111 protein-coding genes and 2 pseudogenes are annotated in these 112,924 nt (G+C 71.9%); 71 read left to right on the top strand and 42 right to left on the bottom strand.

All coding sequences use genetic code 11. The features are described from left to right. Window positions 1–29: 29 nt before the first annotated feature. Complete coding sequence (gene cobC, locus ACNTMW_RS22190) at window positions 30–1,241, bottom strand: Rv2231c family histidinol phosphate aminotransferase CobC (RefSeq protein ID WP_426635654.1); 1,212 nt, start codon at window positions 1,239–1,241, stop codon at window positions 30–32. A gap of 89 nt (window positions 1,242–1,330) precedes the next feature. Between cobC and ACNTMW_RS22185 the strand changes: the two genes are divergently transcribed. Next, entirely contained in the window at window positions 1,331–3,616 is a 2,286-nt protein-coding gene (locus tag ACNTMW_RS22185; RefSeq protein ID WP_426635653.1) for a transglycosylase domain-containing protein, read from the top strand. Between the two features lie 3 nt (window positions 3,617–3,619). On the opposite strand, the gene ACNTMW_RS22180 is transcribed toward ACNTMW_RS22185, so the two are convergent. Next, a complete protein-coding gene (locus tag ACNTMW_RS22180) occupies window positions 3,620–4,225 on the bottom strand; it encodes a GNAT family N-acetyltransferase (protein ID WP_426635652.1) in 606 nt (201 codons plus the stop codon). 117 nt (window positions 4,226–4,342) lie between these two features. On the opposite strand from ACNTMW_RS22180, the gene ACNTMW_RS22175 reads away from it, so the two are divergent. Both ACNTMW_RS22175 and ACNTMW_RS22170 read left to right on the top strand, forming a co-directional pair. After that, window positions 4,343–5,122, top strand: a complete 780-nt coding sequence (locus ACNTMW_RS22175) for an SURF1 family cytochrome oxidase biogenesis protein (protein WP_426635651.1) — start codon at window positions 4,343–4,345, stop codon at window positions 5,120–5,122. Then, entirely contained in the window at window positions 5,119–5,664 is a 546-nt protein-coding gene (locus ACNTMW_RS22170) for a hypothetical protein (protein ID WP_426635650.1), read from the top strand. Before ACNTMW_RS22175 ends, ACNTMW_RS22170 begins: the two co-directional genes overlap by 4 nt. Here the strand turns inward: ACNTMW_RS22170 and ACNTMW_RS22165 are convergent. Together ACNTMW_RS22165 and ACNTMW_RS22160 are read right to left on the bottom strand one after the other, a co-directional pair. Continuing rightward, window positions 5,647–7,266 (bottom strand): ATP-dependent DNA ligase, encoded by a 1,620-nt coding sequence (locus ACNTMW_RS22165; RefSeq protein WP_426635649.1) that lies wholly within the window; start codon window positions 7,264–7,266, stop codon window positions 5,647–5,649. The two genes, ACNTMW_RS22170 and ACNTMW_RS22165, sit on opposite strands and share 18 nt — an antisense overlap. An 81-nt stretch (window positions 7,267–7,347) precedes the next feature. After that, entirely contained in the window at window positions 7,348–7,596 is a 249-nt protein-coding gene (locus ACNTMW_RS22160) for a DUF7455 domain-containing protein (protein ID WP_426635648.1), read from the bottom strand. Window positions 7,597–8,817: 1,221 nt separating this feature from the next. Between ACNTMW_RS22160 and ACNTMW_RS22155 the strand changes: the two genes are divergently transcribed. Then, a complete protein-coding gene (locus tag ACNTMW_RS22155; protein WP_426635647.1) occupies window positions 8,818–10,689 on the top strand; it encodes a sensor histidine kinase in 1,872 nt (623 codons plus the stop codon). Window positions 10,690–10,870: 181 nt separating this feature from the next. Continuing rightward, complete coding sequence (locus ACNTMW_RS22150; RefSeq protein WP_426635646.1) at window positions 10,871–11,407, top strand: GNAT family N-acetyltransferase; 537 nt, start codon at window positions 10,871–10,873, stop codon at window positions 11,405–11,407. A 68-nt stretch (window positions 11,408–11,475) separates the two neighbouring features. Here the strand turns inward: ACNTMW_RS22150 and ACNTMW_RS22145 are convergent, their stop codons facing one another. From ACNTMW_RS22145 to ACNTMW_RS22130, 4 genes are all read right to left on the bottom strand, one after another. Continuing rightward, complete coding sequence (locus ACNTMW_RS22145; protein ID WP_426635644.1) at window positions 11,476–12,165, bottom strand: hypothetical protein; 690 nt, start codon at window positions 12,163–12,165, stop codon at window positions 11,476–11,478. A gap of 430 nt (window positions 12,166–12,595) precedes the next feature. Beyond that, window positions 12,596–13,432, bottom strand: a complete 837-nt coding sequence (locus ACNTMW_RS22140; protein WP_426635643.1) for a hydrolase — start codon at window positions 13,430–13,432, stop codon at window positions 12,596–12,598. Between the two features lie 231 nt (window positions 13,433–13,663). Continuing rightward, window positions 13,664–14,368: a response regulator transcription factor gene (locus ACNTMW_RS22135; protein WP_426635642.1), complete on the bottom strand. Its 705-nt coding sequence runs from the start codon at window positions 14,366–14,368 to the stop codon at window positions 13,664–13,666. Next, a complete protein-coding gene (locus ACNTMW_RS22130; RefSeq protein WP_426635641.1) occupies window positions 14,346–15,839 on the bottom strand; it encodes a PAS domain-containing sensor histidine kinase in 1,494 nt (497 codons plus the stop codon). The genes ACNTMW_RS22135 and ACNTMW_RS22130 overlap by 23 nt, the downstream gene beginning before the upstream one ends. A 212-nt stretch (window positions 15,840–16,051) precedes the next feature. On the opposite strand from ACNTMW_RS22130, the gene ACNTMW_RS22125 reads away from it, so the two are divergent. Both ACNTMW_RS22125 and ACNTMW_RS22120 read left to right on the top strand, forming a co-directional pair. After that, window positions 16,052–17,281, top strand: coding sequence for a histidine kinase dimerization/phospho-acceptor domain-containing protein (locus ACNTMW_RS22125; RefSeq protein WP_426635640.1), 1,230 nt, complete (start codon window positions 16,052–16,054; stop codon window positions 17,279–17,281). A 158-nt stretch (window positions 17,282–17,439) separates the two neighbouring features. Continuing rightward, window positions 17,440–18,585 carry a peptidoglycan DD-metalloendopeptidase family protein gene (locus tag ACNTMW_RS22120; protein ID WP_426635639.1) on the top strand — a complete coding sequence of 382 codons (1,146 nt, stop codon included), beginning with the start codon at window positions 17,440–17,442 and terminating at the stop codon, window positions 18,583–18,585. Between the two features lie 25 nt (window positions 18,586–18,610). Here the strand turns inward: ACNTMW_RS22120 and ACNTMW_RS22115 are convergent, their stop codons facing one another. Beyond that, window positions 18,611–19,504, bottom strand: coding sequence for a cytochrome c biogenesis CcdA family protein (locus ACNTMW_RS22115; protein WP_426635638.1), 894 nt, complete (start codon window positions 19,502–19,504; stop codon window positions 18,611–18,613). 1 nt (window position 19,505) lies between these two features. Beyond that, window positions 19,506–20,117, bottom strand: coding sequence for a redoxin family protein (locus tag ACNTMW_RS22110; RefSeq protein ID WP_426635637.1), 612 nt, complete (start codon window positions 20,115–20,117; stop codon window positions 19,506–19,508). 313 nt (window positions 20,118–20,430) lie between these two features. Here ACNTMW_RS22110 and ACNTMW_RS22105 point away from each other — a divergent pair, with 313 nt between their 5' ends. From ACNTMW_RS22105 to ACNTMW_RS22055, 11 genes are all read left to right on the top strand, one after another. After that, window positions 20,431–21,069 carry a response regulator transcription factor gene (locus tag ACNTMW_RS22105; RefSeq protein WP_426635636.1) on the top strand — a complete coding sequence of 213 codons (639 nt, stop codon included), beginning with the start codon at window positions 20,431–20,433 and terminating at the stop codon, window positions 21,067–21,069. 508 nt (window positions 21,070–21,577) lie between these two features. Beyond that, a complete protein-coding gene (locus tag ACNTMW_RS22100) occupies window positions 21,578–23,248 on the top strand; it encodes a GspE/PulE family protein (RefSeq protein ID WP_426635635.1) in 1,671 nt (556 codons plus the stop codon). Between the two features lie 98 nt (window positions 23,249–23,346). Further along, window positions 23,347–24,468, top strand: coding sequence for a type IV pilus twitching motility protein PilT (locus ACNTMW_RS22095; RefSeq protein ID WP_426635634.1), 1,122 nt, complete (start codon window positions 23,347–23,349; stop codon window positions 24,466–24,468). 5 nt (window positions 24,469–24,473) lie between these two features. Beyond that, window positions 24,474–25,709, top strand: coding sequence for a type II secretion system F family protein (locus ACNTMW_RS22090; protein ID WP_426635633.1), 1,236 nt, complete (start codon window positions 24,474–24,476; stop codon window positions 25,707–25,709). 68 nt (window positions 25,710–25,777) lie between these two features. Next, window positions 25,778–26,248, top strand: a complete 471-nt coding sequence (locus ACNTMW_RS22085; RefSeq protein ID WP_426635632.1) for a type II secretion system protein — start codon at window positions 25,778–25,780, stop codon at window positions 26,246–26,248. A 70-nt stretch (window positions 26,249–26,318) separates the two neighbouring features. After that, window positions 26,319–27,107 carry a prepilin peptidase gene (locus tag ACNTMW_RS22080; RefSeq protein ID WP_426635631.1) on the top strand — a complete coding sequence of 263 codons (789 nt, stop codon included), beginning with the start codon at window positions 26,319–26,321 and terminating at the stop codon, window positions 27,105–27,107. A 23-nt stretch (window positions 27,108–27,130) separates the two neighbouring features. Further along, window positions 27,131–28,153 carry a type IV pilus assembly protein PilM gene (gene pilM, locus ACNTMW_RS22075; RefSeq protein WP_426635630.1) on the top strand — a complete coding sequence of 341 codons (1,023 nt, stop codon included), beginning with the start codon at window positions 27,131–27,133 and terminating at the stop codon, window positions 28,151–28,153. After that, entirely contained in the window at window positions 28,153–28,857 is a 705-nt protein-coding gene (locus tag ACNTMW_RS22070; RefSeq protein ID WP_426635629.1) for a PilN domain-containing protein, read from the top strand. The genes pilM and ACNTMW_RS22070 overlap by 1 nt, the downstream gene beginning before the upstream one ends. Beyond that, the gene (pilO, locus tag ACNTMW_RS22065; protein ID WP_426635628.1) at window positions 28,857–29,513 is read left to right on the top strand and encodes a type 4a pilus biogenesis protein PilO; all 657 of its coding nucleotides are present in this window, start codon (window positions 28,857–28,859) and stop codon (window positions 29,511–29,513) included. The genes ACNTMW_RS22070 and pilO overlap by 1 nt, the downstream gene beginning before the upstream one ends. Before the next feature lie 38 nt (window positions 29,514–29,551). Next, window positions 29,552–31,180 carry an Ig domain-containing protein gene (locus ACNTMW_RS22060; protein ID WP_426635627.1) on the top strand — a complete coding sequence of 543 codons (1,629 nt, stop codon included), beginning with the start codon at window positions 29,552–29,554 and terminating at the stop codon, window positions 31,178–31,180. Further along, on the top strand, window positions 31,177–31,824 hold the full coding sequence (locus ACNTMW_RS22055; protein WP_426635626.1) for a hypothetical protein: 648 nt from the start codon (window positions 31,177–31,179) through the stop codon (window positions 31,822–31,824). The genes ACNTMW_RS22060 and ACNTMW_RS22055 overlap by 4 nt, the downstream gene beginning before the upstream one ends. Before the next feature lie 14 nt (window positions 31,825–31,838). On the opposite strand, the gene ACNTMW_RS22050 is transcribed toward ACNTMW_RS22055, so the two are convergent. Beyond that, on the bottom strand, window positions 31,839–33,044 hold the full coding sequence (locus ACNTMW_RS22050; RefSeq protein ID WP_426635624.1) for an RNA-guided endonuclease InsQ/TnpB family protein: 1,206 nt from the start codon (window positions 33,042–33,044) through the stop codon (window positions 31,839–31,841). Window positions 33,045–33,200: 156 nt separating this feature from the next. On the opposite strand from ACNTMW_RS22050, the gene ACNTMW_RS22045 reads away from it, so the two are divergent. Continuing rightward, window positions 33,201–34,679, top strand: a complete 1,479-nt coding sequence (locus ACNTMW_RS22045) for an RICIN domain-containing protein (protein WP_426635623.1) — start codon at window positions 33,201–33,203, stop codon at window positions 34,677–34,679. 103 nt (window positions 34,680–34,782) lie between these two features. Here the strand turns inward: ACNTMW_RS22045 and csrA are convergent, their stop codons facing one another. From csrA to flgN, 5 genes are read right to left on the bottom strand one after another with little or no spacing between them, the layout of a single operon-like run. Beyond that, window positions 34,783–35,046, bottom strand: coding sequence for a carbon storage regulator CsrA (gene csrA, locus ACNTMW_RS22040; protein ID WP_426635622.1), 264 nt, complete (start codon window positions 35,044–35,046; stop codon window positions 34,783–34,785). 51 nt (window positions 35,047–35,097) lie between these two features. Then, window positions 35,098–35,526 carry a flagellar assembly protein FliW gene (fliW, locus tag ACNTMW_RS22035; RefSeq protein WP_426635621.1) on the bottom strand — a complete coding sequence of 143 codons (429 nt, stop codon included), beginning with the start codon at window positions 35,524–35,526 and terminating at the stop codon, window positions 35,098–35,100. A 19-nt stretch (window positions 35,527–35,545) separates the two neighbouring features. Continuing rightward, window positions 35,546–36,436 (bottom strand): flagellar hook-associated protein FlgL, encoded by an 891-nt coding sequence (flgL, locus tag ACNTMW_RS22030; protein ID WP_426635620.1) that lies wholly within the window; start codon window positions 36,434–36,436, stop codon window positions 35,546–35,548. 3 nt (window positions 36,437–36,439) lie between these two features. Beyond that, on the bottom strand, window positions 36,440–37,828 hold the full coding sequence (gene flgK, locus ACNTMW_RS22025; RefSeq protein WP_426635619.1) for a flagellar hook-associated protein FlgK: 1,389 nt from the start codon (window positions 37,826–37,828) through the stop codon (window positions 36,440–36,442). Then, complete coding sequence (flgN, locus tag ACNTMW_RS22020) at window positions 37,829–38,311, bottom strand: flagellar export chaperone FlgN (RefSeq protein ID WP_426635618.1); 483 nt, start codon at window positions 38,309–38,311, stop codon at window positions 37,829–37,831. A gap of 331 nt (window positions 38,312–38,642) precedes the next feature. Between flgN and ACNTMW_RS22015 the strand changes: the two genes are divergently transcribed. The 28 genes from ACNTMW_RS22015 to ACNTMW_RS21880 all read left to right on the top strand — a co-directional run bounded on the left by ACNTMW_RS22015 (window position 38,643) and on the right by ACNTMW_RS21880 (window position 62,042). Then, a complete protein-coding gene (locus ACNTMW_RS22015) occupies window positions 38,643–39,503 on the top strand; it encodes a sigma-70 family RNA polymerase sigma factor (protein WP_426635617.1) in 861 nt (286 codons plus the stop codon). Between the two features lie 295 nt (window positions 39,504–39,798). Continuing rightward, window positions 39,799–41,034, top strand: coding sequence for a flagellin N-terminal helical domain-containing protein (locus tag ACNTMW_RS22010; protein ID WP_426635616.1), 1,236 nt, complete (start codon window positions 39,799–39,801; stop codon window positions 41,032–41,034). A 154-nt stretch (window positions 41,035–41,188) separates the two neighbouring features. After that, window positions 41,189–42,508, top strand: coding sequence for a flagellar filament capping protein FliD (gene fliD / locus ACNTMW_RS22005; protein ID WP_426635615.1), 1,320 nt, complete (start codon window positions 41,189–41,191; stop codon window positions 42,506–42,508). A gap of 2 nt (window positions 42,509–42,510) precedes the next feature. After that, window positions 42,511–42,924, top strand: a complete 414-nt coding sequence (fliS, locus tag ACNTMW_RS22000) for a flagellar export chaperone FliS (protein WP_426635614.1) — start codon at window positions 42,511–42,513, stop codon at window positions 42,922–42,924. Between the two features lie 7 nt (window positions 42,925–42,931). Next, complete coding sequence (locus ACNTMW_RS21995; RefSeq protein WP_426635613.1) at window positions 42,932–43,255, top strand: hypothetical protein; 324 nt, start codon at window positions 42,932–42,934, stop codon at window positions 43,253–43,255. A gap of 184 nt (window positions 43,256–43,439) precedes the next feature. Continuing rightward, window positions 43,440–43,790 (top strand): flagellar basal body rod protein FlgB, encoded by a 351-nt coding sequence (locus ACNTMW_RS21990; RefSeq protein WP_426635611.1) that lies wholly within the window; start codon window positions 43,440–43,442, stop codon window positions 43,788–43,790. A gap of 1 nt (window position 43,791) precedes the next feature. Beyond that, a complete protein-coding gene (locus tag ACNTMW_RS21985; RefSeq protein WP_426635610.1) occupies window positions 43,792–44,211 on the top strand; it encodes a flagellar basal body rod protein FlgC in 420 nt (139 codons plus the stop codon). After that, entirely contained in the window at window positions 44,208–44,528 is a 321-nt protein-coding gene (gene fliE, locus ACNTMW_RS21980) for a flagellar hook-basal body complex protein FliE (protein ID WP_426635609.1), read from the top strand. The genes ACNTMW_RS21985 and fliE overlap by 4 nt, the downstream gene beginning before the upstream one ends. Beyond that, complete coding sequence (gene fliF, locus ACNTMW_RS21975) at window positions 44,528–46,144, top strand: flagellar basal-body MS-ring/collar protein FliF (RefSeq protein WP_426635608.1); 1,617 nt, start codon at window positions 44,528–44,530, stop codon at window positions 46,142–46,144. The genes fliE and fliF overlap by 1 nt, the downstream gene beginning before the upstream one ends. Window positions 46,145–46,146: 2 nt before the next feature. Beyond that, window positions 46,147–47,163, top strand: coding sequence for a flagellar motor switch protein FliG (gene fliG, locus ACNTMW_RS21970; protein WP_426635607.1), 1,017 nt, complete (start codon window positions 46,147–46,149; stop codon window positions 47,161–47,163). Beyond that, window positions 47,156–47,806: a FliH/SctL family protein gene (locus ACNTMW_RS21965; RefSeq protein WP_426635606.1), complete on the top strand. Its 651-nt coding sequence runs from the start codon at window positions 47,156–47,158 to the stop codon at window positions 47,804–47,806. The genes fliG and ACNTMW_RS21965 overlap by 8 nt, the downstream gene beginning before the upstream one ends. After that, window positions 47,803–49,119: a FliI/YscN family ATPase gene (locus ACNTMW_RS21960; protein ID WP_426635605.1), complete on the top strand. Its 1,317-nt coding sequence runs from the start codon at window positions 47,803–47,805 to the stop codon at window positions 49,117–49,119. Before ACNTMW_RS21965 ends, ACNTMW_RS21960 begins: the two co-directional genes overlap by 4 nt. Further along, window positions 49,116–49,544 (top strand): flagellar FliJ family protein, encoded by a 429-nt coding sequence (locus ACNTMW_RS21955; RefSeq protein ID WP_426635604.1) that lies wholly within the window; start codon window positions 49,116–49,118, stop codon window positions 49,542–49,544. The genes ACNTMW_RS21960 and ACNTMW_RS21955 overlap by 4 nt, the downstream gene beginning before the upstream one ends. Continuing rightward, window positions 49,541–50,590 (top strand): transglycosylase SLT domain-containing protein, encoded by a 1,050-nt coding sequence (locus ACNTMW_RS21950; protein ID WP_426635603.1) that lies wholly within the window; start codon window positions 49,541–49,543, stop codon window positions 50,588–50,590. The genes ACNTMW_RS21955 and ACNTMW_RS21950 overlap by 4 nt, the downstream gene beginning before the upstream one ends. Continuing rightward, complete coding sequence (fliK, locus tag ACNTMW_RS21945; protein ID WP_426635602.1) at window positions 50,587–52,107, top strand: flagellar hook-length control protein FliK; 1,521 nt, start codon at window positions 50,587–50,589, stop codon at window positions 52,105–52,107. The genes ACNTMW_RS21950 and fliK overlap by 4 nt, the downstream gene beginning before the upstream one ends. 14 nt (window positions 52,108–52,121) lie before the next feature. Further along, a complete protein-coding gene (locus tag ACNTMW_RS21940; protein ID WP_426635601.1) occupies window positions 52,122–52,565 on the top strand; it encodes a flagellar hook capping FlgD N-terminal domain-containing protein in 444 nt (147 codons plus the stop codon). A gap of 58 nt (window positions 52,566–52,623) precedes the next feature. Then, the gene (locus tag ACNTMW_RS21935; RefSeq protein ID WP_426635600.1) at window positions 52,624–53,832 is read left to right on the top strand and encodes a flagellar hook protein FlgE; all 1,209 of its coding nucleotides are present in this window, start codon (window positions 52,624–52,626) and stop codon (window positions 53,830–53,832) included. Window positions 53,833–54,049: 217 nt separating this feature from the next. Further along, window positions 54,050–54,358 (top strand): flagellar FlbD family protein, encoded by a 309-nt coding sequence (locus ACNTMW_RS21930; RefSeq protein WP_426635599.1) that lies wholly within the window; start codon window positions 54,050–54,052, stop codon window positions 54,356–54,358. Then, a complete protein-coding gene (locus tag ACNTMW_RS21925) occupies window positions 54,358–55,128 on the top strand; it encodes a motility protein A (protein ID WP_426635598.1) in 771 nt (256 codons plus the stop codon). Before ACNTMW_RS21930 ends, ACNTMW_RS21925 begins: the two co-directional genes overlap by 1 nt. Window positions 55,129–55,162: 34 nt before the next feature. Beyond that, window positions 55,163–56,068: a flagellar motor protein MotB gene (locus ACNTMW_RS21920; protein ID WP_426635597.1), complete on the top strand. Its 906-nt coding sequence runs from the start codon at window positions 55,163–55,165 to the stop codon at window positions 56,066–56,068. Window positions 56,069–56,121: 53 nt separating this feature from the next. Beyond that, window positions 56,122–56,559, top strand: a complete 438-nt coding sequence (locus ACNTMW_RS21915; RefSeq protein ID WP_426635596.1) for a flagellar basal body-associated FliL family protein — start codon at window positions 56,122–56,124, stop codon at window positions 56,557–56,559. Between the two features lie 98 nt (window positions 56,560–56,657). Then, window positions 56,658–57,611 carry a flagellar motor switch protein FliM gene (locus tag ACNTMW_RS21910; protein WP_426635595.1) on the top strand — a complete coding sequence of 318 codons (954 nt, stop codon included), beginning with the start codon at window positions 56,658–56,660 and terminating at the stop codon, window positions 57,609–57,611. After that, entirely contained in the window at window positions 57,611–58,363 is a 753-nt protein-coding gene (fliN, locus tag ACNTMW_RS21905) for a flagellar motor switch protein FliN (RefSeq protein ID WP_426635594.1), read from the top strand. The genes ACNTMW_RS21910 and fliN overlap by 1 nt, the downstream gene beginning before the upstream one ends. 10 nt (window positions 58,364–58,373) lie before the next feature. Further along, window positions 58,374–58,796 carry a flagellar biosynthetic protein FliO gene (gene fliO, locus ACNTMW_RS21900; protein ID WP_426635593.1) on the top strand — a complete coding sequence of 141 codons (423 nt, stop codon included), beginning with the start codon at window positions 58,374–58,376 and terminating at the stop codon, window positions 58,794–58,796. After that, window positions 58,793–59,692 carry a flagellar type III secretion system pore protein FliP gene (fliP, locus tag ACNTMW_RS21895; protein ID WP_426635592.1) on the top strand — a complete coding sequence of 300 codons (900 nt, stop codon included), beginning with the start codon at window positions 58,793–58,795 and terminating at the stop codon, window positions 59,690–59,692. The genes fliO and fliP overlap by 4 nt, the downstream gene beginning before the upstream one ends. Before the next feature lie 13 nt (window positions 59,693–59,705). Further along, complete coding sequence (fliQ, locus tag ACNTMW_RS21890) at window positions 59,706–59,981, top strand: flagellar biosynthesis protein FliQ (RefSeq protein WP_426635591.1); 276 nt, start codon at window positions 59,706–59,708, stop codon at window positions 59,979–59,981. After that, window positions 59,978–60,751 (top strand): flagellar biosynthetic protein FliR, encoded by a 774-nt coding sequence (locus tag ACNTMW_RS21885; protein WP_426635590.1) that lies wholly within the window; start codon window positions 59,978–59,980, stop codon window positions 60,749–60,751. The genes fliQ and ACNTMW_RS21885 overlap by 4 nt, the downstream gene beginning before the upstream one ends. A 208-nt stretch (window positions 60,752–60,959) precedes the next feature. Beyond that, window positions 60,960–62,042 carry an EscU/YscU/HrcU family type III secretion system export apparatus switch protein gene (locus ACNTMW_RS21880; RefSeq protein WP_426635589.1) on the top strand — a complete coding sequence of 361 codons (1,083 nt, stop codon included), beginning with the start codon at window positions 60,960–60,962 and terminating at the stop codon, window positions 62,040–62,042. A 207-nt stretch (window positions 62,043–62,249) separates the two neighbouring features. On the opposite strand, the gene ACNTMW_RS21875 is transcribed toward ACNTMW_RS21880, so the two are convergent. Next, the gene (locus ACNTMW_RS21875) at window positions 62,250–63,524 is read right to left on the bottom strand and encodes an EAL and HDOD domain-containing protein (RefSeq protein ID WP_426635588.1); all 1,275 of its coding nucleotides are present in this window, start codon (window positions 63,522–63,524) and stop codon (window positions 62,250–62,252) included. Window positions 63,525–63,681: 157 nt separating this feature from the next. On the opposite strand from ACNTMW_RS21875, the gene flhA reads away from it, so the two are divergent. From flhA to ACNTMW_RS21855, 4 genes are read left to right on the top strand one after another with little or no spacing between them, the layout of a single operon-like run. Beyond that, window positions 63,682–65,706 carry a flagellar biosynthesis protein FlhA gene (gene flhA / locus ACNTMW_RS21870; protein WP_426635587.1) on the top strand — a complete coding sequence of 675 codons (2,025 nt, stop codon included), beginning with the start codon at window positions 63,682–63,684 and terminating at the stop codon, window positions 65,704–65,706. Continuing rightward, window positions 65,684–67,327, top strand: a complete 1,644-nt coding sequence (locus ACNTMW_RS21865) for a hypothetical protein (protein ID WP_426635586.1) — start codon at window positions 65,684–65,686, stop codon at window positions 67,325–67,327. The genes flhA and ACNTMW_RS21865 overlap by 23 nt, the downstream gene beginning before the upstream one ends. Next, on the top strand, window positions 67,324–67,989 hold the full coding sequence (locus ACNTMW_RS21860; RefSeq protein WP_426635585.1) for a PilZ domain-containing protein: 666 nt from the start codon (window positions 67,324–67,326) through the stop codon (window positions 67,987–67,989). Before ACNTMW_RS21865 ends, ACNTMW_RS21860 begins: the two co-directional genes overlap by 4 nt. Window positions 67,990–68,008: 19 nt before the next feature. After that, complete coding sequence (locus tag ACNTMW_RS21855) at window positions 68,009–68,338, top strand: hypothetical protein (RefSeq protein ID WP_426635584.1); 330 nt, start codon at window positions 68,009–68,011, stop codon at window positions 68,336–68,338. 894 nt (window positions 68,339–69,232) lie between these two features. Here ACNTMW_RS21855 and ACNTMW_RS21850 read toward each other — a convergent pair. The 9 genes from ACNTMW_RS21850 to ACNTMW_RS21810 all read right to left on the bottom strand — a co-directional run bounded on the left by ACNTMW_RS21850 (window position 69,233) and on the right by ACNTMW_RS21810 (window position 76,995). After that, complete coding sequence (locus tag ACNTMW_RS21850) at window positions 69,233–69,712, bottom strand: hypothetical protein (protein ID WP_426635583.1); 480 nt, start codon at window positions 69,710–69,712, stop codon at window positions 69,233–69,235. 7 nt (window positions 69,713–69,719) lie between these two features. After that, on the bottom strand, window positions 69,720–70,082 hold the full coding sequence (locus tag ACNTMW_RS21845) for a response regulator (RefSeq protein ID WP_426635582.1): 363 nt from the start codon (window positions 70,080–70,082) through the stop codon (window positions 69,720–69,722). Between the two features lie 9 nt (window positions 70,083–70,091). Continuing rightward, on the bottom strand, window positions 70,092–70,559 hold the full coding sequence (locus tag ACNTMW_RS21840) for a chemotaxis protein CheX (protein ID WP_426635580.1): 468 nt from the start codon (window positions 70,557–70,559) through the stop codon (window positions 70,092–70,094). Then, window positions 70,556–70,942 (bottom strand): response regulator, encoded by a 387-nt coding sequence (locus tag ACNTMW_RS21835; RefSeq protein ID WP_426635579.1) that lies wholly within the window; start codon window positions 70,940–70,942, stop codon window positions 70,556–70,558. The genes ACNTMW_RS21840 and ACNTMW_RS21835 overlap by 4 nt, the downstream gene beginning before the upstream one ends. 6 nt (window positions 70,943–70,948) lie before the next feature. Continuing rightward, on the bottom strand, window positions 70,949–71,803 hold the full coding sequence (locus ACNTMW_RS21830; RefSeq protein ID WP_426635578.1) for a CheR family methyltransferase: 855 nt from the start codon (window positions 71,801–71,803) through the stop codon (window positions 70,949–70,951). Beyond that, on the bottom strand, window positions 71,800–72,978 hold the full coding sequence (locus tag ACNTMW_RS21825) for a protein-glutamate methylesterase/protein-glutamine glutaminase (protein ID WP_426635577.1): 1,179 nt from the start codon (window positions 72,976–72,978) through the stop codon (window positions 71,800–71,802). Before ACNTMW_RS21825 ends, ACNTMW_RS21830 begins: the two co-directional genes overlap by 4 nt. Before the next feature lie 176 nt (window positions 72,979–73,154). Continuing rightward, window positions 73,155–74,069 (bottom strand): hypothetical protein, encoded by a 915-nt coding sequence (locus ACNTMW_RS21820; RefSeq protein WP_426635575.1) that lies wholly within the window; start codon window positions 74,067–74,069, stop codon window positions 73,155–73,157. Between the two features lie 139 nt (window positions 74,070–74,208). Beyond that, complete coding sequence (locus tag ACNTMW_RS21815) at window positions 74,209–74,655, bottom strand: chemotaxis protein CheW (protein WP_426635574.1); 447 nt, start codon at window positions 74,653–74,655, stop codon at window positions 74,209–74,211. A 3-nt stretch (window positions 74,656–74,658) separates the two neighbouring features. Then, a complete protein-coding gene (locus ACNTMW_RS21810; protein ID WP_426635573.1) occupies window positions 74,659–76,995 on the bottom strand; it encodes a chemotaxis protein CheW in 2,337 nt (778 codons plus the stop codon). A gap of 206 nt (window positions 76,996–77,201) precedes the next feature. Between ACNTMW_RS21810 and ACNTMW_RS21805 the strand changes: the two genes are divergently transcribed. Beyond that, window positions 77,202–77,600 carry a DUF3140 domain-containing protein gene (locus tag ACNTMW_RS21805; RefSeq protein WP_426635572.1) on the top strand — a complete coding sequence of 133 codons (399 nt, stop codon included), beginning with the start codon at window positions 77,202–77,204 and terminating at the stop codon, window positions 77,598–77,600. 174 nt (window positions 77,601–77,774) lie between these two features. Here ACNTMW_RS21805 and ACNTMW_RS21800 read toward each other — a convergent pair whose 3' ends face one another. Next, on the bottom strand, window positions 77,775–78,260 hold the full coding sequence (locus tag ACNTMW_RS21800; protein ID WP_426635571.1) for a phosphatase domain-containing protein: 486 nt from the start codon (window positions 78,258–78,260) through the stop codon (window positions 77,775–77,777). Window positions 78,261–78,465: 205 nt separating this feature from the next. On the opposite strand from ACNTMW_RS21800, the gene ACNTMW_RS21795 reads away from it, so the two are divergent. Continuing rightward, window positions 78,466–79,590, top strand: a complete 1,125-nt coding sequence (locus tag ACNTMW_RS21795; protein ID WP_426635570.1) for a baeRF2 domain-containing protein — start codon at window positions 78,466–78,468, stop codon at window positions 79,588–79,590. Between the two features lie 29 nt (window positions 79,591–79,619). Here ACNTMW_RS21795 and ACNTMW_RS21790 read toward each other — a convergent pair whose 3' ends face one another. The 4 genes from ACNTMW_RS21790 to ACNTMW_RS21775 form a co-directional block, all read right to left on the bottom strand. Beyond that, a complete protein-coding gene (locus ACNTMW_RS21790; RefSeq protein WP_426635722.1) occupies window positions 79,620–80,552 on the bottom strand; it encodes a glycosyltransferase in 933 nt (310 codons plus the stop codon). Window positions 80,553–80,565: 13 nt separating this feature from the next. Next, window positions 80,566–80,739: a hypothetical protein gene (locus ACNTMW_RS21785; protein WP_426635569.1), complete on the bottom strand. Its 174-nt coding sequence runs from the start codon at window positions 80,737–80,739 to the stop codon at window positions 80,566–80,568. Window positions 80,740–80,867: 128 nt separating this feature from the next. Further along, window positions 80,868–82,400 (bottom strand): D-glycero-beta-D-manno-heptose 1-phosphate adenylyltransferase, encoded by a 1,533-nt coding sequence (gene rfaE2, locus ACNTMW_RS21780; protein WP_426635568.1) that lies wholly within the window; start codon window positions 82,398–82,400, stop codon window positions 80,868–80,870. A gap of 194 nt (window positions 82,401–82,594) precedes the next feature. Beyond that, window positions 82,595–82,876 carry a hypothetical protein gene (locus ACNTMW_RS21775; RefSeq protein ID WP_426635566.1) on the bottom strand — a complete coding sequence of 94 codons (282 nt, stop codon included), beginning with the start codon at window positions 82,874–82,876 and terminating at the stop codon, window positions 82,595–82,597. 130 nt (window positions 82,877–83,006) lie between these two features. Here ACNTMW_RS21775 and ACNTMW_RS21770 point away from each other — a divergent pair, with 130 nt between their 5' ends. The 7 genes from ACNTMW_RS21770 to ACNTMW_RS21740 all read left to right on the top strand — a co-directional run bounded on the left by ACNTMW_RS21770 (window position 83,007) and on the right by ACNTMW_RS21740 (window position 87,670). Then, window positions 83,007–83,774 (top strand): ATP-binding protein, encoded by a 768-nt coding sequence (locus tag ACNTMW_RS21770; RefSeq protein WP_426635565.1) that lies wholly within the window; start codon window positions 83,007–83,009, stop codon window positions 83,772–83,774. Between the two features lie 194 nt (window positions 83,775–83,968). Then, on the top strand, window positions 83,969–84,694 hold the full coding sequence (locus ACNTMW_RS21765) for a GAF and ANTAR domain-containing protein (protein ID WP_426635564.1): 726 nt from the start codon (window positions 83,969–83,971) through the stop codon (window positions 84,692–84,694). Window positions 84,695–84,780: 86 nt separating this feature from the next. Next, window positions 84,781–85,146 carry an STAS domain-containing protein gene (locus ACNTMW_RS21760; protein ID WP_426635563.1) on the top strand — a complete coding sequence of 122 codons (366 nt, stop codon included), beginning with the start codon at window positions 84,781–84,783 and terminating at the stop codon, window positions 85,144–85,146. A 134-nt stretch (window positions 85,147–85,280) separates the two neighbouring features. Further along, window positions 85,281–85,817 (top strand): hypothetical protein, encoded by a 537-nt coding sequence (locus ACNTMW_RS21755; RefSeq protein WP_426635562.1) that lies wholly within the window; start codon window positions 85,281–85,283, stop codon window positions 85,815–85,817. Between the two features lie 5 nt (window positions 85,818–85,822). Further along, on the top strand, window positions 85,823–86,338 hold the full coding sequence (locus tag ACNTMW_RS21750; RefSeq protein ID WP_426635561.1) for a metallophosphoesterase family protein: 516 nt from the start codon (window positions 85,823–85,825) through the stop codon (window positions 86,336–86,338). 121 nt (window positions 86,339–86,459) lie between these two features. Beyond that, window positions 86,460–86,936 carry a YybH family protein gene (locus ACNTMW_RS21745; protein WP_426635560.1) on the top strand — a complete coding sequence of 159 codons (477 nt, stop codon included), beginning with the start codon at window positions 86,460–86,462 and terminating at the stop codon, window positions 86,934–86,936. A gap of 287 nt (window positions 86,937–87,223) precedes the next feature. Further along, entirely contained in the window at window positions 87,224–87,670 is a 447-nt protein-coding gene (locus ACNTMW_RS21740) for an ATP-binding protein (RefSeq protein WP_426635559.1), read from the top strand. Between the two features lie 37 nt (window positions 87,671–87,707). Here the strand turns inward: ACNTMW_RS21740 and ACNTMW_RS21735 are convergent, their stop codons facing one another. Genes ACNTMW_RS21735 through ACNTMW_RS21725 form a run of 3 tightly spaced genes read right to left on the bottom strand, consistent with a single transcriptional unit; the run spans window position 87,708 to window position 88,948 of the window. Further along, entirely contained in the window at window positions 87,708–88,046 is a 339-nt protein-coding gene (locus ACNTMW_RS21735) for a DUF3817 domain-containing protein (protein ID WP_426635558.1), read from the bottom strand. Between the two features lie 6 nt (window positions 88,047–88,052). Next, window positions 88,053–88,445 carry a hypothetical protein gene (locus ACNTMW_RS21730; protein WP_426635720.1) on the bottom strand — a complete coding sequence of 131 codons (393 nt, stop codon included), beginning with the start codon at window positions 88,443–88,445 and terminating at the stop codon, window positions 88,053–88,055. A 29-nt stretch (window positions 88,446–88,474) separates the two neighbouring features. Further along, window positions 88,475–88,948, bottom strand: a complete 474-nt coding sequence (locus ACNTMW_RS21725; RefSeq protein ID WP_426635557.1) for a PAS domain-containing protein — start codon at window positions 88,946–88,948, stop codon at window positions 88,475–88,477. Window positions 88,949–89,210: 262 nt separating this feature from the next. Here ACNTMW_RS21725 and ACNTMW_RS21720 point away from each other — a divergent pair, with 262 nt between their 5' ends. Beyond that, window positions 89,211–91,247, top strand: a complete 2,037-nt coding sequence (locus ACNTMW_RS21720) for a glycosyl hydrolase family 28-related protein (protein ID WP_426635556.1) — start codon at window positions 89,211–89,213, stop codon at window positions 91,245–91,247. Window positions 91,248–91,355: 108 nt separating this feature from the next. Here the strand turns inward: ACNTMW_RS21720 and ACNTMW_RS21715 are convergent, their stop codons facing one another. After that, window positions 91,356–91,919 (bottom strand): hemerythrin domain-containing protein, encoded by a 564-nt coding sequence (locus ACNTMW_RS21715; RefSeq protein ID WP_426635555.1) that lies wholly within the window; start codon window positions 91,917–91,919, stop codon window positions 91,356–91,358. Between the two features lie 227 nt (window positions 91,920–92,146). Here ACNTMW_RS21715 and ACNTMW_RS21710 point away from each other — a divergent pair, with 227 nt between their 5' ends. Further along, on the top strand, window positions 92,147–92,587 hold the full coding sequence (locus ACNTMW_RS21710; RefSeq protein ID WP_426635554.1) for an NUDIX domain-containing protein: 441 nt from the start codon (window positions 92,147–92,149) through the stop codon (window positions 92,585–92,587). Between the two features lie 79 nt (window positions 92,588–92,666). Here the strand turns inward: ACNTMW_RS21710 and ACNTMW_RS21705 are convergent, their stop codons facing one another. Beyond that, a complete protein-coding gene (locus ACNTMW_RS21705) occupies window positions 92,667–95,450 on the bottom strand; it encodes a GH92 family glycosyl hydrolase (RefSeq protein ID WP_426635553.1) in 2,784 nt (927 codons plus the stop codon). Window positions 95,451–95,786: 336 nt separating this feature from the next. On the opposite strand from ACNTMW_RS21705, the gene ACNTMW_RS21700 reads away from it, so the two are divergent. Both ACNTMW_RS21700 and ACNTMW_RS21695 read left to right on the top strand, forming a co-directional pair. Continuing rightward, on the top strand, window positions 95,787–96,761 hold the full coding sequence (locus ACNTMW_RS21700) for a LacI family DNA-binding transcriptional regulator (RefSeq protein ID WP_426635719.1): 975 nt from the start codon (window positions 95,787–95,789) through the stop codon (window positions 96,759–96,761). Window positions 96,762–96,899: 138 nt separating this feature from the next. Next, entirely contained in the window at window positions 96,900–98,954 is a 2,055-nt protein-coding gene (locus ACNTMW_RS21695; RefSeq protein ID WP_426635552.1) for an ArnT family glycosyltransferase, read from the top strand. Between the two features lie 10 nt (window positions 98,955–98,964). Here the strand turns inward: ACNTMW_RS21695 and ACNTMW_RS21690 are convergent, their stop codons facing one another. Beyond that, window positions 98,965–100,440 (bottom strand): hypothetical protein, encoded by a 1,476-nt coding sequence (locus ACNTMW_RS21690; protein ID WP_426635551.1) that lies wholly within the window; start codon window positions 100,438–100,440, stop codon window positions 98,965–98,967. Between the two features lie 169 nt (window positions 100,441–100,609). Continuing rightward, window positions 100,610–101,779, bottom strand: a complete 1,170-nt coding sequence (locus ACNTMW_RS21685; protein WP_426635550.1) for a winged helix DNA-binding domain-containing protein — start codon at window positions 101,777–101,779, stop codon at window positions 100,610–100,612. Between the two features lie 199 nt (window positions 101,780–101,978). Here ACNTMW_RS21685 and ACNTMW_RS21680 point away from each other — a divergent pair, with 199 nt between their 5' ends. From ACNTMW_RS21680 to ACNTMW_RS21660, 5 genes are all read left to right on the top strand, one after another. Then, window positions 101,979–103,427, top strand: coding sequence for a S8 family serine peptidase (locus ACNTMW_RS21680; protein WP_426635549.1), 1,449 nt, complete (start codon window positions 101,979–101,981; stop codon window positions 103,425–103,427). Window positions 103,428–103,685: 258 nt separating this feature from the next. Further along, the gene (locus ACNTMW_RS21675) at window positions 103,686–103,871 is read left to right on the top strand and encodes a hypothetical protein (RefSeq protein ID WP_426635548.1); all 186 of its coding nucleotides are present in this window, start codon (window positions 103,686–103,688) and stop codon (window positions 103,869–103,871) included. A 132-nt stretch (window positions 103,872–104,003) separates the two neighbouring features. Further along, the gene (locus ACNTMW_RS21670; protein ID WP_426635547.1) at window positions 104,004–104,762 is read left to right on the top strand and encodes a lytic polysaccharide monooxygenase; all 759 of its coding nucleotides are present in this window, start codon (window positions 104,004–104,006) and stop codon (window positions 104,760–104,762) included. 124 nt (window positions 104,763–104,886) lie between these two features. After that, window positions 104,887–105,549, top strand: coding sequence for a DUF305 domain-containing protein (locus tag ACNTMW_RS21665; RefSeq protein WP_426635546.1), 663 nt, complete (start codon window positions 104,887–104,889; stop codon window positions 105,547–105,549). Between the two features lie 91 nt (window positions 105,550–105,640). Next, complete coding sequence (locus ACNTMW_RS21660) at window positions 105,641–107,224, top strand: Na+/H+ antiporter (RefSeq protein WP_426635545.1); 1,584 nt, start codon at window positions 105,641–105,643, stop codon at window positions 107,222–107,224. 181 nt (window positions 107,225–107,405) lie between these two features. Here ACNTMW_RS21660 and ACNTMW_RS21655 read toward each other — a convergent pair whose 3' ends face one another. Continuing rightward, window positions 107,406–109,100 (bottom strand): vWA domain-containing protein, encoded by a 1,695-nt coding sequence (locus tag ACNTMW_RS21655; protein WP_426635544.1) that lies wholly within the window; start codon window positions 109,098–109,100, stop codon window positions 107,406–107,408. Window positions 109,101–109,463: 363 nt separating this feature from the next. Here ACNTMW_RS21655 and ACNTMW_RS21650 point away from each other — a divergent pair, with 363 nt between their 5' ends. Together ACNTMW_RS21650 and ACNTMW_RS21645 are read left to right on the top strand one after the other, a co-directional pair. Continuing rightward, on the top strand, window positions 109,464–109,766 hold the full coding sequence (locus ACNTMW_RS21650) for a hypothetical protein (RefSeq protein WP_426635543.1): 303 nt from the start codon (window positions 109,464–109,466) through the stop codon (window positions 109,764–109,766). A gap of 495 nt (window positions 109,767–110,261) precedes the next feature. Then, complete coding sequence (locus ACNTMW_RS21645) at window positions 110,262–111,107, top strand: PHP domain-containing protein (RefSeq protein WP_426635542.1); 846 nt, start codon at window positions 110,262–110,264, stop codon at window positions 111,105–111,107. Between the two features lie 103 nt (window positions 111,108–111,210). Here the strand turns inward: ACNTMW_RS21645 and ACNTMW_RS21640 are convergent, their stop codons facing one another. From ACNTMW_RS21640 to ACNTMW_RS21630, 3 genes and pseudogenes are all read right to left on the bottom strand, one after another. Then, on the bottom strand, window positions 111,211–111,633 hold the full coding sequence (locus tag ACNTMW_RS21640) for a nucleotidyltransferase domain-containing protein (RefSeq protein ID WP_426635541.1): 423 nt from the start codon (window positions 111,631–111,633) through the stop codon (window positions 111,211–111,213). A 255-nt stretch (window positions 111,634–111,888) separates the two neighbouring features. Next, window positions 111,889–112,763, bottom strand: a pseudogene (locus ACNTMW_RS21635) (IS1595 family transposase). A 46-nt stretch (window positions 112,764–112,809) separates the two neighbouring features. Next, window positions 112,810–112,924: pseudogene (locus tag ACNTMW_RS21630) on the bottom strand (IS5 family transposase); the annotation flags it as partial.

The raw sequence follows: 112,924 nt of genomic DNA, 5'->3' as shown, positions 1-112,924 counted from the left end.
CCAGGCGGCGGCTCAGCCAGGTAGCGGGCTCAGCCGGTCGCCAGCACCTCGGCGAGGACGGCGACGAAGGCGTCGGTGGTGGCGGTGTCCCGGACGGCCAGGCGCAGCCAGTCCGGCCCCAGGCCGGGGAAGGTGTCACCGCGGCGCACCGCGTACCCGCGGGCCCGCAGCCGGTCGCGTACGGCGGAGCCGTTCGGGACCCGGAGCAGCACGAACGAACTGGCGGGCGCCCCGGCGATCCGGACGCCGGGAACAGCGGCGAGCCGGTCGAGCAGGTGCGCCCGGTCAGCCCCGAGACGGCGGGCGATGGCGTGCTCGGCGGCGACGGCGGTCGGTGAGGCGCAGGCGACGGCGGCGGCCAGGGCCGGCGTGGACACCGGCCACAGCGGCGCGACGGCCGCCAGCCGGTCGACGAGCGCGGCGTCGGCCAGCAGGTACCCCACCCGCAGCCCGGCCAGACCCCAGGTCTTGGTGAAGCTGCGGATCACGACCAGGCCGGGCAGGTCGCGGCGGCGCGACAGGGACTCCGGCTCGCCGGGCACGGTGTCGGCGAACGCCTCGTCGACGACGAGCACCCGGCCGGGCCGGGCCAGCGCCGCGACGGTCTCCGCGCCGTGCAGGACCGACGTCGGGTTCGTCGGGTTGCCGAGGACGACCAGGTCGGCGTCGGCGGGCACGAGACCCGCGTCGAGGCGGAAGTCGCCGGACAGGAACACCCGGTCGACGGCGTGGCCGGCGGCGCGCAGCGCGGCCTCCGGCTCGGTGAACTGCGGGTGCACCACGACCGCGCGCACCGGCCGCAGGGCCTGGGCGAGCAGGCTGAACGCCTGCGCGGCGCCGGCGGTGAGCAGGACCTCGCCCGGTGGACGCCGGTGGCGGGCGGCGACGGCTTCCCGGGCCGGGCCGGGGTCGGGGTACCGGGCCAGGTCGGCGAGGCTGGCCGCGACGGGCCGCGCCAGCCAGTCCGGCATCGGGTCGGCCCGTACGTTGACCGCCAGGTCGACCAGCCCGGTGGCCAGTTCCTCGTCGCCGTGGAAGCGCAGCGCGGCTTCCCCGTCACCATGGAAGCGCAGCGCGGCTTCCCCGTCACCATGGAAGCGCAGCGCGGCTTCCCCGTCACCATGGAAGCGCAGCGCGGCTTCCCCGTCACCATGGAAGCGCAGCGCGGCTTCCCCGTCACCATGGAAACGGAGGCCGGCCGGATCACCGGACGGGGGCGCGGGCGGGCCGGACGTGCGCATGGTGAGAATCTTGCCCGCCCGGCGCGGTTCACACGACCGTAGGCGGACGTGAAGATTCCCTCAGGTACGCGTACCGTCTGTCCTATCTTATGAACGTGAATGGCGAGAACGAGTACCCCCTCGGGCTGATCGGCCGGGTCGCCGTCCTCGTTCGCACGGGCCTGGCCATGGGGATCGCGGTGGCGGCGCTGTCGTTCCCCCTTGCCGCGCTGGCCGGCCTGACCCTCAAGGCCAGCATCGACGAGATCGACCGCCAAGCCGCCAGCCTCCCGGACACCGCACCGGCGCTCACCAGCAGGGTGTACGCGTCCGACGGCACCACGTTGATCAGCCAGTTCTACGACGAGAACCGGACGTACACTCCGCTGTCCCGCATCTCGCCCATCGTCGCGCAGGCCATCACCGCGGCCGAGGACGCCCGGTTCTACGACCACGGCGGCGTCGACGCCAAGGGCGTCATCCGCGCGTTCGTCGCCAACCGCCGCTCCGGCGAGGTAACCCAGGGCGCGTCGACGCTGACCATGCAGTACGTGCGCAACGTGCTGCGCGACTCGGCCCGCACGCCGGAGGAGGTCCGCGCGGCCACCGAGCAGACCAATGCCCGCAAGATCCGCGAGATGCAGCTGGCCGTCGCCGTCGAGCGGCAGCTGGGCAAGGCCGAGATCCTCGAGCGCTACCTCAACGTCGTGTACTTCGGCCACCAGGCGTACGGGATCACCGCCGCCGCGCAGGTGTACTTCTCCACGAGCCCCGCCGACCTGACCCTGCCGGAGGCCGCGATGCTGGCCGGCCTGGTCCAGGCGCCGTCGTCGTACGACCCGGCCGGCGACCAGACCGCCGCCACCGACCGCCGCAACTACATCCTCGACCGGATGGTCGACCTGCACCACGTGGCCCGGCCGGTGGCCGACCAGGCCAAGGCGCAGCCGATCGCGCTGCGCCTGTCGGAGCCGCCGAGCGACTGCGCGGCGGCGGCGCAGAACGACTGGGGTTTCTTCTGCGACCTGTTCAAGACGTGGTGGACCGAGCAGCCGGCGTTCGGGGCGACCCCGCAGGAGCGCCTGAGCCGGCTGCGCCGCGGCGGGTACACGATCGTCACCTCGCTCGACACGGGCCTCCAGGCGAACGCCGAGCAGCACGTCACCGCCAAGGAGGCGGTCGGCAGCCCGTTCGCCCACGGCCTCGTGGCCATCGAGCCGGGTACCGGCCGGGTCAGGGCGATGGCGGTCAACCGGGTGTACTCGGTCGACTCCTCGCACAACGGCCGGCAGCTCGACCGCAACGGTCGCGCAGGCGGCACCGTCGGCAGCTACCCGAACACGGTCAACCCGCTGCTCGGCGGCGGTGATCTGCCCGGCTTCCAGGCCGGCTCGACGTTCAAACTGTTCACCATGCTGGCCGCGCTCGACCAGAACCTGCCGCTGGACACGTCGATCTACTCGCCGCAGCGGTACCGGTCGTCCTACCCGAGCGCTCCCGGTGAGCCGGCCTCGTGCGGCAACCGGTGGTGCCCGTCGAACGCCAGCGCCCAGATGACCGGGGCGCAGACCATGTGGTCGGCGTTCGGCAAGTCGGTCAACACGTACTTCGTCCAACTGGAGCAGCGGGTCGGCGCCGACCGGGCGGTCGCCATGGCCGAGCGGCTGGGCCTGCGCTGGCGTACCGACGTCGACAAGCAGCAGGCGTCGCCGGGGAAGGCGGCCGACTGGGGGGCGTTCACGCTCGGCGTGGCCGACACCACGCCGCTGGAGATGGCCAACGCGTACGCCACGATCGCCGCCGACGGCACGTACTGCGAGCCGCTGCCGGTCGTCAGCATCACCGGGCCCGACGGCGCGCCGGTCACCACGGTCAGCGCGCGGGCCGGCGACAAGCCGGTCGAGGTCGCGGCGCCGCGCTGCCAGCAGGTCCTGCGGCCGGAGGTGGCCCGCGCCGCCGTGGACGCCGCCCGCTGCACCACCGGCTACCGCAGCCGGACCGGCGACTGCGGGGGCTGGTCCACCGCACCGGCGGTGTACCCGCTGGTCAAACGACCGGTCGCGGGCAAGACCGGGACGACCGACAACAACCAGGCGGCCTGGTTCGTCGGGATCTCACCGGCGCTGTCGGTGGCGAGCTTCATCGCCGACCCGGACAACCCGTTGCACGCCGTGGGCACCGCCAACCACGACAAACCGATCCGGTCAGCCGCCGAGACGCTGCGCGACGCCCTGGCCAACGGCCCGGTACGGGACTTCACGCCACCGGCGGTGACGACGGCGTACGGCAAGGACGGCAGGCTCGGCGACGGCGACCGGGACGGCACGTCCACCCGCCCGAGCGCGACCACACGCCCCACCCCGACCCCGCGGGTGACCCCCTCGAAGCGCTCCTGACGGTCAGCGGAGATCGGCGGCGACGAGCGACCAGACCTCGACGTCGACCCGCTCGCCATCGACGTGCCCGGCGTTGCGCAGCAGCCCCTCGTACGTGAAACCGGCCTTCTCGGCCACCCGCCGCGACGCCACGTTGCCCGGGGCCACCCGCATCTCGACGCGCTGGAAGCCGTGCTCGAGGATCAGGGCGACCGTGAGCGCGTCGACCGCCTCGGCGGCCACGCCGAACCCGCGCGCCTCGGCCGCCACCGCGTACGACACCTCGGTCGAGCGGGCCGTCCAGTCGGTACGCCGCAGCCACAGGCAGCCCACGATCCGGTCGTCCTCGCGCCGTACCACCGCGTAGTGGTCGCCGTCGCCGTGGTCGCGGACCTCGGCGACGATCTCGGTGCACCAGGCCCGCCCGTCGACCGGCCCGTCGCCGGTCGGGAAGGGCAGCCAGCGCCGGGTCTGCCGGTCGGCGAAGATCTCCGCCACGTGATTGGCGTCGGCGGCGGCCAGCGGGCGCACGTGCAGGCGGGGCGTGACCACGGTCAGCGGCGGGAACCGGCGTGCGGTCAGTGACGGGAACCGGCGTGCGGTCACCGGCCAGTACGAGGCGGCGCTCATCGCGGGACTCCTCCCGTGCGACGTCAGTGCTGCGAGCCATCGACCGCAGCGGCCGATGGCAGACGATACCGGGTGCGGGCCGGCCGGGAGTGGCGGACAAGCCGGTAGCGTTGTGGCGTGTACCGGTTCCTCGCCACCCCCCGCTGGTTGGGGCTGGCCGCGCTCGCGTTGATCCTCGCCGCGGTGATGGCCGGCCTCGGTAACTGGCAACTGCACCGCTACCACGAGCGCTCCGCGATCAACGCGCGCATCGACGCCGGTGGCAGCGGCCCCGCCGTACCGATCACGAGCGTGCTCACCGCACCGGCCGGCACCGGCGCGCGCGTCGGCCCCCCACTCCCGGCCACCGCCGAGTGGAAGCGGGTGGAGGTGACCGGACGGTACGACCCCGGCCACGAGATCCTGGCGCGCGGGCGCACCGTCGACGGCTCGGTGGGGTTCGAGGTGCTCACTCCCCTGCTGCTCGCCGACGGCTCGGCGGTGCTCGTCGACCGCGGCTGGCTGCCACCCCCGACCGGTGGTGACGCCCTGGCCATGCCGGACGTGCCGCCGGCGCCGAGCGACGAGGTCACCGTGGTCGGCCCGATCCGCCGGCCGGAGAGCGGCGCGGACAAGCCGGTACGGCACACCGTCCGGCGCGTCTCCCCGGCGACGCTGGGCCTGCCGTACCCGGTCTACGGCGGGTACGTGATGCTCGACGAGCAGACGCCGACGGCGGACAGCCGCTTCACGCCGGTGCCGGCCGACCACGAGAACGCCTGGATGAACGCCGGGTACGTGGTGCAGTGGTGGGCGTTCGCGGCGCTGACCCTCTTCGGGTACGGGTACCTGGCCCACCGGGAGGCGCACGCCGACACCACCACCGACCCCGACCGTGCGGCTACTGTCCCCGTATGAACGACGGCATCGACGGCGGCAAACCCGTCCGGCGGACGATCGACCCCGACCCCTACCCGTCAGGCGTCTACTCGGCCCTGTCGTACCCGCCGGCGGCCGCGGCGGCCCCGCCCACCGGCTCCGGGCCGGGGTCCGCCGCCGCGGGCGGCCCGGGCTCCACTGCCACCTCCACCGGGTCGGCCTCCGCCGGCTCCGCGTCCGGTGCGCCCGGTCCCGATGGGAGTGCGGAGGTCCTCGCCCGCATCGGTGACGTCGACGTGACCGCCACCGTGGTCCGCACCCCGGCCGGCGCGCTCACGCTCGCCGTCGCGACCGTCGAGGTCGCCCGGGGCCGGGTGGTACGCACCCCCACCTGGGCGGTGTTCTGCGCGGTGGTCGGCTTCTTCGTGGTACCCGTGGCCAGCCTGCTGTTCCTGCTGGCCAGGGAGACGGTCGAGGACGGCCCGACGGTGGTACGGATCAGCGGCGCCGGGATCCACCACGAGACGCTGGTGACGGACCCCGCCGAGATCGAGCTGGCCCGTTCACTCGCCGCCAGCTGACCGGCCGGTGTGGATCGCCCGGACCGCCTCGATGGTGTCCGCCTCGGCGGCGGTCTTGTCCTCGCGGTACCGCAGGACCCGCGCGAAGCGCAGCGCCACCCCGCCCGGGTAGCGCGGCGAGGTCTGCACCCCGTCGAAGGCGATCTCCACCACCAGCTCCGGCCGTACCGTGACGACCCACTCCCCCTCCGAGACGGCCAGCGACCGCAGCCGCCCGGTCTGCCAGCGCAGCATCTCGTCGGTGAGCCCCTTGAAGGTCTTCCCGAGCATGACGAAGCCGCCCGTGGCCGGGTCGCGGGCGCCAAGATGGAGGTTGGACAGCCAACCGCGGCGCCGGCCGTGCCCCCACTCGGCGGCCAGGACCACCAGGTCGAGGGTGTGCCGCGGCTTGACCTTGACCCAGGCCGCGCCACGGCGCCCCACGTCGTACGGCGCGTCCAGCGACTTGATCACGAGGCCTTCCTGCCCGGCGTCGACGGCCGCGGCGAACGCCCGCTCCGCCGCACCGGCGTCGGTGACCTCGGTCCGGGTCACCAGCAGTTCCCCGGGTACCGCCCCGGCGAGCGCGGCCCACCGGTCGCGGGCGGGTACGTCGAGCAGGTCGGCGCCGTCCAGGTGGAGCAGGTCGAAGAAGAACGGCCGGAGGTCGGCGGGCTCCTTACGGCGGGCGGCCCGGCCGGACGTCTCCTGGAACGGCAGCGGCCGGCCGGCGGCGTCGAGCCCCAGCGCCTCGCCGTCGAGGACGAGCGTGTGGGCGGGCAGGGCCCGTACCGCCGCCACGACGCCGGGCAGTCGGGCGGTGAGATCGTCGAGGCTGCGGCTGAAGACGGCCACGTCGGAGCCGTCCCGGTGCACCTGGACGCGTACCCCGTCGAGCTTGACGTCGGCGGCGGCCGGCGCCCCGGTGGCGGCGATCGCCTCGGCCACCGACGGTGCACTCTGGGCGAGCATCGGCGCGAGCGGGCGCCCGACCGCGAGGTGGAACTTCGCCAGCGCGCCCGGCCCGCCGGTGAGCGCCGCGGCGGCGACCGCCTTGAGGTCACCGGCCAGCAGGAGGGCCCGGCGGACCTCGGCGACGTCCACCCCGGCGGCCCTGGCGACCGCGTCGGCGAGCAGTCCGGCCTGAGCGCCCTGGCGCAGCTCACCGGTGAGCAGACCGACGAGTACCCGCTGCTCGTCGGCGGTTGCGGCGGAGAACAGGGCGTGTACGAGACGGCGCCGCTCGGCCTGCGAGCCGGGGCCGGCGGTCTCGGACAGCCGTTGCAGCGCGGCGTCGACCTGCGCGACGGTGAGGGTGGCGACCGGCGCGGGAGGGGGCAGCTCACGCAGGGTCGCCCACCCCACGCCGGTCTGGCGCTGGCGTAGCTCGCCGGCGAGGTAGGCGGCACCGGCCTCGATCCGCGCGGCGGCATCCGGCGGCGTGGAATCCAGTCCGGCGGCACCGGCCGCGAGGGTGGCCGGCGCCGTGGCGGCACCCGGCCCGGGAGTGGTGGTGCCGTCGGCGAGCCGGCGCAGCGCGTCGGCCAGTAGCTCGATCTTGGCGCGACGACCCGACGTCCCGGTCACCGCTGCCGACGTGGCGGCGAGGTCAGCAAAGCGCACCTGTTCATGATGCCCGGACCTCATGGCGCCCAGACGTCATGGCGCCCAGACCTCATGGCGCCCAGACTGAGATCGCGGTGATCACAAGCCGGCGCGGTGCGCACCCTCGTAGGTCGCGCCACGCCAATGGAAGCCGGACTCGAGGAACACGCTTTCGGCATGGGCGAGGATCGCGTCGGCGTACGTGTTGGCATGGTGGCCGCAGAAGGTGAGCTCACCGCCGGTCGCGAGGACCAGGCCGAGCTTGGCGGCAGCGCCACACCGGTCACACCACTCGGTCGATCCGGTCGACTCGGCCGCCGCCGCCGACACCATCAGGGTCTGGGCCATCGTTACCGTCTCCTCGCCTCGTACGGTGGGTGGCAGCGAAGCAAGACCTCCGCGCTTACCTTTACGACGGTACGGGCCCGAATGTTCAGTGGAAGTTCGTAAAGGTTGGCATTGAGGGGTAGCCCGGTTGCCGGCCGTTCGGCGCCGGAAAACGGCGGTCGGTGGACACGCGTCCGGTGCCCCGGTGCCGTCTCCCACCCGGCACGCGATCGATTCCCGCTGCCGTCTCCCGACCGGTAACGCTGACGCACCGGTGAACGGAAACCGGCCTGCACCCCTGCCGTACCGGCTCCGCTCCGGTCGCGGCGCACCCTGATTGCCAGTCCGACCCGCGAACGGCCCGGCCGCCCAGCCTCCGGACGACCGACCACCAGGCCCACAGCGACCAGCCACCAGGCCGGCCGCAGCGGGCCACGAGGTCCACCACGGTGAGCCTCCAGGCCGACCCCGTCCGGCCGCGGAGCCGACGACGACGGCCGATCCGGCAGCGGCGACAAGCCGCCGGGAGGACGGCCACCCAGACTGGCGTCGCCGGGTAGGAGACCTGAGTCCCTGCCCGGCGGCGCCCTCCATGCTCCCCCGCATCCAGACGGCGCCCGATGCGTTATGCCGTTGGCACCGGTGCGTCAGATCCGACAAATACGGGTCAATAGGCATTATCTTGGAGGTAAGCCGCCGCCGCGCCGGGGGCTGAGCCGGCCGCCGGTACCGGGTGGCTGCTCGGGACCGACAGGGGGAGACATGACAGCGAGTCTGATCGCAGGTGACGATCCGGACCTCCGCCATCTCGTCGCTTTCACGCGCGGCCCGGCCGGACACGTTCAAGTCCCCGTCAACCGCGCCCCGGCGGCGCCGGGCGCCGGCCACGCCGAAGCGGTACCGGCACGGGCTCGGGCGTGACGGTGGCGGATACCACCGCCACCACACCGCTCGTCCCCGCCGCCACGACCACCGTCCCCGGCGCGGCGACCACTGTCGTGTGGACGATGCGAGGCGGCCGGGACGTACGGCGGGTCAGCCCCGCCACTCCCGACCGCCACGTCCGGCGCGCCGTCGCCACCGGCGACGCCGGACCCGAAAACCATCAGACCTCGGTACACCCGACGCCTGCCGGCCGGTACGCCAGCGACGACGGGCTCACGGGACGGGGTCGGCGCTCATCGGCACCAGACATGTGTGGGGCGACATGACCCGTACCGGGTCGGGCGAAAGGCGTGCATCATGAGTCGAGCCATCACCATCGCGCGGCAGTTGTACCGCGCCTTCGCCATCGTCATCGGCGTCCTCCTCGTCACCGGCACGGTGGCCTCCTACGCGGCGTGGCAGCAGTACCGATCGGTGAACGCGCTGGCCGGCCAGGTGCTGCCGGAGCGGCAGGCCAACGGCCGCGTGTACCTGACCCTCATGGAAGCCCAGCGCGGCATCTGCAGCTACCTGCTCTCCGGGGAGCCCGGGTTCGAAGACGCGTACCAGGACGCCAGGCGCGAGTACGAGTTCGCGGCGGCAAGCCTGCGCCGGGTGGCGCCGCCGAAGGACCGGACCGTGGTGTCGTCGCAGCTCGACCGGGCCGCTGCCTGGTTCGACATCGCCAGCCGGCAGCGCGAGGTGGAGCCGGGCAGCGACGAGGACGTGTGCTTCGCCCACCAGGGCGGCCCGGTGTTCGACCAGTTCCTGTCCGGCAACGCCCACCTCGACCGCGCCCTGTCCCACCGGGACGATCTGTTGCAACAGCAGACCCGCAAGACCCAGGTCGTCGCCGCCGCCGCGCTGCTGGGTACCGCCGCGTTCGGGATCCTCGCCGCGATGCTGGTCGCCGTCCGGACCGCCCGGCGGGTGACCCGCATGCTGCGCGAGGAGAAGAAGCAGAACCAGGCGCACACCCGGATGCGGGAGGCCGGCCTGCGGGTACGCGACCACGTGTCGGTGGACGCCGTGCTGGACGCCGCGGCCCACGTACTGGGCCCGGAGTTCCAGGCCGACCTGGCCGTCGTCCGGCTGGCCGGCGCCGACGGCGAGCGGCAGCGCACCGCCTCCTGGGCGGCCGACGAGCGGGGCGGGGCGCGTCCGCTCGCCGCGCAGCCGGTGTCCTGGCTGTCCGACCGGCTCGCCCGCGGTGACGTGTGGTGCAGCGGCGACGTACGTACCCAGCCCAACGGCGCACCGAAGCGGGAGCGCGACGAACTGCTCGCGGCCGGCGCCGTGAGCGCGCTGACCGTACCGTTCGGCACCGGTTCGCAGCCCGACGGCGCCATCACCCTCGTCCGGTGTGCCGGCGGCCGCCCGTGGCAGCCGGCCGAGGTCGAGGCGGCCGGGTGGGTCGCCGCCGACGTGGCCCGCTGGGTGCAGCAGAGCCGGCTGTACGAGCGGGAGCAGGAGCTCGATGCCCGGCAGCGGGAGCTGGAGCGTACGCAGGACGCCTTCGTGTCGACCGTGTCGCACGAGCTGCGGACGCCACTGACCAGCATCAGCGGCTTCGTGGAGTTGCTCGCCGACCCGGCGTCCGGTCCGCTGACCGACGAGCAGCGGCAGATGCTGGAGATCGTCGAACGCAACACCAACCGGCTACGCAGAATGATCGAGGATCTGCTCACGCTGTCGCGGATCGAGACCGGTACGTTCACGATCGAACGCCAGCTGACCGACGTGACGGAACTGGTCACGCGGGTCGTGCGCACGATGGGCGCGACGACCGATCACACCGTGTACACCGACTGCCCGGCCAAGCCGCTCATCGCGGTCGTGGATCCCGAGCAGATCGACCGGGTACTCAACAGCCTGCTGTCCAACGCCGTGAAGTTCACGCCGAGCGGCGGTGAGGTCGTGGTGTCGGTACGCGAGGACGGCGACGACATCGTGCTGTCGGTCTCCGACACCGGCATCGGCATCCCCGCCGAGGAGCAGGACCGGCTGTTCAGCCGCTTCTTCCGCGCCTCCAACGCGGTGTCGGAGTCGATCCCCGGTACCGGCCTGGGGCTCACCATCGTGCGCAACATCGTCGCCAACCACGACGGCGACGTCACGCTGCGGTCGGAGCCCGGAGCGGGAACGACGGTCACGGTACGGCTGCCGCGTGAGTTGACGCTCGCGTCGTAGCCGCACCGCCGGACACCGGGAGGACCCCGACCCGCGCGCGGTCGCCCGGTACCGCCGACACCACGCCGAACCGGCCCCGGACCACCGTCGAGCACGGTCCGGGGCCGGTTCACGTCATCTGTGGCAGGGACATCAGACACGTGGGGTCGCCGACCCGTGCGTCTTGTGGAGATACTGACCGATGCGTATCCGTGCCGTCCGCACCGAGGAGCTGTCCGCGCTACGGGACATCGAGCGCGCCGCCGGGACCTGTTTCCGCGACGTCGGGATGCCGGAGATCGCCGACGACGACCCCCTCCCGCTGGAGGTACTCGCTCGCTACCGCGACTCCGGTCTGGCCTGGGTCGCGGCCGATCACGCGGACGTACCGGTCGCCTACCTGATCGCCGAACCGATCGACGGCAGTCTCCACGTCGAGCAGGTGTCGGTCCACCCGTCCGGTGCGCGTCGCGGGATCGGGCGCTCGCTCCTCGAATATGCGGCCCGTCGCGCGACCGACCTCGACATGCCCGCGTTGACGCTGACCACGTTCGCCCACGTGCCGTGGAACGCGCCCTACTACGTACGGTGCGGGTTCCGGCCGATGGCCGAGCGCGAACTGGGGCCCGGCCTCCGGACGATCCGGCAGCGGGAGGCGGCCCACGGCCTCGACCGGTGGCCCCGGCTATGCATGATCAGGGAGGGTGCGAGCCGCGACGGTGCCCCGCACCCTCCCTGATCACGAACCGCATGTCAGATATCGTCGCCGCGGTCGGTGTCGTACGGCGTGGCTATCTCGGATTCCGCCTAGACCGTGGTGCTGCCGTCGCCGGTAGCGGCTTCCGCGGCAGCATCGGCGTTACTGCTCGAGCCGCCGTCCGAGCCGGTGCTCACCTCCTCGTCCCAGTCCTCGACGGTCGTGTCCTCATCCCAGTCGTCGGCTGCGGCATCCTCATCCCAATTGTCCCCTGAGACGTCCTCATCCCAACCGTCCGCCGCGTCCTCCTCGTCCCAGTCCTCGGCGGTCGCATCCTCGTTCCAGCCGTCCGCCGCATCCTCCTCGGCCCACTCTTCGGCCACGGCGTCGTCGTCCAGGGCCTCGGCTGCGGCGTCCCCGGCGTTCCCGTCGTCGGTTGCGGTGCCGTTGCCCGTGGCGGAGTCATTGCCCGTGGCGGAGTCATTGCCCGTAGCGGAGTCATTGCCCGTAGCGGAGTCATTGCCCGTAGCGGAGTCATTGCCCGTAGCGGAGTCATTGCCCGTAGCGGAGTCGTTGCCCTCAACGTTCTGGTCGTCGGCCTCCGCGACGTAGCGACTCATCGCGACGTGCGGCTTGACGGTGGTCACGGGTGTGGTCACGGCCTGCGCCGTGGCGGGCAGTAGGAGCGCGCCGGCGGTGGCAACGGCGGCCAGCGGTAGGAACCTGATCATCGGCAGGTGCGACGTGACGGCGGTCCGGATGGCTCTCATCTGGCGGCGGTGGGTGGAAATCGGCGTCACAGCTTGTCTCCTTGTCAAGGGCACAGTCGTCAAGGCACGGGTCCGGTCTGCTGAGGCATGGCACGGGTAGCCGTCGTCGCGCCGACCACAGCGGTGGCCGCCCGGCAACGGCGGGGCAGGGGCAACCAATGGCCGGACAGCCGGCACAGCCACCGTCGATGACTGGTACGGCGACGGCGGCCGGTCCGGTATGTCCGACGGCGACGGCACTTGCCCGCCCCGGCGCCGCTAAACCTGGCGACCGCCCGCGCGTACCGAGACGCCAAGATCCACGCAATGTCGCAATCAATGCTGCTGTCGGAGCCGCCGATACAGCAAAGATTGCGACATTGCACGGATCTGGGAGGCGCGGGAGACGCAGGAGACGCAGGAGACGACGCGGCCCACGCGGAGAAACACGACGGGCGCGGGTCAGGGGCCCCGCGTGTGGTCAGCCGGCGACGGGCGCGAGGTCCCCGCTGACCCGTTCGACGTGCCGCCAGCGCCCGACCTCGCTGGCCTGGCGCGCGTCGCTCGCGGCGACCAGACGCGCTCCCCCGGCGGCGAACAGTGCGGCCAGTCGCGCGGACGGCGCCTGGTGACGCTCGCTGATCTCGACCTGGGTGTTGGTGAGGCGACACATCGCGGCCAGCTCGGCGACCGCGGCGTCGTCGATGTCGGAGTCGGTGAACCCGGCCCGGGTCAGGAACGCCAGCGGACGGGCGAGTCGGGTCGGGGCGTACCGGCTGACCCGCTCGACGGCGCGCGCGGTCACGGTCACCAGCATCTCGACCACGTTGGCGGAGGTCAGTGCGCCGGCGTCGACAAGGGCCCGTACGGTCTGCGGCCCGGCCAGCCCGGACGGCATGGGCAGTGCGCCGACGGCGACCGACACCACGTCGAGCCCGCCGAGGTCGGCCGGGAAGGCCAGCCACCCGTCGGTACCGATCGCCTCGACCTCGATGCCGGCCCGCAGCACGATGTCGGTGCGCTGCTGCGCCCGCTGGATGGAGGCCAGGTACGACGACATCCACCGGGTCTCCGGCCCGGCCTCGTCGCAGAAGACCAACTCGGTCAGGCCCATCTGCTCGGCAGCGGCCACGACGAGACTGACGCTGTCGCGCCCCGCGGAGAACGCGGTGTGCACGTGGCTGTCCACGGTGAGGTCGAGCATGTCCGCTGCCTTCGGGTCGGCGTCGGTGGCCCTGGTGGGACCGCCGGCGTACGCGGGTCGGTTGAACCCGGCGGGCGGATCCGGGGTCCCGGAAACCACCTGCCGTGCCATCATGGTGCGACCCGACCGACGCGGCGTCGGTGCTACTCGGTTGTCATGCCGTTGCGACGCTGGCGAAGCCGGACGGCCTCGGGTAATCGGCGAAACGGCGAACGGCCGGCGTAACCGGCGAACGGCCGGCGTAACCGGCCGTTCGCCGGCGTGACCGGCCGTTCGCCGGCGTGACCGGCGGGCCGGCCGGGGATGACCGGGAGCGGTCCCCCCTCGGCCGGCCCGCGAGCGGCTCTACTCGGTGATCCGCTCCATGGCGGGGCGGCGGTACCGGTATCCGAAGCCGCGTACCGACTCGATCGGTGAGGCGTCCGGGTCGGTCCAGCCGAGCTTGCGGCGCAGCCGCAGGACCGCGAACTTCACCCGCTCCGGGCCGATACCGGTCGGGTCGTCCCACGCCTGGGCCAGCAGCTGGTTGGGCGACAGCACCGCCCCGGCGTGCCGTACCAGGACATTGAGCAGGCGGAACTCGGTCGGAGTGAGCCGCACCTCCTCGCCGTCCACGTAGGTGCGCCGGGCGGCCGGGTCGATGCGCAGGACGCCGTCGTCGTACACCTCGTCGGCCCACTGCGACGCGCCGGCGCTACGGCGCAGCAGCGCCTCCACCCGGGCCACCAGCTCGGCGTTGGTGAACGGCTTGGTGAGGTAGTCGTCGGCGCCGCCGCGCAGGCCGCGTACCTTGTCCGACTCCTGGCCGTGCGCGGTCAGCAGCAGGACGGGTACGTCGCTGACGTCCCGCAGCCGCTCCAGCACCTGCCAGCCGTCCATGCCCGGCAACCCGATGTCGAGGATGACGAGTTCGGGCCGTTCGGTGTACGCGTCACGCAGGCCGGCCCGCCCGTCCTTGGCGTGCGCGACCTGGTGTCCGGCCCGGGTCAGCAACAGGCGCAGCGCCAGCGCGATGTCCGGGTCGTCCTCAACGATCAGTAGTCGGCTCACCCTCAAGACCTCCATCATTCCCACGAGGGCGCGCCGGCAGAGAGACTGTCACCGTCGTACCGACGCCTTCCGTACTGGCGACGTTGATGGCGCCGCCATGCAGTTCCACGATGGCCCGGCTGATCACCAGGCCGAGTCCCGCGCCCGAGGTACCCGCCCAGGCCGCCGCCCCGACGTTGGAGGCGCGGAAGAAGGGGCTGAACAGCCTCGGCTGTTCGGCCGCGGGTATTCCGATTCCGTTGTCGCTGACCACCAGTTCCCACCCGGTACGCACGGGCCGCGCCCGGACGCTGATGCGGCCGCCGGACGGGGTGAACGCGAGCGAGTTGGCCAGCAGGTTGCCCAGCACCTGCTGGAGCCGGGCCTCGTCGCACACCAGCTCGGGTCCGTCCACCGCGTGGAGCGCCAACTCGATCCCGGCGGCCTCCGCGGCCAGCCGGCGCTCGGCCACCACCTCGTCGAGCAGCGCCGGTACCCGTACCGCGGTGTGCTTCAACGGCAGGGTGCCCGCCTCCAGCCGGGACAGCGTCAGCAGCTCCTCGATCAGGCGCAACAGCCGGTTGGCGTTGCGGTCGATCACGTCGAGGTAGGTGCGCTGCTCGTCGGTGAGGCCGCCGCTGCCCGGGTCGCCGAGCAGGTGCGCGAACGCGACCACCGCGGACAGCGGGCCGCGCAGCTCGTGCGCCACGGTCGGCACGAACGACGACCCCACGACGCCGCCGGAGGTCGGCGTGGCGGCCGGCCGGTTGCCGCGCAGCCGGGACAGTTCCTCGCGCAGTACCCGTTCGGTGGCGCGCTGGGCGGTGACGTCGACGCCCAGGTAGGCGACCGCGCCGACCTGCGGGTCGTCGAGGAGCCCGCGGACGGTCACCTCAAGCGTGCGCCACTGGCCGTTGGACGCGCGTACCCGCAGGTCGAACGGGCCGTCGGGGCCGCGCCCGGCGCACGCGTCGACCAGCGACGCGACGGCGACGGCGTGGTCGTCCGGGTGGACCAGGTCCAGCGGGGAGACCGGGGGCGGCGCCTGCCGGTCGTACCCGAGCAGCACCGTGAACTCGTCGGACAGCGCGACCCAGCCGGCCGGCGGGTCGACCAGGACGACGGCGGCCCGGTCGGCGGCGAGCAGGGAGCGCCCGAGCGGGTCGACCGGCATCGCGCGATCGGCGGGCATCGCCGGACAGGGCCGGGTCAGGCAGCGCTCGACGGCCGCGGCGATCTCTTCCACGGCCGGCAGTGCCTGGCGGTAGCTCAGCTCGTCGACGGCGTACACCTGCAGCGCGAGCCGCCACCGCGCCGGCCCTACCGGAATGCCGCCGGGGCTCGGCGACGCCGAGGACTCCAGGGCGGCGTCGCGCACACCGGGCAGCGTCCGCAACTCCCCGAGCAGCCGTTGCACCTCCACCAGGCTGCTCGCCCGCTCCGCGCGGGCAGCCAGGGCACGTGCGGCCGGCGGGGTCAGCTCCGCTGCCACGCGATCGCCCGTATAGCCACGCACGGTCCTCCTCACCGGTCGGCCGTCGTCGCTGCCGCGAGCCGGACCGAGATTCCCTACTCCGAGTGCTGCTCTATTCTACGCATTGTCAATACTTGTGCGCTAAAGTTTGAGATTAGTACTAGATGTCATGATTTCGCGGGAGGCTGGTGTTGAGCGTGGGCGCGTCGGACCAAGACGGGTCCCCCGTGATGTCCCCACCGACGGAGCAACCGGCCCACCAACGACTCCCCGCCGCCCTCGCCGCCGAGCGGCAGCCCCAGGTCGAGACCGTCCGACTGATGGCGCTCATCGAGTCGCTCAACGTCGCCGTGCTGCTCCAGGACGAACAGCACCGGGTCGTCCTGGCCAACACCGCCTTCGTCGAGATGTTCGCCCTCGGCGTCCCACCGGAGCGGCTGCGCGGCGCCGCGGGTGGGCCGGGCGGCGTGCCGCTGGCCGCCCTGTACGCCGACGCCGAGGAGGTGCGGCAGCGGACCGCGGCCGCGATGCGGCACGGTCGCCCCCTACGCGGCGAGGAGATCCCGCTGGTAGACGGCCGGGTACTCGAGCGCGACTACGTACCGATCACGCTGGACGGCTCGACGCTCGGGTTCCTGTGGGTCTTCCGGGACGTCACCGCGCAGGCCGAGATCCGCCGCGGCCTCGAGGAGCGGGCGCGGATGCTGTCGGAACTCTCCACGCTCAAGACCGAGTTCATCGGTGTCGTCTCGCACGAACTGCGCACCCCGTTGACCTCCATCAGCACGTTCGCGACGCTCCTGGAGGAGGAGGTGGCGGCACTGTCGGCCGCCGACCGGGCCGCCATGACGCTGGCGATCCGGCGCAACGCCGACCGGATGCTCAACCTCGTGGCCGACCTCATCCTGCTGGCGAAGCTGGAGTCCGGGGAGCTGGGCCTGCACGAGACCGAGATCGACGTGCCCGCCCTGCTCCGCGACGCCGCCGCCAGGAACGGCACCGGCGGGAACAGCCCCAGCGCCGCCAGGAACGGCACCGGCGGGAACAGCCCCGGCGCCGCCAGGAACGGCACCGGCGGGGACGGTCCCGTCGCCGTGCGGCTCGACCTCCGCCACGGCCCACGGCTCACCGGCGACACCGACCTGCTCGCCCAGTTGTTCGACACCGCGGTCGGGGTACTCGTCACGGCCAGCGCACCCGGCACGGAGATCGTCGTCCACGCCGCGCCGCTGGCCGACCGGTGGCAGGTGACCGTCAGCGCCCCGGCCGCCGACGCGGCAACGGCCGAGCGGCTGCTCGCCACCCACCTGCCCCACCCCGACGTGGCCGACGAGCGCCGGACCGGCGCCCTCGCCGTCATGCTCGCCCGGGCCATCGCCGGTCGCCACGGTGGCGACCTGTCGCTCGCGGTGGCCGAACCCGGCGCCAGGCTGACCATCGGTCTGCCGTTCCGCCGCTGACCGCCGGCGCGTCGGCGGCATGTCCCCCGACGCGCCGACAGCGGATTACATCGCAACCTCCCCGCATCCTCGCCGCACCCGGTTGGCTGCCGTTCGCGAACAGCCTCGGTTGGAGCGTGCGGTTGATCGGACCGCGCCCGGTCACCAGAGGGAGAGTCATGGGTCGATCATTCACCCGGATCCTGTCCGCGGTCGCGCTTTCCACGGCTGCGGGCGGCGCGATCCTGATCGGCGGCACCGCGCCGGCGTCCGCCGCGGTCACCGGCACGGTGGGCACGGTCGACAGCGGCAGCACCCCGCTGAACATCCGCTCGACCGCGAGCACCTCGGCCGCCACGGTCGGTTCACTGCGCAGCGGCAGCACGCTCACCCTCGTCTGTCAGGTCACCGGCCAGTGGATCAGTGGCCGGGTACGCGCCACGAACCTCTGGGACAAGCTCCCGGACGGGCGCTACGTCTCCGACGCGTACGTCCGCCGGGGCACGGTCAGCCCCTGCGACGCCACCCCGCCCCCCCCCCCACCGCCGGCAACCGACGGAACCACCCAGGCCCTCGGTACGGTCGACAGCGGCAACACCCCGCTGAACGTGAGGTCCGGCCCGACGACCGCGTCGAGCGTGGTCACCCAGCTGCGCACCGGTGCGGTGGTGAGCCTGCAGTGCCAGGTCACCGGCCAGTGGATCAGCGGCCGGGTACGCGCCACGAACCTCTGGGACAAGCTCGCGGACGGGCGCTACGTCTCCGACGCGTACCTCCGCCGGGGCGCCTCCTTGCCCGACTGTTCGAGCCCGAACACGCCGTCGCTGCCGCCTCAGGCCGCTCCGGGGACCGCCACCGGCTGGACGATCCCGGTACCCGGCAGCCCCGTCCAGACGTTCCGACCCGCCACCAACCCGACCCACGACGGCGTGGACATCATGCAGCCACGCGACACGCCGATCGCCGCCGCCAGCGCCGGCCGGGTCAGCACCGTCGAGTGCAACACCTCCGGCTCCAGCTGCGACGTGGACGGTAGCCCGAGCGTGCGCGGCTGCGGCTGGTACATCGAGATCCAGCACGCCGGTGACGTCATCACCCGGTACTGCCACCTGGTACGCCAGCCGTCGGTCGCGGTGGGTCAGCAGGTCCAGGCCGGGCAGACCATCGGGTACGTGGGTACGTCGGGCAACTCCGGCGGCACGCACCTGCACTTCGAGGTGCACATCGGCCCAGGCCCGGCCACCCCCGCCAACGCCGTCGACCCGATCGAGTTCATGCAGCGGATGAACGCGCCGCTGGACGTGCCGACCACGACCCGGCGCTGAACTTTCGCAGGCAGGTGCCCTCCCGTCAGGTTCGGCGCCGGCCGCGACCCGGCGTCCGGGCCGCGGGAGCACCCCGGCGGGCCGCGACGATCGCGCCGGCCAGCAGCAGCACGAAGGCCGACGCGACCGTCACCACCCCGGCCCGGTCCAGCCCCGCGGCGAGGACCTGCTGCAGCGCGGTCCCGGCCCGCACCACCGGGTCGGGCGCGGCGCGGCGATCGAGCGGCCGGAGTTCGTACCAGCCGTAGTAGGCGACGTACCCGCCGGTGAGGACCAGCAGGGCACCGCCGGCACGGGAGATCCTGGCCGCGGCGGCGCGCAGCCGGCGTACCAGGGACGCGCGGGCCAGCGCCACGGCCAGCGCCAGCGTGCCGACGACGAGGCCCATACCGACCGCGTACGCACCGAACAGGCCGAGCCCGCCGAGGAGGGAACCGGCGCGCAGGCTGGACACCACGATCGCCAGGAACGGGCCGATGGTGCAGCCCAGCGACGCCAGCGCGTACGCGGCACCGAACAGCGCCATCGACGCGAACGTACCGGTGAGCGCCGGCGCGCGGGAGGGCTTCCAGGGCATCGCCGGTAGCTGCCGGCCGGCGACGAGCCAGCCGCCGAGCACCGCGAGCAGCAGGCCGAAGCCGATCGTGAACCAGGGCAGGTGGTGCTGGACGGCCGACGCGACGGGCGCGAGGACGAGGCCGAAGGCACCGAAGACCGCGACGAACCCGGTGGTCATCGCGGCGGTCAGGGCCAGCGCGCGCCCGACCGCGACGCCACGCGCCGGCACCGCCCCGCGCTCCGGTGCGCCATCGGCGACCACCAGCAGCGACAGGTACGCCGGCAGCAGGGCGAACCCGCACGGGTTGACCGCGGCCAGGATGCCCGCGGCGACCGCCAGCAGGACCGGTACGTCCGACATCTCAGGCGGCCAGCTTCCTGATCCAGGCGTTGAACTGCTGGCTGTCCATGAACCCCTTGGTCACGACCTTGCCGCCGCGGTCGATCAGCACGAACGTGCTCTGCTCGGTGATGCCGAACCGCTTCCACACGACGCCGGTCCGGTCGGCGAGGTGGGTGACGTCGCCGACGTCGAGGTCGGAGACGAAGGTGCGCATGTCCTTCTCGTCGCCCAGGCCGGCCACCCCGACGATGTCGACCTTGCCCTTGTACTCCGCCGAAAGGTTCGACACGGTCGCCGCCTGACCGGCGCACGTGGCGCACCACGGTGCCCAGAACCACAGCACGACCGGGTGGCCGGCCAGGCTGGCTCCGTCGAATTCCCGGCCGTCCAGGGTCCGCGCGGTGAACGTCAGGGTGTCGGGGACCGCGGCGCCCGGCGCTGGCACGGCCGCGCCGGGTGATCCGGAAGCGGTACCTGCGAGGGCGGCGCCCTGGCCGCCCGCGCGGGCCGCCGTGGTGGATCCGGGACCGCCCGCTCCGTCTCCGGCGGCGCCCGAGCCGCACCCGGCGAGCGCGACCAGCGCGGCCAGGGCGGCGGTGGCCAGTACGGGCGGGATGAACCGGACGCGCATACGAGTCTCCCTGACGTAGGTCCCTGTCCCTATCAACGTCCCGTGCCGCCCGCCGGTTCACCCGTCGCGGGTCCGGCGCCGCGCGCCTCGCTACCGGATCGCACCCGGCCGGCTACGGAGCCGGCGGGTCAGGCGCGGTGCAGTGGAGAGCCGTGCCCGCCCCGACGCGTCGGTTGGCGGAGGCGCAGGTGCAGGCCAGGTGCGGAACAGGTAGTTAACGGTCACACCCATAGATATGGGCACGAACCACTGTCACGCTGAGCTGAGCCCCCGTCTGTCGCGGGCACGAGAGGACCCCGCCCCGGGAGGATCGATGAGTATCCGGCTGGTAGCCGTCGACGAACATGTGCTGCTGCGCCTCGGCCTGGCGAGCGTGCTGGCCGGTTCGCCGGACATCACGTTCGTGGGCGAGGCGGCGAGCGCCGCCGAAGCCGAGCGCGTGGTCGAACAGACCCATCCGCACGTCATCACGATCGAGCTGACCCTGCCCGACGGCGACGGCATCTCGACTGCCGGGCGCCTGCGGGTGAACCGCCCGGAACTGGGCATCGTGCTGCTCACCGCCGCGAACGACGACGCGCTGCTGTACCGGGCGCTGGACGCCGGTCTCTCCGCGTACGTCACGAAGGCGGCCCCGGTGTCGACGGTACTGGCGGCGGTGCGCCACGCGGCGGCCGCGCCGACCTCGTTCACCGCGCCCGGGCTGCAGACCGCGCTGACCCGCCGGCACGCCCAGAGTGGCCTGCTCAGCCCGCGCGAGCGGCAGGTGCTCCTGCTCATGCGCGACGGCACCAGCCTGCCGGCGATCGCCAACCAGCTCCAGGTCTCGGAGGCGACCGTCAAGACCTACGTGTCGCGCCTGTACAGCAAGCTGCGGGTCAACAACCGGGCCCAGGCGCTGATGGTGGCCGTCAACCAGGGCCTGCTGCCCACCAGCGACGCGGCTGCCTGAACCGGCCGTGGTCAGGCTGAGCCGGCCGCGGTCAGGCTGAACCGGCCGCGGTCAGTCAGGAAGGGGCCGGTTCCCGGGCCGGACGCGCACGTATTCACCATCCGCGTATAGCCCTATAGACCCGCAAGAGCATCGCACTTCGCATATTTGTCGAAGCCCCCAAACCGTGCCACGCTGATTTCTATCGACCCGGGCCGGCGTCCCCGAAACCCCCACCGGTCCCGGTCGTCCTGGACGGGTGCGGCGGTCGGCTTACCCACAGAGGTCCGGCTGCCGTGCCCCCGTCCTGCCGTGCCCCTCCCTGCCGCTCCACCGCCCACCCGGCCGCGCCACCGGCAACCGGGCACCGCGCGCCCGGCGAAACCGCTCAGCTGACCGGCCGCCCGTCCGATGGGTCGCGCAGAGAAACCATGGTCGCGCAACGAAACCACGGGTCGCGCAACGAAACCACGGGTCGCGCAACGAAGCCATGGGTCGCGCCGAGATCCCACGCGTCGGTAGGAGTGGCATGTACGAGACGTTCCGCCCGCTGCTCGACGCCCTGCAACGGCGGGGCGCCGAGCCGCGGGCGCTGGAACGGGCCGCCGCCGAGGCGGAGCGGACCGGCCGGTCCATCCGCGCGGTGCTCATCAACGACCACGTCGTCACCGAGACCCAGCTCACCGAGGCGTCCGCGGACGCGTACGGGATCAACTTCGTCGACCTGGTCGGCTATCCGATCGACCCGGCCGCGATGGCGAAGATCCCACTCTCGCTGGTGCTCCGGCACCGGGTACTGGGCCTGTCCGTCAACGACCACGAGATCGTCGTGGGCATCACCGACCCCGGCGACGTGGTCGCCCTCGACGACGTACGCGCGGCGACCGGCCTGACCGTACGGCCGGTCGTGGTGGCCCGTACCGAGCTGCGCAAGATCATCGACCGGTTGCGGCGGGAGGAGAACGACCTCGCCGACATCGCCGATACCCTGCGCACCGAACCGGCGCCGACCGCCTCCACCCTGACCACGGCCGGCGACGACGCGCCCATCGTGCGGTACGTGAACTCGCTGATCGAGCAGGCCATCGTCAACCGCGCGTCGGACCTGCACCTGGAACCGACCGAGAACGACATGCGGGTGCGGTACCGCATCGACGGTGTCATGCACGAGGTCGACGTGGTACCCCGGCACGTGCAGTCGGCGCTCGTCTCCCGGCTGAAGATCATGTCCAACGTCGACATCACCGAGCGCCGCATCCCGCAGAACGGCCGGATGACCGTGGAGGTCAACCAGCGCCCGGTCGACCTGCGCACCGCGACCCTGCCCACGGTGTGGGGCGAAAAGGTCGTGCTGCGCGTCCTCGACACCAGCGGCATCAACCTCACGCTGGACTCGCTCGGCTTCACCCCAGACAACCACGCCCGGTACGCGGCGGCGTTCACCAGGCCGCACGGCATGCTGCTGGTGACCGGGCCGACCGGTTCCGGCAAGTCGACCACGCTCTACGCGACCCTGGCCGAGATCAGCAAGCCCACGATCAACATCATCACCGTCGAGGATCCGGTCGAGTACCGCCTGCCGGGCGTGAACCAGGTGCAGGTCGACCACAAGGCAGGCCTGACGTTCGCCGCGGTGCTGCCGGCGATCCTGCGCTCCGACCCCGACGTCGTCCTCATCGGCGAGATCCGCGACCGGGTCACCGCGCAGCTCGCCGTCGAGGCGGCCCTGACCGGTCACCTGGTGCTGTCGACGCTGCACACCAACGACGCGCCGAGCGCGGTGACCCGGCTGACCGAGATGGGCATCGAGCCGTTCCTCGTCGGCTCGTCGGTCGACTGCGTCCTGGCCCAGCGGCTGGCCCGGCGGCTGTGCGACTGGTGCAAGCAGGAGTACGCCCCCACGCCGACCGAGCTCGCCGCCGCCCGCTGGCCGACCGGCCTCCTGCCCCAGCCGGAGGTGCTGTGGAAGCCCGGTAGCTGCCGCTCCTGCGCCGGCACCGGCTACCGGGGACGCCTCGCCCTGCACGAGGTGATGCCGATGTCGACGACGCTGGAGGAGCTGACGATCCGGCGCACGTCCGCGTCCGAGTTGCACCGGGTGGCCATCGCCGAGGGCATGCGCGACCTGCGGGTGGACGGCCTGGCCAAGGCCGCCGACGGGCAGACCTCGCTGCACGAGGTGCTGCGCGTCGCGGTGTGACGGGACAAATCTCCTCGATTCTGTGCTAAACCGCAGCACCTCCCTGCCGACGTGTCGAACGACCTCGAATGGATGTCCGGACGGCAAGGAGACGCGCGGTGGAGGCTGGGTACTCGCTCGACCGCCCGGTCGTGCCCGTCGACCTGGGGCGTGCCCGGGAGTCCCTCAACGCCATGCTCGTCGCGATGGTCGGCGCTCAGGGCTCCGACCTGCACCTGACCGCGGGTGCACCGCCCACCGCCCGGATCAACGGCCGCCTGCAGCCCCTCCCCGGCTACGACCGGCTCATGCCCGCCGACACGGCGCTGCTCGCCCGCGCCGCGGTGACCGCCGAGAAGTGGGACACGTTCGAACGCGACAACGAACTCGACGTGTCGTACAGCATCGACGGGGTCTCCCGCTTCCGGGTGAACCTGTACGCCCAGCGCGGATCGTACGGCGCGGTGTTCCGCGCCATCCCGTACAGCGTCAAGTCCCTCGAGGAACTGGACCTGCCGGAGTGGGTGACCCGCCTCGCGCACCTCCCCCGTGGCCTGGTGCTGGTGACCGGCCCGACCGGATCGGGCAAGACGACCACCCTGGCATCGTTGCTCGATCTGATCAACCGCACCCGGTCGGCGCACATCGTCACGGTCGAGGACCCGATCGAGTTCCTGCACCAGCACAAGGGCTGCATCGTCAACCAGCGCGAGGTGGGCGCCGACACCGCGACGTTCGCCTCGGCGCTCAGACACGTACTGCGCCAGGACCCCGACATCATCCTGGTCGGCGAACTACGCGATCTGGAGACCACCGCGACCGCCATCGCCGCGGCCGAGACGGGTCACCTCGTCCTGGCCACGCTGCACACCCAGAGCGCGGCGCAGACGGTCGACCGGATCATCGACATGTTCCCCCCGCACCAGCAGCCGCAGATCCGCGCGCAGCTGTCGACCGCCCTGCAGGGCGTCGTGACGCAGGCGCTCTGCCCGCGCGCCGACGGCACCGGCCGAATCATCGTCGCCGAGATCATGTTCGCCACCCCGGCGATCCGGAACCTCATCCGTGAAGGCAAGAACCACCAGATCCCGTCGTTCATGCAGTCGGGTGCCGGCGAGGGGATGCTCTCCTTCGACCAGCACCTGGCCGAACGGGTCCGCCAGCAGATGATCTCGTTCGAACAGGCGCTGGAGATCTGCCACTCGGTCGACGACTTCAAGCGCCTCGCCGGGCGGTGGTGAGCACGGTGGCCACCACGAAGACGTTCGACTACCGCATCGTCGACCGCGACGGCAGGCGGACCAAGGGCAAGATCGAGGCCAGCGGCGAGGCCGCCGCCGTCCAGCTCCTGCGCCAACAGGGCCTGGTACCGGTCTCCATCTCCGAGGCGGGGTCGCTGCTGCACCGGGAGATCACCATCCCCGGGCTGAGCGGGCGTACCACGCTCAAGGATCTGGCGATCTTCGCCCGCCAGTTCGCCACGATGGCGGCGTCCGGCATGTCGCTGCTGCGGTCGCTCGCGGTCCTGGAGGAGCAGGCGGCCAGGGCGCCGCTGAAGCGGGCGATCAGCGAGGTCCGTACCGATGTCGAGGCCGGCCTGTCGCTGTCCGCGGCGCTGGCCCGCCACCCCAAGGTCTTCCCGGCGTTGATGGTGGCGATGATCCGTGCCGGCGAGACCGGGGGCTTCCTCGACGGCGCGCTCGAACGCATCGCCACCACGTTCGAGAAGGACGCCGCGCTCCGCGGGAAGATCAAGAGCGCGCTCACGTACCCGGTGATCGTGCTGATCTTCACCGCGCTGCTGATCAGTGGCGTCCTCGTCTTCATCGTGCCGATCTTCGAGGACATGTTCGCGCAGCTCGGTGGCGAGCTTCCGCTGCCGACCCGGGTCATCGTCTCGGCCAGTCACAGTCTGGTCTGGTCCGGGCCGCTGTTCCTGGCGGTCGCGGTCGCCGGCACCGCGCTGCTGCGGCGCGGGCTGCGCACCAGGCCGGGGCTGCGGCTGGCGTTCGACCGGCTGAAGCTGCGGCTGCCGGTGTTCGGTCCGCTGTTCACCAAGCTCGCGATCAGCCGGTTCGCCCGCAACCTCGGCACGCTGCTCGGCGTCGGCGTACCGGTCATGCAGGCCCTCGACGTCGTCGGCGCCACGACCGGAAACGCGGTCATCGCGGAGGCGATGACCGACCTGCAGGCGTCCATCCGCGACGGCCAGCCGATGTCGGCCCCGCTGGGCAGGCACCCGGTGTTCCCCCGGATGGTCGCCCAGATGATCGAGGTAGGCGAGGAGAGCGGCCAGCTCAGCCAGATGCTCGACAAGGTCGCCGACTTCTACGACCGCGAGGTCGACAGCGCGGCCGAGGCCCTGACCGCGTCCATCGAACCGATCATGGTGATCGTCATGGGCGTCGTCGTCGGCGGCATGGTCGTCTGCCTGTACCTGCCGATGTTCACGATCTACCAGAACATCCAGGGCGCCCAATGAAAGCCCCTTCACCGTCGCGTACCCGCGACTCCCTTTCCCACCCCTTCGGAGTCTTCAGGAGGCTCACCATGCAGGAAACACTCCGCCGGATGCGGGAGCAGCGCGCGACCGGTGATCGCGGCTTCACCCTCATCGAACTGCTCGTGGTCGTCGTCATCATCGGCGTCCTGGTCGGCATCGCGGTGCCGGTCTACATGAACTACAGCAAGGGCGCGGCGAACAAGTCCGCCCAGTCCGACGTGCGGACCGCCATCACCGCCGTGGAGCAGTACTACTCCGAGAACGGCAACGTCTACCCGGCGGACGCGAACGGCACCGGGGCCAACATCACCCTTCCCGCGCAGACCAACGGCTCCGCCCAGACGATCACGCTGTCGTCGGGCAACACGCTCAAGCTCAAGAACAACACCACGAGCTACGTGATCTGCGCCCAGAACGCCTCCGGCAAGAAGATCTACGTCTTCAACAGCGCCAACGGCGGCTCGGTGAAGGAGTCCGCGAAGTCCGACATCGACACCTGCCTGTCGAGCGGTAGCTGACCGGGCCGGGGTGGCGGCGTGCCACGGGGCGCCGCCACCCCACCCCCACCACGGAGAGGAGGCCGACCCCATGACGACAGCCCTGCTCGTACTCGTGAGCGTGCTGGGCCTCGCCGTGGGCTCGTTCCTCAACGTGGTGATCCACCGCCTGCCCCGCGACGAGTCGCTGGTGCGCCCCGGCTCGCACTGCCCGCACTGCCGGGCCGCCGTCCGGCCGTGGCACAACGTGCCGGTCCTGGGCTGGCTGGTGCTGCGTGGCCGGTGCGCCGACTGCCGGGAGCCCATCGGCCTCCGGTACCCGCTGGTCGAACTCGGCACGGCGGTGCTGTTCGTCGCGGTCACCGCCCGGTTCGGGGTCACGCTGGTGCTTCCGGCGTACCTGTACCTGGCGGCGATCGCGGTCGCCCTGGCGCTGATCGACCTCGACGTGCGCCGCCTGCCGAACGCGATCGTGCTCCCGTCGTACCTGGTCTGCGCGGTGCTGCTGGTGCCCGCGACCGTGGCGCACCGGGACTGGTCGGCCGCGGCGCGCGGGCTGGCCGCCATGGCCGCGCTGTGGGCGTTCTACTTCGCGCTCGCCGTCGTGTACCCGGGCGGCATGGGCTTCGGCGACGTGAAGCTCGCCGGCCTGCTCGGCCTGTACCTGGGCTGGCTGGGCTGGAGTGCGGTGCTGGTCGGCGCGTTCGCCGGCTTCCTCCTCGGCGGCCTGGCCGGCGCGGCGCTGCTCGTCACCGGGCGGGCCCACGGCAAGACCGCGATCCCGTTCGGCCCGGCCATGCTCGCCGGCGCGCTGCTCGCCCTGTTCGCCGCCGGCCCCCTCGCGGGCTGGTACGGCTCCCTGCTCGTCCCCACCGCCTGACCCGTCATGCCAAGGAGCAACTGATGGCCGCCACCGCCCCGACAGGACTGGACATCGGATCGATGTCCATCCGCGCCGTGCAGGCCGGCCGCGCCAAGGACGGCCCGGTCGTCGCGCACGCCGGTCAGGTGCCGTCGCCTCCCGGCGCGGTGCACAGCGGCGTTATCCACGACGACAAGGCCGTCACCCTGGCACTGAAACGCCTGTGGGCGGACGGCGGGTTCCGCGGCCGGCGGGTCGTCCTGGGCGTCACCAATCCCCAGGTCGTCGTCCGGGAGATGACGGTGGCGAACGTCCCCGCCCGGGAACTGCGCAACTCGCTGCCGTTCCAGGTCCGCGACTCGCTGCCGCTGCCGGTGGAGCGCTCGCTGCTGGACTTCCATCCACTGGAGACGCCCGGCCGGGGCGAGACGGTACGGGGACTGCTGATCGCGGCGCCCAAGGAGGCCGTGCTGACCGCGGTACGCGCGGTCGAACGGGCCGGGCTGCACGTGGTGCGCGTCGATCTCGCCTCGTTCGCGCTGCTGCGCGCGGCGTCCCGGACCGACGGGCAGGTCGAGGCGATCGTCGACATCGGCGCCCGGTCGACCAGCGTCGTGGTGCACGCCGACGGCGAGCCGCTGATCGTACGGACCATCCCGCGCGGCGGAACGGAGATCACCGAGACCGTCGCCGGCCGCCTCGGGGTCGCCGCCGCCGAGGCCGAGTCCCGCAAGTGCCTGGTCGGGCTGCGACCCGACGGCGACCCGGAGACCGTGTCGGCGGTCCGGGACGCGGCCGGGCCCCTCGTCAACGAGATCCGCAGCTCGTTCGCGTACCTCACCGCGGGTGGCCGGCAGGCCCGCGTGTCGCGGCTGGCCCTGTCCGGCGGCGGTGCGCTGCTGCCCGGACTGCCCGAGGCACTGGGCACCGACCTCGGGGTCGAGACGATCATCGCCGACCCCACGCTGCGGCTGCGGCGCGGACACCGGGCCGGCGCCGACCCCCGCGACACCCTCGGCCCGTCGGCCGCGGTCTCGATCGGCCTCGCGTTGGGAGCAGCCTGATGACCACGACCCTCATGCCACCCGGGCCTGCGGCCGAGCAGGCCGCCCGCCCGTTGGCGATCTCGGCGGACCTGCTGCCACCGGAGATCGTCGAGGCCCGGCGGGCCCACCGGGTCCGCCGGATCGTCCTGTCCATCCTGGTCGGCTTCACCGCCCTGCTGGCGGGCTGGTACGCCCTGGCCAGCTACCAGACCGCGGTGGCACGCGACGACCTGCGCATCGCGCAGGGCGACGTGCAGCGCCTGTCCCGGCAGCAGAAGGACTTCGCCGACCTCGTCCGGACCCAGGCCGAGTCGCAGACGGTGAACGCCCAGCTCGCCAACCTGCTCACCGGCGACCTGCGCTGGTCGCGGCTGCTGGAGGCGCTGCGCGAGCAGGCGCCCGCGCAGGTGCGGCTCGGCAGCGTCGCCGGAACGTTCACCGGTGACGGGGCCGCCGGTTCGGCCGCCGCACGACCGCTGAACGCCTCCCCCGACAAGCTGGTCGGCGCCGTCACCATCACCGGCACCGCCGACAGCAAGGCGTCCGTGGCGGCCTACCTCGACGGGCTCGCGACGGTACCCGGGCTGGCGAACCCGTTCGTCGACAGCGTGACCCAGCAGGACACCCGGTACGAGTTCATCGTCCGCGTGGACATCACCGGGTCGTTCCCGCTCAGCGGCCGCTACCCCACCCGTACCGGCGACCACACCGGAGGGAACTGATGCGTACCGGGTCCGCCCACCGGCTCTGGGCCGCTGGCGGCGTCCTGGCCGCCGCCGTACTGCTCGCCTTCGCCTGGTTGGTCCTCATCAACCCGCAGTACGGCGAGGCCGACCGGCTGCGCGAGCAGACCGAGACGGCGCAGATCACCCTGCCGCGGCTGCAGAAGCGGCTCGCCGACCTGCGCCAGCAGAACCGTGACCTGCAGGGGTACCGGGACCAGTTGCTACGCGACCGTGAGGCACTGCCCACCACCTCGGACCTGTCGGACTTCCTGCGCGGGATGCAGACCATGGGCGGTGACACCGACGTCACCGTCAGCGGCGTCACCGTCGGCGCGCCGACCCCGGTGACCGCGGCGGGTACGCAGGTCTACGCGCTGCCGGTGTCGCTCACCGCGACCGGCAGCGCCGCCAGGGTGGAGCAGTTCCTGGACCGGCTGCAGGACGGGCCGCGCGCGGTGCTGATCAAGACCGCGAACGTGGCCACGTCGGACGAGCAGGGCTCGTTCACCGACCGGGTCACCCTCACGCTCGCCGTGCACGTGTTCGTCGCCCCGGCGACCCCGGCCGTCTCCGCGTCCCCGGCCGTCTCCGCGTCCCCGGCCGTCTCCGCGTCCCCGGCCGCTCCGGCCGCCTCGGCGTCCCCGGTCGGCTGAGTCGACCCATGCGGACCGGTCTCCGTCGCCGTGCGGCCGTGGCCCTCCGGTGGGTACCGGAGCGGGCCCCGGACGCCGGTTTCAGCCTGGTCGAGATGGTCGTATCGATCGCGGTGATCAGCGTCGTCATGGGCGCGCTGACGACCTTCCTCGTCACCAGCCTGTCGGCGATCAACCAGCAGCGCAGCAAGCAGACCGCGATCCAGTTGGCCAGCAGCGGCATCGAGCAGGTGCGCGCGCTCAAGGGCTCGGTCGTCGCCGCCGGTCACGCCGGGGTGGCCTGGGACCGCAGCGTACCCGGGGTCGCGCGGTACCTGGCCGAGATGAAGGCGCTCGCCGCGCCGCCCTCCGCTCCCCCGGCCAGCGCCCCGCTGCCGACCACCGCGGAGGAGGTCCGGGTCAACGGCGTGGCCTACCAGCGGTACTGGTACGTGGGCGAGTGCTGGCAGGCCCGGACCGGCGGCGCCTGCACGGCCACGCCGGGGCCGGCCGCCGTCAAGCTGCTGCGGGTGGTCGTCGCGGTGACCTGGCCGGGACCGGAGCGCTGGTGCGGGCGCGCCGCGTGCGCGTACCTGACGTCCACACTGGTCAGTGCCGTGCCCGACGAGCCGGTCTTCAACCCGAACCGGGCCGAGCCGCCGAAGATCGTGGAGCCCGGCGACCAGGCCGGCGACCGTACGGTCGCGGTGGGGCTGGAGCTGGTCGCGACGGGCGGCCAGCGGCCGCTGACCTGGTCGGTCGCGTCCCCGCTGCCGGCCGACCTGACGATGAGTGCGGGCGGTGTGATCAGCGGCAAACCGAAGACGGCCGGCGCGTACCCGGTCACGGTGGTCGTCACCGACGCCGCCGGGGCCAAGGCCAGCGCCACCTTCACCTGGACCGTCAACGAGCTGCCGAAACTGTCGAAGCCCGGGGACCAGACGTCGGCCGCTGGCAACCCCGTCTCCCTGCCGATGCCGCTCACCGGCGGGACCGCCCCGCTCACATGGGAGGCGAAGGGGCTACCGGACGGTCTGGCGATCGACCCCGCCACCGGGGTGGTCACCGGCACCCCGACGAAGGTGGCCGCCGCGAAGACGGTCACGGTCACGGTCACCGACCGGGACAAACAGTTCGCCTCGACCACGTTCACCTGGAAGGTCATCCCCCGGCCCACCATCGACGAGCTGGTGGGCGGGCGCACGAACCGGGTGGGCGACCGGGTCAGCCTGCCGGTCACCGCGACCGGTGGCACGGGGACCTACACCTGGTCGGCCGCGAATCTGCCGGCCGGCCTGTCGATCGACGCCGCCACCGGGCTGATCTCCGGCACCGTCACCGCGGGTACCCGCTACCTGTCCACCGTGACGGTGACCGACCAGGCCGGCGCCGCCCACTCGGTCACCGTCGAGTGGCGGGTGGACGCCCCGGACGGCCCCCGGGTCACGGCACCGGCCGACGACCGCACCGACACGGTCGGCCAGGCCGTGACGACCATGCTGTCGGCCGCGGGCGGGCGGGGCACCGGTTACGCCTGGTCGGTGTCCGGCCTGCCGCCGGGCGTGACGGCCACCGGCGCGACGGTCTCCGGCGTACCCGTCCAGGCCGGCGCGTACGTCGTCACCGTGACCGTGCGCGACGGCGCGGGCCGGGTCGCCACGTTCATGTACACCTGGACGATCCGGTGACCGGCCGCCCCGCCCCCCGGCTCCGGCGGCACGGGCGCACCGGCGACGACGCGGGCGCCACCCTGGTCGAGCTGGTGGTCGGCATGTCGGTCATGGCCGTGGTCATGGTCATGTTCACCGCCGGCATCCTGCAGACGTACCGGTCGGTCAACAAGGGAGTGTCCCTGTCGACCGCCCAGTCCCAGCTCCACGTCGCGTTCCTGCGCCTGGACAAGGAGCTCCGCTACGCGACCGGGATCAGCCAGCCCGGGCGCCTCGGCGGGAGCTGGTACGTCGAGTACCTGACCCAAACCGGCGGCACCGAGACGTGTACCCAGCTGCGGCTGAGCACCGACGGCCGGCTCACCCGCCGGGTCTGGCCCACGACCTCGTCACCCACACCGTGGAGCCGGTGGTCGCCGCTGGTCTCCGACGTCGCGGCGGTCGGCCCCGCGGACGCGGACGCGCCGTTCAGCTACCCCGGCAGCGACGACGCCGGTGGCAGCGCCGGGTTCCAGCGCCTGCGGGTACGCCTGCAGGCCCGGTCCGGGGCGGGCGACACCGCCACGTCGACCGGTACCGACGTCACCTTCACCGCCCTGAACGCCCCGTTGAGCACCGCCGCCGACGCGGGCGTCTGCACCGACGCGAGGACGAAGCCTTGACAATCCTCCCCGACCTAAAGGACGGGGATTCCCTGGGTCGCCCCAGGGGGTTCCTGCTTCGCCGACGACCGCCTCGTCCGAGAGGACTCTCGTTGAGGTCTTACGCCGCCTCCACAGGCAATCACGGAGAGCCCCTCCGCGAGAATGTTGCGGGCCGCGTTGACGTCGCGGTCGTGGGTCTGCCCGCATCGGCAGGTCCACGACCGCACGTTGGGCGGCATCCGCTCAGCGCGCGCACCGCAGGCCGAGCACAGTTTGGACGACGGGAACCAGCGGTCCACGACGACCAGGTTGCGGCCGTGCCAGTCGGCCTTGTATTCGAGCATGGTGCGGAACTGCCGCCAGGCCGCGTCGCTGATCGCGCGGGCGAGGCGGTGGTTTTTGACCATGTTGCGCACGGTCAGGTCCTCGATCACGATCGTTTGGTTCTCACGAACGAGTCGAGTGGTCAGCTTGTGCAGGTGGTCGCGCCGCCGGTCGGTGATGCGGGCGTGGACGCGGGCGACCTTGAGCCGGGCCCTGGCCCGGTTCGCGGAGCCCTTCTCCTTCTTGGCGAGGTTGCGCTGGGCGCGGGCGAGGGCGGCCCGGTCGCGGCGCTCATGCTTGGGGTTGGTGACCTTCTCCCCGGTGGACAGGGCAAGCAGGCTGTCGAGCCCGGCGTCGATACCGACCGAGCCGGACGCCGGGGCCTGCTCGATCACATCGTCGCACAGCAGCGACACGAACCAGCGGCCCGCGCTGTCGTGCGACACGGTCACCGTGGACGGGGTCGCGCCGTCGGGCAGCGGCCGGGACCACACGATGTCCAGGGGCTCGGCCATCTTGGCCAGGGTGAGCCGGCCGTCGCGGTAGCGGAACGCGCTGGTGGTGTACTCCGCCGAGCGGCGCGACTTCTTCTTGGACTTGAACGTCGGATACTTGGCCCGCTTGGCGAAGAAGTTCGTGTACGCGACCTGCAGGTGGCGCAGCGCCTGCTGCAACGGCACGGAGGAGACCTCACCCAGGAACGCCAGCTCGTCGGTCTTCTTCCACGCGGTCAGCATCGCGCTGGTGGCGTTGTAGTTGATCCGTTCCTGGCGCAGCGTCCACGCTTCGGTCCGGGCCTGCAACGCCAGGTTGTAGACCAGCCGGACACAGCCGAACGTTCGGGCAAGCTCGGCGGCCTGCGCGGGGCTCGGGTAGAAGCGGTACTTGAATGCCCGCTTCACGGCCCTGGACATGGCTCACATGGTAGCGGCCTAGCTAGTGAACTTTGCGGTGACACGCGGGTAGACGCCCATCCGCCCTGGCGGCGGATCGGCTTTCCCTGCCCTGCTGCGCAGGGGTTGGCGTTTCCTCGCCGGCCCGAAGGCCGGAGTATCCACGGAAGGAATCCGATGACCGCCGTACCGCACCGGCGCGCCGGCCGCCTCGCCGGTCGGGTCCGCCCGGCCGACGACACCGGCTCGCTCGCCGCCGCCCTGCTGCTGGCACTGGTCGGGATCACGCTGACCGCGCTGCTGGTACCGGTGGTGGTCAACCAGTTCGGCGCCACCCGTACGGCCGCCCGGCGGCTGGGTGCCCTCAACGCCGCGCAGGCCGGGCTGGACGCCGCGGTCGGGCACATCCGGGCCGCCAACGACGGCCCGGATGTCGGCCGCTTCTCCGACCTGCCCTGCGGCGAGCTGAGCGGACCCGCGGGCCCCGGCGGTACCGCGGCGTACCGGGTGACGGTCAGCTACCTGGACCCGGCCGAGAAGCCGGTGCCCTGCGGGGACCGGAGCACCGCGTACGCCCGGCTGCGCGCGACCGGGACCGACGGGTCGAGCACCCGGACCCTGAACGCGACGTACACGTTCCGCACCTCGAACGAGAACATCCCCGGCGGCCTGATCCACGTGTTCAAGACCGGCACCGTCGACCTGTGCATGGACGCCGGGTCGGCCACGCCGAAGCCCGACGACGTGCTGCGGATGCAGGTCTGCAGGCCGGGCAGCGTCCAGCAGAAGTTCGCGTACAACACGAACCTGACCCTGGTCCTCGTGGCGTCGAAGACTGCGGCCAACCCGCTCGGCATGTGCCTCGACGCCGGCCCGCACGCCGTCGGGAACGTCGTGCGGTTCCAGAAGTGCGCGGACCCGACGAGTTCGCGGCAGCAGTGGAGCATCAACGACAGCGCCAACTTCGAGGGCGCCAACGACCAGCGGAAGCTGGACGGCTTCTGCTTCAACGTGCAGAGCCCGAACACCCCGACCAGCCTGGTGGTGCTCACGAAGAAGTGCCGCGGCGGGTACGACAACGTGCAGACGTTCTCCCCCGACGCGTCGGTCGGCGCGGGGGCGGCCGGTGCCGTCTCCGGCCAGCTGATGAACTACCGGCAGTTCGGCCGCTGCCTGGACGTGACCGAGACGGATGTCGACTCGGCGTACCTCATCGCCTGGCCGTGCAAGCAGGCCCCGAACCTCGACGACGTCCTCTGGAACCAGAAGTGGGCGCTGCCCGGCGGGAACGGCCGGATCACCACCACCCACCCGTCGAAGGGCCGCTACTGCCTGCAGAGCCCGGCGACCGCCGGCGGGTACGTCCGCCTCGTGTCCTGCCCGAACAGTTCGGCACCGGCGCGTACCACCTGGACGGTCCGGCGGGGGACCGACAGTTACGCCAGCAGCTACCGCATCGAGGTCGGCTCCGGAACGGGCGTCTGCCTGTCGGTGACCGACCCGGCGGCCACCCCGCCCGACTTCTACCAGCCCGACAAGTTCTACCAGGTCAGCAAGGTGGTGACGGCGCCGTGCGACTCGTCCACGCTGCAGAAGTGGAACGCCGACCCCAACGACCTCCAGTCGGGCCCGCTGACGGAGCTCAGCGAGGAGTAGGGATGCCGGTGCCGGTGCCGTCCGGCGGCCGAAACGGATCGAACGCCGCGGGCGCCAGAGCCCCGCGGCGTTCGACCTCTCTCCACCCGACCGGCGGAAACCTTCAGGAGTCACCCTCCGGCGCCGGCGGCTTCTCGGCGTCGGGCCGCAGCATGCGGGTGAGCGCCTCGACGGCGGCGTCGCTGGGCGAGGCCGCGTCCTGGTTCACCTTCTGAAGTTCCAGGTACACCTCTTCGCGGTGCACCTGGACGCTGCGCGGCGCCTTGATACCCAGGCGCACGACGTCCCCCCGCACGTCGAGGACGGTGATGACGACGTCGTCGCCGATCATGACGCTTTCACCGGGACGGCGGGTCAGAACGAGCACATGCTCCTCCTTCGAACGACCGGTAGGCCCGGCGAAAGCACAATACCCGATTTATCCAATAAAAAGGGGAGCACGCACCGGAAGTCCCGTACGGCTCATGATCAGCTGTACCGCGCGGCGGCTGCGCTGCGCGACGACGATCGGGGCCAGCAGGTTGGCGGTGGCCTCCCCGGGCCGCGTGCCGGCGTTCACCATGAGCAGGACGAGCAGCTCGTCCGCCGCGGGGCCGCCGAGCGCCTCCAGCGCCTCGTCGTCGACCTCCACGGTGTAGCCCGGGAAGAACGGCGCCGGGGGCGCCACCAGGAACCGCAGCTCCGGCCGGTCCACCGAACGGAGCGAGTACAGCATGCCGGCCTCGTCCACGCGGACCAGGACGAAGCGCCGCTCCTGCGGGAAGCCGGGGATCGGCGCCACGAACTCCAGGACGGGCATCTCAACGGTGTCGACGGACGGGGGCGCGTCGAGTACTAGAGCGGTCATGAATCTCCTCTGAAACGTCTTAACGCAGGAAGTCGACGAGGGACGGCTGGACGACCCGCGCGGCCGCCGCGAGCGCCGCCTGGTACGCCGTCTGCTGCAGGGACAGGTCGGTCAGGGTCTTCGGCAGATCGATGTCCTCGACGTCGGACAGCTGATTCTTGAGGTCCAGTACCTTGTCGTCCGCCGCCTGCCTCATCCGGTCCACCTGGTTGTAGCGGGCACCGACCGAGGACAGCCCGGCCTGTACCTTCTGGAGCGCCGTGTCGAGCCGCCCGAGGTCGTCGCCGAGCGCGGCCGGGTTGGTGCGCAGATGCGTCGTGATGTCGTCCAGCACCTTGAACAGCTGGGTGTCGCCGGTGCCGAACACCTCCTCGCCGCCGGTGTCCACCCGTACCTTCATGTTCTCGCCGACGGTGCGCGTCACTGTCCCGGTGTCGCCGACGTAGGTGCCGCTCTGGTCGTAGGCGACCGTGCCGCCGGTGGTACCACCGAAGACCGGACGGTTGAGGTATGTGGTGTTGGCCGTACCGATCAGCTCCTTCCGGATGTTGTCGATCTCGGCGGCCAGGGCCTCCCGGGACTCCGCCGAGCCTCCGGTACCGGCGCTCATGCCCTGCAGCACGAGTTCCCGCGCGCGCCGGCCCGAGGACGAGACGTTGGTCAGCGCGGCGTCCGCGGAGCCCAGCCAGCCGATGCCGTCATCGGCGTTACGCCGCTGCTGCTGCGCGGCCGATATGTCGCTGCGGAACTGCATCGCCGCCACCGCGCCGGTGGGCGAGTCCGAGGCGCCGTTGATCTGCTTGCCGCTGGACAGTTGCTGCTGGGTCCGGCCCAGCCGGTCGAGGTTGTACTGCAGCCCGGTCAGGACCCGGCTGGCGACGGAGCGTTCGGTGACGCGAAAGGAGGACATCGGTTACCTTCCGACCAGGCCGGTGCGGTTGATGAGCGTGTCGAGCATGTCGTCGACGGTCGTCATCACCCGGGACGCGGCCTGGTACGCGCGCTGGTAGGAGATCAGGTTGGTCATTTCTTCGTCCAGGTTGACCCCGGACTGAGCGGATCGGGCCGAGTCGACGTCCGTGGTGACGACATCCTGGATGGCCATCCGGCGGTCCACGGTCTGCTTGGCCGAGCCGAGGTTGATGATGAACTGGCGGTACTCGCGGTCGGCCCCGTTCGCGGCCGTGGCCAGCGCCGCCAGGGCGTCGGCGTTGCCGCTGTCGAGCGGGCCGGCGCCGGCCTTCGCCGCGGCGATCTTGTTCGTGTCGGTGATCGCGACGGCGAAGTCGACGGCCTTGGTCGAGGTGAAGAAGTCCTCGCCGGGGTCACCCTGCGGGTCCTGGCCCAGCTTGTGCTGGGCGTTGACGGTGTTCGCGAGCGTGGCGGTGACCGCGTCGAGCCCGGCACCGATGCCCGGCAGCGTGGTGCTTAGCGTCTCCATGGCGGCGGCGATGGAACCCGAGGTCACCGCCGCCGGCGTGTTCGCCGGCTTGTCCCAGACCAGCTGGACCGGACTGGCGCCCTGGTCGGCCATCCGCTGCGCGCCGGTGACGCTCAGCTGGCGGAAGCTCGCGCCGCTGACCAGGGGCGAGCCGCCGAGGAAGACGTCGACCGAGCCGTCCGGGCGGGCCAGCGCGGAGGCGCCGGTCAGCTCGCTGATGTGCATGATCAGCAGGTCCCGCTGGTCGGCCAGCTCGTTGGCGGGCTGACCGGCCTGGCCGTTGCGCACGATCGCCTGGTTGAGCTGCGCGACCCGGGCGGCCGCGCCGTTGAGGTCGGTGACGTACCCGTCGAGCTGCTCGCGGGTGGTCCCCCACAGCGAGCCGAGCGTCGCGTACGACGACTGGATGGTATTGGCGAGGGTGGTACCCGTCGCCAGCACCTGGCTGCGGGCCGCCGGGTCGCCGGGCCGGTTGACCAGGTCGTGCCAGGACGACCAGAACTCCGACAGCTGCTTCTGCAGCCCGGTGTCGCTGGGCTCCTTGAACACCTGCTCGAGCCGGCTGTACACCTGCTGCTGCCCGGCGAGGTAGGCGCTCTGTCCGTGCTCGATGCGGGCGCGGGCCTCCAGGAACGCATCCTGGATGCGGGTGACGTCGGTGACCGTGACCCCGCCGTTGGCACCGTTGGGGGTGGAGTAGATCGCGGGAACGGACGAGCCGCCGGTCGCCTCGAGGTTGACCCGCTGCCGCGAGTAGCCGTCGGTGTTGGCGTTCGCGATGTTCTGACCGGTGACGTCCATCGCGCGGCGCTGCGCGTGCAGCGCGCTGAGGGCACCGGTCAGGCCGGAGAAGGTACTCAATTACATCGCCTCGTCGATCAGTCGGGTACGGGGAGCCGTGGCGACGGTCTCGCCGCGGCGGCTGTAGGTCTCCATCGAGCCCGCGAACGCGAGCATCGTCTCGCGGGCCGCGCGCTGACCCGCGGTGAGCAGGTCGCGGTTGGCCTCGGCCAGGGCGCTTATCTCGGCGGTCAGGGCCAGGAACGCCTTGCGGTGGTCGCGGAACAGGTCCGACCAGGGCGCGCCGACCAGGTCCGCCAGCTGCGCCAGGCTCGGGTTGTCGCCGGCGCCCAGCTCGGCGCCGACGACGGCCACCTCGGCGGCGCGCAGTACCTCGGTCTGCCGGATCTGGTCGAGGACCATCTCGACCTCCCGGGTCGCGTGCGCCAGCCAGCGGGTACGGCCGGAGGCGAGCACCAACTGCTCCTCTTCGAGCTTGAAGAGAAGCAGTTCGAGCATCTCGCGTTCGCGCCACAGGATGCTCGACAGGTCCGCCAGGCCCATCTCGTCGCCCTTCCGCCGTCGGCTGCGCCCCTCGTAGCGCGCCAGGTATCGGACACGTCGGCAGATCCGCTCCCGCCCTGAGGACTTTCGGAGGACTCGCTCGACGATTTCGCACCCGGCCGGCACCCGGCCCGCCACTCCCCCGCAACCCACGCGACGGTCCCTCCCCGGAACTTGAGGACAACGGCGCGTGGCAGTTCTCACCGCAACCGCACTGCAACTCTTCGTGACCAGTTCGTACACCCCGAGCAACGGACCGTTACTCCTGCCCGGCCGACCACCGCGTCGATCGGGGCGCCAGCAGGACAACAGCCGCCACGAAGAGGTATCCGTGTCTGTCACCACCGCCACGCCGTCGCCGCGTTCGATCGAGGACCTGGTGCGTAGCCACCTCCCACTGGTCGGCCACCTCGTCCGCGAGATGCTGGGCCGCCTGCCCGCCCACGTCAGCCGCGAAGACCTCGTCTCCGCCGGCATGGCCGCCCTCGCCACCGCCGCCAAGGCCTACGACCCCGACCGCGGCACCCCCTTCGGCAGCTTCGCCACCGCCCGCATCCGCGGCGCCCTCCTCGACGAACTCCGCGGCCTCGACTGGGCCAGCCGCTCCGTACGCTCCCGCGCCCGCCGCATCGACACCGCCGCCCAGCACCTCACCGCCACCCTCGGCCGCACCCCCACCACCGCCGAACTCGCCGAAACCCTCGGCGTCGCCGTCAACGACATCAAAGCCACCGACGACGACGTCCAACGCGCCGTCGTCCTCAGCCTCCAGGGCTTCGCCGCCGGCACCGCCGAAGACCTCGTCCCCGAACGCGCCGCCGGCCCCGAAGACCTCCTCCTGCACCGCGAACGCATCGGCTACCTCCACCACGCCATCGACGCCCTCCCCGACCGGCTCCGCCTGGTGGTCACCGCCTACTTCTTCGACGAACGCCCCATGACCGAGATCGCCGCCGAACTCGGCGTCACCGAATCCCGCGTCTCCCAACTACGCGCCGAAGCCCTCGTCCTGCTCCGCGACGGCCTCAACACCCACCTCGACCCCGACCTGATGGCCGAACCCGACCGCCCCGGCGGCTGCGTCGCCCGCCGCCGCGAGGCCTACTACTCCGCCATCGCCACCCGCGGCGACCTCCGCGCCCGCCTCGAACTGACCACCCAACTCGGCCTACCCGTCGCCCACACCGCCTGACCGGCGCACCGGCGCCGCCGTCGCGAAGCCGGCGAACCACGCGTGAGTCCCCCGAGGACGCCGTCCCGACAACGGCACCCCGGGGGACTCACGCGTTTCCGGTGACGGCGACGGCGACGGTGACGGCGACGGTGACGGCGACGGCGACGGCGACGGCGACGGTGACGGCGACGGCAGGCGACATCGAGGAAAAGAAAGCCGCCGAAAGTCTTCAGGAGGCCGGGCGGCTGCCGAACAGTACGTCGACCGGGCCACGGACGGACCGGCAAGGACCCCAACCAAGGAGTGAGTACACATGGGTCTGCGTATCAACCAGAACATCGCGGCGATGAACTCGTACCGCAACCTGTCGGTCACCGACGGCCAGATGGCCAAGTCGCTGGAGAAGCTGTCCAGCGGTTACCGGATCAACCGGGCGGCCGACGACGCGGCGGGTCTGTCCATCAGCGAGGGCCTGCGCGCCCAGGTCGGTGGCCTCAAGGTCGCCGTCCGCAACGCGCAGGACGGCATCAGCGTCGTGCAGACCGCTGAAGGTGCGCTCACCGAGGTGCACTCCATCCTTCAGCGCATGCGCGACCTGGCGGTCCAGGCGAACAACACCGGTTCGCAGGACACCCAGGCCCGCCAGTCGGCCCAGACCGAATTCTCCCAGCTCAACCAGGAGCTGGACCGGATCGGTTCGACCACCTCGTTCGGCAAGTCGAAGCTGCTCGACGGCACCTTCGGCAACACGTCCGCGAGCCTGTCCGGCGCGGTCAGCGGCGTCAGCGGCTCCGGCCTGGTGGTCGCGGGTACTGAGAAGTTCAACATCACCGGTGACTTCCAGAAGGCCGACGGCACGTACGGGACGCTGGCGGCCACGGACGTGACCATCGCGGCTGGCACCTACACCAGCGCCGGCGCGTACCAGACGGCGATCCAGAACGGTCTGGACAGCGTGTTCACCGCTGCCGGCTACACGGCCGGCACGGTGAAGGCCAACGTCACCGACGCCGGTGGCGGGGTCTGGAAGGTGGAGCTCTCCTCGGAGAAGGCGCTGACCAACGCCACCACCGGCTCGAAGTTCACGGTCGCGACCGGCGGGGACCTGCCGGGTGTCGGTACCGGCGACTCGACCACCACCGGCACCGGTGGCGGCACGTTCCAGGTCGGCGCGAACAACAACGCCGCCGAGCAGATCAAGATCTCGATCGCGAAGGTCGACTCCACCGCCCTGGGCACCGGCGCGCTCGACCTGGTGGCCAGTGGTGGTGCCGCGACCGCGATCAGCGCGCTCGACACCGCGATCAGCACCGTCTCGACCCAGCGGGCGAACCTCGGTGCGTACCAGAACCGGTTCGAGCACACGATCAACAACCTGAACGTGGCGGTCGAGAACCTGTCGGCGTCGGAGTCGCGGATCCGTGACACCGACATGGCCCAGGAGATGGTCCAGTTCACCCGGGCCCAGATCCTGACCCAGGCCGGTACCTCGATGCTGGCCCAGGCCAACCAGGCGCCGCAGTCGGTGCTGTCGCTCCTGCGCGGCTGATAGCCGGACAGGCTGAACAACTGAACACGTTGGACAACTGAACAACGGTCCGGAAGGGGCGGTCGGTCGCCGGCCGCCCCTTCCGGCACCCACCCGGTCTCCGGCTCCCCCGCCGGATTCCGCGCACCTATCCCCAACCAGAGGAGCAGCAACCGTGACAGGCAGCGTCGACGGCCTCATCAGTGGCATGAACACGAGCCAGGTGATCGCCCAACTGATGCAGCTCGAGGCCGCGCCCCAGGCCGCGCTCCAGAACAAGGTCAAGTCCGAGCAGACGGTCAAGAGCGCGCTCCAGGGCATCAACACCCGGCTCGCCACGCTCAAGACGGCGGCCGAGACGCTGACCAAGGCCGACACCTGGAAGGGCGTCCGGGCGACCTCCTCGTCCTCCGCGGTCGCCGTCAGCGCCACGCCGGGCGCCTCCACCGGCGCGCTCACCTTCAACGTGGTCAACCTGGCCTCGGCCCACGTCGTGACCGCGGCGGTCCCCGCCTCGGGCTCGATCACCGACGGCAGCCCCTTCGAGATCACGTTCAACGACGGTCGGGTCGTGCCAATCACCCTCGGGACCGACACCAGCGCCCAGGGCGTCGCCGATTCGATCAACGCGGCGAAGACCGACGTGCGGGCCGCGGTGATCACCACCGCGAACGGTCCCGTCCTGCAGCTCACCGCGACCAAGACCGGTCAGCAGGCCGGCTTCACCGTCAGCAGCGGCCTCCAGTCCACGATCACCCAGAAGATCGCGGCCGCCGGCGCCGACGCCACGATCGCGGTGGGCGACCAGGCCGCCGGCGGCTACACCGTCACCAGCCCCAACAACGTCTTCACCGGGCTGATGTCCGGGATCACGCTGACCGCCACCAAGGTCGAGAACGGCGTGACCGTCACCGTCAACCCCGACAAGCAGGGGCTCGCCGACAAGATGCAGGCGATGGTCGATGCGGCCAACTCCCTGCTGAACGAGATCAAGCTCCAGACCGCGTACGACGCGACCAAGAAGATCGCCGGTACCCTGCTGGGCAACTTCCAGGTCTCCGAGATCCGGTCCGGCGTGCTCAGCCAGGTCAGCGCGCCCGTGGACGGCCTGCCGGACGGCTTCAAGAGCTACAAGGCGCTCGGCGTGGAGCTGGACAAGTTCGGCAATCTCACGTTCAACCGGGACACGTTCCTCGCCGCGTACGACGCGAACCCGACCGACACCCAGACCGCGGTCACCACCGGTCTCGCCAAGCAGCTCGTCGACCGGACCAGCACGGACAACACCTCGCTGACGGCCACGATCACCAACCACGACGACTACATCAGGGACCTCAACAAGCAGATCGACGGCTGGGACGACCGGCTGGCCCTGCGCCAGGAGGCGCTGAAACGCCAGTTCTCCAACCTCGAGGTCGCGCTCGGCAAGATGCGCAGCCAGTCCACCTGGCTGGCGGGCCAACTCGCCGGCCTGCCCACCGGAGGGGGATCCTGACGATGACCAGCCCCGCCCTGCGTGACCGCTACCTGGCCGACGCGATCAACACCGCGTCGCCGGCCCGCCTGCTCGTCATGCTGTACGACCGGCTCCTGCTCGACCTCATCCGGGGCGAGCAGGCGCTGCGCGAGGGGAACCGCGACGAGGGCAGCGCCCAGTTGCTGCACGCGCAGGAGATCGTCCTCGAGCTGACCACCACCCTCGACACCGGGGCCTGGTCGGGCGCCGCGGCCCTCGCCCAGGTGTACGTGTTCCTGCTCAACGAGCTGATGGCGGCGAACGTACGCGCCGACGCCGAGCGCGTCGCCGAGTGCCGCAAGCTGGTCGAGCCGCTGAGCGACGCATGGCGCCAGGCGGCACTGGCGGCGGCCACCGAGTCCGCCCCCAACCCGTCCGCGTCGCGGGTCGCGTGAGCCGGCCGTGAGCGACTGGCACGAAGCGTGGGTCGCCGCGCTCGACGCGCTGGAGGCCGACGTGGCCACGGTCGAGAAGCTGCTGGAGACCAGCCACCTCCTGGCCGACCTGCCGGTCGCTGACGCGTGGACGCCTCCTCCGGGACTCGGCCCGCTGCCGCTCGACCTGCGCCCGCGCGCCGACCGGATCCTGGGCCGGCAGATCAACGCGGCGGAGGCGATCGCGGTCGCCATCGTCACCAACCGCCGCCAGGCCCGGGTCACCGAGCGGATCGGCACCGGGTACGACAGTGGTCAACCCCGACCCGCCTACGTGGACACCGCCATGTAGTCATCCGCTCCCCCGATACCCGCGCCCCCTCCGCCCCCGGCGGTGGGGGCGCACCCGTTTGGCAACCGTCGAAGTCTTCAAGGCCCGCGCCCGCTGCCGATGGGAACCGGCGAGCACGGAGCGCTCACCTACGTCGCCATGGATCGGCGACCCGTCAGTCAGTCGCCGAAGGGAGCTGCCTCCGATGCTGGACGACGTCACGTCGGTCGCTCTGCACACCGCCCTGTCCGCGCTCAACCTGCGGCAGCGCGTGACCGCGGACAACATCGCCAACGTTGAGACACCGAACTTCCACGCCCGGAAGGTCTCCTTCGAAAGAGCCCTGGGCGCGGCCGTCGCGAACGGCGACGACCCCGCCGGCGTGGTGCCGTCCGTCGACCGGTCGCTGGAACCCACCCGGCTCAACGGCAACAACGTCAACCTCGACGAAGAGACGGTGTCGAACATCAACACGAACCTGGCCTACCAGCTCGCGCTGCGCGCGCTGGACAGCAAGGCCGGCCTGCTGGGCACCGTGATCAAGGGAACTGCGTGACATGGCCCTCCCCACCTTCGGCGCGATCGGCATCGCCGGTACCGGCCTGACCGTGTACCGCAAGTGGCTCGACGCGGTCTCCGACAACCTCTCCAACCTCAACAACGCGAGCCCGACCAGCGCGGCCGCCTTCCAGGCCCGCTACGTCGTGGCCCAGGCGCAGACCGACGCCAACACCGGCCAGGGCGCCGGGGTCGCCGTCGGCGGCATCGCGCTCGGCGACGCCCAGGGCCGCCTGGTGTACGAGCCGGACAACCCGCTCGCCGACGCCGACGGCATGGTCCGCTACCCCGACATCGACATGAGCGGCCAGATGGTCCAGATGATCATGGCTCAGCGCGGCTACCAGGCGAACCTCGCCGTGGTCGACCGGGCCAAGACGGCCTACGAGGCCGCACTCCAGCTCGGGAGGTCCGCATGACCATGCCCGGTATCGAGGCCATCGGCGCCATCGGCGCCGTCACGCCCGCGCTGCCGCTGTCGGGTACCGAGGCGGCCGCGCCGTCCTCCTCCGCCGGCTCCGGCTTCGCCGCCGCGCTCGGTCGCGGCCTCGAACAGTTGCAGCAGGTGCAGACCCGGGCCGACGACCTCGCCGTCCAGGCCGCCACGGGCACGCTCAGCGACCCGGCCGAGTACATGCTCGCCAGCACCCAGGCGTCGCTGGCCACCCAGCTGACCGTGGCGGTACGTAACAAGGCCCTCGAAGCCTTCAACGAGATCATGAGGTTGCAGGCCTGATGCGTGACCGCGCCACCGCCGCCCTCCGCCGCGCCGTCGAGACGTTCGGATCGTTCACGCCCGGCCAGAAGGCGATCTCCGTCTTCGCGGTGCTCGCACTGGGCATCGGCGGGTACTTCTTCGCCACCTGGGCCGCACAGCCCACGTACGCTCCCCTGTTCTCCAACCTCGCGCCGGCCGACGCCAGCGCGATCGTCGACAAGCTCAACGCCGACGGGGTGCCCTACCAGCTCACCAACGGCGGCCAGACGATCACCGTCCCGACCGACCAGGTGTACGCGCAGCGCATCAAGCTCAGCGGCGCCGGCCTGCCGGCGCAGGCCGACAGCGGGTACGCCCTGCTCGACAAGCAGGGCGTCATGACCAGTGACTTCATGCAGCAGGTCGGCTACCAGCGGGCCCTGGAGGGCGAGCTGAACAAGACCATCAAGTCGATCTCCGGCGTGCAGGCGGCCGCCGTGCACCTGGCCATCCCCACCAAGGACGTCTTCACCGACAACCAGGAGAAGCCGACCGCGTCGGTGCTGGTGCAGACCGCGCCGAGCGCGAAGCTGAGCGCCGCCCAGGCGCAGGCGATCGTCCACCTCGTGTCGTCGAGCGTGCCGGGGCTGGACGCCAGCAACGTGACCGTCGTCGGCGCGGACGGCAAGGTGCTGTCCACCCAGGACGCCGCCGGCGCGAGCGGCGCCGCGGACGCCCGTACCCAGCAGACCCAGGCGTTCGAGCAGCGGATGACCGGTTCGCTGCAGCGGATGCTGGACCAGGTGGTCGGCACCGGGCACGCGGCCGTGCAGGTCACCGCCGACCTCGACTACGACCAGACCGAGACCAAGACCCAGAAGTACATCGCCGACCCGAGCACCCCGCCGCTGGCGGAGACGAAGAAGACCGAGACGTACACCGGCAGCGGCACCCCGGGCAGCGGCGTGCTGGGCCCGGATAACATCCAGGTACCGGCCGGTACCGGCACCAACAACGGGTACAACTCGCAGTCCGAGACCCGCAACAACGCCGTCGGCATGGTCACCGAGACCCGCAAGTCCGCCCCCGGGTCGGTACGCCGGCTGTCGGTGGCGGTGATGCTCGACAGCGCCACCGCCAAGGGTGTGGACGAGGCGCAGGTGCAGCAGCTGGTGTCATCGGCGGTCGGGCTGGACACCAACCGCGGTGACTCCATCGCCGTGAGCACGATGCCGTTCGACACCTCGGCGGCGAAGACGAACGCCGACGCGCTCGCCGAGGCCAAGAAGGCCGAGCAGCAGGCACAGCTGTACTCGGTGCTCAAGACCGGCGGGGTCGTCGCGGCGATCGGACTCCTGGCACTGATCGCCTGGTGGCGGTCCCGGCGGCGTAACAAGGGCCTGCGCAGGCTGCAGGCCGATATCGCGCGGGCCAACGAGGAGCGGATGGCGATCGAGGCGGCGGAACGGGCGGCGCTCGAGGCCGACCTCAACGCGGAGGCCAGGCTCGCGCTCGCACCGGGCGGGGCGGGCGACGACGGGGCCACCGCCGCCGAGCGTGAGGCGCGGCAGCGCGACATCACCTCCCTGGTGGAGCAGCAGCCCGAAGAGGTCGCCCAGGTGCTGCGCGGCTGGCTCGCGGATCGGAGGAGCTGACCATGTCGACCGACACCGCGCAGATCTCCGGTGTGCGCAAGGCCGCGATCATGCTCGTGCAGATGGGCAAGGAGCAGTCGGCCAAGGTCCTGGCGCAGATGCGCGAGACCGAGGTCGAGGAGATCACCGCCGAGATCATGCGGCTCGGCACGATCGACGCCGAGACCGCCGGCCGCGTACTCGACGAGTTCCACGACATGACCATGGCGCACCAGTACGCCCACCAGGGCGGTATGGACTACGCCAAGGAGCTGCTGGAGGCCTCGCTCGGCCGGGAGGCGGCCGAGGCCGTGGTCGGCCGGCTGTCGGCGGCCTTCGTCGAGATGCCGTTCGGCTTCCTGCAGAAGGCCGACCCGCGCCAGGTGCTGTCGTTCGTGCAGGACGAGCACCCGCAGACCATCGCGCTGGTGCTGGCGCACATGCCGGCCGCGATGGCCTCGCAGATCCTGTCCGGCCTCGCCGGCGAGCTGCAGGCCGACGTCGCGCACCGCATCGCGGTCATGGACCGTACCTCGCCGGACATCATCCGGCAGGTCGAGGCGACCCTGGAGCGCAAGCTCTCCTCGGTGCTGCAGCCCAGCGACCTGTCCGCGGTCGGCGGTCTCCAGCCGCTGGTCGACATCATCAACCGCGCCGACCGCGCCACCGAACGGCTCATCATGGAGGGTCTCGCCGCCCGCGACCCGGAGCTGGCCGAGGAGGTCCGCTCCAAGATGTTCATGTTCGAGGACATCACCAGCCTCGACGACCGCGCCGTCCAGCTCGTGCTGCGGCAGGTGGAGACCGGCGACCTGGCGACCGCCCTCAAGGGTGTGCGCGAGGACGTCCGCGAGAAGGTCACCCGCAACCTGTCCGAGCGTGCCGCCGAGAACCTCGTCGACGAGATCGACATGCTCGGCGCGGTACGCCTGCGCCAGGTCGAGGAGGCCCAGGCCAAGATCGTCCAGGTCATCCGCACCCTCGAGGAGTCGGGCCAGATCATGATCAGGCGGGGTGACGATGACGAGTTCGTTGCCTGAGACCGTGGTCCGGGGCGACCGGGCGGTGGCCGCCGTCCGGTTCGACGTGGACCTGCGCGAGCAGCCCACACTGCCCAACGAGGTCGCCCACCGGCTGCGCGCCGAGGCGCAGTCCGCCGGCTACGCGACCGGCTGGGCACAAGGTCGCCGGGAGGCCGAGGTGGCCGCCCGGGCCGCCCGCGAACAGACCGCCGCGCAGGTCCGCGAGCAGGCGGAGATGCAGGCGCTGCGGGTGGAGCAGGCGCTCAGCGCCGTCAGCCGGGCCGTGGCGCATCTGGAGCGGCAGATGGTGCCGGTGGCGACCGAGCTCGAGGACCTCATCGTGCGTACGGCGTTCGCTCTCGCCGAGGCGGTCATCGGCCGGGAGCTGGCGGTCGCCGCCGACCCCGGCCGCGACGCGGTGGCCCGGGCGCTCGCGCTGGCCCCTGCCGGCCGGCCGGTCACGGTACGCCTGCACCCGGCCGATCACGCGACGGTGACCGGCGGACAACTCCGGTCTGTCGAAATGGACGGACGTACGGTCACACTCCTGGCCGATCCGGGCCTCCAACCGGGGGACGCGGTCGCCGAGTGCGACGTCACCACCGTCGACGCCCGGATCGCGCCGGCGCTCGCCCGGGCACGGGAGGTACTGGGACTGTGACAGCCACCCTGCAGCAGCGCCTGCACCGTGGCGCCGCCGCCGCCAGGCCGCTGGTGACGGGACGGGTCAGCAGCGTGCTGGGCCTGTCGGTCGCGGTCCGCGGCCTCCCCGGCCGGGTCGGCGACCTGGTATCGGTGGACACCGGCGGTCAGCCCGTTCACGCCGAGGTCGTCGCGATCGACGGCGAGCAGCTCACCTGCCTGCCGCTGGGCCCGCTGGACGGCATCGGCGCCGGGAACCCGGTCGTGTCGACCGGCGGCCCGCTCCGGGTGACCGTCGGCGACCACCTGCGCGGGCGCGTCCTCGACGGGCTCGGCCGGCCGATGGACGGCGGGCCGGAGCTGTCCGGCGGCGAGCGCGTCGGCGTGGACCAGGCCGCCCCGAACGCGCTGGCCCGCAAGCGGGTGGACGAGCCGCTGTCGCTGGGTGTCCGCGCCCTCGACACCCTCATCCCGGCCGGGCGCGGTCAGCGGATGGGCATCTTCGCCGGCTCGGGCGTGGGCAAGTCCAGCCTGCTGTCGATGATCACCCGCGGTACCGACGCCGAGATCAGCGTGATCGCGCTGGTCGGCGAGCGGGGTCGCGAGGTACGCGAGTTCATCGAGAACGACCTGGGGCCGGAGGGCCTGGCCCGCTCGGTGGTCGTGGTCGCCACGTCCGACCAGCCCCCACTGGTCCGCCTGCGCGCCTGCTTCGTGGCCACCCGGATCGCGGAGTGGTTCCGCGACCAGGGCCGTGACGTCCTGCTGATGATGGACAGCCTCACCCGCGCCGCGATGGCGCAGCGCGAGGTCGGGCTGTCCGCCGGCGAGCCGCCGGCCACCCGCGGGTACCCGCCGTCGGTCTTCGCCCTGCTCCCCCGGCTGCTGGAGCGCGCCGGGCCGGGCGCGACGGGCACCATCACCGGCCTGTACACCGTGCTGGTCGACGGCGACGACCACAACGAGCCGATCGCCGACGCCGCCCGGTCCATCCTGGACGGTCACGTCGTCCTGACCCGCCGGCTCGCCACCTCCGGCCACTTCCCCAGCATCGACGTGCTGGAGTCGGTGTCCCGGGTGGCGAACGCGGTCACCACCCGCGAGCAGCGCGCCGCCGCCATGGAGCTGCGCCGGCTGCTCGCGGCGTACCGCGACGTCCGGGAGCTGGTCGAGATCGGCGCCTACGTACCGGGTACCAACCCCGACGCCGACCGGGCCGCCGCGCTGATGCCGGCGATCAACGCGTTCCTGCGCCAGGACCTCGACGACCCGAGCACGGCCGGGCAGGCGTGGGCGGCACTGGCCGCCCTGGTGAGCGGAGGTGCCGCGTGAAGCGCTTCCGGCTGCGCGACGTGCTCCGCGCCCGGCTGGTCCAGGAGAACTCGGCGCGCGGCGAGCTGCTGCGCGCCCGCCGGGAGGCGGCCGAGGCCGCCGAACGGGTCCGCCGGATGGACGCCGCGATCGGCGCCCGCCCCCGACCCGACTCGCCCAGCGGCGTCGCGTTCGCGGCCACCATGTGGGCCCGCCAGGCGATGGCCGGGGAGCTGTCCATCGCGGTGGCGGCGGCCGGCGAGGCCGACGCGACGGTGGACGCCCGTACCGAGGACCTGACCGCGGCCGCCACCCGCCGGCGCATCGTGGAGAAGCTCGCCGAGCGCCACGCCGAGGCCGAACGGGCCGCCGAGCAGGCCGCCGAACAGCGGGAGGTCGACGACCTGACCAGCACCCGCAACCGAGGGGGGAACCACACCCGATGACGGTCGTCGACGTCATGGACCGTGTCCACGAACTGCGCACGCAGCTCGGCCTCAACCGGCCGGCCGTCGCGGTCGGTGACAGCGCGTTCGCCAGCGCCCTCGGCTCCGCGCAGTCGGCCTGGTCGGCCCTGGACGGTACCGCGTCCGCCGGCTACGGCTCCGCGGCGACCGGGGACGCCGTCGTCGCCTCGGCGCGCAAGTACCTCGGCGTGCCGTACGTGTTCGGCGGCAACGACCCGGCCACGGGGCTGGACTGCTCCTCGCTGGTGCAGCGCGCCTACGCCGACCTGGGCGTGAAGCTGCCGCGCATCGCCGCCGACCAGGCGCGTGAGGGGCAGCCGGTGGCGAGTCTGGCCCAGGCCAGGCCCGGTGACCTGCTGGCGTTCAACTCCCCCGTCGACCACATCGCGATCTACATCGGCGACGGCAAGATGATCGCCGCGCCGCAGACCGGCGACGTGGTCAAGGTCCAGAACGTGTACAAGACACCGAGCGCGATCCGGCGCATCCTGCCCGACACCGCACCGTCGGTCCTGCCGGCGCTGCGCCCCCCGGCGCTGTCGGGCACCGCCGGCATCGCTGGCCTGACCGGCTCCGCCGGCATCGCTGGCCTGACCGGCTCCGCCGGCATCGCTGGCCTGACCGGCTCCGCCGGCGTCCCGTACGCCGACGCCTTCGCCGCCGCCACCGCGAAGTACGGCCTGCCGCAGAACCTGCTCGCCGCCGTGGCGAAGGTCGAGTCCGGGTACGACCCGCGCGCGGTCAGCCCGGCCGGCGCGCAGGGGCTGATGCAGCTCATGCCGTCCACCGCCCGTGGTCTCGGGGTGAACCCGTTCGACCCGGCCCAGGCCATCGACGGCGCCGCCCGGCTGCTGGCGGGCAACCTGCGCGAGTTCGGCTCGGTGCCGCTGGCCCTGGCCGCCTACAACGCCGGCGGCGGGGCGGTCCGCACGTACGGCGGCATCCCGCCGTACGCGGAGACGCAAAGCTACGTACCCAAGGTCCAGGCGGCGCTGGCCGCCCTGCAAGGAAGGGGGACGTCGTGACCGTTCTCCCGGTGAACACGGCGACCATGCCGCGCCCGTCCGCCCGTGGCGGTGACGGGACCGGCAGCGCCGACGGGTTCGGCGCGGTCCTGTCGACCATGGTCGGTGACGCGCCGGCCGGCCGGAGCACCACCGACCGCGACAGGACCGGCCGGAGCACCACCGACCGCGCCGCCAGGGACCGCGACACGACCGACCGCGCCGCCACCGACCGCGCCGCCACCGACCGCGCTGCCGGCCGGTCCGAGGCGTCCGGGGACCGGGCCGGTGCGCCGGGCGGCCGGGCCGGCGCCGGCACCACCCGGGACGGCGCCACCGACGGCCGCGACGACCCCGACCGTGCCGGCCAGCCGGCCGCGGACCCCAGCGCCACCGCCGCGGCGACCGCCAGCGCGGCGGCCACCATCGCGTGGCTGGCCATCGCGGCGACCCCCACCGCGGGTACCGCCACGCCCGCCGGCACCGGCGCCCCCGTGGTCTCCGGCACGTCGGCGATCGCGGGCATCTCCGCACCGGCCGGCACGCCGACCGGCCCCGCCACGCCGGTGCTGACCGCCGTCCCTACCGGCCCGGTACCGGCCGCCGGCACCGCGCCGGACGCCACCACCACGGCCACCCCCACTCCGGACGCCACCGCCGTACCGGCCGGGACGCAACCGACCCCCGCCGCACCGTCCCCCGGCACACCCGCCGGCCCGGTACCGGCCGCCGGCACCGCGCCGGACGCCACCACCACGGCCACCGGTGCACCGGACGCCACCGCCGTACCGGCCGGGACGCAACCGACCCCCGCCGCACCGTCCCCCGGCACACCCGCCGGCCCGGTACCCGCCACCCGGACCCCCCCCGCCGCCACCACCACGGCCACCCGCGCCCACCACGCCACCGCCGCGCCGGCCGGGACGCAACCGGCGGCCGCCACCGCGGACGGCAGGCCGGTACGCGAGACGGACGACCGGGCCGGCACCGACCCCACGCCAGCGGCAACGACCGGTACCGACGCCCTCGCCGCCGCCCCCACCACCGTGGCGCCCGCCCCCACCCCGGCCACGGCCCCGGCCGCCGCGCCCACCGCTGCCGCCCCGACCACCCCCGCGGCCCACGCGGCACAGCTCGCCGAGCGGCTGGTACCGCTGCGAAAAGGCCCCGACGGCGTACATCGTTTGACGATCCATCTCAACCCGGTGGATCTCGGGCCGATCAGTGTGACGGCGGAAGTCCGCGGCGGGGACATCCACGTACACCTCGCCGGCGCGACCGACGCCGCCCGGGACGCGCTCCGCGCGGCCCTCCCCGAGCTGCGCAAGGAGTTGCAGGGCTCGGGGTTCGGTTCGAGTTCGCTGGACGTGTCCCGGGACGCGCCCGGCAACGGCGGTGCGCCGGGCCGGCAGGCCCGCGACCACCAGCCTGGCACCCGTCCCGAACCGGCGCGACCCGACCGCACCGAGCGGTACCGGGCCTCGACCGGGACGGTTGCCCCGCGTACCGGCCACGCCGGCCTCGACCTGCACGTGTAGAGCGAAGGAGTTCCGTGACCACCATCCCGACCGGCTCGATCGGGGACGTCCTGAGGGCCAGCGGCGCCACACCGACGACGGCGCCCGCCCGCCAGACCGGCGGCGAGCTGGGCAAGGACGACTTCATGAAGTTGCTCGTCGCCCAGCTGCGCTACCAGGACCCGAGCAGCCCGAGCGACCCGAGCGCGTTCATGGCGCAGACCGCCCAGTTCACCATGCTCGAGAAGCTCACCAACCTCGCCGACGCCCAGCAGCAGCTGGTCGCGGCCCAGCTCCAGTTCGGTGCCAGCAACCTGGTCGGCAAGACCGTCAGCTACACCGACTTCGACGGCACCGAGAAGACCGGAGTGGTCTCGGCCGCCACGTTCACGGGCAGCAGCCCGACCGTCAGGGTCGGGAACACGGACGTACCGCTGTCCTCCGTCAAGGAAGTCCGCAACGGCAGCACAGCCGGCTGACGCCGGCTGAATGCAGCAACGCCGGCTGACCGGCAACCCTTACCGAGGAAGGCTATTCATGCTCCGTTCCCTGTTCAGCGGCATCAGCGGCCTGCGCGTCCACCAGACGATGATGGACGTGACCGGCAACAACATCGCCAACGTCAACACCGCGGGCTACAAGTCCTCGCAGAGCGTCTTCGAGGACACGCTCAGCCAGATGCTCAAGGCCGCGGGCGCGCCCCAGAACGGCGCCGGCGGCACCAACCCGGCCCAGGTCGGCCTCGGCGTGCGCCTCGCCGGCATCAACACCAACTTCACCCAGGGCGGTACCCAGACCACCGGGCGCAGCACCGACCTGATGATCAACGGTGACGGCTTCTTCGTCGTGAAGAGCGGTGCCGAGAACATGTACACCCGCTCCGGCGCGTTCAACTTCGACACCAACGGCGTCCTGACCGGCCCTGGCGGCGCGGTGGTCCAGGGCTGGATGGCGACCAACGGCGTCATCAACACCAACGGCGCGACCACCGACGTGAAGCTGCCGATGGGCACCCTGCTGCAGCCGACGATCACCACGAAGGCGGCGGTGAGCGGCAACCTGCCGGCCGACGACCTGAGCGCGGGCACCACGCCGGTCCTCACCTCGATGACCACGTACGACGCCCAGGGCAACGAGGTCACGCTGTCCGTGTCACTCACGCGCAACTCGGCCAACAGCTGGGACGTCACGATCAGCGACGGCGTCAACCCCCCGTCGACCAGCACCCTCACCTTCACCAACGGCGGCACCCCCACGTTCGTGGCCGACGCCACCACGCCGACCGCGACGACGAAGCTGTACAACGGCATCACCGTCGACTTCGCGGGCATGAGCAGCTACGCCGGCAGGTCGACGGTGTCGTCGCGCAGCCTGGACGGCTCGGCGATGGGCTCGCTCCAGTCGTTCACGATCTCGCCGGACGGCACGCTCGTCGGCGTGTTCTCCAACGGCCTCAAGCAGCCACTGGCCCAGATCGCCATGGCGACGTTCAACAACCCGAACGGCCTGGAGAAGGCCGGCGGCTCGATGTACCGCACGACCGTCAACTCCGGCGTGGCGCAGCTCGGCACGGCCGGCTCCGGCGGCCGCGGGGACCTGCAGAACAACTCGCTGGAGATGTCCAACGTGGACCTCGCCCAGGAGTTCACCAACCTGATCATCGCCCAGCGCGGTTTCCAGGCGAACTCCAAGGTGATCAGCACCTCCGACGAGCTGCTCAACGACCTGGTGAACCTCAAGCGCTGACGCGCGTACGCCACCGCGTCGGCGGAGGGCGGTGGGCCGGCTGCCGTCAGCCGGTCCGCCGCCCTCACCGCGTTTCGGCCGACAAACCCTCAGCCCCGCCCGAAATCCGCCGATGTAACCGACAGACCCAAGGATGGGTCCCCAGACTGTCCACCCCTCGGGCCACGAGCCGGGGCCCGGGCGGTCGCCCGACCACCCGCTCCAAGGACGGACCACCGTGATACTCCTGACGCGCCTGAACGGCCCGGTCTTCGCGCTCAACCCGGACCTGGTCGAACGCGCCGACGCCACGCCCGACACCGTCATCACCCTCGTCGACGGCACCAAGTACGTCGTGGGTGAGTCGCTGGCCGAGCTCGTCGCGCTGATCCGGCGGTACCGCGCGTCCGTGGTCGCCGACGCCCAGCAGATGGTCAGCCAGCCCGCCGTGGCCCGCGGTGAGGCCGTTGTCTCCGACGGTACCGACGGCACGGACGGCGACGATCCCCGTGCCAACGTCGTCCCCCTTCACCGCAGGGAGCGCTGATGGATCCGGCAAGCCTCATCGGCGTCGGCATCGCGTTCGTCGCCATCTTCATCTCCATGACCATCGAGGGCACCCCGGTCTCGCACATCATGCTGCCGGCACCGCTGCTCCTGGTGTTCGTCGGCACGTTCGGCGTCGGTATGGCCAGTGGTCTCCTGCGCGACACCACCGGCTTCGTCAACCAGATCAAGCGCGCCTTCCTCGCCAAGCCCGGCAAGCCCGACGATCTGGTCGAGACGATGGTCAAGCTGGCCGAGAAGGCCCGCCGCGAGGGTCTGCTGGCCCTCGAGGACGCGATGAAGGACGTCGAAGACCCGTTCCTCAAGCGCGGCCTGCAGCTGGCGATCGACGGTACCGACTCCGAGGAGCTGCGCGAGATCCTCGAGGGCGAGGTCGACGCCAAGCGCAAGGCCGACAAGGCGGGCGCGAAGATCTTCACCGACATGGGCGGCTACGCCCCCACCATCGGCATCATCGGTACCGTCGTCGGCCTGGTCCACGTGCTGTCCAACCTCAGTCAGCCGGAGACGCTCGGTGAGATGATCGCGGCGGCGTTCGTCGCGACGCTCTGGGGCATCCTGAGCGCCAACGTGATATGGCTGCCGATCGGCAACCGGCTCAAGCGTGTGTCCGAGGTGGAGTGTGCCCAGATGGAGCTGGTGATCGCCGGCATCATCAACATCCAGGCCGGCGCCAACCCGCGCCTGGTCGCCCAGAAGCTACGCAGCCTGCTGCCGCCGGGCAGCGAGCCGAAGAAGAAGGCCGCCTGATGCGCACCGGGCGACCCCGACGCGAGGCACCGCGATGAGCAGCCACAAGGTGGGCCGCGGCCATCACAAGAAGCACTCCGCCCACGAGGAGGAGCACGAGAACCACGAGCGGTGGATGGTCTCGTACGCCGACATGCTGACCCTGCTCTTCGTGCTCTTCGTGGTCCTGTTCGCGATGAGCCAGGTTGACGCCAAGAAGTTCACGGCGCTACGCGACGGCCTGGCCAAGGGCTTCGGCGCCCCGGCGGTCATGTCGGGCACCCAAAACTCGGTGCAGACCGCGGGCGGCTCGAGCAGTGCGATCGACGTCGCCGCCGGGGTCGGCCAGATGCCGGACAAGCCGCAGACCCAAGCTCAGGACGCGGCGCTGCAGAAGGCGGTGCAGGACGCCGACCGGGCCCGCCAGCAGCGCATGCAGGGCAACGCCGAGAAAGAGGTCAGCAACCTCGAGGAGATCAAGAGGCAGATTCTGGAGGCGGCGAAGAAGCAGGGCATGGAGGACTCCGTCCGCTTCGGCATCGACGAGCGCGGACTGGTCGTCACGATCGTCACCAGCGAGGTCGTCTTCGCCGGTGACCGGGCCGACCTGCTCCCGGCGGGCCGGCGCATCCTGGACGCGGTGTCGCCGGTGCTCGCGCCGCTACCCAACAAGATCGAGGTCGACGGGCACACCAACCAGCTACCGGTACCGACGGTGAACTACCCGAGCGCCTGGGAGCTGTCCAGCGCCCGGGCCTCCACGGTGGCGCGGTACCTGATCGCCCAGGGCCACCTGCCGGCCTCGCGCCTGTCGGTCGCCGGTTTCGCCGGTGAGCGGCCGCTGTACGACCCGAAGGACCCGAAGGCGCCCGAGCTCAACCGGCGCGTCGACATCGTCGTCCTGTCCACGCTGCCCGCCGCCGAACGGGCCCTGCTGCCGTCGGCCGTCCACGCCGAGTGACCTCTCACGCGGTCGAGTGACCCCTCCCCGCCCGCACAGACGAAGGAAAGATCATGGCCAAGGAAGAGAAGGCCGCCGACGCGGCGCCGAAGAAGAAGTCGAAGAAGAAGCTGATCATCATCGTGGCCGCCGTGGTGGTGCTGCTCGGTGGCGGTGCCGGCGGGTACTTCGCGTTCTTCTCCGGCCCGTCGGCGCCGCCCGCGCCCAAGCCGGGCAAGGTCGTCGCGCTGGACGCGATCACGCTCAACCTCGCCGACGGTCACTTCCTCAAGCTCAAGCTCTCCCTGCAGGCGACGATGGACGCGACCGAGGAACCGGACGGCAGCAAGGCGCTGGACATCGCCATCTCCGAGTTCAGCAACCGGCCGCTCGCCGAACTGGCCTCCAACGCCGCCCGCGACAAGGTCAAGGCCGAGCTGCGCAAGAAGATCAACGAGGCGTACGAGGGCCACGTGATGGACATCTACTTCACCGAGTTCGTCATGCAGTAGCGCTCCGGGGCCCCCGCCCGCCTACCGGGCGACCGGGCTCCCCCAATCACCCGACAGGGTTTCCTCAAGCGGGGCCCCGGCCGGCCGATGGTGGCGGCGTGACTCAAGCGCCGTCCATGGCCGGCCCCTCCCGCACCGCCGGCCGGATCAACCGCCGGGCCAAGAGCGCCGGACCGGAGCCGTACGACTTCCGACGCCCCAGGAATCTGTCCCGTGAGCACGTCCGGACGCTGCAGATCGCGTACGAGACGTTCGCACGCCAGTTCACCACCATCCTGACCACCAGCCTGCGCGCGGTGTCCCAGGTCACGCTGGTGTCGATCGAGCAGTTCAGCTACGACGAGTACATCTCGTCGCTGGAGAGCCCGACGATCGTCGCCAAGGTGAGCATGGAGCCGCTGCCCGGCACGGCGCTCGTCGAGTTCTCGCTGGCCATCGCGATGGCCTCGATCGACCACATGCTCGGCGGTTCCGGCGGCGCCCAGCCCCAGCGGCCGCTGACCGACATCGAGACCCCGCTGCTGCAGAACCTGCTCGACCGGGTGCTCGGCGAACTGCGCTACGCGTTCGAGGGCATCGCCTCGATCAAGCCCCAGCTCGCCGGCATCGAGTACAACCCGCAGTTCGTCCAGGCCGGTGGCGCCTCCGACCCGGTGATCGTGGCCTCCTTCGAAATGCGCGTCGGCGCCGAGGAGTGCGTGGCCACCATCTGCCTCCCGTTCGGAATGATCTTCTCGCAGCTGCAGGGCGACCGCACCGACGTCCGGCTCAGCCCGGCGCAGCGCGCCGCCCGCGACGCGGCCCACCACAACCTCGTCGCCGGCATGGAGAGCGTCCCCCTCGACGTCGCGGTGCGCTTCGCGCCGATGCGCATGCGCCCGGAGGACCTGATCAACCTCCGCCCCGGTGACGTCGTGACCCTCAACCACCCGACGACCCAGCCGCTCGCGGTCACGACCGCCGGCTTGACCTTCGCCCACGCCGTACCCGGCAGCCAGGGCTCCCGCCTGGCCTGCCTGATCGTGGCACCCGCCAAGGAGGAAGACCGCTGATGACCGCGCACACGTTGACCCCGCAGGAACTGGGCCGGGTACTCGCGGCCGCCGAGGCCGCGGTGGCGCTGCTGCCCGCCAGCAGCCCGCTGTCGACCGGTACGCCCACCCAGGACGCGGCCGCGATCATGCTCGAGGGCCAGGCGATCCGGGCCCGCTTCGCCGGCGCCGCGCAGGGCGAGGTCCTCGTCATCGTCGCCCAGGACCTGGTCGACGCGTTGAGTGACACCCCGCTCGGCTCGCTCGACGTCACCCAGGCCGTCCGGCCGGCCATCGAGGCCGCCGCCGGCACGCTCGGGCCGGTCGTCGTCGACCCGGGCAACGTCACCGACGCCGCCGAGTCGCTGGCCGCGCTGGCCGCCGCGGGCGGGGCACTGGTACCGCTCACCGACGGCACCGAGGTGCGCGGGGTCGTCGGGCTGCTGGTCAAGGTCGACACCACGCCCGCCGCCGAGGCGGGCGACCGGTCGGCCGCCGCGGAGCCGTCGGCTCCGGCGCTGCGCAACGGCCTGGACCTGCTCCACGACGTGGAGATGGAGGTCACCGCCGAGCTGGGCCGGACCCGCATGAGCGTGCGGGAGCTGCTCTCACTGACCCCCGGCAACGTGGTCGAGCTCGACCGCGCCGCCGGCGGGCCGGCCGACCTGCTGGTCAACGGCAAGCTCATCGCCCGCGGCGAGGTCGTCGTGATCGACGAGAACTTCGGCATCCGGATCACCGAGATCATCTCCCCCACCGAGCAGCGGGCGTAAGGGGCGCCGCGTGATCGAGCTGACCCTCCGGATCGTCTTCTCGCTGCTGGTCGTCGTCGGCCTGATGTGGGGCATGGCGAGACTGGCCCGCAAGCCGCTCGGCCTCCGCCGGGGCGGCGGGCTGATCGAGGTACTCGGCCGGCAGCAGCTCAGCCGGGGCGCCTCCGTGGCGGTGGTGCGCATCGCAGACAAGGCGATGGTGCTGGGCGTCACGGACGGCCAGGTCACGCTGATCGGCGAGACCGACCTGGCGGCGGTCGAGGAGTACCAGCCGGAGGAGCCGGTCCGGCGCGAGCCGCTCGCGCTGGACTCGCTCGACGCGCGGGAGGCGGCCCCGACCGCGACCGGACCGCTCGGCGGCTCGGTGCTGTCGGCCGCCACGTGGAAGCAGACCCTGCAGTTCCTGCGCGAACGGACGGTACGCAAGTCGTGAAGCACCCGATCCGCCTGGCCCTCGCCACCGTCGGCGTCGGCGCGACCCTGCTGCTCGCCACACCCGGCACGGCCACGGCGGCCACCGGCGCCGCACCCGCCGCCGCCCCCGCGTTCGCCACCGCCCCTGCTGTCATCGCCGCGGCACCTGCCTTCATCGCCGTGCCCGCGTATGGCCCCGCGCCGCAAGCGCCCACGCCGCCGGCACCGCCCACCGCGCCGGCCGAGCCGCAGGGCACGGTCACGATCAACGTGGGCGGTACGGACAGCAAGCCGAGCCAGTCGATCGTCATCCTGATCGCGCTGACCGTCCTGTCGGTCGCGCCGGCCCTGCTGCTGCTGTGCACCAGCTTCACCAAGGTGTTCGTGGTCCTGAGCATCACCCGCAACGCGCTCGGCCTGACCACCGTGCCGCCCAACCAGGTCCTCGCCGGGCTGGCGCTGTTCATCAGCCTGTTCATCATGGGGCCGGTCATGTCGGACATGAACCGTGACGGTGTGCAGCCCTATCTCAAGGGCGAGAAGACCCAGAGCGTGGCGTTCAACGACGGCGTGAAGCCGCTGCGCGAGTTCATGCTCAACCACACCCGCAAGGACGAGCTGGCACTGTTCACCAAGGTCGCCAACAGGCCGATGCCCAAGGACCGGGACTCGGTGCCGCTGACCACGGTGGTACCCGCCTTCGCCCTGTCCGAGCTGCGGGCCGCCTTCATCATCGGCTTCGTCATCTACATACCGTTCCTGGTCATCGACATGATCGTGTCAGCCTCACTGATGAGTCTCGGCATGATGATGCTGCCCCCGGTCACGGTGTCGCTGCCGTTCAAGATGCTGCTCTTCGTACTCGTCAACGGCTGGGGGCTGGTCGTCACCGCCCTGGTCGCCAGCTACCACTAGGGACGCCGCGCGCATGACCGACACCCAGATCATCCACCTCGGCCTGCAGGCGATGACCGTCGCGGCGAAGCTGGCCGCCCCGGTACTGCTCACCGCCCTGCTCATCGGCTTCGCCGTGTCGCTGTTCCAGTCCGTGACCCAGATCCAGGAAGCCACGCTGTCGTTCGTACCGAAGGCGATCGGCGTCGGGATCGCGCTGCTGATCACCGGGAACTGGATGCTGCACGAGATCACGAACTTCACCACGACACTGTTCGCGCAGATCCCCACCCTGCTGGGGAGCGCATGAACCTGTCCTGGCCGACGGCGGAGCTGACCGCGATACTGCTGGCCTCGGTACGGGCCTCCGCCTGGCTGACCATCTCCCCGCCGTTCAACAACAAGGTGGTACCGCCACCGGTCAAGGCGCTGTTGTCGGTGGCGATCGCGCTGCCGGTCGTACCGGCCCTGGTGCCGAAGGTACCGGCCCTGGACACCGCCGGGATGGTCGTCAGCGTCGCCGAGCAGGTGGTACTGGGTACCGCCCTGGGATTCCTGACCGCTCTGCTGTTCGCCGCCGTGTCGGCCGCCGGCAGCCTCATCGACCTGTTCGGCGGTTTCTCGCTGGCGTTCGCGTTCGACCCGATGGGCGCGAGCGGCAACAGCGGCAGCGGCATCTTCGGCCGCTTCTACAACATCATGGCGATCACGCTGCTGTTCGCGACCGACGGCCACCAGCTGGTGCTGCGCGGCTTCACCAGGTCGTACGACGTGCTACCGCTGGACGGCACGCTGTCGCTGCACACCCTCCAGCAGCTGGTCACCACCGGCGTCGCCGACATGTTCCTGGCGGCACTGCAGATCGCCGGCCCGCTCATCGCCGTGCTGTTCTGCGCCGACATCGGGCTGGGCCTACTGTCCCGGGTAGCGCCGGCGCTCAACGCGTTCTCGCTCGGCTTCCCGGTGAAGATCCTGCTGACCCTGGGCGGCGTCGGCCTGGCGCTGACCATGCTCCCGCAGGCCGTCCGCCACCTGGTCGACGCCTCCGTCAAGGCCGTCCTCCAGGCGGTCGGCGCATGAGCACCCCGCCGCGCCCGTCGCGCCCGCCGCGCCCGTCGCGCCCGTCGCGCCCGTCCCGCCCGTCGCGCCCGTCGCGCCCGTCGCGCGCCCAAGATCCGCGCAATGTCGCGAACTTTGCTGCTATCCGGCGATCGGTGACAGCAATGTTCGCGACATTGCGTGGATCTTGGGACAGCGCGGCGTCCGCGGTGACTCTGGAGGGGGTGTCGTGAGCGGCGAGAAGACCGAGAAGCCCACCGAGAAGCGCAAGCGGGAAGCGCGTCGGGAAGGGCGCATCGCCCGTACCCCCGACCTGGGCTCGTGGGGTGGGTTGCTGATCGCGAGCGTGCTGGTACCGATGGTGGTCCGCAGCACCATGAAGACCGCCGAGAAGGTGTTCCTGCTGTCCACCGCCGTGATCAGCGACCCGGATCCGGCCAAGGCGATGAAGGTCATGGCCACCGGCCTGCGGGACGCGGCGACGACGGTCGCGCCGCTGGCCCTCGGCATGATGGCGACCGGCATCCTCGCCGCGGCGGCACAGGGTGGCCTCCGTCCGGCCACCAAGCTACTCAAACCGGACTTCAAACGGCTCAACCCGTTCTCAGGTCTCAAGAGGACGTTCGGCCCCCATGCGATGTGGGAGGCGGTGAAGGCCACCGTCAAGACGGCGATCCTGGGCACCGTCCTGTACCTGCAACTGCGTACGATGCTGCCCGGCCTGGTCACGGCCGGTTCGATGCCGCTGCCGGCGCTGCTGAACCTGATCGCGGACACCGTGCTGACCCTGTTCCGGACCGCGGCCGCCGCCGGCCTGGTGATGGCCGTCGCCGACTACGCGGTGGCTCGCCGACGCATCGGCAAGCAGCTCAGGATGAGCAAGCACGATGTCAAGCAGGAGCACAAGCAGCAGGAGGGCGACCCGCTCCTCAAGGGCGCCATCCGTTCCCGGCAGATGGCAGTGAGCCGCCAGCGCATGATGAGCGACCTGGTGAAGGCCGATGTCGTCCTCGTGAACCCGACGCACGTCGCGGTGGCGCTGCGCTACGACCCGAGCCGGGGCGCGCCGCGGGTGGTGGCGAAGGGCGCGGGAGCCATCGCGGCGCGCATCCGCGAGGTCGCCGCCGAGAAGCGCATCCCGATGGTGCAGGACGTACCGCTGGCGCGGGCCCTGTTCAAGGAGTGCGACCTGGGCGACGAGATCCCGCCGGAGCTGTACAACGCGGTCGCGCGGGTGCTCGCCTTCGTGATGACACTCAAGACGCGCGGCTCGGCTGCCGGCCTGCACCGCGCCCCGGTGCTGACGCACTGACCGGATCGAAGACTCCCCGGCCGGATCGAAGAACCCCCGGACTCGGCACCGGCAACCCTCCCTCACGTGCGAGGGGGCCGGTAACTCTCCCCTCACCTGCGAGGGTGGGAAGGATCCGACGGGTGGCCACAAAAAATGATCAGGGAGAGTTCGGGCCGCTACGGGGACCCGAGTTCTCCCTGATGATGTGACGTGCGGGACAGCAGCTCACGCCGGGGCGGCGACGCTGTCGGGCGGGGCGGCGTTCGCCGACGGGCCGAGCACACCCTGTACGGTCCGCACCGACCAGCCCACCGCGCTCAGGTACGCCTGGGCCAGTTCGGCCGGCGACACCTTCGTCCGACTGAGCATCTCGGTGTCGGCGCCCTCGTACGCGCGCACCATCGCCACCACCTCACCGATCGGGCCGACACCGTGGACCAGCGCCTCGGTGACCTCGTCGGCGAGCGGCAGGGTGCCGACGAGTTCGGCCACCGGTACGCCGAGCACGTCGGAGATTCCCCACAGTAGGCCGGCGATGAACGCGGCGTCGCCCGAGGCGTCGATCTTGGCGGCGATGGTCTGGCACAGCCGGGCCCGGGCCATCGCTGTCGACAGGTTCTCGTCGCTGGCCTCGGAGATGTCCGACACCAGCATCAGCGTGACCCACTCGCGGATCCGACGGCCACCGAGCATGACCACAGCTTCGTGCACCGAGGAGATCCGCCGCGACAGCCCGCCGGAGGCCGCGTTCGTGGCGCGCAGCACCCGGAACGTCAACGCCGGGTCGCTGGTCACGATCGACACGACGTGGTCGATGTCGGTCTCCGGGCCGGTCAACGCACCGAGCAGTTCCAGCCGTCGCAGCCGCGAGGGCGCGAGGGTCGCGATGGACACCACCTGGGTACGGCTCAGCGCGTACCCCTGGTACAGCTCGAACCCGAGGTCGTGGGCGAGCATCGTGTGCGCCGCGGTCTCCACCTTCTCGGCGACCAGCTTGATGCCCGGGTACTGCCGGCACGCCTCCACGACCGAGGTGATGCGCTCCACGTCGCCGTCGAGTACGTCGATCTTGACGTACGAGGCGAGGTCGAGCAGCCGCTCGTGACCGAGGCCGAAGACGAAGTCGTCGAGCGCGATCGGGTAGCCCTGCTCCACCAGCCGGGTGACCCCGGCGATGACCTCGTCGTCCATCTCGACGGTCTCGAGGATCTCCAGCACCACCTGGCCGGGCTCGAACGGCAGCGCCAGCTCACCGACGATGAACTCGCGGGTGAGGTTGATGAAGCAGGTGTGGTTGCCGACGAGCTCGGGCAGCCCGAACTCGGTGAACGCGTTGACGATCACCTGACTGGTGGCGTACGCGTTGCGCCGTGACGCCGCTACCTCGGCCCCGCCGCCGCGAAAGAGCAGCTCGTAGCCGACGACGTCGCCTGCGGGGTTGTACAGCGGCTGACGGCCCACGTGCACGATCTGCCCGGCCTGAGGTTCCGATGTGGTCACGTTGCGTCGATCGGCATCCGACGGCAGGTACTGAGGGAAAAATCCTCACCTGGCCGGCCGCGGTACCGATGTGTCGGCTGCCAGGACGGCAAGGTACGGCCACGGAACGGGCTTGAAGCAGTCGCCGACAGTAGAAGGTGTCGTGTCCGGTCGCCGGTTGAGCCAGTTCGCCGTCCCCGTGGGCGTGGTTGGGATCATCGTGATGATGGTCGTGCCGCTGCCCACCATGCTCATCGACCTGCTCATCGCGTTGAACATCACCGGTGCGCTGCTGGTCGTACTGGTCAGCATGTACGTCAAGCGCCCGCTGGACTTCTCCGCGTTCCCCTCGCTGCTGCTGATCATGACGCTGTTCCGGCTCGCGCTGAACATCAGCGCCACCCGGCTGGTCCTCATGGACGGCTTCGCCGGCAAGGTCATCGACGCGTTCGGCCACTTCGTGGTCGGCGGTCAGCTCGTGATCGGCCTGGTCATCTTCATCATCCTGATCGTGATCCAGTTCCTGGTGATCACGAAGGGTGCCGAGCGGGTGGCCGAGGTCGGTGCCCGGTTCACCCTCGACGCGATGCCCGGCAAGCAGATGGCGATCGACGCGGACCTCAACGCCGGCCTGATCGACGAGACCGAGGCCCGCCGGCGGCGCACCGAGGTCGCCGCCGAGGCGGACTTCTACGGTGCGATGGACGGCGCCTCCAAGTTCGTCAAGGGCGACGCGATCGCGGCCATCGTCATCACGTTGATCAACCTGCTCGGTGGCTTCGCCATCGGCATGATCGGCAAGGGCCTGTCACCGATGGAGGCGGTGCAGAAGTACAGCCTCCTGAGCGTCGGTGACGGCCTGGTCTCACAGATCCCGGCGCTGCTGCTGTCGGTGGCGACCGGCCTCATCGTGACCCGCTCGGCCACCGAGGGCGACATGGGTTCGAGCGTGGCGCAGCAGCTCGGCCAGCACCGCAACGCCATGCGCATCGCCGGCGGCGCGGCCCTGGGCCTGTGCCTCATCCCCGGCCTGCCCAAGATCCCGTTCCTGGTGATCGGCGGTGCCGTGCTGTTCATCGCGCAGCGGCTGCCCGCCACCGCGGCCGACCCGACCGACGAGGCCCAGGCCGACGCGCCGCCCACGACCGACGCGACCGAGACGCTGCTCGGCGAGATGCGCGTCGACCCGCTGGAGCTGGCGCTCTCCCCCGACCTCGTCGACCTCGTCGACGGCGCCGGCGGGGACCTGCTCGACCGGGTACGGTCGCTGCGCCGCAAGGTCGCCCTGGACCTCGGCATCGTGATGCCACCCGTGCGCACCCGCGACGACCTGGACCTGCCGCTGTCGACGTACGCCATCCGCATCAGCGGCGTAGAGGTGGGCCGCGGCCAGGCGCCTCCCGGCACCGTCCTGGCGATCGGCGAGAACCTGGACTTCCTGCCCGGCCGCGCCGGCGTCGAGCCGGTCTTCGGCCTGGCCGGCAAGTGGGTACCGGCCGAACTGCGCCACCAGGCCGACCTGTCCGGCGCCACCGTGGTCGACCGCGCATCGGTCGTCATCACGCACCTCGCCGAGATCGTCCGCGCCAACGCCAGCCGACTGCTCGGGCGCGAGGACGTCCGGGCGCTCACCGACGTCGTCAAGCAGACCAACCCGGTCGTCGTCGAGGAGCTGACCCCGGCCCTGCTCAGCCTCGGCCAGGTGCAGCGGGTCCTGCAGAACCTGCTCGACGAGGACGTACCGATCCGCGACCTGGTACGCGTCTTCGAGGCGCTCTCGCTGACCGCGAAGACCGTCACCGACCACGACGCGCTGCTGGAGGCGGCCCGCGCCGCGCTCGGCCCGGCCATCGCCGCCCGGTACGCCGTCGACGGCGCGCTCACGGTCGTCACGTTCGACCCTCGCCTGGAGCAGTCACTGCTGGAGTCGCTGCGGCCCACCGACAACGGCCTTCAACTGCTGGTGGAGACCGCCCTCGCGGAGAAGATCGTGGCGGAGCTCAACCAGCTTGTCGAGGCGGCCGAGCAGCGCGGCGCCAGCCCGGTGGTCGTCTGCTCGCCCCAGCTGCGCCTGGCGCTGCGCCGCCTGCTCCAGATGGCCGTGCCGCGGCTGCCCGTCCTGTCGTACTCCGAAATCGCCCAGAGCGCGCTGCGCGTCGAGACCGTGGGAGTGGTGAACGGTGCCTACTCGATTGCTGCTTGAAGGTAACGACATCCAGCAACTGCTGGCACAGGTACGGGCCGAGCACGGCCCCGGCGTCAGGATCGTGGCGGCCGACCGGGTCCGGCCGGCCGGCCTGTCCGGCCTGTTCGGCCGCGAGCGCTACGAGTTGACCATCGAGGTCGCCGACGACGCGCCGGCCGGAGCCGCCGCCCCTGCCAGTGCCCGTACCGGCACCGCGGTCACTGGCGCTCCGGCCGCCCGGGTCGACGCCGCCACGGCGGGTACACCGGCCGCCGTCAGCCCGGCTGACGCGCTGATCGCGCTGGTCGAGGCGCAGGAGCGGCAGTTGATGCCGTACCTCGACGCCGACGGCGCTCCGGCCGGCGGATCAGCTCCGGCGACCCCGGCCGCTCCGGCCGCGACGACCGCCCCCGTTGCCAAGGCCGCCCCGGCGACTCCGGCGGCCCCGGCCGCTCCGGCGACTCCGGCGGCCCCGGCGGCCCCGGCGGCTCCGGCGACTCCGGCGGCTCCGGCGACTCCGGCCGCCCCCGAGGTTCCGTCCACTCCGGCCACTTCCCCGGCCGCGGCTGCCGCCGCCGCGAGCGGTGCCGCCGCGACGTCGTTCGCCGAGGTGCTGTCCGGGTTCGGCGCGCCGGGCTGGAAGGTACCCGTCATCGCGGACGGTATCCCGGTCGTGTCGGCGCCCACCCGGCCGCAGGTCGCCCCGCCGCGCACCGGCGTGGTCATCGCACCACCGGCACCGGCGCCGGCACCGCCGGTCACCGTGCCGGCCGCTGCCGTACCCCCGCCGGTCACCGTGCCGGCCGCTGCCGTACCCCCGCCGGTCACCGTGTCGCCCGCTGCCGTACCCCCGCCGGCCCCCGTGCCGGCCGCGGCCGTGCCGTCGCCGCGGATCGCCGTGTCGATGACGCAGCCCTTCTCCCACCCGGACGTGCCGGACGTCCCGCTGATCCCCCGCTACCAGCCGGTACGGCTGCCCGCGGACGCCCCACTGCCGACCGTGCTGGCCCACCTGGGCCTGCCGAAGCAGCTCGAGGAGCGGGTCACCGGGGCCGACTCGTACCGGGCGATCGTCAAGGTCCTCAAGCTCCTGCCCGAGGCACCGAAGCCGCCGGTGGGCGCCGGCGACGTCCTCGTCATCGTCGGCGACCTGCACCGCGCGCTGCCCGTCGCCCGGATGGTGACCGAAACCCTACGGCTGGGACCGGCCCGGGTCGCACTGGCGGCGGCCAGCTGCGCGGGTACCGGCATCCACCCGAGCCGCCGACTGGCCGGCCCCGAGCACGCCGCCAAGCGGATCGCCAAGCTGCGCCGTACCGGCGACGTACCGGTCGTCGTCGTGGTCGACAATCCAGCCGACGGCAGTGGTACCGAGTGGGCGCGCTCGATCATCGAAAGCTTCGACGCCACCGCGGTGTGGAGTGTGGTGGACGCCACAGCCAAGACTGCGGATAGTGCGCGCCGGCTGGCCGATATCGGGCGTGTGGATGCGATCGCGGCATATGCCTGCGCGGCTACCGGAGACCCCGCTACCGTGCTGCAACTGGGCCTGCCCGTGGCCCTGATCGACGGCCGGGTGGCCACCCCGCACGTGTGGGCCGAGCTTCTGTGCCGCAGGCTGGAAGAGGTAGTGGAATGACCGAGCCGATGCCGGACATCAGCCAACCCGTCACTGTGAGCGACGGCGAGCGGGATTACGAGTCGCGGGTCGAGCTGATCGACGGCCGGACCGTGGTCGTGGCCGCCCCGTTCAACGAGACCGTCGAGATCCCGGACATCGGGTCCATGCTGAAACTCGGTTGGGTCGCGGGGCCGCGGGGCCGCTACGTCGTGGATGCCAAGCTGACGTCGACCTCGCGGGTCGAGGGCGTACCGATGCGATGCTGGACCCTGGCCCTCGAGTCGGCCCCGGAGATCAACCAGCGGCGCCGGTTCGTGCGCGCCGGCGGCGGCGAATCGGTACGGGTCCGCCTCAAGGACCGCGACGACGTAGTGATCAACGGCTCGGCCAGCGACATCAGCGAAGGCGGCGTACGGTTCCGCGTCCAGGGCGCCAAGCCCGACGACCCCAACCGGGTGAAACTCGACAACGGCGTACCGGTGAGCGTCGTCGTCCATCTCGACGAGGACATGCTCGACGCGGACGGCGCGGTGCTGCGCACCATCGAGGATCAGGTCGCGCACACCGTCGACATGATCGTGACGCTGCGGCTGACCGAGCGCCAGGCCGAGCGGGTGCGCCGGTACGTGATGCGCCAGCAGGTGCTCGCCCGCCGCGCCGCCGCCGACGCCGAGTACTGACGAGAAGACACCGACGCAGATGGCCAAGTGGTCGACGCTCCTCCTCGCCGGGCTACTGGACAGTCCGGCGCTGTACCACGCCTTCGTCCTCCACGACCTGGACTACACGTCCGCTCTCGTGCGGTACCTGATCGCGGTCGTCGTGGCGGCCGTGATGCTGGCGCTGCTGCGCGGTCTGGCGAACGGGTACAAGAGCCGCAACGACGCCGAGGTGCGCGCCGCCGCGCGCGCGGCCGCCCAGGAAGCCGCGATGGAGGCGCTCGATGCCGCCCGCGCCAACCCCGCGGTGATGGCGCACGCCCGCCGCAGCACCGACACCCAACCGGAACCCGACGAGCCCGCCGCATAGCCGCGGCGGGGCTTCCCGCTGCGCATACTGTGCCCCCAACGCCGGCATCGCCCCTAACTCCGGCATCGCCCCGCCCCACACCGGCATCACCCCCGACACCGGCATCACCCCCGACACCGGCATCGCCCCGCCCCACACCGGCATCGCCCGCAACGCCGGCGTCGACACGGGCGCCGAGGTACGCGACGTGATCGGACCACATCCGGGCTGAGCGCCAGGCCGGCCCACCGCCCCGGACCGGAACACGGCCGTCAAGATCTACACAATGTCGCGAACGTTGCGGTATCCGAGCTCCGGGAAGCAGCAATGTCGGCGACATTGCACGGATCTTGATACCGGGTCGCCTCACCCGAACAGGAACGCCTACCCGGACCCGCCGGTTTCGCCGGCCTGGTGCTCATCGCCGTCGTCCGCATGCTTCCGTGACCTACAGGACAGACCCCGGCGCGCCCGTCCACAGCGGGTGCTGCCCCGCCGCCACCGGTACAGGTCGCGGACAGGGGCATCCTCGTGTGGACCTTCAGGCCTTCGCACCCCATGACTGATCGGTCACTCCGGCCCCTCGGACCCTCGCACCGCTCGACCGATCCGACACTCCGGCCCCTCGGACCCTCGCGCCCCTCGACCGATCCGACACCCCGGCCCCTCGGACCCTCGCACCCCTCGACCGATCCGACACCCCGGCCCTTCAAACCCTCGAACCCCTCGCGCCCCTCGACCGATCCGACACCCCGGACCCTCGAACCCCGGGCCCCGGAGCCGCCGACCCTCCAGCCCCCGCCCGAAACGACGACTCCCCGGACGGCGTGGTTGCCGCACGGGGAGTTGACGCTGTCGTCGGATGAGTCAGTTGGCCCAGCAGTCAGATGGCCCGACAGTCAGATGGCCCGACAGTCAGATGGCCAGGGAGATGGACAACCGTCCGCTGCCGTAACCGCCGACCTCGACGGCGAGGTCGATCCGGTTGCCGAGCGCGCACAGGAGCGCACCGGCGTCGTTGGGGATCTGCTCACCGGGCACGAAGACCTGGTAGAGCTTCAGGTGGGGGCCGCCCTCGTGGTTGAGCAGGGTGGTCATGATGTTGCAGACCTCCCGGACGTTCTCGGCCTGGGTCGGCGTGACGACGCCGTCCTCGACGCAGTCCTGCGCGCCACCCGGGGGCAGCAGCCCGATCGCCGCGCCGGCGTACACCGTCAACGGCAGGTCCATGCCGACGACCGCCCAGAGCTTATGGTGGTTGTCGGTGTACAGGCTCACGAGCGTCGTCTTCAGGTCCTCGGCGAGAACCGGGTTGGCCGTTCCGACGGTGACCGGCCGCCCGAGGAGGTCCTCGAACAGGTCACGAACGTCTTTGGGTGCGGGCAGAAGCGACATACTTCACTCATCCTAGAATCGGGTCCAAAGCGTCACGAAACGCCTCAGCCGTGAACGGCTTGGTGATGAGGAAGAGCGCACCGGCCTCCTCGGCGGTGTTGCGCATCTCCGGAGTCCCCTCCGAGGTGACGAAGCCGAAGGGCACCTGGATGCCGTTGGCGCGGAGCATCCGCAGCACCTCGATGCCGGTCATCTCGGGCATGTTCCAGTCCGACAGCACGAGGTCCGGGCCCTCGTTCACCACGGCGTCGAAGGCCTGCTGGCCGTCCGCCGCCTCCACCAGGTCGTGGCCGTCGAAGCCGGCCTGGCGAAGGGTACGGGTGACGATCTGCCGCATCACCCGGCTGTCGTCAGCGATCAGAATCTTCATCGCTTCGGGTCACCCTTCCTTCTCGCTGCCGCCCAGCACCTGCACCGCGATCGACTCGCCCAGCCACTGGCCGTTGAGCTGGCACACCTCTTCGGCCGCGGGCCAGCCGGTGTTGCCGTTGATCGCCACGACCGGCAGCGAGAGCGCCGACGGCTCGGGCATGAGGCTCTTGACGTTGCCGCCGATGATGTTGGCCAGCTCGCCCAGGGCGTCGGTGACGTCCTCAGGGGCGGCGTCGTCGACCTCGATGCCCAGCAGCGCCGCGGCGGCGTTCCGCGCGGCCGGCATGGAGCAGGACACCACGATGTGGCCGCGCCAGGCACCGGTCACCGACACAGACGCGACGACCTCGTTCGAGGGCCGGGTCCGCTCCACCTGGAGAAGCGGGCTCGTACCGTCGACGTCGAGGTACGAGGCCCACACCTGCTCCGCGATCGCGAAGAGATCCTCGTCCGTCGGTGCGGGATGTGCGGTCATGCCGTGGCTCCGTTCGTCAGTACACCCAGCAGCGCCAACTTCTCCTCGATGGCATCCGGGGTGAAGGGTTTGATCACGTACTCATGGGCGCCAGCCGCCAGGGCTCGTACGATCTGGCTCTGTTCACTCTCGGTGGTGACCATCATGATGGTCATCGCCCGATACTTCGGATCTGCGCGAACTGCCGTGACGAACTCCAGTCCGTTCATCTCCGGCATGTTCCAGTCCACGAGCGCCACCGTGGGAACGGTCTCACTGGCTCCGAGCAGATTCAGGGCCTCCCGCCCGTTCTCCGCCTGCCACACCTCGAATCCCAGCTGCGTGGTGATCCGGCTGAGGATCAGCCGCATCGCCCGTGAATCATCGATCACCAAGGCAATCATTGGTGATCACCCCTTTCCCGATGCGCCGCCGGGCGGCGTGGTCTTTCCGTCTCGCAGGCGGTACGCGGAGCTGCGGCCTGCGGCAATCCGTTCGAACCTGTCGTCGATGCCGATCGTCGTCTCGGCCGATCCGAGGAAGAGCCAGCCGTCGGGACGTATGACGGCTCCCACCCGGGCCAGGACCTGACGTTTGGTCTCGACATCGAAGTAAATCAACACATTGCGCAGAAAGACGATGTCGAACTGCGGCAGCGGTGGCAGCGGAGCCGCCAGGTTCAGCCGCTTGAAGCTGATGTTGTTGCGCAGGCTCGACGAGACCCGCCAGTGGGCACCGTCGCGCTCGAAGTGGCGTACCAGCATGTGCGCCGGCAGGCCACGGTTGACCTCCAGCTGGGTGAAGCGGCCGGCCTCGGCGCGGGCCAGCATCTCCTGGGAGATGTCGGTGGCCAGGATCTCGTAGCTCCACCCGGCCGGCAGGGACTCCTGCAGGACCATCGCGAGGCTGTACGGCTCCTGCCCGCTGGAGCAGGCCGCCGACCAGACCCGCAGGACCCGGTTGGACGACCGCGTCGGCATCAGGTCGGGCAGTACGTGGGCGGTCACCGCCTGGAACGGTTCGCCGTCGCGGAACCACGACGTCTCGTTAGTGGTCAGCGCATCCACGATCTTCTCATGGGTGTCCGGCTCCGGCCGCTGCTGTGCGCGGCTGACGAACTCGGAGACGGTGGGCACCCCGGCCTGACGAGCCAGTGGGAGCAGCCTGGCTTCCACCAGGTACTCCTTCCCGGTCTCCAGCACGATTGCGGAATTACGCCGCACCAGGTCGCTGACGTAAGCGAACTCCTGGGCGCTCAACGTCATCGGGTCACCTCCTTGGACCGTGCGCCGCGGCTTACGGCGGTACGCGAGACGAGATAGTTGGCGATGTCGGGCAGCGGCAAGACGGCGTCTGCCAGCCCGGCGTGGGTGATGGCGCCAGGCATGCCCCACACCACGGACGTCGCCTCGTCCTGGGCGACGATCTCGGCACCCTTGGCCCGCAGGACCTCGGCGCCCCGCTTGCCGTCCTGGCCCATGCCGGTCAGGACGGTCGCGAGGACCTTGCCGCCGTAGACCTTCGCCACGGAGCGGAACAGCACGTCGACGGCGGGCCGGCAGAAGTTCTCGGGTGGACCGCTGGTCACCTTGGTCAGCACCGTGGAGCCGGACCGTACGAGTTCCAGATGGAAGTCGCCCGGCGCGATGTACACCGTGCCGGGGTGGACCGGCTCGTCCCCCGCCGCCTCGACCACGTCGAGGACGCAGGTGCGGTTGAGCCTCTCGGCGAACATCTTCGTGAACACCGGCGGCATGTGCTGGACCACGACGATGGGTACCGGAAGGTCGCCCGGGAGCGCCTGGAGCACCCGGGACAGGGCGTCCGGACCGCCGGTCGAGCAGCCGATCGCGAGCATCTCGACCCGGTCGGTGACCGGGCGGGCCGGCGCCGGGGTCGCGGTGGAAGGCCGGGCCGCCGGGCGCGACGGCACTCCGACCAGCCCGGGAAGTGCCGGCGGGAAGGCGAACCCACCGCCCGTCTGGGCCTGGCCGGGACGGGTCGGCGCCGCACCGTCCCGGGTACGGGCCCGCACCCCCCGCTCACACAGGGCGTGGATGCGCGGGATGATCTGCTCCCGGACGCTGCGCTTGGACTCCTCGAAGCTGCCCACGTTGGACGGCTTGGTGACGTAGTCGCTGGCACCGGCGGACAGCGCGTCGAGCGTGGCGCTCGCACCGGCCGCGGTCAGCGTACTGAACATGATCACCGGCAGGTGCGGGTAGCGGGATCGCAGCTCGCGCAGGGTGGACAGGCCGTCCATGACCGGCATCTCGATGTCGAGCGTCACCAGGTCGGGCTTGAGCTGTTCAATCTTGGATAAGGCGACGCGCCCGTTGGGCGCCGTACCGACCACCCGGATCGCGGGGTCCTCGGCGAGGGCGTCGGTGACGAGGCGCCGGATGACGACCGAGTCGTCAACGACCAGAACCGAGATCACGTAGCGGCCTCCCCGCACCGGGACAGCCACCGCCCGGCCATCCGCTCGCCGCCCATATCGGCGCGACGGGATACGGGATGAGGAAAGTGAGCGCCGATACCCGCATATTCGGGAAACCCGAACCAACGGGTAGATCAGTACTCAATCAGGGCGTTACCGATCGCGGCGCACCGGCCTCACGGCTCGCCGCGCCGCTGGTCACCGACCTCGGCCTGCGCGGACACCCCGATCGGGCCCAGCGCGGCCAGCAGCGGGTCGAGCAGCCGCTCCACCGTCTCGGCGGCCACCAGGTCCCGCACCATCATGGCCTGTACCGCACCGCTGAGCAGGTTCCACACTCCCCCGGCCCGCTCGGCCACCGGGATGCCCGCGTCGTCCACCGCCTGGACGAGCATGAGCTGGGCCGCGGCGGCGGCCCGTACCCGCTCGGAGACGTAGACCGCCCAGGAGGCGGCGTGGACGGCCGGCGCCCACTCGGTCGCACTGCGGCGGGTCGCCTCGGCGGCGGCGCCCAGCCGGACCAGCTGGGCCGAGCTGAGCGTACGGATGTGGCTCAGCAGCGTGCGGATGTCGTCATGCTGGGGACCGAGGTGCACCGGCCGCGCCGGCAGCCAGCGCACCGCCGACAGCCACCCGGCCGCGAGGCTGCGCCGCGACGGCACGGACAGCAGGTCGCGCAGGTACGCGGCGACGACGGCGTCGCAGATCACCGCGGTGGCCCGGGCCGCGGTCTCGCTCTGCGCCTTCCCCGCCCCGGTGGCCTTCCAGGTCCAGTCCAGGACGTCGTGGCGGACACACTGCAGCAGCCCGTCGACCGTTCCGATCGGGGCCCGCTCGATCAGCGCCAGCGTCCGGTCCGCGTCGCCCGGGTCGGCCGACAGGTCCCGGACGTTCTGGCGCCGGCGGGCCGCCTCGTCGACGTCCTGCCACAGGGCGAGCCGGTCCCAGTCGTCCATCCGGAAGTTCGCAAGCGCCTCAAGGTCACTTTCCGTAAGGGAAAGTGCGCGGAGGAGAACATCGGCAGCGGACGATCCACCCTCCAGGCGGGACAGGTCGAAGCCGAGAACGGGGGCGCTGACGAGGCTGTACATGCACCCAGTTTGCAACCGTCGCGCTCCCCGGTGCGTCCCCCGATCGGTCAGGTGCGTAACGGAGCGTGAACGCGAAAGGAGGGTACCCGCCCCGCACCAGGTCGTGCGGGGCGGATACCCTCCCCGGTCGTCGCGGGCCCTAGTCCTCGCCGGCCGAACCGGTCGAGGTGTGCACCGCGCGCACCGTGTCCAGCGCCAGCATCAGCCGGCCGTCCAGCTTGAACGCGCCGGTGATCAGCTCGCGGCTGGGCCCGGTCAACGTGTCCGGCGGCGGCTCGAACGTGTCGTCGTCAAGCTCGACAACCTCACCGATGCGGTCCACCAGCAGGCTGACCGACTCCTCCTCGGTGCGGACGATGACGTTCATCGCCGGGCCCTCGAAGTCGCGGGCCGACAGTCCCAGCTGGACCCGCAGGTCCACGGCCGCGATGACCTGCCCGCGGAGGTTGAACAGCCCGCCCACCGACTGCGGAGCCAGGGGCACCGGGGTGTACTCGTGGAACGAGAGCACCTCCTGCACCTGGGCCACGTCCAGCCCGAACAGCTGGTCGGCCACCTCGAACGTGGCGTACTGACGACTTGTCATCTCCTACGCTCCCACCATCATCGTCGGCTCGCTGTCGTACGTGTCGGCGTCGGCGTCGAAGCGCGGGTCCGCCGCCATGATCGCGCGGCGCACGTCGAGCAGCTCGGTGACGCGCTGCTGGATGACCGCCGACCCCAGGAGGCCGTCGTCGCCGAAGTCACGCTCGGCACCCACGACGTCCTCGACGATGTCGACGATCCGGTCCACCGCGAGGGCCACGCTGCGGCCGCGTTCGGTGTAGACCACCACCGGCACCGACGTGGTTTCCTGGCCGTCCGAGTAGACGCCGAGCAGCTGGGCCAGGCGCAGCACCGGCAGGATCTGGTCGCGGTACTGCACGACCTCGCGGCTGCCGACCCGCTCGAAGCGCTCCAGCGAGAACTCCTCCAGCCGGGTGACCATGTCCAGCGGGATCGCGACCCGCCGCTCGCCGACGCCGGCGATGAGCAGCCGGTCCACGTTGTCCTTGCGGGCCTGGTCCGTGGCGTCGACCTCCTGCTGTCCCCGCTCGACCGCACCCACGTTGAGGTGCGCCCGGCGGGCGAGGGCCGGCACGTCGAGGATCAGCGCGACCCGGCCGTCGCCGAGCAGCGTCGCCCCGGCGTACATGCCGATCTCCTTGAACCGCGACGACAGCGCCTTGACCACGACCTCTTCGGTGTTGAGCACCCGGTCCACCACGAGACCGAAGCGGCGCCCCTCCGCCTGGAGGACGGCGACGTACACATCCCGGTCACCGCTGCCGGTGGGCAGGCCCAGGGTCTCGTCCAGCCGGACCAGCGGCAGCAGCTTGCCCCGCAGCCGGTAGACCTGGGCGCCCATGGCGTGCTCGATCACGCGGCCGTTCTGGCCGTCGAGGTAGACCAGCTCGTGCACGGCGACCTGCGGAATCGCGTACCGCTCGGTGCCGCACTCGACGGTCAGCGCCTGGATGATCGCCAGCGTCAGCGGGATCGTCAGACGCCAGGTCGTACCCTCGCCCAGGGTCGATTCGACGTCGACCGCACCACCGATCCGCTCGATGTTGGTCTTGACCACGTCCATGCCGACGCCGCGGCCGGAGACGTTGGTGACCTTCTCCGCGGTCGAGAAGCCCGGCTTGAAGACGAGGTTGAGGATCTCCCGGCGCTCCATGTGCGCCACCTGGTCGCGGGTCAGCAGCCCGCGCCGGATCGCCACCTCGGCGATCCGGTTCGGGTCGATGCCCTTGCCGTCGTCGGCGACCTCGACGATGACGTGTCCGCCCTCGTGGTAGGCGCGCAGGGTCAGCACGCCCTCGGCCGGCTTACCCGCGGCGACGCGGTCGGCGGCAGCCTCGATGCCGTGGTCGACGGCGTTGCGGACCAGGTGCGTCAGCGGGTCCTTGACCGCCTCCAGCAGGCTGCGGTCCAGTTCGGTCTCGCGCCCCTCCATGGCCAGCCGGACCTGCTTGCCGACCGAGCTGGACAGGTCACGGACGACGCGGGGCAGCTTCGACCACAGGTGGTCGATCGCCTGCATCCGCGTCTTCATGACGCTCTCCTGCAGCTCGCTGGTGATCAGGTTGAGCCGCTGCCCGGTACGGGCGAGGTTCGCGTCCGACGACGCCGTCACCGCGCGCAGCATCTGGTTGCGGGTGAGTACCAGCTCACCGACGAGGTTCATCAGCTTGTCGAGCAGGTCGACGTCGACCCGGATGGAGCTCTCCGCGATGCTGCGGCGGGTCTGCCCGACACCGGGCTCGGCCGCGTGCTCGTCCTCGAGCAGCGCGCCCGCGAGGGCCGGTACCGGCAGCTCCTCGGGCTCGACGGCCGGGGCGGCGTCGGCGGCGGGAGCGACCGGGGCCGCGTCGACGGCGGGGGCGGCGTCCGCAGCCGGGGCCGCGTCGGCGACCGCCGGGGCGGGGTCGGCGGCCGGCGGCTTCGCAGCGGCCGGCGCCGGGGCGGGGTCGGCGGCCGGCTTCGCGGCCGCGCTACCACCGTCGATGCAGCGGGTGACGGCTTCGATGACGCCGTCGACGTCCACCTCGCCCTCCGCGCCGGTCTCCTCGATCGCGGTCAGCAGGGTCCGGACCACGTCGACCATCCGCAGCAGCGTGTTGGTCGTCTCCGGAGTCATCACCTGGGTACCGTCGCGCAGCCGGGCGAGCAGGTTCTCGCCGACGTGCGTCACGCGCTCCAGCCGGTTGAAGGCCAGGAACCCGCTCGTACCCTTGATCGTGTGAATAGTGCGGAAAATGCTTGACAGCAGTTCCCGTGACCCGGGCTCCTGCTCGAGCGCCACCAGGTCACGGTCAAGCTGGTCCAGGTTCTCGTGGCTTTCCACGAGGAATTCCTGGACGATATCGCCGAGCTCGTCCAACGCCGCCTCCCTTTCTACGAGGCTTCCATCGGCAGCGCCCGAACCCGGCTGAGAATTTGCCGGAATCTGGGTCGAGATCACCCCATACCGGAAGACGACCCGTCCGCTCCCGCGCGCATACCGGGCATAGTTCTCATCTCACCGCCGCCGGGCGGTTCACCTCGCACCGACCGGGGTAAGTAGGACGGCCTAGGGGGTGATCGAGAATGACCCGAAGCAACCCGGAGATCGAGCAGGTGTGGGACGTCTTCCATCGACTGGTCAACATGACCTCCCCGGAGCTACGTGACTGGCTACTGACGACCCCGGACGGCGCGGACGCATACTCGCCGGAGCCCGGCATCGACGTCCACGAGACGGGTGAACGGATCCTGCGGATCCTGGAGAAGCGGCGCGTGGACCTCACCGACGACGACGTCGCCACGATGCGGCTGGTCAGCGAACTGATCGTGGGGCGGCTGACCAACGCCCCGAAGGACGAAGCCACCAACGGACCATGGCGGCACACCCTGCTCACGCTCGGCCACGACCCGCTGCGACCGGACTCCCCGCGCGGCGAGGAAGCGGCCGCCCTGCTCCCGGCCGCTTCCACCACGCTGAGCTGACCCGCGGCGGGGGGGCCCCCCCCCCCCGGGGCCCCCCCCGCCGCCACCCTTGACCGGGACACACCCCGCAGCCTGCGGGCATGCCCCCTTCCCGGCACATGCCCGCAGGCTGTGGGCACGTCCCGCGGCGCCCGAGAACGCACCGCCCGGTGGACCCTGCCGCGCAGTGGACCCTCAGGTGCGACCCTCACGCTCCTGCGCCTGCCCCAGCGACGCGGCGTACGGCACCCAGTCGGCCAGCCGCACCGGCCAGCCCGCCTGCGACAGCGTCTCCACCACCGCCGGGTCGTCGTCCACCACGATCGCGACCTCGCCGGTACCGCCGAGGCGCCGCAACCGCTCCGCCTTGTACTCGCGCGCCGGCCGGTGGTCCGACGTCGGCCGCATCAGCAACTCGTCGACCGGTAGGTCGTGGCGGGACAGCCACCGCTCGGTCACCCGCCGCAGGTACTCCGGCCGCCCGGTGAGCCAGACGACCCGGTGGTCGCGGGCGTACTCGCGGGCCAGCTCCACGCCGGGGGCCAGCGGCGGGTCGCTGGCGGCGCCCGCGAAGAAGCGGCGCCAGTTCTTGGGGCGGCGGGCCACGTGGTGCAGTCGGTGGCGGACGTCGGCGACCACGCCGTCCACGTCGAACACGGCCAGGGGCCTCGCCTCGGTCATTTATCCATGATCCCCGCTCATCCGCCGCGGGAACCCGTGCGAGCCGTTGCCGGAGGGAGGCACGCGGGGTGGCCGCCGTCGTGCGGTGGCCGCCGTCGTATCCGTTCCCCGAACCGCTGGCGGAATTTGCGCCGGCAATACCCGAATTGCGTGACAACACGCCTGATGGGGGTAAGAACGAAGAACGTCAACCAGGGGGTAACTCATGCACCTTTCGATGCTGCGTCCGCTGGCCGAGCGCCCGGGACCGTGGGCGTCGGTCCTGATCGACGCGAGCCGTGAATCCGAGAACGCCACCAAGGCCATCGAGCTGCGCTGGCGGGCCGCCCGGGCGGAACTGGCCGAGCAGGGCGCCGACACGCCGACGCTGGCCGCGCTCGAGAACACCGTCCTCAACCACGAGCCCGTACCCGGCCAGTACTGGCTGGCCGCCTTCGCCAGCCACGGCGAGGTGGCGCTGAGCGTGCCCATTCTCGCCTCGCCCATCGACCACCTCGCGAGGTTCAGCCTGCTTCCGCACGCCATGCCGATGGTCTCCGGGTACGGCGAGCAGGTCGCGTGGCTGCGCATCGTCGTCAACCGGGTCGGCGCCGACTTCGAGGGCGCCACGGTCGGCGGCGTGCCGCGCCGCGGCCAGTTCGCCGCCCACAACCTCTACCCGCTCCACCGCGCCAAAGTGGGCGGCTGGTCGTACTCCCACCACTGGCGTGCCACCCAGATGACCTGGCAGCGCAACGCCAAGGAGATCGCCGAGGCGGTAGCCCAGATGGCCAGCGACATGGCGGCCGAGGCCCTCATCATCGCCGGCGAACCGCAGTCCCGCCGGCTACTCATCGGCCAGCTGCCGGAATGGTGGCAGAAGCGGTACATCGAGACGGACGCGGGGGCGCGGGCACCCGGCGCCGATCCCGACCATCTCGACGACGTCACGCTCCAGGCCGTCGCGGAACTGGCCGCGCGGCACGTCAACGAGGTCATCGACGCGTTCCAGACGCAGCGCGGCCGCGACGCCGCCGCCGGCGTCGGGCTCGCCGCGACGGTCTCGGCGCTGCAACGGTCCCAGATCGACACGGTCCTGCTGGTCAACGACCTGTCCTCGACCGCGAAGCTGTGGGTCGGCGAGAACCCGAACGAGATCGCGCTGACCGCCGACGAACTGCGGGCGATGGGTACCGGGAACCCGCAGCAGGTACGTGCCGACGCCGCCCTGCTGCGCGCGCTCGCCGCGACCGACGCGGACCTGGTCCTGGTCTCCCCCGACGAGGTGGACCTCGACGGCGGGGTCGGTGCGCTGCTGCGCTACGCCGACGCGTCGACCCGCCGCCAGTAGACCGCCGCCGGGTGGATCGTCCGGTCCGGTCACCCGGTGCCGGTCGCCGCCGCGTCGACGGCGACCGGCACCAGGTCGAAGCACTGGACGTCGCGGTCCGGGACCGTGGTCGGCGACTCCAGGTGGTAGGCGCCACTGGGTACGATCCCGGCCCCGCCGTACGCCGCCTGTACCCGCAACTGCACCACCACGTCCTCGCCGGCGTGCACCGCCGGCACCCGGGACCAGAAGTCGTACCCGCCGACGGCCAGCAGCTTCGCCCGGTCGTACAGCACGCACGCGCCGACCCAGGCGATCTTGTACGCCCGCCACTCCCCCGGCCGCAGGCCCAGCCGGTCGGTGAGGTGCAGCAGGTTCGCCGCGTTGTGCACGGTGTGCCGGCCCCACTCCGGCCCGCGCACCTCCAGCACCTCCGGCCGGACCGGGCCGTCCCACAGCGCGAACGTCGCCTCCTGGTGCGGACGGTGCTCACCGGCGTACGACAGCCCGTGCGGCGCGTTCCCGACGAATCCGCAGCCCAGCTCGCGGATGGCGGTCAGCATCCGGGCCACCGCGCCCGGCTCCAGCCAGATGTCGTCGTCGAGGAAGAGCACGTACCGGGCGCGCGAGCGGGCCAGCAGGTGCCCCCGGTGTTCGGCGAGGCCCCGCCGGGGCAGGTGCTGGCCGAGCAGGACGGGGTGCCCGGCGTGCCGGAGCACGCGGACCAGCCCGGCCACGGCCGGGTGGGCCCAGGCCGGGTCGCCGTCGGACTGGTCGCTCACCGCCAGGCCGAACCCGGCGTCCTGCGCCGCCAGCCCGGCGAGCGTGGCGGCCAGCTCGGCGGGGCGGTTGCGGGTGGGTACCAGGACGTCGAGCTCCCGGGGCCGGGTGAACGCCTCCGGGTCGCCCGGGTCCAGGGCCCGGGAACCGGCCGACGGCAGTGGGTACCGCCGGGCGGCCGGCGACGGGTTGTGCGGTGCGATCACTCCGGCGTGCTCACTCCGCCGACTGGGGCCCGTACGGTGACCTCTGGTCCTCCGGCACCTTGTGCAGTGCCCGCTTGTCGTCCTTGGAACTGCCGGCCGCGGTCTGCGCGGTGTCCTTCACGCTGCTGGTCACCAGCGGGTCCTGCTCACTGCGGCGCATCTCCGGCTGCTGGACGTTCGGCATCGTTCCTCCTCGTTCCGGCTCGCCGGTGTTCACGTTCGGCTCGCCCTTGTTCCACGGATCTGCGCCGTGTGCTACCCAGCACCGGAGCGGCCAATCCCGCCGGGACCGCGCCCGCGGCCCACCATCCATCAGGACCGCGCCCGCCGGCTCCGCGCCGGGTCGAGCGCGTGCCCCGGCTTCGCCGGGTGGGCGACCGGCCGGGCGGTCCCGGACCGGATCCGGCCGATCAGCTTCGTCGTCGACCGGTCCGGCAGGTAGTCCAGCGTCAGCACCTCACCCCCGAGCTCACGCACCAGCGGCGCCTCCGGGATCATTTCCGGCCGGTAGTCGCCGCCTTTGACGTACAGGTCCGGCCGGACCAGCGTGATGAGGTTGACCGGGTTGTCCTCCTCGAAGACCACGACGTGGTCCACGCAGGCCAGCGCCGCGAGCACCGCGACCCGGTCGGCGATCGGGTTGACCGGGCGTTCGGGCCCCTTGAGGCGACGTACCGAGTCGTCGGAGTTGACCGCGACGATCAGCACGTCACCCAGGCGCCTGGCCTGGGTGAGGTAGCCGACGTGGCCGCGGTGCAGCACGTCGAAGCAGCCATTGGTGAACACGATCCGGCGGCCGTGCCGGCGGTGCTCGGCGACCGCGGCGGCCAGCTCGGCGGTCGACAGCTCGGTATGGTCGGGGTCGCCGCCGACGTCCAGCAACCCGCGCGCGTCGCAGACCGCCGTGCCCGGGGTACGCCCGCGGGTGGCGGCGGTCGCGGCGAACTGCGCCACCGCGGCGGCGTCGGCCAACGGTGCCCGCACGGCGAGCGCGAGCGCGAACGCGGCGACGTAGGCGTCGCCGGCCCCGACGGTGCGGCTGGCGGGCGCCGGCTGCGCGTGGGTACGGACCGGCTCCAGGTCCCTGGTCAGCACGACCGCCCCATCGGCGTCCAGGGTCACCGCCACGGCCGGCGCCCCGGCCAGGGTGAGCAGGCGGTCGGCCATCGCGGTGATCCATTCGGCCCGGTGCGAGCAGATCGATGCGGTGCCGCACTCCAGCAGCCGGCACGCCTCGGCGAAGCTCGGCGTGACCAGGTCCGGACGGACGTCCGTCCACGACGCCGGGTCGTGTGCGTCGACGACCAGCAGCGGGACCTCGTCGCGGCGGCGGACCAGCAGGTCACGCACTGCCGGGTCGGCCCCGCCGCAACCGTAGTCGCCGACGATGACCGCGTCGACGCCGCCGTCGAGGGCCGCGCCGACCGCCTCGACCAGCGCCGTGGCGGCCTGCGGCGGCAGCGGTCCGGTGTCGCCCTCGTCGAAGCGCAGCATGATCTGCTCGCCGGCGATCAGTCGCCGCTTGGCCGGGGTGCGCCGACCGCGGACGGGTACCAGCCGGTGGTCGACCCCGGCGGCGTCGAGCCGGCGGCGCAGCCGGCCGCCCTCGAGGTCCTCACCGACCGCGGCCACCAGGACCGCCCGGCCGCCCAGCGCGGCCACGTTGACCGCGGTGTTGGCGGCCCCACCGCCCGCGTACCGGGTGCGCTCCACGTCGAGCACCGGCGCGGGCGCCTCCCGGCAGAGCTTGCTCGGGGTGCCCATCAGCCATCCGTCCAGCAGCGCGTCTCCCACGACGAGCACGGTCGCGCCACGCCACCGGGCGGGTAGATCGGTCAGCGTCATCGGCGCCCTCCTGTCGTCGGCATGAGTCGCACCAGGCTTACCCCGTACGGGTCGCGCAAACCGTCGCGTTCCGTGGGTGCGACGTCCGGGCACCGCCGGGGACGTCCGCGGCACCGCCCTGCCGTGCCGCCGGCGACGTCCGCGGCACCGCCCTGCCGGCAGGTTCGTCGATTCGGCCGATCGGGAGCCGAGCCTCAGCCTGGGCCGGAGTGCCCCTCCGGGGACGGGCGCAGCCGGCGCCCCGCCTCGGTGTCGGGGTCCGGGTCCCGGCTGGCCTTCCACTCGGCCAGCCGCTCCTCGTCGCCGAACTCCTGCTCGGAACCGGCGTCACCGCCGGTCGGATCGTCGATCTGCCCGTCGAAGGAGTACTGCGCCATCGCCTTGTGCAGCTCGGACAGGGGCAACCGCTGGTCGTCGCGCCAGACGCCGGACTCGTCGCGCGGCGCGCTCACGTTGTCCTCGCGTGGTGCGCTCATCAGAGATCTCCTTATCGTCACGGTCCGCATCCGCCTACCCGCCACGAGAAGTGTCGAAACGGTCACCCTGAGGGGTGTGGCCATGCGGACGGTGACGATTGGATTTCGTACCGGCGGGTAGCACCGGGGCATGAACCAACGGACCGGCATGGGGGGTACCGACACCCGCGACCGGGCCCTCGCCTGCGCCGCGGAGCCCGGCTACCCGGCGGCCGTGGTCCACGTCGCCGGTCGGCTCGACCGCGACAGCGCGAGCGAACTGCAGGCCTGCGTACGCGACTGCCTGGCGGCGGAGCCGGACGTGGTCGTCCTCGACGTGGCCGACCTGACCGTCGCGGCCGACGAGTGCGTCCCGGTCTTCGCGGTCCTGTCCGGTCAGGCGATGACCTGGCCGGGCAGCACCGTCGTCTTCGCCTGCGCGCCGCCGGACCTGCTTGCGGCCGTCCGCCGCACGGGCCTGGACATCGCCTCGTACCCCTCGGTGGAGGCCGCGTGCGACCGGCTCACCGCCGGCCGGTCACGGTACCGGCTGCGCGAGGCGTTGCCCGCCTCTCCGGTGGCCGCGCCGGTGGCGCGCCGGCTGCTCGGCCGGGCCTGTCGGTCCTGGTCGGTGCAGGAGGTGCTCGAACCCGCCGAGCTGATCACCACCGAGCTCGTCGCCAACGCCGTCCGGCACGCCGGCAACCGGGTCGTGCTGACCGTTTCCCTGCGCCACGGGCACCTGCAGATCTCGGTCGGCGACGACAGCCCCGCCCCGCCGCGCCCCCACGAGGCCACCGTCGCCGACGAGCACGGTCGCGGCCTGCTCATGGTCGAGGCGCTGTGCGACGACTGGGGTACGACCTGTGTCCGTGGCGGTAAGGTCGTCTGGGCCAAGGTCGCGACAGTGGCCACGTAGCGACCATGAGGCACGTAGCAGCCTTGGGCCACGTAGCGACCATGGGCCACGTAGCGACAAGACAGTGGCTGCGCAGACGCACGCCGCGCAGACGCACGCCGCGTAGATGGATCCGGCTGTCACCGACATGTTTTCGACAGCCCCGTGGGGTAGGCAGAGCGCCGCGTACTGGCGCCCCGAGGGGAGACATAGGGATGGGTAACGGAAACGGTCAGCTCCACGTGGTCGAGATCGCCTCGCTGCTACGGGAACTGACCGCCGGTCTCATCACGAGCGATGACCTCGACGAAGCGCTGGAGTCGCTGGCCGCCACCGTCGCCCAGGCCGTTCCGGGCGAGTCCTGGTGCGGGATCACCCTGATCCGCGCCGGTGGACCGACCACCCAGGCGGCGTCGAGCCCGCTCACGGCCCGGATGGACGACATCCAGTACAAGATCGGCGACGGGCCGGCCCTGACCGCCATTCGCACCCGGGAGATGGTCGTCAGCGAGGACCTGGCCACCGAGACGCGGTGGCCGCAGTGGCGCGAGGCCGCCCTGGACGACGGCATCTCCGGCGTCCTGTCGGTACCGCTCGACATCGACGATCAGGTCATCGGGGCGTTGAACCTGTACGTGGGCGAGCCGCACGCGTTCACCCCGGACGTCCAACTGGCGGCCATGCTGGTCGCCGAGCACGCCGGACTGCTGCTCGCGGCGGTGCTCGACCGGGGCCGACTCGCCGGCCTCGCCGCCGACCTGTCCGAGGCGCTGGCCAGCGGCGAATCGGTCAACCGGGCGATCGGCATCGTCATGGCGCAGCGCGGCTGCCGAGCCGAGGAGGCCCTCGAGGTGCTGCGCCAGGCGTCGAAGACGCTGCACGCCCCGCTGCACGAGGTGGCCGATCGGCTGGTCGACGCGATCGGGAACCGGTCGGCGTGAGGCCGCGGCCGGGGACGGCCGCGGCGTCGAAATGGCCCCGATGACCAGCACGTATGCTCACGCCAACGGACCGGAAGGGGCGGGCGATGGATTTCGGCATCGCGACCACGGAGGACACGGATCCGCTGGTCCTCACGCTGACCGGTGAACTGGACATCGCCTCGGCGCCGGCGCTGGAGGAGCGCGTCGGGCAATTGATCGACACCGGCCACGTCCGGGTCATCGTCGACCTCGCCGCACTGACCTTCTGCGACTCGACGGGGATCGGCACGCTGGTCCGCGCCAACAACGACTGCCTCAGCCGGGGTGGCTACCTGCGACTGGCGGCGCCCAACCGCAACGTGGCCCGGGTACTGTCGGTGGTCGGCCTGCTCGACACGTTCCCGGCCTACCACAGCATCGACGCCGCGCGCAGCGCCGATGCGGGCGGTCTGGTGGTGGTCACGCTCTGACCCGGTCCCGGGCCACCCCGGCACACCTCCCCGGCCCGGGAGCGACAGGTCATGGAGTCGACGTCGTCCGGAAGGGTTGGTTCCGTTGACCGAGGGCTCCCCCGCGGCCGGCCGCACATCTAGGCTGGTGCACCATGGGTGACGAGTGCGTCACGGTGGTGGAGATGTCGATCGGTGCGCTGGAGGCCGCCGATCGGGCCGACGCCGTCATCCAGTGGCTGCTCGACACCGAGGTGATCGCGCCCAACCCGGTGCGCGGCAGCGCCTGGCAGCCCAGCGCCTACCTTCCCGGCCCGCGGGCCCGCACCGCCGCGCCCGACTTCGACGACGCCGACTACACCCTGGCCAACAACGGCGTCGACATTCTCGTCGAGCGGGGGCTCTACCGGGACACCTCGCCGCACGAGGCACCGGCCTGCCCCGACTGCGGGTACGAACTGGCCGAAGCGACCCTGGAGAACCTGATCCGGCCCTGGCTGGACGGCAGCGAACCGCGGGTCGACTGCGCCGGCTGCGGAGTGGTGCGACCGCTCGGCGACTGGCCCGACGGGTACCTGGTCGCCGAACTGGCCGTACGGTTCAACAACTGGCCGACGCTGTCACCGGCGTTCCTGGCCGACCTCGGCAACCGGCTGGGCCCGCGCTGGCGCGCCGTCCACGAGCAGTACTGAGCACCGTGAGACTGCTGCTCATCGCCGATACGCACGTCCCCAGGCGGGCCCGTGACCTGCCGGAGCCGCTGTGGCGGGCGGTCGACGCGGCCGACGTGGTGGTACACGCCGGCGACTGGGTCGACGTGTCGCTGCTCGACCGCCTGGAGTCCCGGGCCGCCCGGCTCATCGGGGTGTACGGCAACAACGACGGCCCGCCGCTGCGCGCCCGGCTGCCCGAGGTGGCCCGGGCCGACCTGGCCGGGCTGCGACTCGCCGTGGTGCATGAGACCGGCCCGGCCACCGGGCGGGAACGCCGGTGCGCCGCCCGTTTCCCCGACACGGACGTGCTCGTGTTCGGCCACAGCCACATCCCCTGGGACAGCGTCGCGCCCGGTGGCCTGCGCCTGCTCAACCCCGGCTCACCCACCGACCGGCGACGCCAACCGGTCGCCACGTACCTGACGGCCGAGATCCTCGGCGGTGCGCTGACCGCGGTGACGCTCCACCCGCTGCCCCGGCCGCCGTCCTCGACGGCGTGAATGGCGTCGTAAATGGGGCAGCCGGCTCTTAACAGTCCTCATCGAACGGTGTTAACGTACGGCCTCGACTGTCGGTGGGGCGCCCAAGAATCGGTGGGGCGCCCAAGAAGGAGCGATCCGGTTGCCGAATGCGGACGTGCTCGCCCAGATCAACCGTGACGTCTGGATTCCGTTCTCCGCCGCGTACGCCCACTGCGACGCGGAAGCTTTCATCGCGCTGCACTGCCCCGACGTGATCCGCGTGGAGGGCAACGGCGGTTGGGTCGGCGGCTTCGACGAGTACGCCGCACGCCTGCGCGAGTGGTTCCAGTGGGTCGAGGTGCAGGAGGGCCGGCTCGACATCCGGTTCCGCTTCCTGGAACGCCACACCGGCGACGACGCCTCGTCCGAACGCGGCGTCTACCGGCTCAGCCTGGCCTATCCCGACGCCGAGGAGCGCCTCTGGTACGGGCTGTTCCACACCGTCTGCCGGCGGCGCGACGGGGTCTGGCGCATCGCCGTGGACTACGACTCCGACGAGGGCGGCACGATCGGCGAGGAGACGTACCTCCTCGGCCAGGAGTTGGACGGGTTCGCGCCGTCCACGGCGCTGTCGTGAGCGCCCCGGCGGACAGCGCCGGACCCCGGGCCCGTCCGGCGAGCGGTCCGGTGGGCGCCGGGGTCCGACACCGTAACCGTCGGACGATTCGGGGCAAACCTGAGCGGTTTCCGATGGTGGCACCCGCGACGTGGCCCTTCCCTCGGGTTTGTCGTCGCCCTCCCCTCGGGTTTGTCGTTCGCCACGCTCGGGCACCATGGAGAGGAACGGTGTAGCGTAACGGCGATTTACCTCTTCTGTCGCGCCGACGGTGACGATGCCGGTCGCGGCCGAACGTGAGGGGCTACATGGTGCAGGTGACGGTCAAGCTTTGCCTACCGAGAGACGCATCGAGCGTCTCCATCAGCCGCAGGGTGGTGCGGTCCGCGCTCAACGCGCTGGGTGTCATCGACGACATCCGCTACGACGTCGAACTCGCCTTGACCGAAGCCTGCGCCAACGTCGTGCAGCACGCCGCCTACTCCGACGAATACGAAGTCACCATCGACATCGAAGGCACCACCTGCAGCATCGACGTGATCGACAGCGGCCACGGCTACGACGAGGAGATGTTGGAGGCGTCAATGCCGCACCCCAACGCCGAAGAGGGTCGCGGGCTGCACCTGATCCGCATGTTGGCCGAGAACGTGCGGTTGGCCCACCACCCCAAGCAGGGCACGATCATGCACTTCGAGAAGAAGCTGGAGTGGGAGCCGCAGTCACCCGTCTCCCGGCTGGCCGGTCTCGAACGCTGAGCAACCGCTCACCCCTGCCGGCCGCCCCGGCCCCCGCTCACCGCGCCGTCGAACCCACCGGCTCCGCTCCCCGACCGGCCAGCGTGGCGTGCACGCGGTGCGTCACCTTGCGCTCGGCGACGAACGACAGGAACGGGATCGTCCCCGCGAGCAGCACCGCCACCGTGTACCCGAACCGCCAGCGGGCCAGCGCCGCCAGGTGGAACGCGAGCACCAGGTACACCATGTAGAGGAAGCCGTGGATCGGCCCCACGATGGCGACGAGCGCGCTCTGATCGGCCAGGTACTTCAGCGGCATCGCCACGAGCGTGAGGATCAACAGGAAGACCCCGACGACGTACGCGATCACGCGGTAGCGCTTGAGGGCGGACTCCACCAGAGGTCATCCTTCCGAACGGGGGTACTCGCTGGGCCGGCGGCCGGGGTTGGCCGCGAGCCATTCCAGGTACCGGTTGTACGCCACGAGCTCCGGATCGCCGTCATCGGCCCCCTGCCCATCCGGCGCGGGGGCCGCCCGAAGCGCCGCGGAGGCGTCGAACGGTACGTAGCCGGGGTGCGCGGCCAGGTCGTCCGGCACCGCCACGGTCGGGGCATCCTCCGGCTCCGGCTGCCCTTGTCGCAACTCAGCCCGGATCTCCTTGGACCAGACGAACACCACGAACGCCGCGAACAGCGGCCACTCGAACGCGTACCCGTAGCTGAGCATGTTGCCACCACGGGCCCGGTCGACCTGCCACCAGCCGGCGGCGAGACACCCGGTCACGAGCACCAGCATCAGCAGGTGGCGCACCAACCAGGAGGGCGTCAGAAACCGGGCCACGCCTGCGAGCGTACCTGTTCCACCTGCGCGCCCCGCTCGGCGAACCTGACCACCGCGCCCTCGATCCCGTCCGCGCCGATGACCGGGGCGCAGGAGTACGCGACCGGCAGCGGCGTACCGTCCCGGCGCCACATCACGTCCGTGTCGACGCGGTACGCCTCGCCGCCGCGCAGCGTCTCGCCGACCGGGCACTCGAACCAGGGGTACGGGCTGCCGTCGGGGCGCCGGTGGTGGATCAGCGCGTGCATCGCCAGGCCGATCAGATCGGCCGCGGACCAGCCGAGCAGCGCGGCGCCGGCCGGGTTGACGTACACGCAGTAACCGCCGCGGTCGACCCGGTAGACGCCCCGCGGGACGGAGTCCCGGTAGCTGTCCTGCGGGACGGAGGCCCGGCGGATACCCTGCGGAACAGGGCCGGGCAGCGGCCGCTGCGCGCCGAGCAGGCGGTCGGTGATCACGCCGGCAGCATCGGCGACCGGAGGGACCGCCTGAGCGAAAGTAGCCCGCACCGGGCGGGCGAACGCGCCGCCCGGTAACCCCATACCGCCCCAACAGTCGTATACCCGTTATTTCCCAGTTTGTCCCTGACTGGGGGTGAGATGGCGAACTCGACTGCGGCCGGCAGGTGTGAATTCCATCGACGGTTGAGTAGGGTGATGCCGCCTGCCAGCGGTTCGCCCGAGGGAGCGTATGACCAAGAAAGCACCATCGTCGGAGACGGTGGCAACGGCGGCTCTGACCGTCATCAGCCTGGTCGGCGGATTGGCGGTGGCGCTGACCGCCGGAGTGGGCGTACGCCCCGTCAGCCAGGCCGCCGCGGAGCCACCATCGCCCGTGGTCCGACCTCCGGCGGCCGTCACCGCACCCACTCCCGAGCCGACCCCGACCGGCGACCCGGCCCTCGACAGTCCCCGGCTACGCTTCCCGGCCGACGCGGTCGTCGACGTCAAGGCGGCCTACCACGCCATGGGTGACGGCAGCACCGACGACACCGCCGCTCTGCAGGCGGCGATCAGCGAGAACCCCGGCCGCACCATCTACCTGCCCGCCGGCACCTACCTGGTCAGCAAGACCCTGGAGGCGCGGGACAAGGCGGGGCGCTCACTGGCCGGTCTGCGACTGGTCGGCGAGGAGCGCAACAGCACGGTCATCAAGCTCAAGGACCGCGCCGCCGGCTTCGGCGACCACTGGAACGCACGGCCGCTGCTGCGGACGGGCACGGCCAGCGTCACCGGCGTCGGCCGCGCCGGCAGCGCCAGCGGGTACGGCAACCAGCTGGAGAACTTCACCGTCGACACCGGCGCCAACCCCGGCGCCAACGGAATCGACTACACCGGCAGCAATGTCGCGTCGATCCGGCGGCTCACCATCACCGGCCAGGGCCCGACCGGCCTGTCGATCACCCGGGGCCTGCCCGGGCCGGCCCTGATCTCCCGGTTCGTCGTCAAGGGCTTCGACTATGGCATCCGGGTCGCGCAGGGCCGGTACGGGCTGACGCTCGAACACCTCAACCTGTCCGGCCAGAAGATCGCCGGGATCGACAACGCCGGGAACGTGCTGGCCATCCGCGATCTCGCCAGCGCCAACACCGTGCCGGCGATCCGCAGCACCGAGCGCGGCGGCTTCATCTCCCTGGTCGACGCCACGCTCACCGGCGGCACCGCCGACTTCAGCGGGGTACAGAGCATCGGCGAGCTGATGCTGCGCCGGGTCCGCACCACCGGGTACCGGTCGGTGCTGACCCAGAGCGGGAAGATCGTTTCCGGCACCGAGCTGCCCCAGTACTCGTCGAAGACCCCGGTCGCCCCGTTCCCCGAGGCGCAGAGCCTCGCCACCGACCTTCAGGTGCGCGAGGCCCCCGAGTTCGTCGACGCCCAGCCGGCGGATTGGGTCAGCGTCACCGCGTACGGCGCCAAGCCCGACGACAACACCGACGACACCGCCGCGTTCCAGAAGGCTCTCGACTCCGGCAAGCCGGTGGTGTACCTGCCCACCGGCCGGTACGTGATCTCCAAGCCGCTGCACGTCAAGGGCGCGGTACGGCAGTTCGTCGGGTTCGGCTCGACGCTCACGCCCACCGGGACCGCCTGGGGCGACGCCGCCGCCCCGGCCGCCGTCATCCAGGTCGACGACGGTACCGCCCGGGACGTGACCATCTCCGGCATCACCATCGCCCGCGCGCCCGGCAACGGCACCCCGACGGCGGGCCTGGTCGGGTTCGCCCAGCGCACCGCCCGCCCGCTGGTCCTCAAGGACGTGGACTGCTGCGGCGACGCCGGGACCAGCTACCAGGCCCAGGCCGGTGTGGGACCGCTGTACCTGGAGAACGTCTCGGCCTCCGGTTGGCAGTTCGACCAGCCGCAGCAGGTCTGGGCGCGCCAGTTCAACCACCTCGACCGGGGCACCGCCGCCACCGGTACGGCGACGAAGTCGCCGCTGTTGGTCAACGCCGGGGCGACCGTGTGGGTGCTGGGCCTGGAGACCGAGCGGCGCGGCCCGCTGATGCGCACCGAGCGCGGCGGCCGTACCGAGGTGCTCGGCGGCGCGGTGTACGAGTCGTCGGCGAGCGCGGACGACATCGCCTTCGAGTGCCTGGACGGGGCGTCGATGTCGCTGTCGTTCACGACGATGGGGCCGGGCAACGGCGGCTACCGGGTCCTGGCCCGCCAGCGCCGGGGCGAGGTGACCAAGGACCTGCGTCGGGAGCAGGCGTACTGGCGTGGCGACGGCCGGACCGTCCCGCTGTACGCGGGCTGATCCGCGGTAGTACGTGGACTGATCCGCGGTACGTGCGCTGACGCGCCCCTGACCGTCCCGGTGGCTACGGGAACGGCCAGGGGCGCGTTTTGCGTCAGTCGAGGACGATCAGGGGCGCTTCAGCGCGTCCCGGATCCGGTCGACCAGGCCGAGGGCCGGTACGAGCAGCTTGTTCACCGGTTGGACGTCCGGCATCGCCGGGTGCGGCCGGGTCGGGGCGATCTTCTTGACCGCCTGTGCCTTGCGCGCCAGCTCGCGCAGCTCGGACGGGTCGGCACCGGCCCGCAACCGGGGGAACAGCTCCACCTCCTCCTCGAGCAGGTGCTGGCGCATCTCGGCCATCAGCTTCGTGAGCACGAACTCGAAGTCCGGGTCCGTCGCGTCCAGCCGTTCGAGCGTCTTCATGTCCCGCTCGGCCTCCGCGTGGTCGCGGATCTCGTGCTCGGCGATCCGGTCGCCGTCCGGGACGACCCGGCGCACGGTCGGGTACAGGTACTGCTCCTCGGCGACGGTGTGCCGCACCAGCTCGGCCACGACCGCGTCCACCAGCTGGCGACGCCGCTCCGCGCTGAGGGACCCGGTCTCCAACTCCCCGAACTTCTCCTCGATGGCGCGGTGATCGTGGATCAGAACGTCGACGAGATCCTCGCCACGATTATCCGGTGTGCTCACGGCGCCCTCCCGGTACCTGGGGTCAACGGGTCCGCTACCCGGTACCCACCGCGCTAATCCGCCGGCTGGCCGACCCGGCCCGGGAGCCGGCCCACCGGTCGACTCCCGGGCCGCCGGGTTCACCTCTTCGAGTGCGGACATCCGATCGGGTGACGTGTGCCCAGGACGCGGGTCGGTTACCGGACCCAATCAGGGGCCGGCCGCCGGTGCGCACCTACAGTGATCACATGGCACCCTTGGTCCTGCGTCTGGCCAGCGTCCTCCTGGTCAACCGGGACGGCGCGGTCCTGCTGCAACTGCGCGAGCCGGACGCGCGCATCGACCCCGACCGGTGGGGCCTGCCCGGCGGGCACGTCGAGCCGGGCGAGGAGCCGGCCGCCGCCGCCCGGCGGGAGCTGGGCGAGGAGACCGGCCTGCAGGTCCACGGCGAGATGGCGCTCTTCCGGCACGTGACGTACCCGTCGCGCCTCGACCCGGCGCTGCGCATCGATTGGCACGTGTTCTGCGGCGCGACCGTCGCCCGCGCCGACGACCTGGTCCTCGGCGAGGGTGCGGCGCTGCGCTTCGTCGGCCCGGCGGAGGCGGTCGAGCTTCCGCTGGCCAGCCGGGTCGACGAGGTGGTCCGGACCTTCCTCGCCTCCGAGGAGTACCGCGCCCTGCTGCGGTGACGCCCTTCCCTCATGATCGTGGCGGGTTTTCCGTGTCCCCGCACGGGAAACCCGCCACGACCCTGGGGAACGCCACGGACTAGCCGTACACCTCCAGCTCGTAGATCCGGGTCGCGTTGTTTCCGTTGTTGGTGGGCGTCGTCGCGGTGAACCGGACGTACCGGGCGCTGCGTGTCGGCACCGGATGGTAGGTACGGCTGGCGCGTGAGCCGGTGACGGTGACCGCCGCCGACCAGGCCGAACCGTCCACACTGGTCTGGATCGTGAACGCGCCGGTGTTCCAGCCGGTCGTCTCGCCGCCCAGCCCGGCGTGCTTGACCACGAACGCCGACACGTTCTGCGCCGAACCGAGGTCGACCTGGAGGAACGCCTGCGAGGTGAGCGAGCACCACTTGCTGTTGCCGGCGAGACTGCCGTCGACCGCCTTCGCGGCCGTCTCGGTGGCGGCACAGGCCGCCGACGCGGTGGTGGGCCGGTTCAGTGCCAGGTTCGGGCCGAGTTGGGGCGCGGCCGGCGGCGGCGCGGCGCCGGCGGTGAACGACGGTGGTACGTCACCCGCGCCGGTCCCCCACCCGCCCGGCGAGGCACCCATCGTGTACGCGAGCGTCGCGCCGTTCGCGACGTCGCCGTACCGGAGGTAGCTGTGCGTGGTCGCCACCCCGTTGACGGCCAGGCTCTGCACGTACGGTGCGCTCGCGCTGCCGCCGGTGATCTGGATGTTCCCGCCCGGCCGCTGGATGAGCACCGACGGGAACTGCGGGCCGTGCAGGGCGAGCGTGTCCGCGCCGGGCGTCACCGGGTACATGCCGAGCGCGGCCCACACGTACCAGGCGGACGTGGCGCCCAGGTCGTCGTTGCCGGGCAGGCCGCCGGCTCCGGTCGTGAACGACTCGCTCATCACCCGGCGGACGGCGGTGGACGTACCCGAGGGCCGGCCCGCGAAGTGGTAGGCCCACGGCACGCCGTGCTCGGGCTCGTTGCCGATGTAGAAGTACGGCAGCGACAGGCCGCCGTTGAGCTGGGTGAAGTGGTGGTCGAGCCGCTGGACGGCGGTGGGCGCCCCGCCCATGAGGTCGATCAGCCCGGCGAGGTGGTACGGGACCATCCAGGTGTACTGGGCGGCGTTGCCCTCGGTGTACCCGCTCGGGCTGGCCGGGTCGAGCGGCCACGGCCAGGTGCCGTCGGCGTTGCGGCGGTGCACGTACCCGGAGTCGGGGTTGAACACGTTGCGCCACCACTGGGCGCGGGTCATGTACGTGTCGTGGGCTGCCGTGTCCCCGAGCGCCTTCGCGAACTGGGCGATCGCGAAGTCGGAGGCGGAGTACTCCAGCGAGTCCGACGGGTCCTCGGTGATGTAGTGCCGCGACTCGTAACCGCTCTCGCGGCCCCGGATCGGGCTGCCCTGGGTGGTGCCGCCGGAGGCGCTCTTGCGCATCAGCGCCAGGGCGGCCGCCGTGTCGAAGCCGCGCACCCCGAACGCGTACGCGCTGGCCACGACGATCGGGCCGGGGTCGCCGGTCATGATGAAGTCCTCGTTGGTCGCTTGAGACCACTTGGGCAGCAGGCCGCCCTGCTGGCCGTCGAGCACCATCGACTTCACCACGTCGGTCATCACGTCCGGCGCGACGAACGCCACCAGGGCCGCCCAGGAGCGGTAGATGTCCCAGCCGGAGTAGTTCTGGTAGACGGGGTGGTTCGCGGTGTGTACGGCGTTGTCGAAGCCGAGGTACTGACCGCCCACATCACTGGCCACGTTCGGGCTCTGCATCACGTGGTACAGCGCGGTGTAGAACTTCTGCAGGTCGGCCGGGCTTCCGCCGGTGACCTGGACGCGGTTGAGGGCGGTGTTCCACGCGCTGTCGGCTCCCGCGCGGACGCCGGCGAAGTCGAAGCCGGGGTTCTCCGCCGACAGGTTGGCGCCCGCGTTCGCGATGCTCACGTACGACAGGCCGATCTTCGCGGCGACCGTCTGGCTGGCGGTGGTGTCGAACGTGACGTACCCGCCGGTGTTGACGCCGCTGGTGCTGTTCGAGCCCGCCGAGACGGTGCCGCCGTTCCAGGTGCCGAAGCCGGTCGGTGCCCGGTCGAACTCGATCGCGAAGTAGATCTTGAAGGTCTTCGACGAGCCGCAGAACCCACCGGCCGTCACGCTGCCGGTGATCCGGGTACCGCTGATGCTGATCGACCCGCTGCGGTTACCGGTGGCGCTGCGACTGGTGTTGACCAGCAGCGCGGCCGAGGTCGTCGCCGGATAGGTCAGCCGTGCCAGGCCGGTACGGGTGGTGGCGGTCAGTTCGACGCCCGTGGCGTACCGGTCGAGTCGGTTGCGGTAGTAGCCGGGCGCGGCGGCCTCGTTCGACTTGGTGTAGCCGGAGGCGTAGCCGGTCCAGTTGGTGCCCGGTGACGCCCCGAGCGCGCCGGTGACCGGCAGGATGCCGATGTCCTCGTTGTTGGGGCAGCCGGCACCGTCGAAGTGGGTGAGGCTGAACTCCTCGATGGTGCGGTCGGAGTCGCGGTACCCCGACGGCGACGCGGTCGGGGTGTCCGGGCTGAACTGCACCATGCCGAACGGCACGACCGCGCCCGGGTAGGTGCTGCCGCCGGCGCCGCCGCCGACGGGGTTGGGCGAGTTGCTGTCGTCGGTGCCGATGAAAGGATTGACGTACTGGGTGAGGCTCGCCGCGGCGGCGGGCCGTTGGGTTCCGGTCGCCTGGGTTCCGGTCGCCTGGGTTCCGGTCGCCTGGGTTCCGGTCGCCGGGGCGGCGCTCGCGGTGACCGGGACGGCGACCGCGGCGGGAAGCGCGACGGCCAGGCCGACCAGCGGGCCGGCGAGGAGGCGTACGGGTCCGGGGGTGTTCGACATGCTGGCATCTCCCGTTCTGGTGGTGGGAGCGTGTGACAACGTTGCCAGGGCGCCGTGGAGTAATAGATACGCGCCGATCTCATGGCGTGTCAATATTTCCCTCACGGATTGGGCATAGTCCGGCCGTACGCGCGCATCGGGCGGCGGTATCGGCGAGACAACGTTGTCCAATCGATCCGCCTCACCCCTCGTCCCAGCGGGCGCACCCGTGTGACGATGGCGCAGGTAACCGGGCCAGGTCTATCCGAGCGGGAGTTTCGCGTGACGGAGAGTGCGACAGACGCGGGCCGGCAGGAACGCGCTCCGGCGCCCGGACCGGCCCCGCGCCGGCCGACGATGGTCGACGTCGCCCGGCGCGCCGGCGTGAGCATCAAGACGGTGTCCCGGGTGGTCAACAACGCCCCCCACGTGCAGCAGGACCTGGTCGACCGGGTGCTCGCCGCGGTCGCCGAACTCGGCTTCCGGCGCAACGGAATCGCGCAGACCCTGCGGTCGGGCCGCACCACCGCCACCATCGGGCTGGTCATCGAGGAGATCGGCAACCCGTTCTACTCGACGATCGCCGCGGCCGTCGCCGAGGTGGCCGGCGCGCACGACACGATGCTGATCACCGCCAGCTCCGAGGAGGACCCGCGGCGCGAACAGCACCTCCTGCTCGACCTGTGCTCCCGGCGGGTGGACGGGCTGCTCGTCGTACCCGCCGGCTTCGACCACGGGTTCCTGCGGGTCGAGGTCGAGATGGGGATGCCGGTCGTGTTCCTGGACCGCCCGGCCGGCGGTCTGCTCGCCGACACCGTCCTGCTGGACAACCGGGGTGGCGCGAAGGCCGGCGTGCGGCACCTCATCGCGCAGGGCCACCGCCGGATCGCGGTGCTGCTCGATTCGATGGCGGTCTACACGATGCAGGAACGCGTCAGCGGTGCGCAGGAGGCGATGGCCGACGCCGGAATCACCCGCGACGCGATGCTGGTACGCGACCGGGTGGGCGACCCGGACAGCGCCGCCCGTACCGTCGGCGACCTGCTCGACTCGGCCGACCCGCCGACCGCCTTCTTCAGCACGAACAACCGCATCACCGTCGGCGCCGTACAGGAGCTGTGGCGCCGCGGCAGCGACGCCGCACTGGTCGGGTTCGACGACTTCGAACTGTCGCACCTGATGCCGCGCCCGTTCACCGTCGTCGGGTACGACACCCGCGAGTTCGGCCGGCAGGCGGCGGAGCTGCTGTTCCGCCGGATCGGCGGCGACCGGTCCTGGCCGGCGACCACGGTACTGCCGACTCACCTGGTCGAGCGCGGCCTGCCGCACTGACCGATCCGCCGCATCGACCGGCCCGTCACGCGACCGGCCCGTCACATCGACCGGCCCATCACATCGACTCGAGTCGTTCCCAGTGAACTCCCACCATCATCGGAGCCTCTTCCGACGTTCGCCCGACATCCTCACAGCGTGACCACGACCGCGAGTACGACATCCGCCGCCACGCCGACGCGCGCGGCCGACCAGCCGGCCTGGACGCGCCCCGCGCTCCTCGTCCTGGCCCTCGCCGCCGGGGCGCTCTACGCCTGGGGAGTCCGGCTCGGCCAGCTTCACTCGTACTACGCCCCCGCCGTGAAGAGCATGTCGGAGAGCTGGCAGGCGTTCGTCTACGGCGGCTACGACCCGACGGCCTCGATCACGCTCGACAAGCTTCCCGGCGCCTTCATGGTGGAGGCCCTGGCGGCCCGTGTCTTCGGCTTCTCGACCTGGTCGGTCCTGCTCCCCCAGGTCGTCGAGTCCGTGCTCACCGTGCTCGTGCTGTACGGCGTGGTGCGCCGCTGGCTCGGCCCGACCGCGGGACTGCTCGCCGCCGCCGCGTTCGCGACCACACCGATCGTGGCGGCGCTGGCCCACGCCGAGATCTCCGACACGCTGCTGACGCTGCTGCTGGTACTCGCCGCCGACGCGCTGCACCGCGCCGTCGCCGGTGCCCGGCTGCGCTGGCTGCTGCTGTCCGGCCTCTGGGTCGGACTGGCCTTCCAGACCAAGATGGTCGAGGCGTGGGGCGTGCTGCCGGCCCTGGGACTGGTCTACCTGGTCGCCGCGCCCGGGCCGGTCCGCCGCCGCCTCGGCCACCTCGGACTCGCCGGCGCCGTGACCCTCGCGGTGTCACTGTCGTGGGTCGTACTGGTCCTGCTCACGCCCGCATCGGCGCGCCCCTACATCGACGGCTCGACCGACAACTCGCCGCTGTCGATGGTGTTCGACTACAACCTGCTCAACCGGTACGGGCTGAACACCGACGCGGCGGTCGGGTTCGGCGGGGGCGGCGCCGCCGGTACCTTCATGATCGGTGACGAGGTCGTTTCCCAGGTCGGCTGGCTGTACCCGCTCGCCCTGGTCGGCCTGGTGGCCGGGGTGTGGTGGCGGGGCCGGGCCCCACGCACCGACGGGATCCGCGCCGGGTTCCTGTTGTGGGGCGTATGGCTGGTCAGCTACGCGGCGGCGTTCTCGACCGGCCGGGTCGCGCACTCGTTCTACGTGGTCGCCGTGGCACCGCCGGTCGCGGCGCTGGCCGCCGGTGGCCTGGTGACGCTGTGGCGGGCCTGGCGGCGGGGTGGTCGTCGGCGCTGGATCCTCCCCGCCGCGATCGCCGTCACGGTGGCCTGGGCGGTGTACCTGTCCCGCCGCTTCCCCACGTTCCTGCCCTGGCTGACCCCACTGCTGGTGCTCCTGGGCCTGGTCTCGGTGGCGCTGCTGGTGGCCGTTCCCGCGGTACGCCGCCGGCACCGCCGACGGGGCGCGCGCACCGCGCTGGCGGGGGCCGTGGTCGCGCTCGTCGCCGTGTACGCCGCCCCGACCGCCTGGGCGGCGTCCACCGTGGACCGCCGGTACTCCGGCTCCGCGATCGGTCCGGCCGCCGGCCCGGCGGGTGGGTTCGGCCCCGGCGGGTTCGGCCGCCCCGGCGGGCGTCCCGGCGGGCGTCCCGGCGGTGCCCGAACGTTTCCGGGCGGCAAGTTCCCCGGCGGGGGCCAGTTCCCCGGCGGCGGCCAGTTCCCCGGCGCCGGCCAGTTCCCTGGCGAAGCCGAGCGGGGCGGGATCGGCGGCCCAGGCGGGATCGGCGGGATCGGCGGCCCAGGCGGGATCGGCGGGATCGGCGGCCCGGGTGGAACCGGCGTTCAGCCGACGGCGCAGGCCCGGCAGCTCGTGGCGTACCTGAGGAGCCACCAGCCGGGCAGCCGGTACCTCGTCGCGACGCAGGGCTCCATGCAGGCCGGCGAGCTGATCCTGGCCGGAGCCAGCGTCCTGCCGATGGGCGGGTTCTCCGGCCAGGTCCCCTTCCCCACCACGGACGCGCTGGCGAAGCTGGTGGCCGACGGCGAGCTGCGGTACGTGCTGGCAGGCGGCGGCTTCGGCCGCCGCGGCGATGGCGCGACGACCGCCTGGGTGACCAGCCACTGCACCGCCGTCACCGACATCGGGTTCACGGTCACCGGCCTGTACGACTGCGCCGCGGCCCGCTGACAAGGGCCGGTCAGGGGCCGTACTCGTCGAGGCTGCGTACCACCCTGCGCACCTCCGCGCCGGCCTCCGACTCGCCGTTGCGGTCGTACAGGTCGGCGTGGTGGTTCAGGCAGGCGCGTACCAGCGCGGCGAGTCCGGGCGCCCCGGCCAGGAACGGCACCAGCCCCATGGCGGCCGCGTCGGCCCAGCCGGCGAGGTCGAGCGCCATCGGCAGGTCGCCGGTGCCGGCGTACCGCTGCGAGCAGACGAGCAGCACCAGCGCCCAGTGGAAGCCGTAGTCGCGGTACGCCTGCCGCATCGGCTCGGCCTGCTCGCGGGAGGCGACCGCGAACAGGTAGTGCGCCTCCAGCCCCAGGCGTACGCCCTCGTCGCGCGCGGTGGGCAGCAGGTGGGCCGCGATGTCGGCCAGCCGGGCCGCGAACCCGGGAGCGGCCTGGGGCTCGCAGCGCAGCGAAGGAGCCAGGATCGCGCGGCCGGCCGCGGGCCGGCTCAGCCGCGCGGCCAGGCTCCGCGGCACCCGCTCCGGCCCCAGTACCCGGGTCGCCCGGTCGAGCGCCGCCGCCAGGCTCACCGGTCGGTCGCCGGCCAGTACCCGCTCCCACCGCTGCGCGACCAGCGCCGCCGCGCCGGCGTCGACGGCCCGGGCCTGCGCCACGAGACGGTCGCCGTCCGCGCCCCGCCCGGCCGCCCGCAGGTGCAGCCCCGACCGGGCGAGCGCACCGGCCAACTCGCGGTCCGGCCGATCGGCTCCGGCCGCCCCGGCGAGCGCCCGGGCGGCCCGGACCGCGAGGGCGTCGGCGTCGAGCGCGGCCGCCAGCCGCCCGTACGCGCCGTGCAGGTCGGCGGCGGTGGTGGCCGCGAGCAGGAGGTACCGCAGATCCACCCGCGTGTCCGGGGTGTCCTCGCCGACGTCGGTGCGTGACCGGTGGTGGTACCCGATCGCGGCGTCGGCCGAGGCGAGCGCCAGGTCGGCGTCGCCGTGCGCCGCCAGCACCGACGCGTTGAGGGCCAGTACCCGCGCCAGGTCGCGCAGGTACGGCCCGCCGTCGCCACCGGAGTGCAGGTCGAGGTACGTGCTGACGGCGAAGTCCAGTTCGAGCACGGCGGTGGCGCCGTGACCGCGGGACAGCTCTGCCATGCCCTTGTCGGCGTGCACGTCGGCGAGCTGCGGCCGCACCCGGGCGCCCCGGCGGTCGAGTTCGGAGTAGGCGCGCTCGCACTCGTCCAGGACGCCCACCGCGATGTCCGGCCGGCCGATCGCGGTCAGGTTCGGCCCCATCGCGGACAGGAGGTCCGCGAGCATCCTCATGGTCCGCTCGTCCCCGGGCCGGTCGGCGGCGAGTTCGCGGACCGTCGCGAGCACCTCCTCCTGGAGGGCGAGCGCCTCGGCGTACCGCCCGTCCGCCGCGAGGGTGCGGGCCCACCGGGCGTGGTCGGCGACCCCGTGTGCCCGCTCGTGGTGATCGAAACTGTGCCGTTCCGCCACGTCGCCCCCAGGCTCGCCGTTCGGTGGATGGGTCTACCAAACGCGACCCCCGACACCGCGACAAGTCACCCGGGCCTATGTGCTCAATCCGTCTATCTGGTCAATCCGGCGCCGTACCCGATCCGGCGCCGTGCCCGATCCGGCGCCGCCCCCGATCCGACGGCTTCCATTAGGCGGTCAGCTCGCGCTCCAGCGGGGTACGGAAGCGCGGGACGACCCGCACGGCGCCGAGCCACCCGGCCAGCCGGGCCGCGGCCGCCTCCACCTCCGCGGCCTTCTCGTCGCCGACGTCCTCCAGCAGCCGGTACACCACCTCACCGTCGGCTCGCTGCGCCCAGCCGCCGACGATCCGGCCGTCACTCCACACGGTCGGCCCGACGTTGCCCGAGCGGTCGAACAGCGCCGGGGCGTGGTCGCCGAGGTACCAGGAGCGCTCCTGCCAGCCCATCGCCGTCGGGTCGAGCGCCGGCAGCAGCGCGACCCACGGCTCGGGTGCGGTCGCCGGCCGGTCGTCGTCGTTCAGGACCAGTCCGGTCGTCCCGCCGAGGTCGACCTCGACCGGTTTGACGGCCGTCAGGGCCTGTTTGACCTGGGCCGCCGTCCACCCGGTCCACCATCGCAGGTCGGCGACGGTGCCCGGACCGTACGCGGCGAGCCACCGGCGGACCAGCTCCGCCCGGGCCGCCTCGACCGGCAGGTCGGCCATGCCGCCCGGCAGCCACCGGTCGACCGGTGACCATCGCCACTGGCTGCTGGTCCAGCCGCCGTTCGGCCGGCCCCGCACGATCCGCCCGTCGGCGGCGAGCAGGAACAGCACCCAGGTGGTGATGCTCTGCGTCCGCCCGTACGCCTTGCCCTCGGCCATCCGGACCTGGCTGCGCAGGCGCGGTTCGGCGGCGGACAGCTGCGTGCCGGTCGCCTCGCCGAGGCCCGCCAGTGCCCGCGCGGTCGCGTCCTCGACCTCGGCGAGCCAGGCGCCGTCGCCCAGGCTGCCGTCGGCGATGAACCGGGCGTACGTGCGCCGCTGCGCGGCGGCGATCGCCCTGGTGCAGGCGGCCTGCACGACCGGCGCGGTGTCGGTGGGCACGACGAACATGGTCCGGCGCATGCCGAGCATCCGGATCAGCGTGCGCTCCTCGTAGAGGGCGTGCTCGATCGCCCCGGCGTCGACCGACGGGGTCCTGGCCCGGATCGAGAGGAACACCGACGCGGGGTCGGTGGCGTGCAGCGCGACCACACCCCGGGCCGCCTCGGCGGGGTCGGGCGCGTACGCCGTCGTGGCGAGGTGGTGCCGGACGCCAAGCCGCGCCCGCCGTTCGTCGATACCGATGTTCCACACAGCAGCGTTCCTACCACGCCCGCCGCCGGGAACGGGCGACCCGACGCCCACGCGGGTACGGATTGGGATATGTCGTTCCTACGATGGAGTGAAAGTATCGACAGATATGGCTTTAATGGGCATCCGGGGCTACTTTGCGGTAACCGGTCACGGCGCCCCCTTCCGGCAGCCGGCCGGCTCCCGCACGAGAGGAATCCGCATGCGCCGAACCGTTCCCGCTCTCCTGGGGGCAGTCCTGGTCGGCCTGTCGCTGGTGCCCGGAGCACCGGCGCAGGCGGGCAACCCGCCGGCCCCGGTGTCGGCCTCGCTCGCCGCCCGACTGGCGAACCTGACCGGTACCGCCCCGGTGTTCGTCCACGGCATCGACATCGCCTCCGCCCGCCGGGCGGTCGCCGACTCCGGGCTCACCCTCATCACCACCTGGGACAAGATCGGCGTCGCGATCGCGCGCGGTACCGCCACCCAGATCACCGCCGTCCGGTCCCACGCCGGGGTGACCTACGTCGAGGGCGACCAGGCGATCAAACCGCAGCTGTCCACCTCGAACGTCGCCACCCGCGGTGAGCAGGCCCGCGCCGAACTGCGCGACGCGCAGGGCCGGCCGATCGACGGCCGCGGGGTGTCGGCCGCGATCATCGACACCGGTGTGGACGGTACCCACCCGTTCTTCCGCAACGCCGACGGCACCAGCGCGGTCAAGCTCAACCTCAAGAACATCTGCGGCCCGCTGACCGACCTGGGCGTCCCGCTGCCGGTCCCGAACGACTCCTGCTTCGCCGACCTGACGGCCGTCAACGACACCGACACGCTGTCGGTCGGCGGGCACGGTACCCACGTCGCCGGCATCGTCGCCGGCCGCGACACCCAACTGTCCGACGGCACGAAGCTGCACGGCGCCGCGCCCGGCGCGACGCTGATCAGCCTGTCGGTCGGTGCGGGGCTGAGCATCTTCGGCGCGGACAGCGCGCTGAACTGGGTCCTCGAACACCATGCGAACCCCTGCGCGGGGTGCCCGCCGATCCGGGTCAGCAACAACTCGTACGGCCCGAGCGGCGGCGGCCCGTTCGACCCGAACTCCGCCACGGTGAAACTGCAGCGGGCGCTGGCCGACGAGGGCGTGCTGACCGTGTGGGCGGCCGGCAACGACGGCCCGGACAACACCGCCACGAACCCGCCGGGCCAGGACCCCACACCGGGGATCATCATGGTCGCCTCGTACGACGACCAGGGCACCGGTACGCGTGACGGCAAGGTATCCGACTTCTCCAGCCGGGGCTCGGCCGGCCACCCCGAGACCTACCCGGACATCTCCGCGCCCGGTTCGAACATCACCTCGTCCTGCCGGCTGTACCTGCCGATCTGCGCCACCGGCCTGGATCCGCGCAACGGCCCCGGCCTGCTCGACATCGGTACGTTCAACACGATCAGCGGCACCTCGATGGCGACCCCGCACATCGTCGGCATCGTCGCCCAGTTGTGCCAGATGGCGCCGGACGCGACACCCGCCCAGATCGAGAACGCGATCAAGTCGACGGCGTACACGTTCACCGACGGCGCGCCGTACGAGACGGTCGGCCCGTACACCACCTCGGTCGACAAGGGCACCGGCCTGGTCGACACGTACGCCGCGGCACAGGCGCTCGGCTGACCCCTTCCCGCCCGTGATCCTGGAGGCTCTGCGGGACCATCACCCCGCAGAGCCTCCAGGATCATGGATTTCTGGCGGCGCCGGTCGACCGGTGGACCACGTTGGACGGTGCTCCGTAGCAGAACGCCCGGACCCGGTACGACGCCGCCTTCTCGGACGGCAGTGTCACGAGCCCGAACGAGGTGACGTCCCGACGCCGGACCGCAGTAGGGCAGGACCCGGCAGTAGAACGGCGTCCGCGGCATGAGATCCGGATGCGTGAACCTGGTCTGGCCCGGCGGGGCGAACCGCAGGATCGTGTACTCGCCCCGGGCCTGTGTGGCGAACTCGACGGTATGGCCGGCCACGCCCGGCCCGGCTTCCGTCCAGTCGAGGCGGATGTCGGTGGGCGAGATCAGGGTGGCGGTGAGCCGGGTGGCCGACCCGGACGCGTCCGGCGCGTAGCCCCCGAGCAGTGGCAGCACCACCGCCAGCGGAGCGAAGCATTCCATCAGTAAATTTCGATTAACTTTATTTACTGTAAGGAAGCCTTCTTATAGCCTGGCGGAAATCGCCCCCACCCCAAGGAGCGCCCCGATGCGAAGAAAGCTCGCCCGACCGGTCCTGGCACTGGTCGCCATGGTCGCGTCGTTCACGGCCGCCTCGCTCATGGCCGCCTCACCCGCTTCCGCGCACGGCTACGTGTCGTCACCACCGAGCCGGCAGGCGATGTGCGCCCAGGGCCGGGTCGCCAACTGCGGCGCGATCGTCTACGAACCGCAGAGCGTCGAAGGGCCCAAGGGCCTGCGCAGTTGCAGCGGCGGCAACAGCCGCTTCGCGGAACTGGACGACCCCAACAAGGGCTGGCCCGCCACCCAGGTCGGCAACTCGGTGAACTTCAACTGGGTACTGACGGCCCGCCACGCGACCAGCACGTGGGAGTACTTCATCGGCGGCACCCGGATCGCGGTGTTCGACGACGGCGGCCGGCAACCGGCGGCCAACGTGTCCCACACGGTCAACCTGGGCGGCCGGACCGGACGCCAACTGATCCTCGCCGTATGGAACATCGCCGACACCGCGAACGCCTTCTACTCCTGCATCGACGTGCAGATCGGTAGCGGCGGCGGCAACCCCGCCCCCAGCCCGACGGCGACCCCGCCGTCCACGCCGCGCCCGACCGCGGCCCCCACGACCGCGCCGCCCCAGCCCGGCGGCACCTGGGCGGCCGGCACCGCGTACAAGGTCGGCGACCGGGTGACCTACGGCGGCGCGACGTACGAGTGCCGCCAGGCGCACACCGCGATCCCCGGCTGGGAGCCGCCGAACACCCCGGCGCTCTGGCAGCGCCTGTAGACCAGCCACCGGTGGGCCCTGCGACCGTCGCACGGCCCACCGGCCCGGCCGCCCGGAGCCGGCTCGCCCGAACCCGTCGACCCGCCCGCGCCGACCGGCCCGGCCACCCGTACCGGAGAAGCCCATGACGCAGAAACCCCTGAAGCGCCGTGTTCCCGTCCTGGCTCTCGCGCTCCTGCTGCCGCTCACCGGGCTGCTGCCGCTCACCGGCTGCGCCGGCACCCACGCGCCGGGCGGTACCGGTCGCGGCGGCACCACCCCCGCGACCGCATCCGCCACCCCCGCGACCGCGCCGGCCACCCCGGCGAACGCCGCGGCGAGCCCGCTCTACAACGCCACCGACGTGATGTTCGCGCAGATGATGGTCGCCCACCACGAGCAGGCGCTCGACCTCATCCACCTGGCACAGGCCAGGGCCACCCGGGAGGACGTGCGGACCCTCGTCGCCGCCATCGAGGTCACCGAGGCCGACGAGGCGAAGACGATGGCCGCGTGGCTGCGGAACTGGGGACAGCCACCCACCGCGGACCCGGCCTCGCACGGCGACCACGGTGGATCGCACGCCCTGAGCCCGGACGACCTCGCCGCGCTGACGGCCACCAGCGCGCAGGACTTCGACCGTACGTTCCTGAACGTGCTCATCGGCCATCAGCACAACGCCACCGAACTGGCCCGGATGGAGGTCCGGAGCGGCGTCAACCCCGGCGCCAGGGAACTCGCCGACCGCATCGACAAGTCCCGCACCGCGGAGATCTCGCAGATGCTCGGCTACCTGAACAAACCCTGACGGATTCTCGCGTACTCGCCGACGGCCGGGCGGTGCGCGAGGGGTCCACCGGGGCAGGTACGCCCGGTGAGGCGAGCGTTTGGGGAAGCTCATGGGCGAGGCCGATCTGCCCCTGCTGGCACTGATGATCGCGGTGGCCGGGCTGGGGATGCTGTCGCGCCGGGTCGGCACGCCGTACCCGATCCTGCTCGTCCTCGGCGGTCTGATCCTCGGCTACGTCCCGGGGATGCCGACGCTCCCGCTGCCACCCGAGCAGGTACTGCTGCTGTTCCTGCCGCCGCTGCTGTACGCGGCCGGGTTCGGGTCCTCGCCGCGCGAGCTGCGCACCGAAGCGCACGGGATCGTGCGGCTCGCGGTCGGCCTGACGCTGGCCACCATGGTCGCCGTCGCCGCCACCGCGCGGGCCGTCGTGGGCGGCATGTCCTGGCCGGTGGCGCTGACGTTGGGTGCGATCGTGGCGCCAACCGACCCGCTCGCCGCGACGGTCATCGCCCGCCGGCTCGGGGTGGACCGCCGGGTGATCACCCTCATCGAGGGCGAGGGGCTGACGAACGACGCGACGGCGCTGGTCGCCTACCGGATCACGGTGGCCGCGGCGCTGGGCGCGAGCGTGACGGCCGGAGGGGTCGCCGTCCAGTTCCTCCTCGGGATCGCCGGCGGCGTCGCCGTCGGCCTCGCCGTCGGCTGGCTGGCGACCCGGATCCGCCGCCTGGTCTCCGACCCCCTCGTCGAGACGACGATGGCGCTGGTCACCGCGTACGCGGCCTACCTGCCGGCCCAGGCGTTGGGCGTCTCCGGTGTCCTCGCCGCCGTCACCGCCGGGCTCTACGTCGGCTGGCAGGCTCCGACGATCGTGTCGGCGTCGACCCGCCTGGTCGGGACAGCGTTCTGGGACGTACTCGTCTACCTGCTGAACGCGGTGCTGTTCATCCTGATCGGCCTGCAGTTGCACCCGATCCTGACCCAGGTCTCGGGCCGACCGCCCAGTCATCTCCTCGCGGTCACGCTGCTGATCTCCCTGGTGGTGATCGGGGTCCGGATCGGCTGGCACTTCACCGTGCCGTACCTGATCGACGTGTTCGACCGGAGAGGCGGCCGGCCGGGGCGCCGCCCGAGCGCGAAGCAGCTACTGGTGGTCGCCTGGAGCGGGATGCGGGGAGCCGTCTCCCTGACGGTCGCGCTCGCCCTGCCCACCGGTACGGCGACGACCGGACCGTTTCCCGACCGGGATCTCATCCTCTTCGTGACGTTCGGGGTCGTCTTCATCACGCTGGTGCTGCCCGGGCTGACGCTGCCGGCGCTGATCCGGCTGCTGCGGGTCCGGGACACCGGCGCCGAGGCCCGGGAGGAGGCACGGGCCCGGCTGGCGGCGACCGAGGCCGCCCTGGCCCGCCTGGCGGAGCTGGCCGCGCAGGACTGGGTCGGCGAGGACACCGTGGAGCGGCTGGAACGAGTGTTCCACCTGCGGCGTCGGCGCCTGCGGGCGCAGGCCGGCCTGGCCCACGACGAGGAGACGGCCGAGCACTCGCGGGCGTACCGGCGGTTGATCGGGGAGCTGATCGACGCGCAGCGCGACGCCCTCATCTCGATGCGCGACCGGGGCGAGATCGGCAGCGGCACCCTGCACCGCATCGAACGTGACCTCGACCTCGAGGAGTCCCGCCTGGAGGTCTGACCCGACCGGCCGCGCACGCCCGGTCGCGCTCTCTCATGATCCGGACAATCATGATCCGGACAATCATGATCCGGACAATGTCGCGAACATTGCGGCTATCCCCGGCGGGATAGCCGCAACAAGTGACACATTGCGCGGATCATGAGGCGCGGATCATGAGGCGCGGATCATGAGGCGCGGATCATGAGGGGCGGTGCGCGGCCAGGAACAGCGTCGCCACCGCGCGGTCGAGGTCGCGGGGGTTGGTGGCCGGCACGAACTGCCCGCCGGTCACCCGGGCCGCCTCGCGCAGGGCAACCAGGTCGGCCGCCGGGCCGTAGCCGACGGCGTACACGGGTACCGGGTGCGACGGGTCGTGCCCGGCGGCCAGCCGCGCCAGGAACGACGCCCGGCCGCCCGCCCCGGCGTCGGCGGAGTCGGTGAGCACGAAGACGATGGTCGCCGCGTCCGGCCGGTACCGCGGCCGCATCGCCGCCTGCCCCTGGAGCAGGGTCTCGTACAGCGCCGCGCCGGCCCGCGACGACGGCTGGTAGTCGGCGAACGCCCGGGCCAGCAGGCCACGACGCGGTACCCCGCCGACCGCCTCGTCGAGCGGGCCGAACGGGACGGCCTCCACGAACGCCCGCCCGTCGCCCCGTACCGGCGGGAACAGCCACAGCGCGGCGCTGGTGTCCGGGCCGAGCAGCCGTACCGCCTCGGCCGCGCAGCCGCGCAGCAGGGCGGCCCTGGTCGTGAGCGCGCCGGTACTGTCGCGGACCGGCTCGCCCATCGACGCGGACGCGTCGACCAGCAGCAGGACCTGGAACCTCATCCGCTGGTACCCGGCCCACGCGGTGACCGCGGCGGTGACCGTTGCGGTGTCCGCCGGTACCGGCGTGACCAGGCCGTACCGGGGCAGCAGGCCGTCGGCCTCGGGTGCCGCCGCGCTTCCCGCTCCGGCCGGCGGCCGGAACCCGCGGTCGGTCAGCGCGCGGATCCCCGCCGCGCCCCGGAACCAGCCGGTGAGCCGCTCCACGACCGGTCGGCGCGCCGCGTCGCTCCGTACCCGGGCGGACATCACCAGCGGATAGTCGGCCTCGATCAGCCCGTCCGGTGGGTACAGCGCCACCAGCGTCCGCGCACCGGTGGCCCGCAGGTTCGACCACAGCGCCTGCTCGGTCACCGGGAACAGGCCGACGTCGCGGGCCGGGTCGGGTACGGCGGTGACCTGCCGGAGCAGCCGGGAGGTGTCGGCGTCGGCGTCGGCGAGCCGGCTGCGGAACGTCAACGCCCGCATCCTGGCCGCCCCGGGGTCGCCGCCCCGGCCGACCGCGATGTCGACCCCGAGGACGGCGAGCAGGCCGGCGGTGGTACGCAACGGGTCGGGCACGCTGAAGCGCGGGATCTGGCCGGTGTACGTCCGGTCGGCCAGTTCGGTCCAGCTCGGCTGGCGGGCCGGCCAGCCGAACTCCCCGGCGACCGGGCGCGGGGCGGCGACCACCAGCGGGGACCTGGCCAGCGACGTGCCGGCCGACGGGTACCCGTCCGGGCCCGCCAGGCGCAGCCAGGCCGTCGACGACGGTACCCACACGTCGGGCGGGTGGACGCGGAGGTCGCGTACGGTGTCCGCCGGCTCCTGCGCGGCGACCGCGACCTGCGGGCAGCGACCACCGGTGTGCCGCGCCGCAGTCCGGAGCAGCGGCGCGATGTCGGGCGCGGCCACGATCCGCAGCAGCGTCGGCGGGCACGCCCCCACTCCCCCGGGCCCCTGCCGGACCAGGTAGAACCCGCCGGTACCGATGGTGAGCGCGCCGACCAGCAGGCCGAACACCGCCGCCCAGTGCGCGCCGTGCTCGCGCCGCCGGTGGACCACCGGCGGCGGCCTCCGCGCCGGCACGGCACGGACGGGCGGCCGTCGCACGGGCACGTCACGCGGTGGTGGCCGCAGCGGAGGCACGGCAGGAGGCACGGCGGGAACGGCTGACCACCGGGCCGGCTGGACCGGGCCGTACCCACGCACCGGCTGGGCCGGCGGGCGGCGCGGCACGCCCGGCCGGTACGGCGAGGAGTGTGCACCCGGAACCGGCGCGGCTCCCCGAGCGGGGCCGTGCCGGTAGGGAAAATCCGCGTCGTCGCGGTGGTGCCGAGCATCGGTCAACGCATCGTCCCCTCCGGTCGCGGGGTCGTGCACGCGCGTAAAGCCCCGCACCGCGGGGTGAACATTTATGCCGGTGAGTGACCGTAGCACCGTCGGAGCGCGATGCGTGAGCGTTCGATCACCCGACGGTCGAGATTCGGTGCGCAAAACGACGCTCCCCGCGCCTGGTCGCCGCGCGAAACGACGCCCGCACCGGACGGGACCGCCACCGGCGGGTCGGACTTCGACCGGCTGGTCGGGTGCCGGCGGGTCGAGGCCGGTACGACCAGCGTGACGTTCACCGTGACCGTGCGCGGTGACCGGCGCCGGGAAGCCGACGAGCGGATGTACCTCGTGGCCGGCGGCGATCTCCGGTTCCGGTACACCCGGGCGCTCGCCACCGGCACGATCAGGAACGACGGCTAGACCCCTCCGCTGATCGCGGAAACGTGTCCGTGCTCCAACCCGGGCACGTTTCCGTGAATGGGCTATCCATATCAGCGCAGTGAAATAAAGGGATTTTGGAGCAGGGCGAGACCACCTTCAAGCCGGGTCCTGCACAGACAAATCTGTCGAGGCGATCACACCGAAATCGCAGAGAGGGCCGGACTCCTGTTCACAACGAAGGGTGCGTGGCGCTGTCCCGTCCGCGACAAGGTGGCACCGTCCGGTGCGAGTTGGCATCGGGTTGGCGCCGTCCGGGCGAAAATGGCGCCTCCGGTACTGGGAGTCGTCACGTCATTGTCAGCGGTTCGCCATGTCGTTGTCAGCGGGGTTCGCCGCGGCTGAAGCGGGTCGGAGTCGCCCTCGCCCCCCCGTAGGCTCGGCGGCACGACTGGCCCGGGCACGGCGCGGCCGCGGCCAGCCGCAGCGCGATGAATGACTAACGTCGGAAGGACTTCGATCGATGGGGGTGGTGCGGTGTCGTTGCCCTGCGACAGCCACGTGCACAGCGAATGGTCCTGGGACACGCTGGTAGGCGACATGGAAGGCTCCTGCGTTCGAGCCGTGGAGCTCGGGCTGCCGGCGATCGCCTTCACCGAGCACCTGGATCACACCGCGTGGCGGATCGCGCTGGAAGGCCCGTACGTCATGGACCATCTCACCGCGATCGCCGACCCGAACGGAATCCTCACCCCACCCGCCTTCGACGCCGCCGGCTACCTGGAGGCGATCGAACGCTGCCGCGAACGATTCCCGCAGCTGCGCATCCTCAGCGGCCTCGAGATGGGCGAACCGCACCGGCACGCCGAGCAATGCTCGCAGATCCTCGCGGCGGGCCGGTTCGACCGGGTTCTCGGCTCGTTGCACACCCTTCCCGACCGGGGCACGTACGCGGAACCGTGGGGCATCTACTCACACCGGGACGCGCACGAGGTGGTGCGCGAATACTTGGCCGACGTGGCCGCGATGATGTCGACCACCGGCATGTTCTCCGTGCTGGCCCACATCGACTATCCGGTCCGTTCCTGGCCGGCCGCGCAGGCGGGACCGTTCGACCCCACGGCGTTCGAAGAGGAGTTCCGCCACGCGCTGCGGGCCACCGCGCAATCCGGCCGCGCGCTGGAGATCAACACCCGGCTGCCCCTGCACGCGACCGTCCTCACCTGGTGGCACGAGGAAGGCGGTGACGCGGTCACCTTCGGCAGCGACGCCCACCTGCCCTCAAACATCGCCCACGGCTTCGCCGAGGCGGCACGGATGGCCGAGGCGCACGGCTTCCGCCCCGGCAGGAACCCCTACGACCTGTGGGGCCGAATCGGTTGACCCCCGAGCCACACCCTCGATAGGGGTCGACAGGGGAAGCTGTGAAGCGCCTACCAGCTCGAGCTGCTGCCTTCGGGCTTCTGAAGTGCTTCGGTGCTGGGGGTCAGGCGCGGCAGGCGTCGATCAGCGCGGCCAGCGCAGCGATCGGATCGTACAAGGGTCGAGCTCCGTCGCTGACCACTTTCCGTGTGCCGGGGTCCACCGGGTCGAGGCATGCCCAGTCAGGTGAACCGATGTTGATCTCGACTTCCAGGCCGGAGACAGTAACGAAGCGCCTTTCGGTGACCGCGCCCCACGATTGCACGCGGGTCAGCTCACCGATACCGACGTCACCGGTCCACGCGTTGTCGGCGTAGCGGTCGGTGTCGGTGGTGAGCAGCACAAGGTCGACGTCGGAGTCCGGACGGGTGGCGCCGCGCGCGTACGAACCGACCAGCAGTAGGCCGACGACATCGGGACGTTGCGTGGCCCAGCGGGTTACCCGCTCAGCGACGCCTGCCATCTCGGCGGCGCGCTCGGGTGTCACGGACGGAAGGTCGTGCGGCGCTTGGTCGGGATGGGGCATCCGCAACGTCTCCTCGGGTCGCGGTCGTCACCGGCGGGTGCGTGGCGCAGACAACGCTATGGTGCCCGCCGTGGTCAACTCTGCAACTACTGGCGCCCCTGAACTACTGGCGCCCCTGTCGCGCGACCTCCTCCGGCGGTGCCGATCCCACCCAGGCTGCCGCGTGGGGCCGATCGTGCATGCGGCGTCTCTTCTTCCGGTTTGGAGACGGCTGGGTCACGCCTCTCGCCACGGCCTATGCAAGGTCCGTACGGCCAGCGAGCCCGGCCACTGCCGCTCGCTGGGCCTCGGGCCTGGGCTGCCGGTCGGTGAGGGGTAGGCGACCAGATCGACATAGCGGATGGGCCGACCTCGACGGCGCGTTCCAGCAGCCGGAAGAACAGCAGCCCACGCTGTCGGGCGTTGCGCCGGTTGAACCGGAAGATGAACTCGTCCAGGTAGGACTGCAGGTGCCCGCTGTCCACGGCGCCCTGGTGCGTGCCCGCCAGCCACCGCTTACTCAGGCTGAACAGCCGGTGCACGCCCGGCAGCAGTTGATGCGCCCGCTGCCCGGAACCGTGGACGTTGATGGGCGTGTGGTCGTACTCGCTCCCCGCGAGGGTGGCTGAGTAGCTAAGCAGCGCGTCCGTGACGATGTTGCTGCCGGGTGTGATGTTGTCGCGTATGAACGTGCCCAGCGCGCCGGCGGTGGCGTTGGGGATGATGGTCAGCCGGGCCCGACCGAAGCCGGGACGGCCGCCAGGAGCCCGCTCAATGGCCCCGGCAACCAGGATTTTGCCGGCGGCACCGCGACCGCGCTTGCCCGGCTTGTTTCTGCCGCCGATGAACGTCTCGTCCACCTCGACGTCGCCGGACAGCAGGTGGAAGACGGTCCCGGCGGTCGGGCTGACCCTTCGCTTGCAGTCTGCGCAGGAGTGCCGCCCGTCGGGTAGCCGCCAGGAGACGACGCTCTCACAGTGCGGGCACACGAACCCATCCGGCCAGCGCAGCCAGTCCAGGTAGTCCAGGCACGCGGCGTCATCGGGAAACCAGGCCCGGAGGTCAGCCAGGCCCCCGGGATAGCGCACACCGACCTCCGGGTGCTCCAACATTGAGTCTTTTTCATCGTGTTGTTGCTGGTCGCATCTAGGCCGTGTTTCATAGGCCGGGCCGGAGCCACTCGTTGATGGCGACGACGTGGAGTGTGGCCAGGTAGCGCACGGCGAGTTTGTCGTAGCGGGTGGCCACACCACGATGACGTTTGAGCCGGTTG

This window comes from Planosporangium spinosum, assembly GCF_049999945.1.
GTDB classification, from domain to species: Bacteria; Actinomycetota; Actinomycetes; order Mycobacteriales; family Micromonosporaceae; genus Planosporangium; species Planosporangium spinosum.
The sequence above is the reverse complement of the archived record's forward strand: the minus strand, read 5'-3'. Positions and strand labels throughout refer to the sequence as shown.

Excerpts from the sequence above, each read along its gene's own strand:
- ACNTMW_RS22085 (WP_426635632.1), top strand. The coding sequence starts at position 25,778 with ATGCAGGAAACACTCCGCCGGATGCGGGAGCAGCGCGCGACCGGTGAT.
- ACNTMW_RS22010 (WP_426635616.1), top strand. The coding sequence starts at position 39,799 with ATGGGTCTGCGTATCAACCAGAACATCGCGGCGATGAACTCGTACCGC.
- ACNTMW_RS21860 (WP_426635585.1), top strand. The coding sequence starts at position 67,324 with ATGACCGAGCCGATGCCGGACATCAGCCAACCCGTCACTGTGAGCGAC.
- ACNTMW_RS21925 (WP_426635598.1), top strand. The coding sequence starts at position 54,358 with ATGGATCCGGCAAGCCTCATCGGCGTCGGCATCGCGTTCGTCGCCATC.
- ACNTMW_RS22160 (WP_426635648.1), bottom strand. The coding sequence starts at position 7,596 with ATGGCCCAGACCCTGATGGTGTCGGCGGCGGCGGCCGAGTCGACCGGA.
- ACNTMW_RS21770 (WP_426635565.1), top strand. The coding sequence starts at position 83,007 with ATGAACCAACGGACCGGCATGGGGGGTACCGACACCCGCGACCGGGCC.
- ACNTMW_RS21985 (WP_426635610.1), top strand. The coding sequence starts at position 43,792 with ATGGCCCTCCCCACCTTCGGCGCGATCGGCATCGCCGGTACCGGCCTG.
- ACNTMW_RS21845 (WP_426635582.1), bottom strand. The coding sequence starts at position 70,082 with ATGAAGATTCTGATCGCTGACGACAGCCGGGTGATGCGGCAGATCGTC.
- fliQ (WP_426635591.1), top strand. The coding sequence starts at position 59,706 with ATGACCGACACCCAGATCATCCACCTCGGCCTGCAGGCGATGACCGTC.
- fliF (WP_426635608.1), top strand. The coding sequence starts at position 44,528 with ATGCGTGACCGCGCCACCGCCGCCCTCCGCCGCGCCGTCGAGACGTTC.
- ACNTMW_RS21665 (WP_426635546.1), top strand. The coding sequence starts at position 104,887 with ATGACGCAGAAACCCCTGAAGCGCCGTGTTCCCGTCCTGGCTCTCGCG.
- ACNTMW_RS22185 (WP_426635653.1), top strand. The coding sequence starts at position 1,331 with ATGAACGTGAATGGCGAGAACGAGTACCCCCTCGGGCTGATCGGCCGG.
- ACNTMW_RS21650 (WP_426635543.1), top strand. The coding sequence starts at position 109,464 with ATGCGTGAGCGTTCGATCACCCGACGGTCGAGATTCGGTGCGCAAAAC.
- ACNTMW_RS22115 (WP_426635638.1), bottom strand. The coding sequence starts at position 19,504 with ATGTCGGACGTACCGGTCCTGCTGGCGGTCGCCGCGGGCATCCTGGCC.
- ACNTMW_RS22180 (WP_426635652.1), bottom strand. The coding sequence starts at position 4,225 with ATGAGCGCCGCCTCGTACTGGCCGGTGACCGCACGCCGGTTCCCGTCA.
- ACNTMW_RS22100 (WP_426635635.1), top strand. The coding sequence starts at position 21,578 with ATGTACGAGACGTTCCGCCCGCTGCTCGACGCCCTGCAACGGCGGGGC.
- fliE (WP_426635609.1), top strand. The coding sequence starts at position 44,208 with ATGACCATGCCCGGTATCGAGGCCATCGGCGCCATCGGCGCCGTCACG.
- fliW (WP_426635621.1), bottom strand. The coding sequence starts at position 35,526 with ATGACCGCTCTAGTACTCGACGCGCCCCCGTCCGTCGACACCGTTGAG.
- ACNTMW_RS21855 (WP_426635584.1), top strand. The coding sequence starts at position 68,009 with ATGGCCAAGTGGTCGACGCTCCTCCTCGCCGGGCTACTGGACAGTCCG.
- ACNTMW_RS21830 (WP_426635578.1), bottom strand. The coding sequence starts at position 71,803 with ATGACGTTGAGCGCCCAGGAGTTCGCTTACGTCAGCGACCTGGTGCGG.
- fliS (WP_426635614.1), top strand. The coding sequence starts at position 42,511 with ATGACCAGCCCCGCCCTGCGTGACCGCTACCTGGCCGACGCGATCAAC.
- ACNTMW_RS22045 (WP_426635623.1), top strand. The coding sequence starts at position 33,201 with ATGACCGCCGTACCGCACCGGCGCGCCGGCCGCCTCGCCGGTCGGGTC.
- ACNTMW_RS21660 (WP_426635545.1), top strand. The coding sequence starts at position 105,641 with ATGGGCGAGGCCGATCTGCCCCTGCTGGCACTGATGATCGCGGTGGCC.
- fliN (WP_426635594.1), top strand. The coding sequence starts at position 57,611 with ATGACCGCGCACACGTTGACCCCGCAGGAACTGGGCCGGGTACTCGCG.
- ACNTMW_RS21935 (WP_426635600.1), top strand. The coding sequence starts at position 52,624 with ATGCTCCGTTCCCTGTTCAGCGGCATCAGCGGCCTGCGCGTCCACCAG.
- ACNTMW_RS21850 (WP_426635583.1), bottom strand. The coding sequence starts at position 69,712 with ATGTCGCTTCTGCCCGCACCCAAAGACGTTCGTGACCTGTTCGAGGAC.
- ACNTMW_RS22080 (WP_426635631.1), top strand. The coding sequence starts at position 26,319 with ATGACGACAGCCCTGCTCGTACTCGTGAGCGTGCTGGGCCTCGCCGTG.
- ACNTMW_RS21760 (WP_426635563.1), top strand. The coding sequence starts at position 84,781 with ATGGATTTCGGCATCGCGACCACGGAGGACACGGATCCGCTGGTCCTC.
- ACNTMW_RS21805 (WP_426635572.1), top strand. The coding sequence starts at position 77,202 with ATGACCCGAAGCAACCCGGAGATCGAGCAGGTGTGGGACGTCTTCCAT.
- ACNTMW_RS21680 (WP_426635549.1), top strand. The coding sequence starts at position 101,979 with ATGCGCCGAACCGTTCCCGCTCTCCTGGGGGCAGTCCTGGTCGGCCTG.
- ACNTMW_RS22150 (WP_426635646.1), top strand. The coding sequence starts at position 10,871 with ATGCGTATCCGTGCCGTCCGCACCGAGGAGCTGTCCGCGCTACGGGAC.
- ACNTMW_RS21885 (WP_426635590.1), top strand. The coding sequence starts at position 59,978 with ATGAACCTGTCCTGGCCGACGGCGGAGCTGACCGCGATACTGCTGGCC.
- flgL (WP_426635620.1), bottom strand. The coding sequence starts at position 36,436 with ATGTCCTCCTTTCGCGTCACCGAACGCTCCGTCGCCAGCCGGGTCCTG.
- flgN (WP_426635618.1), bottom strand. The coding sequence starts at position 38,311 with ATGGGCCTGGCGGACCTGTCGAGCATCCTGTGGCGCGAACGCGAGATG.
- ACNTMW_RS21800 (WP_426635571.1), bottom strand. The coding sequence starts at position 78,260 with ATGACCGAGGCGAGGCCCCTGGCCGTGTTCGACGTGGACGGCGTGGTC.
- ACNTMW_RS22105 (WP_426635636.1), top strand. The coding sequence starts at position 20,431 with ATGAGTATCCGGCTGGTAGCCGTCGACGAACATGTGCTGCTGCGCCTC.
- ACNTMW_RS21785 (WP_426635569.1), bottom strand. The coding sequence starts at position 80,739 with ATGCCGAACGTCCAGCAGCCGGAGATGCGCCGCAGTGAGCAGGACCCG.
- ACNTMW_RS21835 (WP_426635579.1), bottom strand. The coding sequence starts at position 70,942 with ATGATTGCCTTGGTGATCGATGATTCACGGGCGATGCGGCTGATCCTC.
- fliG (WP_426635607.1), top strand. The coding sequence starts at position 46,147 with ATGTCGACCGACACCGCGCAGATCTCCGGTGTGCGCAAGGCCGCGATC.
- ACNTMW_RS21920 (WP_426635597.1), top strand. The coding sequence starts at position 55,163 with ATGAGCAGCCACAAGGTGGGCCGCGGCCATCACAAGAAGCACTCCGCC.
- rfaE2 (WP_426635568.1), bottom strand. The coding sequence starts at position 82,400 with ATGACGCTGACCGATCTACCCGCCCGGTGGCGTGGCGCGACCGTGCTC.
- ACNTMW_RS21755 (WP_426635562.1), top strand. The coding sequence starts at position 85,281 with ATGGGTGACGAGTGCGTCACGGTGGTGGAGATGTCGATCGGTGCGCTG.
- ACNTMW_RS22140 (WP_426635643.1), bottom strand. The coding sequence starts at position 13,432 with ATGATGGCACGGCAGGTGGTTTCCGGGACCCCGGATCCGCCCGCCGGG.
- ACNTMW_RS21700 (WP_426635719.1), top strand. The coding sequence starts at position 95,787 with ATGGTCGACGTCGCCCGGCGCGCCGGCGTGAGCATCAAGACGGTGTCC.
- ACNTMW_RS21990 (WP_426635611.1), top strand. The coding sequence starts at position 43,440 with ATGCTGGACGACGTCACGTCGGTCGCTCTGCACACCGCCCTGTCCGCG.
- ACNTMW_RS22050 (WP_426635624.1), bottom strand. The coding sequence starts at position 33,044 with ATGTCCAGGGCCGTGAAGCGGGCATTCAAGTACCGCTTCTACCCGAGC.
- ACNTMW_RS22120 (WP_426635639.1), top strand. The coding sequence starts at position 17,440 with ATGGGTCGATCATTCACCCGGATCCTGTCCGCGGTCGCGCTTTCCACG.
- ACNTMW_RS21740 (WP_426635559.1), top strand. The coding sequence starts at position 87,224 with ATGGTGCAGGTGACGGTCAAGCTTTGCCTACCGAGAGACGCATCGAGC.
- ACNTMW_RS21840 (WP_426635580.1), bottom strand. The coding sequence starts at position 70,559 with ATGACCGCACATCCCGCACCGACGGACGAGGATCTCTTCGCGATCGCG.
- cobC (WP_426635654.1), bottom strand. The coding sequence starts at position 1,241 with ATGCGCACGTCCGGCCCGCCCGCGCCCCCGTCCGGTGATCCGGCCGGC.
- ACNTMW_RS22125 (WP_426635640.1), top strand. The coding sequence starts at position 16,052 with ATGTCCCCACCGACGGAGCAACCGGCCCACCAACGACTCCCCGCCGCC.
- ACNTMW_RS21950 (WP_426635603.1), top strand. The coding sequence starts at position 49,541 with ATGACGGTCGTCGACGTCATGGACCGTGTCCACGAACTGCGCACGCAG.
- ACNTMW_RS22170 (WP_426635650.1), top strand. The coding sequence starts at position 5,119 with ATGAACGACGGCATCGACGGCGGCAAACCCGTCCGGCGGACGATCGAC.
- ACNTMW_RS22070 (WP_426635629.1), top strand. The coding sequence starts at position 28,153 with ATGACCACGACCCTCATGCCACCCGGGCCTGCGGCCGAGCAGGCCGCC.
- ACNTMW_RS22155 (WP_426635647.1), top strand. The coding sequence starts at position 8,818 with ATGAGTCGAGCCATCACCATCGCGCGGCAGTTGTACCGCGCCTTCGCC.
- ACNTMW_RS21730 (WP_426635720.1), bottom strand. The coding sequence starts at position 88,445 with ATGCTGGTGCTCGTGACCGGGTGTCTCGCCGCCGGCTGGTGGCAGGTC.
- ACNTMW_RS21765 (WP_426635564.1), top strand. The coding sequence starts at position 83,969 with ATGGGTAACGGAAACGGTCAGCTCCACGTGGTCGAGATCGCCTCGCTG.
- pilO (WP_426635628.1), top strand. The coding sequence starts at position 28,857 with ATGCGTACCGGGTCCGCCCACCGGCTCTGGGCCGCTGGCGGCGTCCTG.
- ACNTMW_RS21670 (WP_426635547.1), top strand. The coding sequence starts at position 104,004 with ATGCGAAGAAAGCTCGCCCGACCGGTCCTGGCACTGGTCGCCATGGTC.
- ACNTMW_RS21915 (WP_426635596.1), top strand. The coding sequence starts at position 56,122 with ATGGCCAAGGAAGAGAAGGCCGCCGACGCGGCGCCGAAGAAGAAGTCG.
- pilM (WP_426635630.1), top strand. The coding sequence starts at position 27,131 with ATGGCCGCCACCGCCCCGACAGGACTGGACATCGGATCGATGTCCATC.
- ACNTMW_RS21705 (WP_426635553.1), bottom strand. The coding sequence starts at position 95,450 with ATGTCGAACACCCCCGGACCCGTACGCCTCCTCGCCGGCCCGCTGGTC.
- ACNTMW_RS21710 (WP_426635554.1), top strand. The coding sequence starts at position 92,147 with ATGGCACCCTTGGTCCTGCGTCTGGCCAGCGTCCTCCTGGTCAACCGG.
- ACNTMW_RS21820 (WP_426635575.1), bottom strand. The coding sequence starts at position 74,069 with ATGTACAGCCTCGTCAGCGCCCCCGTTCTCGGCTTCGACCTGTCCCGC.
- ACNTMW_RS21815 (WP_426635574.1), bottom strand. The coding sequence starts at position 74,655 with ATGACAAGTCGTCAGTACGCCACGTTCGAGGTGGCCGACCAGCTGTTC.
- ACNTMW_RS21775 (WP_426635566.1), bottom strand. The coding sequence starts at position 82,876 with ATGAGCGCACCACGCGAGGACAACGTGAGCGCGCCGCGCGACGAGTCC.
- ACNTMW_RS21795 (WP_426635570.1), top strand. The coding sequence starts at position 78,466 with ATGCACCTTTCGATGCTGCGTCCGCTGGCCGAGCGCCCGGGACCGTGG.
- ACNTMW_RS22110 (WP_426635637.1), bottom strand. The coding sequence starts at position 20,117 with ATGCGCGTCCGGTTCATCCCGCCCGTACTGGCCACCGCCGCCCTGGCC.